This window comes from Massilia sp. P1_C10 (assembly GCF_056406475.1).
In genome coordinates, this window is sequence record NZ_JBFUAC010000004.1 from 166,945 (window position 1) to 279,873 (window position 112,929).

The following is a 112,929-nucleotide window of genomic DNA, read 5'->3' on the forward strand; positions in this document are numbered from 1 at the left end:
GCCTACTTACTCGATGGCGGTTGTAGTGATGACGGATTCATCTACTTTGTTCGCGGATTGATTTCTAAAGGGAGGGACGTGTACGAGAACGCAGTGAGAGACCCCAACTCGTTGATCGAGTTTTTGAACGCCCCATGCGTCCAGAATGAAATGTTCGGATGTGTCGCGCGCGAAGTGTACGAAAAAATTACAGGGTCCGAGCTGCCGTACGACGATCATCCTGCCGCAAGTACTTCCTATGAATGGCATGGTAAATATTCGATGCGAGAGGATAATTGGGATTTTGAGGACGAGTTGCAAAACAGAACGCATCTCCCTCAGTTTTGTAAAGTGTACTACGCGAAGCAATAGTATACATCGCCCATCGAGAGGGATTCCCTGAGCCATGGGGATTACACATCTAAACTTTCTGTAGATGAAGTGAACCTCTGTGATATCCCTCGGGCTTGTCACAGCAGGTCCGTGCAGATTTGCTTAAGTCGCGCCGGGTTGTTCTCGACGTATTTCGCAGTCATGACGACGGACGAGTGGCCCATAAGCGTTGACACAGCCTTGATGTCCACACCCTTTTCGATCAGGGTGGTAGCGAACGTCCGCCGACCGCTGTGGCTGGATGCACCCTGTAATTTCGCGTCGCGGTACATGCGGTGAAATAGCTGCTGCAAGCTGTTGGGCGAAAATGAACCGCCTTTCTGCGACTTGAACAGCGGGGCTTCGAAGTTGAACAGGATGCCTTCGCGCTTCTGCCGGTCGTAGATGAAGTCGCGGATTGCGCCGACCACCTTCAGATTGGTCAGATATGCATGTCGTTGTTTGCTGCCTTTGGTCATGGCGCCGGTGAGGTTAATTTCTTCGAGCATGTTGCCATCGACGGCCAGCATATGCTTGACCTGGAGTGCCGCCATTTCCTTCGCACGCAGGCCGAGGCCGAAAGAGCAGTAGAGCAGGGCGACGTTTCGCTTGGCGTGCGCTTTCTTCTTTGCAACGTTTACGACACGGGACAGCTCGCGCTCGCTCAGTACCTTGGCTTGACCCTCTTTCATAAATCCCCCAGAATGGTTTAAAAGTATTGCATAAATGCAATATGTAAACATTCTATACAGCCGTTGGGCCCTCGTACATCGTAGGAGTGGCACCAGCAGCCACAATGGTTACTAATTGCATTTAGTAAATGTTTTGTCCGATCGATCGGGTGAACATCGCCAAGACCAAAAATGACCATCGCAGGACGCCGCCAGGGAGATCAGGTAGGCGGGCCGATATGTTACTAACGGCAGGCTGTTTCCACCAACAGGTCGTATGACGGATTTGGTGTTGGCTACGAGTCAGACAGGATTTTCATTCAAACTAACGAGCACCTCTTGTATAAGGATCTCAAAACCTGCCTTGTAAGGCTCCAGTTGGTTTTTTGTCGGCAGATGTTCAGATTGGCGCATTAGGAAGTGGGTATGAAGATCAGCTATTGGTCGAGCATCGTCGTTCAACCGAGCTAATATGGACTTCACACTGCGGCCAGCTTGTGCGACCACTTCCGAAAAAGTATTCGCGCCAAAAACTGGCGGCACGTGATTTATGATTGCTCTTAGCAACAATGTAGAAGAGATATAGTTGCCCCTCGCATAAGCATCGTTCAATTCGTCGCACATTTTTGCTAGTTTGGTAGAGTCGAGGCGAGTTCCTCGAAGAGACTTTAGCTTGATTAGCACATCCATATCTAGAAACGTGGAATTCCTCGCCACATTGTCACCATAGGTCGGGTCATGCGCTGCCAACTTTAACGCGTCGATTACGACAAATAATTCCGCTCGCAATTCATGCGCTTCGGCGATTCCTTCTGGAGATGTATCGAGGTTCAAGATAAGACATGCCATATCGGGGTCGCCGAGACGTTTCACTGCTGCTACGAAACGCGTAGCGATATCACGAAATCCTGCCGCGTACGCATATTGCATGTCAGGATCGTCGCTAGGGCCACACTTCCCAAGAGGGAATTGTTCAATTTGGTCAGCCAATTGCATAACAAGTGAAAGTGCCATAGTCATGGTGCGAGCTTCCTTACAATGGGATACATTTCACAACATGAAACTCCTTCACTTAAAAAAACTGAAGGCGCCTATTTGCTTATTCCTCTAAACGGTCACGCTCGCGGTGTCCTGAACATCATATATATTTTGGGAAAACGGCGATTTCAGCCGATGATCTAGCAATGCCGTAAATACATCACCGCACGTTTCCATTGTTACAACCAGCTTGTTTGCGACATCAAATTCAAGTATTAAACCGAAGTCGCTGAAGTTATTTCTGAGATTACCCATGAATATAGGGTCTTTATAATGTCCCTTTTGCTTGATCGCCAATGCGCGGCGAAGCCTTATCTTGTTCTCTCCAACATAATCGGCAATTGTCGTCGTTTCGGAAAATATTTCGGAAAAATCGGGTTCTACGGTTAATTGTTTGAAATCTTCGAGATGGGCCTGTTTATAGCTAAGGATAGATTCGAAATTCTGTTTTCCTGAGATCAAAATTTCATCATTTACAATAAAGAAGTCAACGTGACTGGAAATGTTGAAACTTCTTTCTTCATTTAAATCAAGTCCATCATCGCTAAATATTGCAGAAATTACTCCGGCAAGTTTTTTTGCGCGCCAAGAGTCGTCAGTTTTTCGTACCCCGAAAATTTTATTGCCATTTGTGTCTACAATCTTTAAAACGTAGAATGCAGTGTTATTTATTTCTTTTAAATTCTTAACTTTTTTGTCTTGAATCTCATCAACGGTTTTTTCTAATATCAATTCTGCATGCGTCTCGTCCAGCTTTATTGAAAGTGCGCTACTCTCGTTGTTCTGCGCGAGAATGCTATAGTCTAGAACTTCGGTAATTCTTTCGCGTTCGGAGATTAAAGCATCTCGTATTGCTTGATCAAGATCACCGCTGGTATCTACCCAGTGGCCGGTAAAAGTTGGAGCCGGGACACCTGTGTATTGAGTCTTTTTGAAGGTCCAGACCTTAACTTCTGAGTTCTGAATATCGAATGCTTGTAACGTTTCAAGAGAGCTTGGCATTTTTATATATCCCCATTTTTAATTATCAATACATCTTGCACGTCATTTTTTTTATAGGTGGCGTTGGGTTGAATATTTACATCCGCCAATGCACGTCCAGTGTAGATGTCGTTGCCACCTACAAATTTGTATTTGATTTCGTATAGCTTCCATCCAAAAACAATAAGCAGTGGATTTAGCATGATCTGTCCTGATTTGTATGTGACCAAGAACATCCATATCAAGAAAATAAGAAAGCCAATTATTTTTCCTGTGCCCTTGTAGTCAAGGCTCATGAACGAAACAACATATGGAAAGACATAATTTATTAAATCTGCGGGAATATGCTTAGTCTCGATAATTGTGATCTTATTATTACCTTTGACTATCTTCAAAAGGACCATTGTCGAAAGGAATGATACGATACATAAAAGTGTAAATAAAATCGAAGCTCTGGCATTAGTAAATGGCATTGAGCAAAATGGATTGCTATCAATCCAAATTGCGCATAGCGGAAGCTTTATTGCATCAAAGTCATAGTCTTGAACCAGGAGAATAAGGCTCAGCGGGAGATATGAGCCCAGGTATACAAATATTGCGATGTACAGTCTTGGTTGCATGAATTTTCTCGCACGGAATCTGAATTTCGCGGTTGCGAAATTGCAACTGTAGCATGAGTAGCCACAGGAAATTGTAACCAATTATCACGAATGTGCAGTCGAACTCCGGCTCAAACACCACCATGGGTTTGAGCGCCTGTCATTGCTCATCAAGCTGCCACTTATGGGGGCATAAAATCGTTCAGGCGGCGACGTTCAGCATCGTCAATACGATTGCCGTGGTCCGCATAGGCTGCCGTGAAGATTCCGCACGATAGACACTTCAGTGTCTCGGTGAGGCTCTGCCAACGTAGACATTACTCATCATGGTAAGGGCTAGGTTGCACTAGAGGATGTCAAGTTTTGGCAACGCGCGGATAACCTTCATCGTCTCTAGACTCACGGTAATAACTCGCTGGAATAGTTCTAACGGATACCGAGCATTTTCCATCGTCTCGGTTGCCCACAGATTAGCGTCGTTGACAATGCCGCTGTCCTTGTGTGTAGTCACTGCTTGCCGCTCCATGACCCATTCCAATGCGGGTTTTCCGTTCACTACATATTCGTAGGCTTCGAGCGGGATTCTGGTCATCGTGATCTTGTGGTTATAGACCACGCGTGACTTGTCACCCTTTGCGGCAAACTTCATCTGTGTCACGCGAAAATCAACATCATCTAGACCGGACAAAAGCAAAGCACCGCCTTCGTATTCGACCGGATGACACTCTACCGACTCGTAGTTGACGTGAAGCTCAGCGAGCTTGCGACCTGCCTGAGAAAATGCCAAGAAATCAGTGGTGGTTTTAACACATGGAATGCGTGGTAGCTCCTTCGTTAGGTTGTCGGCATATCGTCTGAGGTAGTCCGGCGAATGGAGCAAGCCATAGACATAATAGAACAGGTCTTCCTTGCTAATGTCTGCCTCAGGATAAGTGGTCTGGAAGTGTGCTAGACCGTCATCTGTAATAGCATCCCTGCGGCTGCTCCCGATTTTCGTAGGGGGCGTCGGTGCTTCAAACAAACAATCTTGCTTCGATTGGCTAGCCGAATTCGATAAGTCTTCATCATCGTACAAAAACAGTGGGAAGCACTGGGCACCGCCATCTGGCTGGCTACAGGGAATGCTATCTGTCATTAATGCTATTTGACCGTCTCCAGACCAGTTCCCTTTGATCATGATCGCTCGATTGGCAGCCGCTGAATTTGGGAAAAAACGTGGAATTTGGAGAATCATTTCAATAAGATTTCTATTGAAATACAGATTTTGCTTTGTGTATGGACGATAAAGGCTTACCCTAATTGATTTCTCGTCGAACGCGAATTTCTTTCCTTTAACAAGATCCTGCTTTAAGCCTCGCGTCCAACTTATTTTTGTTGAATCTGTATTTATGAAGCCATCAACTTTAGTTTCCCGAACTTTCTTTTCAAAACCGGAATTAACTTGGTTAAAGCGATCAGCTTCGCTGTTGTAGAAGTCAATCATACAGGTAATATTTGTTTTCACGCGAGAATGGGCTGAGTTATAAACCCACGCATCACGGTTCGTAGATACGCCCAGTGAGAAATTATCAAATAATTTCACAGCATCACTTTTTTTGTCGCCGAGAACAATGTGGTCGCTGAAGCTATTGTCGCGTTGATTTACCCAATCTCCATGTTCATCAGGAGAGATTGATAACCAACCGTTCTGCGAGGTTATTCCAGCAATGCTGCCGTAATTTTCGATGCGTTCGAGCTTGTCCTGCTGGCTAAGATAATCACCAATGTCATGCCAATAGATATTTCCATGTTGTTTAGCATTAGGGTTTTTTACAAACATTGTAATAGCAATCGGCGCACGGCTTCCGCTGCCAAATATTTTTCCGCCTTCCCTGCGCGAAAGCTCTCCAGAAGTTCGTTGGTTCCCACGCAAATGGAAAACATATAAGCTGCTAAATTCTTCTGCCAAGCACTTTCGCAGACCGTCGGCAGTATTCGCCTCCAGGAACCCAGCATTGGTGACAAATCCGATCACGCCACTATCGCCTATGCGGTCGCTAGCCCAGCGAATTGCACGTATATAGCTGTCATAAAGCCCCTTTGAAAGCGCCGCCTTTGATTTTTTTGTGTACGTATCGGTGATGCGTCGATCGAGACCGAAATAAGAAACATTTTGGTTATTGTCATTAGCACTGCCTTGGCCAATCGAATATGGAGGATTTCCGATAATCACTCGAATATCAAGCGTCTTCTGTTTTTTGCGTCGTGCGCTGTTTGAAACTAAAATTTGCTCAACTAAATCCTCTTTCTCATAAAGTTGAAAAGTGTCGGTTAAGCAGATGCCTTCAAAAGGCTGATATTCACCGCCTACGATATCGTGATAGACAGATTCAATGTTGATAGCTGCAATGTAATATGCCAGGAGAACGATCTCATTGGCGTGTATTTGGCTAGCATATTTCTTTGGTAGGTCGTCTTTGCTTATCAGCCCACTTTGTAGCAATCGTGTAATAAAGGTGCCGGTGCCTGTAAACGGGTCAATGATATGGACGTTGTCACTGGCAAGTGTCTGGTCAAACTCGCTTTTCAAGATGTCGTTGACGCTATTGATAATGAAATCTACCACTTCGACCGGTGTATAGACGATGCCTAGCCGTTCTGTCATTTTCGGGAAAGCGTTACGGAAGAACTTGTCGTAAAGTTCAACAACGATTTTTTGCTTGCCTGTTGCGTTATCTATACCTTCGGCACGTAACTTCACGCTGTCATAAAAGCTTTGAAGCGTATCCGCTTCCTTGTTCAGATGGTGCTCTTGTAGGACATCGAGCACGGCTGACATCGCGAGCGACATTGGGTTGTGTTTTGCGAAACTGTAATTTTTAAACAATGCATCGAATACCGGTTTGGTAATTAAATGCTGGGCAAGCATTTCGATTACCTCCGTATCACTTATGCTGTCGTTCAGATCGTCGCGCAATTCCTTTGCAAATCCGTCAAACGCTGCACGTTCTTTAATATTGGACGTATTCTCAATAATGGTACTGATGCGAGTAATATGAGTTTGGGCGATTTTAGAAATATCATTTGCCCAGTCTTCCCAGTGATGGCGGTTACCGCATTTCTGGACTACTTTGGCATAAATTGCGCGCTCGATTTCGCCGATTTCGAACTGCAAGGGTACTTGCTCCTGGGCTTTTGATTTAACATGGTCTTGACCAATGCCGAATTTCCCTTTGCCTGTATTGGTCTTGCTCTTCCCATCGCCATTGTTGGCTTTCTTGTTGATTTTGTCGGTAATGGCGACGACCTCCATCTTGGCCGTGTCTCTGCCGATCAAGTCGAGTTTATTCACCATCGCATCAAATCGGTCGTCATGCGAGCGCAATGCCTGCAATACTTGCCAAACGACTTTGTAGGTTTTGTTGTCATTGAGTGCTTCATGCGCTTCCATCCCATCCGGGATAACGACCGGTAGAATCACGTAGCCACGCTTTTTGCCGGGAGCATTGCGCATTACTCGACCGACCGATTGTACAACGTCAACTTGCGAATTACGCGGTGTCAGGAAAAGCACCGCATCTAGCGCGGGAACATCGACACCTTCAGATAGACAGCGAACGTTACTCAGAATTCGACACGTGTTATCCGGTGCATCCGCCTTGAGCCAGTTCAATTTCTCCTCTTTTTGGCTAGCATTCATGCCACCATCCACGTGCGCCGCTTCACAGGTTAAGCGTGCTACAGTCTCGAATTCTTCGTTCTCCTGATAAGCTTCGACGACAGCCTGAAACATGCCAGCGATATTCTTTGAGCTGACCTTGTGGGTCTTGGCAGTTTTTGCATTTTTTTGAACTTCGATTACCTGGCAAAATGCCACAGCGCGCCGCATAGGGTCAAGATCGCCGACAAGATCGTCTTGGGTATCTTGTTTACTCAAAGCTTTCCAGCAGCCAACAATCTTGGCGGCATCGTCTACCTTAAGTTGATTGTTTTCATCTTTAAACAGATTTTGTAAGCGACTGCTTATGTGCTTCGCGTCTACAGCAAGAACGATTACCTTATAATCAACGAGCAAACCACGCTTTACGGCTTCTGAAAAGGTGATGACATACAGCTCTTTGCCATACCATTCTTCCTTGTTCATTCCGTAAAGTTTTGCATTGTCTCGTTCCGCAACGGCCTCAGCTGCATCGCTATAGATGCGCGGTGTCGCAGTCATATAAAGACGTTTAGCTGAACGAATAAAGTCGGCATCGTGGACTTTGACAAAATTGCTTTCGTCATCATCACCATATGTAGCGCCAGTTGTACGGTGTGCCTCGTCGCAAATAATCAGATCGAATTCAGCAAGGTTATGCAGCTTCTGCGCTTTGTTAATGACATCAATCGAGTGATACGTCGAGAAAACCACGCTCATGTGGTTTTCGTCGTGGCGTTTTGCCACTTCCAGAGCCAGACGTGCCGGTTCAGTCGTGGCCGGATAGCGCAGTTCATGTGCGAAGGTTTGTACTACGTCTTCGTCCTTCGTCCGTTTCTTGCCAACGTCGCTGTCAGAGCAGACGGCAAAGCTGTGTAGTGGCGTGCTGCTTTCCTGCGTCCATTCCGTCAAGGTTTGCGACAACAACGAAAGGCTAGGAACTAAGAACAGTACGCGCTTCCCAGCTCCCGCCAGCTTCTCAGCAATTTTCAAACTCGTGAAAGTCTTGCCCGTGCCGCATGCCATGATGAGTTTGCCGCGATCAGCCGTTTTCAAGCCGCGTTCAGCGGCGTGCAGCGCGGTTTTCTGGTGGTCGCGAAGTTCTTTCTTCGCCTTCAGCACTGGCGCTTGGCGTGGCTGGTATTTTGCCCAATCGATCTGGCTGTTTTCCAGATCGTTCAAGTCGATTTTGCTGACTGGAGGTTGCTGGTTTTGCAATGCATCATTGGCGTGCTCACTCCAGTTGTTGGTAGTGGTCACGATCAATCGATACGTAAACGGCTTCTTGCCGGAGGCGGTGAAGAAGCTATCGATATCGCTCTTCTGGACCTTGTAGTCTTCCGCATAGAATTTACACTGAATGGCGTGGAATTCGTCAGTGCCTTGCATTTGTGCTACCAAATCAATGCCGGTATCACGACAATCCAAACCTTGCTCTAGTGCCCAATCTTTGTAGGTCCACACCTTGCCATAAAGATCGCGATAGGTCGCTTCGTTCCGCAAGTACGTGCAAATCAGCTCTTCAAAATACGTTCCCTTCTCGCGTTCAGACACGGAAGCATTTCGGTAGGTGGTCAGCAGGTTGTGGAGTGCGGCCATGGATGGCTCTTTCTAAAGGCAAATAAATGTCCGCCATTATGGCGCACAACGAGCCTGATTGGGGTTGAAAAATTGGCAACGCGAGGCCATTTTCGGGGCGACCTTCATAGGGGCACCATCGTTCTGCGCACATGCGGGCATGGGTTCGCGTGGACGGCGGCGACCTTCATGCCACCATCGGCGGCGAACATCATGTCAGAGGTGGGATCATGGCTGACTCTAGCGGTGCTGACCCAATCTCAGTTCAGTTAAACACTAGACATCTTGTGTTAGCACCACGGGATGGATTTCCAGGTGGAGCACTAGGCAGAGCTGATGCTGTAGGGAGTGGAGAGGGCTGGGATCACGGCGTCTCTCAGGTGCTGAACGGCTGCGCACTAAGTATTCAGCTGGAAGGAGAAGCGTAGTTGAGGAGCGGTCTGCTTCGGTGATGATCCAGATTTTCGTTGTCGCGCCTATCTTGTAGCTGGAAAATATGCGCCTGCCTGAAGGGATTGCCAGCAGATTTTGCTTTTGGTCCTCCGCACCCATATCGCCCCAGTCGCCGGTAACATGTCGGTGAATCAGTGCCAGCGGTGAAATGTTTAGTTCGGTCAAAGTGTTCAACACGCCGGGGGTTGTGCCGATTTGACCGAGCGCGAACATTGCTCTAGGTTTGTCTGGCGATGTTCCTGAACTCTCAGTCATGATTCACTGCCTTCATCGATTCCCCGCACGTTCCGAGATTGCTGAAAGGATTTGCGAGCGCAACATTTGTGTCCCATCTCTCTGCGACCATCGAAGCAAGCGCCTTCGGTGGTCGCCGCGGTGGTCGGCAGTTAGAGTTCGATGATCTGGTGGACGATGGCTTGCACTTCTGGGCCGCTCTTTTTTAGCAACGAGGCGAAGAGGGCGATGATCAGCCGGTTTTTGCGGGTTTCGAGCTTGTTGATGTCGCGGACCACACTTGAATCGAACGGCTTGCCTGGCTTGATGTTCTCGATGGTTTTCTTGACCAGTTCGGTACGCTCTGCGTCGAGTGCATTAATGGCTTCACGCAGATTTTCAGTGGAAGTTTTCTCCGGCGCTGGGACGGCCACTGCGGTCGCTTCGACGGTCGGAGTAGTAGTTTCGGGAACGACAGCTTTCTTGTCGGCGGTGATCGCATGCTTCTTTTCGGTGGCAGTGTCCATCGTATTTCTCCTGTGGTTTTGTCAAAGCGACAAGAGAATATTATCTAGCTCTTATGAAAACGTACACAATTTTATTGCCATAGTGTAATGTTTTTTCTGGGCGTGGTTCTAATGCGTGAATCACAGTGCCCTGACCAGTCGCGGTGCTAACAAAATCTCTTTGTCTTTAAAATATAGACGGGTCGTGTTATCACCGACCGGCACGAACAGCAGTCGCGCGTGCGTCATCACTGGCGCCTCTCTCGTCATCTGTGGTAGCGTGCGTGCTCAAGTATTCAATTCACAACAAGGAATCTAGATGGATTTGTCAAAGCTGAGCATTGCCGACCTTCGAACCCTGCAACATAGCGTCAAGCAAGAATTGAAGAAGCGTGAACAACACGATGTGGCAGTTGCTCGTGAGAAAATTCTGGCGATTGCCAAAAGCGTGGGCATCTCTGTGCGCGAGTTGGTTGGTGGCAGCGTTCGGGCAAAGTCAGGCCCGGTTGCTGTGCAATATCAAAATCCTAACGACCAGTCGCAGCAATGGACTGGCCGAGGTCGTCAGCCCAAGTGGGTCAAGGCGTGGCTTGAGGTCGGCAAATCGTTGGATGCGTTGCGCATCTAGGCGGGAGAAGTAGTGTTCGACGTTTTTAACATCGAAATCGAGACCTTGATCAAGGATGGATTATCTCATCTGTACTGGTTCAAAGCTGACTTGCATAAGGCTTGGCTCGTTTCAGGCGTATCGCAGCCTGTCGTGGACGACATCAAGAAATTAGTAAACGCGGAAGGCAAAAACCTGTCGAAGCGCGAGCAAATGGATGCGCTGTATGAGCGACTTCGGGACGGTGACTTCAACCGGCGTTTAGAAGTTTCCAGGAATTTCGCTCGCATCTTGATTGAACAAAAGGACTTTGTTGCCAAGGATAACGGTCATCAGGTGCATCGCGCTCAATTGGCCTCGTTTAAGCTGAAGGAGCTTCATGCCAAACAGAATCAAGAACAGGAGCGAAAGCAGACAGTCCGTGAGAAGACTGTCCGGCCTGTAGAAGAGTCATACGACGCTCAGCTAGGCAAGTTACGAGATCGTTTTTTTGCAGCTCACAACATGGCCCCGCAGGCGAAGGGGTACGAGCTCGAAAAAATCTTCACGCAGCTCATGCTACTAAGTGGCGTGACTGTTGTTGAACCGTTTCGTATTGTTGGCGAACAGTTTGACGGTGCCATCAAGTACGAAGGTCGCTTCTACCTCGTCGAATTAAAGTGGACTGCGGCGAAAAGCGATCCAGAACAAATAGGCCACTTCTTCTACAAGATTTCCGGAAAGATGGATGGACGGGGATTGTTCATTTCAATGGCTGGTTTCACTGATGGCGTCACTTCTACGCTACCGCATGGTAAAGAACTTACCATGATGTTACTTGATGGAATTCACCTGACCTCAGTACTTACCGGCCAGTACACCTTCAAACAGTTGCTTGATCACGCTATAAAGAGCATCGCGCTAAAAGGTAACATCTACTGTAGCCACAATTTGAAATAGGACGCGTCGCACCGCGGGACGACCGATCAACGCAGCCGCAAGTTAGGCGAGGCCAAATCGATGCACGAGGCGTGCCCTCAATGTATTCATAGACACCATATTTCGATTTCGGGCCTGCACATCACGATGATCGCCGGCCTGGCTGCGCTGTTCGCGTCCGGGCTGTGGCGGCGCTCGTTCTTCACTGGCGCGCAGTTGCCGCTGCTGCTTCCGGCGCAAAAGGTCGCGGCGATCGCCGGCGCCGGCGTCGCGCTGCTGTACGTCCTGCTCGCCGGCTTCGGCATCCCGGCCCAGCGCACGCTCTACATGCTGGCCGTGGTCGCCGCGGCGCTGTGGTCCGGCCGTATCGCCAGCGTCTCGCACGTGCTGTGCGCGGCGCTCGGGCTGGTTGTGCTGCTCGATCCGTGGGCGGTGCTGTGGCCGGGCTTCTGGCTGTCGTTCGGCGCCGTCGCGGCGATCCTGTCCGCCACCGTCGGCCGCGTCGGTGCGCGCCGGTCCGGGTTCAAGGGCGCGCTGGTGCTGGGCGCGCACACCCAATACGTCGTCACGCTCGGGCTGGTGCCGCTGACGATGCTGCTGTTCGCCCAGGTGTCGGTGGCCAGCCCGGTCGCGAATGCGGTGGCGATCCCGCTGGTCAGCTTCATCGTGACGCCGCTGGCGCTGGCCGGCAGCATGGCGCCGGCGCCGCTGTCGGGCGTGCTGCTCGGGCTTGCGCACCTCGCCGTCGAAGGCCTGGCCGGTTTCCTCGCATGGATAGCCGCGAGCCCGCTGGCCGTGTGGGGCGCGCCCACGCCGGCGCCCTGGGTGTTCTGCTTCGCGTTCGCCGGGACCATGTGGATGCTGGCGCCGCGCGGATGGCCGCACCGCTGGACCGGCGCGGCGGCCTGGCTGCCCTTGCTGGCCGGACTGCCTTCGCACCCGGCGCAAGGCGAGATGAGCGTCACCGCCTTCGACGTCGGACAGGGCATGGCGCTGCTGGTCGAAACCGCGGGCCACCGCTTGCTGTACGATGCCGGCCCGCTGTATTCGCCCGAAGCGAATGGCGGCAACCGTGTGATCGGTCCCTACCTGAAAGCGCGCGGCATCGGCCGGCTCGACGGCATGGTGATCACCCACAGCGACGCCGACCATGCCGGCGGCGCGATGGCCGTGATGGAAGCGGTGAAGGTCGATTGGGTCGCGTCGTCGCTGTGGCCGGCGCATCCGATCGTGCGCGCGGCGCGCTCGCATACGCGCTGCGCGGCTGGACAGCGATGGAGCTGGGACGGCGTGCAGTTCGAGATGCTGCAGCCGACGCTGGCGAGCTACGATAATCCGGCCCTCAAGCCGAACGCGCGCGGATGCACCCTGCGCGTGAGCGCGGGCGGCCGCGCGATGCTGCTGGCGGCCGACATCGAAGCGGCGCAGGAAGCGCAGCTGGTGCTGGCGTCCGCCGGGCTGTTGCGCGCCGACGTGCTGCTGGCGCCGCACCACGGCAGCGGCACCTCGTCGACGCCCGGCTTCCTGCACGCGGTGCGGCCGGGGCTGGGCATTTTTCAGGTCGGATACCGCAACCGCTATCGCCACCCCAAGGCGGAGGTGTACGAGCGATACCGCGAAATGGGCATCGTCCGCATGCGCACCGACGACTCGGGCGCGATATTGCTGAACTTCGGCGCGCGCGTCGAAGCGGCCAGTTACCGCGGGCAGCACCCGCGCTACTGGTACGGGCGCTGAGGGATGTAGGGGAAATCCTCTACTTCCCAGGCCGGCGCGCGCATTACAATTGCGAGCATGACAAAGCCCCTGCTTCACTTCACTCACGGGAACAGCTTCCCCGCCGGCGTGTACCGGCGCTTCTTCGACGGCCTGCGCGAGGACTTCGACGTGCATGCGAGCGATATGCTGGGCCACGATCCGGCGTTTCCGGTGTCGGACGGCTGGCCGGGCCTGGTGGCGCAGCTGATCGCGCAGCTCGAGCAGTATCCGGCGCCGCCGATCCTGGTCGGCCACTCGCTGGGCGGCATGCTCAGCCTGATGGCGGCCAAGCAGCGTCCCGAGCTGGCGCGCTGCGTGGTGATGCTCGACTCTCCGGTGGTGGCGGGCTGGCGCGCATGGCTGCTGCGGGTGGCCAAGGCGCGGCGCTGGGACGACAGCTTCTCGCCTGCCAAATTCTCGCAGCGGCGACGCACCACCTGGCCCGATGCGCAGGCCGCGTTCGAGCACTTCGCATCGAAGGACATCTTCGCCGCGTGGGCGCCGGGCGTGCTGGCAGACTACATGGAGCACGGGCTGGCGCCGCATCCGGACGGCGGCGTGCAGCTGCGCTTTTCGCGCGACGTCGAGACGGCGATCTACCGCTCGCTGCCGCATCACCTGGGCAAGCTGGTGGAGCCGCCGTTCCCGGTGCCGATCGGCTTCGTCGGCGGCACCCATTCGGTCGAGCTGCGCCAGGCCGGGCTGGATGCCACGCGGCGGCTGGTGGGCGACAATTTCGCGCGCATTGAAGGCGGCCACCTGTTCCCGATGGAGTCGCCGGAACTGGCCGCGCAGCTGACGCGCGGGATGATCGCGCGGCTGCTGGCGGAAAAGGCGATTTGAGTGAGCACTGGCGATTTCGCGTAAAATCCCGGGCATCCCACTTCACCATGGAACTGCCAAACGATGACTATCAAAAGCGATAACTGGATCCGCCGCATGGCGCAGGAAACCGGCATGATCGAGCCGTTCGAACCGGGCCAGGTGCGCCAGGATCCCGATGGCCGCAAGGTGATCTCGTACGGCACCTCCTCGTATGGCTATGACATCCGCTGCGCCGACGAATTCAAGGTGTTCACCAACATTAACAGCACCATCGTCGATCCGAAGAACTTCGATTCGAACTCCTTCGTCGACATCAAGAGCGACGTCTGCATCATTCCGCCAAATTCGTTCGCGCTTGCGCGCACCATCGAATACTTCCGCATTCCGCGCAACGTGCTGACCATCTGCCTCGGCAAATCGACCTACGCGCGCTGCGGCATCATCGTTAACGTCACGCCGTTCGAGCCGGAGTGGGAAGGCTATGTGACGCTGGAGTTTTCCAACACGACGCCGCTGCCGGCCAAGATCTACGCCGGCGAAGGCTGCGCGCAGGTGCTGTTCTTTGAAAGCGACGAAGTATGCGAAACCTCGTACAAGGACCGCGGCGGAAAGTACCAGGGGCAACATGGAGTGACCTTGCCGAAGGCGTGATTGAATGACGCCAGGAAAAAGAGCCCTGTTTGGGCTCTTTTTTTTCGCCGCGCGCACGGTGCGATCAACAACGGCAGCGGCGCGGGTCCTCAAAATTAGCTATCTCATATCGATGGCGGGGGTAGCGTGGATACCGGCGCGGAAACAGATCGCACGTCGCGGCAGCGCGCGACCAGGATCAGCCAGTACTTGCAATGGGATTTCATCACGACCCGCGAGCAGGTCGAGGCGGCCCTGCGCAACCAGGAGGTCATGGTCAAGCTGAAGCTGGGCGAGATCCTTCTGGGTCAGGGTTCGATCTCGAAGAGCCAGTTGGCGATCGCGCTCGACCGCCAGGGCGCCAACCGCAAGGCGCCACTCGGGAGCATCCTGGTGCAGATGGGCGCCGTCGATGCCATGGTGGTCCGGCGCGCCATGTTCCGCCGGCTCGGCATTCCGTATGTAAGCGTGCTGAAATTCGAGCTCGAACCGGTCCAGCTCAACCCCAATCACGAGGAGTTCATGCGCAAGCACGCGATCCTGCCGCTGTTTCGTACCGAATCGCGCATGGTGGTGGCCGTGGCGGATCCGCTCGCGGCGGAGCCACTGCAGGAGCTGGCGTTCTGCACCAAGCTGAAGATCGATCCTGTGATGGCCGCGGCCGACGAACTGGCGGACGTGCTGGAACACTGCGGCGCAGGCTTCGGCGCACCGAAGAATATCTCGAATCTGGCCGCGCGGCGCGGCGAGGCCGCGGCATCGGTCCTCCCGGAGATCGACTCCACCGGCGAGGAGGATGGCGCCGTGGTGCGGCTGGTCGACATGATTGTCACCGAGGCGATCGAGTACGGCGCATCCGACATCCACATCGAAACCGCGCGCGGCAACCGGCCGGTGTGCGTCCGGTTTCGCAAGGATGGCGTGATGTTCCACTATTCCGACGTGCCGGCCAGGTTCAAGGAAGGACTGGTTTCGCGCATCAAGATCATGAGCCAGCTGGACATCTCGGAGAAGCGCCACTCGCAGGACGGCAAGGTGAGTTTCGAGCGCGTGGGCATGGCGCAGGTCGACTTGCGGGTGGCCACCATTCCCACCTGCGGCGGCGCCGAGGACATCGTCATCCGCATCCTGACGCCGCCTTCCGCGGTGTCGCTCGATGCGCTCGGCCTGGCGCCCGACGTGCTGGCGCAGCTGCGCAAGCTCGCCGCCCGCGCCCAGGGCCTGCTGTTCGTGTGCGGCCCCACCGGCTCGGGGAAAACTACCACCTTGCACTCGCTGCTGGCGACGCTCAATACCCCGTCCACCAAGATCTGGACGGTGGAGGACCCGATCGAAATCGCCCAGGAGGGCCTGCGCCAGGTGCAGGTCCAGGCCAAGATCGGCTGGAGCTTCGCCGCCGTGCTGCGCTGCCTGATGCGGGCCGACCCCGACATCATCATGGTCGGCGAGACGCGCGATCCGGAGACCGCGCGCACGGTGATCGAGGCCTCGCTGACCGGCCACCTGGTGCTGTCGACAATGCACACCAACAGCGCAGCCGAAAGCCTGGTGCGGCTGCTCGACTTCGGACTCGATCCGTTCAACTTCGCCGACGCGCTGATCGGCGTGCTCGCGCAGCGGCTGGTGCGGCGCATGTGCACCGATTGCGCGCGTGCATGCGTGGCGACCGACGACCAGGTCGACTTGCTGGCGCACGCCTACTGCTTCGAGACTGAATTGAACGTGGCGGAGGTGCAGGCGCAATGGCGCGCGCGCCACGGCGACGCGCACGGGTGCATCCATGTGAAGAAGGCGCCCGGATGCGCGCGCTGCGACAACACCGGCTATCGGGGCAGGGTGGGCCTGCACGAACTGCTGGTGTCGACCGCGGAGATCAAAAGGATGATCCACGCGCGGGTGACGGCGGCGGAGCTGCAGCGCGCGGCGATCGCACAAGGCATGCGCACCTTGCGCCAGGACGGCATCGAGAAGGTGCTGCTGGGAGTGACGACCTGGGAGCAGGTGAGGGCGATCTGAGTGCGGCGGTCAAACCGGGGTCAGGTCCGGCGGACCTGACCCCATCGTTGCACAGTTACCGAGTCGGGCGCACGCCGTCGCTTTTCACGCAGTCGACAAAATAGCCGCGCTTGCCATCCACTTCGCGCTTGACCAGGCCGTGCACGTCGGTCTCGAAGCCGGGGAAGCGCTCGTTGAAGTCGCGCGCGAAGCGCAGGTAGTCGACGATGGTCTTGTTGAAGCGCTCGCCCGGGATCAGCAGCGGAATACCCGGCGGGTATGGCGTCAGCAGGATCGCGGTGATGCGGCCCTCGAGGTCTTCGATCGCCACGCGCTCGATCTCGCGGTGCGCCATCTTGGCAAACGCGTCCGACGGCTTCATCGCCGGGATCATGTCCGACAGGTACATCTCCGTCGTCAGGCGCGCCACGTCGTAGGCCTTGTAGAAGTCGTGGATCGACTGGCACAGGTCGCGCAGGCCCATCGCTTCGTAGCGCGGATTCGCCTGGGCGAACTCAGGGAGGATGCGCCACATCGGCTGGTTCTTGTCGTAGTCGTCCTTGAACTGCTGCAGCGCCGTGACCAGCGTGTTCCAGCGTCCCTTGGTGATCCCGATCGTGAACATGATGAAGAACGAGTACAGACCGCACTTCTCGATGATCACGCCGTGTTCGGCCAGGTACTTGGTGACGATCGACGCCGGAATGCCGGATTCGCCGAACTGGCCGTCCAGCGACAGGCCCGGCGTGACCACCGTGGCCTTGATCGGGTCGAGCATGTTGAAGCCCGGGGCCAGATTGCCGAAGCCGTGCCAGTCGTCCTCGGCGCGGATCATCCAGTCTTCCTGGGTGCCGATGCCTTCTTCGCTGAAGGTGTCCGGGCCCCAGACCTTGAACCACCAGTCGTTGCCGAATTCGGCGTCGACCTTTTTCATCGCGCGGCGGAAGTCGAGCGCCTCGAAGATCGATTCTTCCACCAGCGCGGTGCCGCCCGGCGCTTCCATCATCGCCGCGGCGACGTCGCACGAGGCGATGATCGAGTACTGCGGCGAGGTCGAGGTGTGCATCAGGTAGGCCTCGTTGAAGGCGTCCTGGTCCAGCTTGACCGACTCCGACTCGCGCACCAGCACCTGCGAGGCCTGCGACAGGCCGGCCAGCAGCTTGTGGGTCGACTGGGTCGAGAAGATCATCGACTCTTTCGCGCGCGGGCGGTCCTTGCCGATCGCGTGCATGTTCTTGTAGAAGTCGTGAAAGGTCGCATGCGGCAGCCACGCTTCGTCGAAGTGCAGCGTGTCGATTTTCCCGTCCAGCATTTCGCGCAGGGTCTCGACGTTGTAGACCACGCCGTCGTAGGTCGACTGGGTGATGGTCAGGATGCGCGGCTTCTTGTTGGCGGCTTCGCGGGCGAACGGGTTCGCTTCGATCTTGCGGGCGATCGACTCGGGCGTGAACTCTTCGAGCGGGATCGGGCCGATGATGCCGAGGTGGTTCCGGGTCGGCATCAGGAACACGGGAATAGCGCCGCACATGATGATCGAGTGCAGGATCGACTTGTGGCAGTTGCGGTCGACGACCACGATGTCGCCCGGCGCCACGGTGGAGTGCCAGACCATCTTGTTGGAGGTGGAGGTGCCGTTGGTGACGAAGTAGCAGTGGTCGGCGTTGAAAATGCGCGCGGCGTTGCGCTCGGACTTGGCGACCGGGCCGGTGTGGTCGAGCAGCTGGCCGAGTTCCTCGACCGCGTTGCAGACGTCGGCGCGCAGCATGTTCTCGCCGAAGAACTGGTGGAACATCTGCCCGATCGGCGACTTCAGGAAGGCCACGCCGCCCGAGTGGCCCGGGCAGTGCCACGAGTAGGAACCGTCGTTGGCGTAGTTGACCAGCGCTCGGAAGAACGGCGGCGCCAGGCCGTCGAGGTAGGACTTCGCTTCGCGGATGATGTGGCGCGCGACGAATTCGGGTGTGTCCTCGAACATGTGGATGAAGCCGTGCAGCTCGCGCAGGATGTCGTTCGGGATGTGGCGCGAGGTGCGCGTTTCGCCGTAGATGTAGATCGGGATGTCGGCGTTCTTGTGGCGGATCTCCTTGACGAAGGAGCGCAGCGCGACCAGCGCGAAGTCGGTCTCCTCGAGCGATCCTCCGCCGAATTCCTCGTCGTCGATCGACAGCACGAAGGCCGAGGCGCGCGATTGCTGCTGCGCGAACTGCGACAGGTCGCCGTAGCTGGTCAGGCCGAGCACTTCCATGCCTTCCTTTTCCATGGCTTCGGCCAGCGCGCGAATGCCCAGGCCGGAGGTGTTCTCGGAACGGAAGTCCTCGTCAATGATGACGATGGGAAAACGAAATTTCATGGCAACTCCAAAGCGAAGCGCCGTGAGGGCAGTCCGCGCCGGCATAGGCGGGATGCTGCTCACGGCACCGAAGAAAATAAGAAGCGGATTTTCGCAGAAATGTCCGCAATCCGGTGAAAAAACTTTAACCCAGCTTAGCCGACAAAGGCTGATTGCTGTCGCACAATAGTTGGCGTGCCGCTCAGTGAGCCGCGGCGCTTCCCAGCAGGGCGCCGATCGGGTCGATGTGCAGCCAGGCGAACAGGCCCAGCGCCATGCCCACGGCCGCCACGCCGTACGCGCCCAGCATCAGCCAGCGCTTGCGCGTGAGCAGGGTGATCGCCGCCAGCGAAATGGCGATCTGCTCGGCCGTGGTGGCCAGCGCCCACTGGTGGTGCTGGTGCATCGCCTTGTCGGACTTGTGGTTCCACTCGGCCGACGAGGCCTCGAACTTCTCGGCTTTCTTCTTGATGTCGCCCTTTTCGGATTCGTAGCGCGCCACTTCGGACTTGTATTTGGCCGGATCGACGCCCGGCAGGGTCATCGCCATCTCGGCCAGGTTCTGCTTGCTCGACTTGGCCTGGTAGTAGTTCCAGGCGTTGGCCGCTTCGGTCTTGTCGATCGCCGCGTTGTTCTTGAATAGCGCCGCGTCGTTCTGGGTCGCGCCGCCCAGGTAGCCGAACAGGGCGCCGACCGTGGCGAGGATCGCGGTCATCACCGCGATGTTGTTGGAGAAGGGATCGTTGCCGTGCGCTGCGTGTTCGACCGCGTGGTCGTGCGGGCCGTGTACGTGAAAACCGTGTCCTGACATTGTTAGTTCGCTTTACTGTAAGTGACGAAGGAGTAGTCGTAGCCATTCGCGTCGGAATGGTGTTTTTCGCGCGCCGTTTCGATCCACTCGCCGGGCGGCAGCGGTGGAAAGAAGGTGTCGCAATCGAAGGTGTGGTCGATTTCGGTGATCTCCAGGCGGTCGGCCAGGTGCATCGATTCGCTGAAGATCTGGGCGCCGCCAATGATGCAGGCGTCCTGGTCGCCCGCCAGCGCGATGGCGTCGGCCAGCGACGTAACCGCATCGACGCCGTCGTGGCGCCAGCCGGCGTTGCGGGTGACGACGATATTCTGGCGGTTCGGCAGCGGCCGGCCGATCGAGTCGAAGGTCTTGCGGCCCATGATGATCGGGTGGCCGGTGGTGAGGCGCTTGAAGTGCGCCAGGTCCTCCGGCAAATGCCACGGCAGCTTGTTGTCCACGCCCATGCCATGCTGCGCGTCGATCGCCACGACGATGGTCAGGTGCTTGCTCATACGGCCACCGGCGCCTTGATGTGCGGATGCGACTCGTAGCCGGCGATCTCGAAGTCCTCGAACTTGTAGTCGAACAGCGTGTCGGGCTTGCGCTTGATGACCAGCTTGGGCAGCGGCAGTTCGGCGCGCGACAGCTGCAGCTCGACCTGCTCGAGGTGGTTCGAGTACAGGTGGCAGTCGCCGCCGGTCCAGATGAAGTCGCCCACCTCGAGCCTGGCCTGCTGGGCCATCATGTGGGTCAGCAGCGCGTAGGAGGCGATGTTGAACGGCACGCCCAGGAAGATGTCGGCGCTGCGCTGGTACAGCTGGCACGACAGCTTGCCGTCGGCGACGTAGAACTGGAACAGCGCGTGGCAAGGCGGCAGCTTCATCTTCGGCACGTCGGCCACGTTCCACGCCGAGACGATCATGCGGCGCGAATCGGGGTTGTACTTGATCTGGTCGAGCACCTGGGTGATCTGGTCGATGTGGCTGCCGTCCGGCGCCGGCCAGCTGCGCCACTGGTAGCCGTAGATCGGCCCCAGCTCGCCGTCGGCGTCGGCCCAGTCGTCCCAGATCGAGACGCCATTTTCTTCGAGGTAGGCGATGTTGGTCGAGCCTTGCAGGAACCAGATCAGCTCATGGATGATGGACTTCAGGTGGAGCTTCTTGGTGGTCACCAGGGGGAAGCCTTCCTGCAGGTTGAAGCGCATCTGGTAGCCGAACACCGAGCGCGTGCCGGTGCCGGTGCGGTCGGTCTTGACGGTGCCGTGATCGCGCACGTGGCGCATGAATTCCAGATATTGGCGCATGTGTGAGCTCTCTGTATGGATAGCGTGATTGTAGCTTATCGGGCGAGGGCGGCGCTGAGAAGGCCGAGGCCACCGCGCACGGCGCCGTCGTCCATGTTTAGCAGATTATCGCCGACGTACAGTTCGACCACGCTGGATTCCGGCAGCGCGGCGTGCGATGCGCGGCCGAACAGCCAGACGCCGTGCTTGCGAGCGATCTCGTCGCGGATGGCCAGCGCGCGCTCGCGCGAGACGGGCAGGTGAAGGTGCAGCATGTTCGCCTGCGGGCGCGCGGGATTGGGCTTGATCAGCGGGTGCGCGCGCAGTTCGTCGTACAGCCATTCGGTGCGCGCGAAGCAGGCCGGGAAGGCTGCCAGGCGCTGGTCGAACTGCATCGCGGCCGACACCACGTAAGGCGAGCGGTGGACCACGTTGCCGCCTTCGCGGCGGAACCACTCGGCCGCGCGCGCGACGAACGCGGCGCTGCCGGCCAGCATCGAGCCGCCCAGGCCGCCGATGCCTTTATATAGCGAGACGTAGACCGAATCGGCGCCGGCCGCGACGTCTGCGGGCGCGCGGCCATAGCCTGCGGCGGCTTCCCACAGGCGCGCGCCGTCGAGGTGCAGGTGGACGCCGCGCTCGCGGCAATGGGCCTTGATGGCGTCCAGTTCGTCCCACGACGGGTTCTGGCCGCCGATCTCGCGCATCGGCACTTCCATGCCGGCGGCGCCAAGTTTGTCGGGCACCGCGGCCAGGTCGTCCACGGTCCAGGGACGGTGACGGTCGCCGACCTGGAGCGCGTCGAAGTGGCCGAGCAGCTGGTAGTTGGAGCGTTCGTGGACGAAGATGTGCGAAGTCGGATGCAGTGCCGCCAGGCGGCTGCCGCGGTCCTCGCAGGCCAGGCGCAGCGCGGTGACCTGGGCCATCGTGCCGCTGATGCAGAACACCGCCGCTTCGAAGCCGAGGATGGCGGCGACCTTGCGCTCGAACTCCTGGATCAGGGCGCCGCTGCCGTAGACGTCGTGGGCGATGGCGTGCTGTTCGCACCAGGCGGCCATCGAGGCATACATCTGGGCCGGGGTGCGCGCTTTATGGCCCGGGAAAACGGTGTGGCAGGCTGCTTGCAGTTCGGCGTCGGTCAAGGCGGGCTCCTGGGGGCGAGACCGCAAGTTTACACCGAATCGACCGCGTCAGTGCTCCAGCAGCGCAGGACCCTTCGCCGCCAGCTTGAACAGCCGCACCGCCTGCGCCAGCGCCGCCGCCTGGTCCTGCATCGCCTCGGCCGCGGCGCTGGCTTCTTCGACCAGCGCGGCATTCTGCTGCGTGGCCTGGTCCATCTGCGCAATCGCGCGGTTGACATGCTCGATGCCGCCGCTCTGTTCCGCGCTGGCGGCACTGATCTCCGCCATGATGCCGGTTACGCGGCCCACGCTGGCCAGCACTTCGTTCATCGTCACGCCGGCGTCGGCCACCAGCGAGCTGCCCAGGTCGATCTGGTCGACCGACGCGCCGATCAGTCCCTTGATTTCTTTCGCCGCCGCGGCGCTGCGCTGCGCCAGGTTGCGCACCTCGCCGGCGACGACGGCAAAGCCGCGCCCCTGCTCGCCGGCGCGCGCCGCCTCGACCGCCGCGTTCAGCGCCAGGATATTGGTCTGGAACGCGATGGCGTCGATCACGCCGGTGATGTCTTCGATCTTGCGCGAGGACTGGTGGATCGAGTTCATCGTGTCGATGACCTGGGCCATCATGGCGCCGCCTTTTTCAGCGACGCGGGACGCGTTCACCGCCATGCTATTGGCTTGCCTGGCATTGTCGGCGTTCTGTTTCACCGTCACGGTCAGCTGCTCGATCGACGTGGCGGTGGCGGCCAGGTTGGACGCCTGCTGCTCGGTGCGGGCGCACAGGTCCATGTTGCCGGTCGAGATTTCGCTCGAAGCGGTGGCGATCTGTTCGGCCCCGGCGCGCACGTCGCCCACCACCGACGACAGGTTGCGGCTGATGCCGTTCATTGCTTCGGCCAGAGCGCCAATCTCGTCGCGCCGGTTACTGTCGACGCTGACGCTCAGGTTGCCGCCGGCGATCTCGATGGCGGCGTCGCGGGCCAGGCCCAGTGGGCGCGTGACGACGTTGCGCACCACCAGGAACAGCAGCACGGCGAAGATCGCCAGCGCGCCGAGGCCGAAGCCGATGTAGCGGTTGCGGACCTGCGCCGCGCCACGGGTGATTTCGTCGTTGTAGGTGCCGCCGGCGACGACCCAGTTCCACTCCGGGAAGGAGCCGTAGGTGACGGTCTTGACGCGCGGCGTGCTCTCGCCTTTTTCGGCGTTCAGCCACGGGTAGCTGACAACGCCCGATTTCGCTTCGAGCATCTCCCTGATGAAGAAATGGCCGTCGGAGTCTTTGCTCTCGAGGATGTTGGCGCCTTCCTTGGCAGGATGGACCAGCAGCTTGCCGTAGTCGGCGCCCGGGGTGGAGTTCAGCACGAAGAAGTAGCCGGTGTCGCCGACCTTGATCTGCTTGATCCTGGCCGTCAGTTCCTTCATGCCGGCGGAGATGTCGATGGCGACCGCGAAGACGCCGATCACGCGGCCGTCTGCGGCCTTGATGCCCTCGTAGCGCACCATGTGCTGCTTGCCGCCCAGCGCGGCGAGCAGGGTGGCCGGCCGGCCGTCGCGCAGGGCGAATGCGGGGACGGGCAGCGGCGCGGAGCCGGCGGCGCGCACGAACTGGCGCCCATCGAAGGCGAATGCGGCGGCGCCGGCGCCGGTGCGGGCGGTGAAGCGGGTGAAGGTGTCGGCGTTGAGATCGGCGCCCTTGAACTTGAGCGCGGCGCCGTCCAGCGCGAACTCGCCGTCGAAGTCGGCGGCGAGCGCCCGGCTGACGCCCAGGGCTTCATGCGACGAGGCCTGGTTGAACAGCGCCGCCATGCCGAGGATGCCGCGCAACTCGCTGGCGGCGCTGGCCGAGGCGCGCGCATCGAGCATCGACGCGGTGGTCAGGCCGATGGTGTAGACCAGCGCGCCGAGGATCAGGCCGACGAGGGCGAACGTGAACGCGGTGATTTTGGATCCGACGCCCCAGTTGGCCGGATTGATTGCGGTGCTGCTGCCCATGAAACTCCAATGCTATACATACAACGACGAGGGTCGGCATCATAGCATCGGTGTTGCATCGCGGAAATAGACGTTTCCTTCCAATTAATGTCTTGTTGCGACCCAGCAACGCAACTTAGTGCACCACGTGGACGCTGTGGAACTGCAGCGCGGCCAGGTTGGCGTAGATGCCGCCCAGCGCGACCAGCGACGAATGGGTGCCGGTTTCGACGATGCGGCCGTCTTCCATCACGATGATGCGGTCGGCGCGCTGCACCGTCGCCAGGCGGTGCGCGATGATCACCGTGGTGCGGCCGACCATCGCCGCCTCCAGCGCGCTTTGCACCAGCCGTTCGGATTCGGCGTCGAGGGCGCTGGTCGCTTCGTCGAGCAGCAGCAGCGGAGGATTCTTGAGCAGGGCGCGCGCGATGGCGATGCGCTGGCGCTGTCCGCCGGACAGGCGCACGCCGCGCTCGCCAAGGAAGGACTTGTAGCCCTGCGGCAGGCGCTCGATGAATTCGTGGGCGGCGGCCAGCTTCGCGGCCTGAATCACTTCGGCGTCGGTGGCGCCGGCGCGGCCATAGCGGATGTTTTCCATCGCGTCGGCCGAGAAGATCACGGTATCCTGCGGCACGATGCCGATGGCGTCGCGCAGCGTGTGCAGGTCGAGCTGGCGGATGTCGACGCCGTCGAGCGTGATGGCGCCCGACTGCGGGTCGTAGAAGCGCAGGAACAGCTGGAACAGCGTGGTCTTGCCGGCGCCCGAAGGGCCGACCACGGCGACCGTCTCGCCGGGCTTGATCGACAGCGACAGGTGCGACAACGCCGCCGTTTCGGGGCGCGACGGATAGTTGAAGGTCACGTCCTTCAGCGCCAGGGCGGCGCCGTTGGCGGCGCGCGCCGGCAGCGGCAGCGGCTTGGCGGGGTTCTGGATGTTGGAGCGCGCCGACAGCAGTTCGAGCAGGCGCTCGGTGGCGCCGGCGGCGCGCTGCGCCTCGCCCATCACCTCCGACAGCGCGCCGATCGAGCCGGCCACGATCGAGGCGTACAGGATGAATTGGCCGAGGTCGCCGCCGGTCATGGTCCCGGCCAGCACCGCGTGGGCGCCCAGCCACAGCACGAACACGATGGTGCCGAACACCAGCACGATCGCCACCATCGTCAGCAGCGAGCGGGCGCGGATGCGGCGCATCGCGGTCTGGAACGCGCCTTCGACCGAGGTGCCGAAGCGGGCCGATTCGATTTTCTCGTGGGTGAAGGCCTGCACCGTCGGCATCGCGTTGAGGATTTCGCCGGCCATGGCGGAAGCGTCGGCGATGCGGTCCTGCGAGTCGCGCGACAGCTTGCGCACGCGACGGCCGAACAGCACGATCGGCGCCACCACCAGCACCAGCAGTCCGAGGATGATCGAGGACAGCTTGACGCTGGTGACGAACAGCATCACCAGGCCGCCGAGGAACAGCAGCGTGTTACGCAGGGCCATCGAGATGCTGGTGCCGACCACGGCCTGGATCAGCGTCGTGTCGGTGGTAATGCGCGACAGGACCTCGCCGGTCTGGGTGGTTTCGAAGAACTCGGGGCTCTGGTCGACCACGTGCCTGTAGACGGCGCTGCGGATGTCGGCGGTGACGCGCTCGCCCAGCCACGACACGGTGTAGAAGCGCGCGGCGGTGGCCAGGGCCAGCACGGTCGCCACCCCGAACAGCGCGAGGAAGGTCAGGTCGACGTTCTTGATGCTCTTCGCGCCGGCGGCCGCGCCGAAGCCCAAATCGATCATCTGCTTGAAGGCGGCGGGAATGGCCAGCGTGGCGCCCGCGGCGATCACCAGCGCGAGGCCGGCGAGCATGAACTGGCGGCGGTAGGGACGGAGGAAGGGGAACAGGCCCTTGAAGGCGGCGAGGCTTCCCTTGCGGTTCGAATCAGGCTGCGTGCTGCTGGTGGAGCTGTTGGTCATCGATTATTTTCGGTGTTATTTTAAAGTTTCATCGGCCGTTCGTAGCCCGTCAATTCCAGGTACCCATGCCCGGCCGGCGCGCCATTGCGCTCGATCGTGACGGCGCCTTCCCAATACACGGCGCCGGTCGAGCGCCGCGCATCGAGCTCCTGGTCTTCCTGCAAGGGCTTGATGCTCCAGCTGACCGCGCCGGTGACGATCGTGGCCGCCACCGGATACACGGCATTGGTGCGCGGCGACTTCCACCGCGCCAGCGCGGTAAAACTGACCTGGCCTGGCGCATACTGCGTCACCTTGCCCGATGCATCGCGCAAGGCCGCGTGGGCCCATAGTTTATCACCTTGCTTGCCGCGAATCTGGAAAGCCATCAGGGCTGAGCCGTCGTCGAGGTTCGCGCCGAGCCAGTCCCACCCGGAGGCGTCCGGATCGAGCGCCTGGCTGGACCACTCGTGATCGAGCCAGGCGGTGCCGGCGACCTTCACAGGCGCCGTGCCGGCGCGGCCGGCCACGCCGCTGACTTTCAGCTGCGGCTCGCTGTAGTAGTAGCTCGCCTGCGCGGCGTGCGGGCCTTTGCGCGAGAAGCCGGCGTCGCCTTGCACCATCATCGGGCCGGATGGCGCCAGCTTCAGTTCGAGCGCCAGCTCGGGCGACTTGATGTTCACCGTGTAGACGCCGTCGGCGCCGCGCACCATGCGCCAGTCGTCCAACTTGAGGTCGGTTATGCGAGATCTTGCATAATTTATGCCGAAGCCTTCGCGGCCGCTGCGCTGGTCGTGCGCCAGCTTGCCCAGCGACGGATCGGAAATTGCGGCGTGCGCCATGATCAGCTGTTTCGGCGCGAACGCGCTGGGATTGGCGTCGTTTGCTTCGGTGCGGCTGCGGAAAAAGGTGACCTGGAAGCCGAGCGGCTTGCCATCCGGTTTGGTCAGCCAGCCGGTGACGTACCACCACTCGGTCTTGAATTCGGGATGGGCGCCGTAGTCATTCGGGAAGCTGAGTGCTTTGCCAGGCGTGACCGGCGCGAACACCGGTGCTGCAAGAGTGCATTGCGCCACCAGCAGAAGCAGTGCGAGCAAATAGCGCATCACCAGTCCTCCCTGACGGCGCGAATCGGGCCGCCGGACAAGGCGTAGCGGCCGGAGACCAGCGCGGTCAGCACCGACGCGATCATCAGCAGCAACGCGACGCCGGCCAGCAATCCCCAAGGCAGGTGCAGCTGCATGGTCCAGTGGAAGGACTGCGGGTTGACGACGAATACCAGGATCAGGCTGATCAGAAGGCCAAGCGCGAAGCCGCAGGCGACGCCCAGCGCTGTCAGCGAGCCGCCCTCCAGGGCAAGGATGCGCAGGACCTGGGCGCGGGTGACGCCGACGTGGCGCAGCATGCCGAACTCGCGAGAGCGCGCCAGCGTCTGCGCGGAGAAGGTCGCGGCGACGCCGGACAGGCCGATGGCGATCGCGATCGCCTCGAGCAGGTAAGTGACGGCGAAGCTGCGGTCGAAAATCTTCAGGCTGATGGCGCGGATCTGGCCGGGGCTGGCCAGCTGCAGCGCGGCGCCGAACGGCAGGGCGTGCAGGCGTTCGGTGACCTTGGCCACATCCTGAGTCCAGATGGCGGCGTCGCTGACTTCCAGGTCGCCGGTCAGTGCGCGGTAATCGGCCAAGCGGATCTGGACCGAGCCATTCTGGCTGGCGTAGTCGCGCCAGGCGCCGGCAATGAAGAACGGGCGTAGCTGGCCATTCAGCGGGATTCGCATCGTGTCGCCTGCCTTGATCCGGTACAGGTCCAGCATCGCTTCGGACACCCACGCCGGCATGGCGCCAGCGGGTGGCGCCGCGGTCGGCCCGACCATCACCATCGCCTTGCCGGGATCGGCCGCATCGATGTCGCGCGCGATCAGCGTCACGGCAGGCCGCGCGGCGTCCAGCGAGATCGGGCGGGAACGCAGGAACTGGATGCGGGTGACGCCGGGCAGGTTGACCATCGCAGCTTGCTGATCCGGCCCGAACGACGCAGTATTGCCGCTGGCGGCATTGCGCACGTACAGGTCGGCCGGCAGGATCTGCACCAGCCAGTCATCGACCGACACGCGGAAGCTCGACACCATGATCGCCATCGCCACCATCAGGCTGAAGCTGGCCAGCACGCCGCCCAGCGCAATCGCGGCCTGTCCCGAGGCGTTGGCCAGCCGCGCGAGCGTCAGCGCGGGAACCGGATGCTGGCGGCTTCGCATCGCGATCCGGTTGATGGCGCCGAGCACCGTGGCGGCCAGGCGCGGCATCAAGCCTATTCCCCCGATCAGCAGAAGCGCGATGGCGAAGTAGCCGAACAGGGGCAGCTCGAACAGCGGCGGCGCGCGCGTCAGCAAGGCGGCGGCCAGCAGGCAGGCAATCGACGGCCAGATACGCGCAAGCCCGGACAGCGCCGATTCGTCGCTGCCCGACTTCAGGGCAACGGCGGGCGCGGCGCGCGCCGCTTCGAGCGCCGGCGCCAGGCATCCGAGCAGCGCGACGCCGAAGCCCAGCACAAAGAAAACGCAGGCGGCGACCGGCGCGAAATGCACGGTCGGCCGCACGCCGCTGAAGAAGCCCGCGCCGAGGTCCGCGCCGAAGAAGTGCAGCGCCGCCGCGGCCAATCCATACCCGCCGGCGATGCCCAGGGCCGCGCCGATCACGCCGAGGCTGGCGCCTTCCAGCAGCACCTGCGTCAGCAACTGGCCCCGTTCGACGCCCAGCACCCGCAGCAGCGCGAACTGGCTGCGGCGCCGGATGACGGAAAGCGCCTGCGTCGAAAATACCAGGAAGGCGCCGGTGAACAGCGCGACCAGCGCGAGCACGGTGAGGTTGACGCGGTAGGCGCGGCTGAGCGTGTTGGTGCGGCTTTCCTGGTCGGCGTCGTTCGGCTGTGCGACCTGGAAGCGGCCCGGATAGTCGCGTTCCAGCGAGGCAGCCAGCGCGCGCTCGAAGGCATTCCTGTCGACGCCTTCGCGCAGCTTCAGGTCGATGCGCGACAGCCTGCCGACGCGGTTGAAGCGCCATTGCGCCGCGCCGATGTCCATCACGCCGATGCGCTGGCCGGCGCGGGCGCGCTGCACGCCTCCCGCCACGCGCATGCGGATGTCGTGCGAACCGGCGCGCAGGGCGACGGAGCCGCCGGTAGATATCTTGAGCCACTCCATCGCCGCGGGCGCCAGGAACACCGCGTCGTCGGCCAGCATGTCGAACGGCTTGTCGGTCGCGCCCAGCAGGTCGGGCGACACGGCGGCGGCGCGGAAGGGATCGACGCCGATGATCTTCAGGGCGCCGCGCATGTTCGGCACGCCGGCGTCGACTTCGAGCACTGGGGACGCGACCGCTACGCCTTCGCGCTGCGCCAGCACCGGGTAGACAGCTTCGTCGAACAGCGCCTCGCGGCCCGATACCTGGATATCGGCCTGGCCGGCCAGGCTCTTGACCGCCGCCGAAAACTCATTGAAGGCGGCGGCATTGATCAGGTGGATGGCGAACCCCATCGCCACGCCGACCGCGATGGCGGCGATCGCCAGCAGCGCGCGCACCGGATGCGCGCGCCATTCGCCGAGCAGCAGCCAGCGCGAGAGCAGGCCGGGCAGGGTCACAAGATTTTGCCGGGGTTCATGATGCCGAGCGGGTCGAGCGCGGCTTTGATCGCCCGCATCATGTCGAGTTCCACCTTCGATTTGTAGCGCGCCAGGTCGTCGCGCTTGAGGGCGCCGATGCCGTGTTCGGCCGAGATCGAGCCGCTCGCTTCATCGACGCTGTCGTGCACGATGCGGTTGATGGCGTCCTGGTGGGCCAGGAATTCGTCATGCGGCTGGCCTTCGGGAGGCGCGACATTGTAGTGCAGGTTGCCGTCGCCGAGGTGGCCGAAGCACACGACCTGGCAAGCCGGGAAGGCCTGCTGCAGCTTGGCGTCGGTGCTGTTGATGAAGTCGGCGATGCCGGAAATCGGCACCGAGATGTCGTGCTTGATGTTCTTGCCCGCCGCGGCCTGCGCCAGCGGGATGTGCTCGCGCAGGTGCCACAGCGACTGCGACTGCGCGCTGGACGTGGCCAGCACCGCGTCGTCGGCCAGGTCGCGCTCGACCGCGAGGTTCAGCGCATCCTCCAGCAGGTCGGCCGCATGCTGCTCCGACTCGCTGCTCGACACTTCCAGCAGCACGTACTGCGGATGGCGCCTGGCGAATGGCGTCGGCAGGTGCGGGAAGTGGGTTGCGACCAGCCGCAGGCAGTAGTCGGACATCAGTTCGAAGCCGGTCAGGCTGGCGCCGCACTGGTCCTGCATCAGGTTCAGCAAGGCCAGCGCGTCGCGCGGCGCGGCCAAGGCGACCAGCGCGGTCATCGAGCCTTTCGGCTGCGGGAACAGCTTGAGCACGGCGCCGGTGATGACACCCAGCGTGCCTTCGGCGCCGATGAACAGGTCGCGCAGGTCGTAGCCGGTATTGTCCTTGCGCAGACCGCGCAGGCCGCTCCACAGTTCGCCGTGCGGGGTGACGACTTCGAGGCCGAGGCACAGGTCGCGCGCATTCCCGTAACGCAGGACGGCGGTGCCGCCGGCATTGGTCGACAGGTTGCCGCCGATGGTGCAGCTGCCTTCGGCCGCCAGCGACAGCGGGAACAGGCAGCCCTGCTGCGCAGCCGCTTCCTGGATGTTCTGCAGGATGCAGCCGGCGTCCACCGTCATCGTGCGGTTGACCGGGTCGAGCGCGCGGATGCGGTTCATGCGCGCCAGCGACAGCACCACCGCGGCGCCGCTGGCGTCCGGCACGCTGCCCAGCACCAGGCCGGTGCGGCCGCCCTGCGGCACCAGGGCGATGCGGTGATCGGCGCAGGCGCGCACCAGCTGCGCCACCTGAAGCGGGTCGTTCGGCCGCAGCACGGCCAGCGCGCGGCCGGTGAAGCGGCCGCGCCAGTCGGTCAGGTAGGCGGCGCAGTCGGCGGCATCGGTCAGCACATGCTCCGGGCCGGCGATGTCGCGGCAGCGCTGCAGAAAATCAGCACTCATGTTTGGTGGATTTGACCTTGTCGAGCAGTTCCTTGGCCATCCTCTTGGCGGCCTTCTTGTAAGGGCGCAGGTACAGCAGCGCACAGGCGAAGTAGACGCATACCAGCACGATCTCGCCGATCGCCATGTAACGCGACAGCGCGACAGTGTCGCTCCATGCGCGCACCACGCCTTCGGTGAAGTACAGCAGGATCACCATCGATGACCACTGCAGCGTGTAGAGGTCGCGCTTGAACACGCCGCGCAAGGGGATCAGCAGCGGCAGCGCCTTGAGCGCCATCAGCGAGCCGCCCGGGTGCAGCGGCGCGACCCACATCTCCCAGAATACCAGCCACGCGATCAGCGCGATCAGGCTGACGATCGCGCCGACGTGGAAGACCTTGTTCGATTCCATCAGCAGGCTCCTTGCAGTGCCGACGCGGTCAGCGCGAGGCGCCGGCCCAGAGCGATCGCAAGCCGCTTCTCGTCTTCCGTGATGCCCTTGTCGCCGTCGATGCCGGACCAGTGGGTGGCGCCGTACGGGCTGCCGCCACTGGAGGTGGTCATCAGTTCCGGATGCGTGTACGGCAGGCCCATGACCATCATCCCGTGATGCAGCAGCGGGATCATCATCGACAGCAGGGTCGATTCCTGGCCGCCGTGAAGGCTGCCGGTCGAGGTGAACACGACCGCCGGCTTGCCCGACAGGGTCCCGGCCAGCCATTCGGTGGCGGTCCCGTCGAGGAAGTACTTGAGCGCCGCCGCCATGTTGCCGAAGCGGGTCGGCGAGCCGAGCGCGAGACCGGCGCATTCGGCCAGGTCTTCCTTCGCGACGTAGGGCGCGCCATTGGGCGGGATCTCCGGCGCGGTCGCTTCGGCCACGGTGGATACGGCCGGCACGGTGCGCAGGCGCGCGTCGACACCGGGAACGCTTTCGATCCCCTGGGCGATCAGTTCGGCCAGCTTTCGCGTGGCGCCGTGGCGTGAGTAGTACAAAACGAGAATTATCGGATTGGTTGGGTTCATCATTGGTATTATAGGGCCGTTTACACAGGGACAACCACCGCCGGATGCTTTCAAAAACCGTTCATACACTTTCAAGGTCGACCAGCGAAATGATCAGCGGGAGCGTGGACATGGTGCGCGGACTGACGTGGAGCGAGGCGCGCGACCTGTTCCGGTTTGCGCGGCGCCGGCTGACCGAAGAGCGCCTGCCGCAGGTGGCTGGCAGCCTGACCTTTACCACCACGCTCGCGCTGGTGCCGCTGCTGACCATCGTGCTGGCGATCTTCACCACTTTCCCGGTCTTCAATTCCTTCCGCGCCTCGCTCGAGGGCTACTTCGTGCAGACCGTGATGCCGAAGGGGATAGCCAATACCATCATCGGCAACCTGACCCAGTTCGCCAGCAAGGCGACCAAGCTGTCGGCCGTCGGCGCGGTGGCGCTGCTGTTCACGTCGAGCGCGATGATGGGCATGGTGGAGCGGGTGTTCAACCAGATCTGGCGCGTCAAGCGCGCGCGTCCGCTGGCGCAGCGCGTGCTGATGTACTGGGCGCTGCTGACCCTCGGACCGCTGCTGTTCGGCCTTTCGCTGACGGTGACGTCGCAGCTGTTCCTCGCGACGAACGACCTGACGCGCACCGTGCCGCTGATCGGCGCGATCTTCTACACCGTGCTGTCGATCGGACTCACGACCGGCGCCTACACGCTGCTGTTCATGGTGGTGCCGAACCGCTTCGTCGACTGGCGCGATGCCGTGTGGGGCGCCCTGGTGGCGGCGGTCGCGTTCGAGATCGCCAAGCGCGGCTTCGGCGTCTTCATCAAGCAGTTCCCGAACTACACGATCATTTACGGCGCGCTTGCGGCGCTGCCGCTGTTCCTGCTGTGGATGTACCTGTCGTGGCTGATCACGCTGGTCGGCGCGCTGATCACCGCCGCGCTGCCGGTAGTGAAATACGAGCGCTGGTGGCATGCGCCGGTGCCGGGCGGCGCCTTCGTCGATGCGATGGCGATCCTTAAGGTGCTGCACGGCGGCGCGCGGCTGAGCAATTCGGCGCTGGTGTCGAGCGCGACGATTCGGGGGCATACGCGCATCGGCTTCGACGAGATGACGTCGCTGCTGGAGCGGATGGTGGCGGTTGGCTGGGTCGGGAGGGTGCTGGCCGAGACCGCCACCCGCTCGCGGTGGGGCAAGCCGATCAGGGAGGGCGCCGACAACTGGGTCCTGCTGGTCAATCCGGAGAAGATCAAGATCGCCGATGTGTACCGGCTGTTCGTGTTCGGCGGCGTGGCCGTCGACGCGGGAGCGGCGAAGGATTTGCAGGCGTCGGCGCTGACGCTCGATACCAGCTCGCTGGCGAAGCGCGTGGAGGTGGCGGTTGAGCAGGGACTGGACCAGACGCTCGCCGAGCATTTCGCGGCGGCGTAAGCTTTACCAAGTCAGCTTACCGGTCAGCATCTGCCAGTACATCACCCAGTCGGCGCGGAAAGAATACAGGGGCTGGGCAAACGACGCCGGCCGGTTCTTCTCATAATAGAAGTGGCCGATCCAGGCGCCGCCATAGCCGCACACCAGCGCCGCAGGCACCCACCAGACATTGCCAGTGCCGATCGCCAGCGCGATGCACGCGAGCGCCAGCGACGATCCGATGAAGTGCGTGCGCCGGCACATGCGGTGGGCATGCTGCGTCAAGTAGAACGGATAGAACTCGGCAAAGCTAGTAATGCGCGCACTCATGACAATCCTTTCGCGAACGACGCCAGCGCGTCGAGCACCGCGCCAGGCTGCTCGGTCATCAACGAGTGTCCCGCGTCGACGTGGACGATTTTGCCCTGCGCGACCGCCGACGTCAGCAGCTTGGTCGAGCGCGCAGGAGTCATCATGTCCTTGCTGCCGAAGATGAACAGCACCGGGCAGGCCGCCGCGCGCGCCGCCGCTTCACCGTTCTCGTACGCATTGCAGGCGGTGAAGTCGGTGTAGAACAGCTGCGCCGGATTGATGGCAGACATGCGCTGCATCAGCCGCCGCGCGGCGCCCATCGTGCTGACGCCCGAAAGCGGGCAATCCGGATTTTGCGCCGTCATCGAATGCGACCAGATGTTGACCATGTCGATCGCAGTTGGCTCGTCGTTCCTTGCGGTGTCGAGCAGGGCGTCGGCGACCTTCATCGGATAGGTGGTGCCGATCATCGCGAGGCCGGTGACGCGGTGCGGCGCCTGGTGCGACGCCTCCAGCGCGATCAGGGACCCCATGCTGTGGCCGATCAACAGCGCGCGATCGACGCCGGCGGCGTCCAGCAGCGCGATCAGCCATCCCGCCATCGCTTCGACGCTCGTCAGCGCGTCGCCCTTGCTGCGGCCGTGGCCCGGCAGGTCCACCGCCAGCACGTTGAAGCCGTGATGGGCGAAATAGCGCGTCTGCAGGATCCACACCGAATGGTCGTTTTGCGCGCCGTGGACGAACACCGCGGTCGGCTGGGCCGGATCGAACGGCTTGCCGCCGGTGTAGCAGTAGGCCTCATTGCCTTGCACGTCGTAGATCACGTCAGGCTCCTTTCTGCGACAGCTTCAGGCCGCGCGCCAGGTCGCCGATCAGGTCGTCGACATTTTCCAGGCCAACCGACAGGCGCATCGTGCCTTCGCCGATGCCCGATGCCGCCAGCTGCTCGCCCGGCACGCGGAAGTGGGTGGTGGAAGCAGGGTGGATCACCAGCGACTTGGCGTCGCCGACGTTTGCCAGGTGCGAGAACACCTGCAGCGAATCGACGAAGCGCCGGCCCGCCGCGCGGTCGCCCTTGATGGTGAACGAGAACACGGCGCCGCAGCCCTTTGGCAGCAGCGTGTTGGCCAGCTCGTAGTCCGGATGGGTGTCGAGTTCGGGATACGACACCGATTCGACCGCGGGATTGGCGAGCAGGAATTCGACCACCTTGCGCGTGTTGGCGACGTGGCGCTCCATGCGCAGGCTGAGCGTCTCGATCCCCTGCAGCACGGCGAACGCGTTGTGCGGGCTCATGACGGCGCCGAAGTCGCGCAGGCCTTCGCGGCGCGCGCGCAGGGCGAACGGCGCGACTGTCGATTCTTCGGCGAACACCATGCCGTGGAAGCCCTCGTACGGTTCGCACAGTTCGGCGAAGCGGCCGGATTGTTCGTAGGCGCGCTGCCAGTCGAAGGTACCGCCGTCGACCAGCAGGCCGCCGATCGCGGTGCCATGCCCGCACAGGAACTTGGTCGCCGAGTGGAATACCAGGTCGGCGCCGTGGTCGAATGGGCGCAGCAGGTAAGGCGTGGTGAAAGTCGAGTCGAGCATCAGCGGCAGGTGATGCTCGTGCGCGATTTCGGCCACGCGCGGGATGTCCAGCACGTCGAGGCCGGGATTGCCCAGCGTCTCGGCGAACAGCACTTTGGTCTCGGGCCGGATCGCGGCGCGCCAGGCGTCAAGGTCGCGCGGATCGACGAAGCTGGTCTCGATGCCGAAGCGCTTGAGCGTGTAGGCCAGCAGGTTGTGCGAGCCGCCGTACAGCGCGCGGGAGGCGACGATGTGCGATCCGGCCGCGGCGATCGTGGCCAGGCCGAGGTGCATCGCGGCCTGGCCGCTGGCGGTGGCGATGCCGGCCACGCCGCCTTCGAGCGCGGCGATGCGCTCTTCCAGCACGGCGTTGGTCGGATTCGAGATGCGCGAGTAGACGTGGCCGGCGCGCTCCATATTGAACAGCGAGGCCGCGTGGTCCGAGTCCTTGAAAGCGAACGAGGAGGTGAAGTAGACCGGCGTCGCGCGCGCGCCGGTGGTCGGGTCGGGCGTGCTGCCGGCGTGCAGCGACATGGTGTCGAAACCGGGATATTTTGGGCCGCTCATGATGTGCTCATCGACAGATTTGAATGGCCCGAATCGTAGCATTTATTCCAATGGCCGATGTTGCTTTGTTTAGCCGCAAAGCTGGATTTTTTGCTACGGTTAGGCTACATTCGAATCATGCCTGATGCAAACGCAATCAGCCTCACCAAACCACGCGACAAGGGCGGCCATCATGAAAGTCTCTGAAATTCTCCAAGTGAAGGGCAACATCCTTTACACCGCCAATCCTGACATGCTGCTGGTCGATGCGGTCAACACGATGGCCGAGAAGGACATCGGTTCGCTGGTGGTGATGGAATTCGGCGACCTGGTGGGGATGCTGACGTTCCGCGAAGTGATCAAGGTGCTGCACAAGAACGGGGGCGCGGTCGGCGTCGGCACGGTGCGCAAGCACATGGACGACCATCCGATCACGGTCACGCCGGACACCGAAGTCAATGAAGTACGCCGCATGATGCTGGAGAAGCACGCGCGCTACCTGCCGGTGATGAATGCAAAAACGCTGCTGGGCGTGATCTCGTTCTACGACGTCGCGCGCGCGGTGCTGGAAGCGCAGAGCTTCGAGAACCGCATGCTGAAGGCGTACATCCGCGACTGGCCGGCCGAGACCGAGCAGGAAGACTAAATTCTCTCAGGCGGCACGCGTCTGCGCGTGCTCGCTCAGCCAGTCGTACAGCGCCGGCGGCGACATCGGCCGCGCAAACAGAAATCCCTGTGCCATCGGACAGCCCAGCGCATGCAGGATATGCGCCTGGCGCTCGTCTTCCACGCCTTCGGCCACCACCGACAATCCCAGGTTGCGTCCCAGCTGGATCACCATCTCGGCGATGCTGCTGCCGCGCGCCGACCCGGTGATCTCGGTGACGAAGGCGCGGTCGATCTTGAGGCGGTCGATCTGCAGTCGCTGTAAATACGACAGCGACGAGAAGCCGGTGCCGAAGTCGTCGATCGCGATCGTCACGCCGATGCGCTTGACCTCGGCCAGCATTTCGATCAGCAGGCCCGGTTCTTCCATCGCCATCGATTCGGTGATTTCCAGTTCGATGTACTTGGCCGGCGCGCCGGTGTCCTGCAGCGCGGAGCGCAGCATCGCGAGGAAGCCGGGATGGCGGAACTGCACCTGCGATACGTTGACCGACACCGTGAAGTCGAGGTGGCCGGCGGCGCGCAGGCGCACCAGTTCCGCACAGGCGGCGCGCAGCACGTATTCGCCGATTTCGATGATCAGGCCTGAGTATTCGGCGATCGGGATGAAGCGGGCGGGCGAAACGAAGTCGCCGTTGGCGGTCTGCCAGCGCAGCAGCGCTTCGGCGCCGACCGGGCGCCGTTCGGCCAGGCAGACCTGCGGCTGGTAGACGACGAACAGTTCGCCGCTGGCGAAGCCGGTGCGCAGCGCGTGCATCATGCGCACGCGTTCGCGGATCTCGACGCCCATGCTGCGCGAGAAGAAGAAGTGGCCGGAACGCTGCTGCACCTTGGCGCGCTTGAGCGCGATGTCGGCGTCCTTGAGCGCGTCGGCGCCGCTGCCGTCATGCTCGCCGAGCCGCACCAGGCCCAGCGTGGCGGACACGCGCACATCCTGGCCGTCGATCGAGAACGGGGTCTGGAACAGGGCGTGGATCGCGTCGGGATTGACCGCCGCCGCGTCGCCCAGCACGCTGAAGATGTCGCCGCCGATGCGCGCGATGGTCAGGTGCCGCCCGAGCCGCGATTGCAGCCGCGCCGCCACCGCGACCAGCAGCAGGTCGCCGAACTGATGGCCCAGCGCGTCGTTGGTCTCGGCGAAGTGGTCGAGGTCGACCAGCGCCAGCGTGGCGCTCTCGCGCGCCGGCCCGGCCAGCGTGGCGTCGAGGATTTCGACCAGGCGGGTACGGTTCGGCAGCTTCGAGAGCTGGTCGTAGAAGGCGGCGTTGTGCAGGTGGCTGACCAGTTCGACGTTGACCAGGCCGACCGACACGTTGCTGCAGAAGACGTCGAGCAGGCGTTTCTCGATGTCGTCGAGCGGGCGCGCGAGCGGCACGTAGGCGGCGAAGTCGCGGCTCGCCTTGCCGCCGAAGTAGAGGGTGGCCGATTCGGGCGTGAAGATGCTGGCGCGGCGCGACAGCGCGCGGCCGATCGCTTCGGACGCCTGCGGGTCGACCTGCGGGGTCAGCACGCCGCCGCCGAGGCGGCAATACGCGCCGGCGCACGCCATCACCGGCAGATGCTGGGCGCGCGTGTCGGCCGGCTCGTGCGCGCACAGCACGCCGTTTTCTTCGGTCTCGAGGATGTCGGCGACCTGGGTCAGCACGCCTGACGCGAAGTTCTTCACGCCGTGCAGCGACATCAGCTCGGTGCTGGCGCGGACGATCTGGTCGAGGCCGCGGCGGCTGCTGTTGATCGCGCGGATCTGCTCATACGAGCGGATCGCCGCCGTCACCGTCGTGTACAGCTTGATGCGGGTGAGTTCGGACTTGGTCTTGTAGTCGTTGATGTCGAAGTCGCGGATCGCGTCGATTTCGGGCGCGTAGCCCGGCTGGCCGGTACGCAGGATGATGCGCACATCGTGCAGCTTGAGCGTTTCGCGGATGTAGCGCACCAGGTGAAGGCCGGCGTCGTCCTGCTCCATCACCACGTCGAGCAGGATGACGGCGATGTCGGATTCGTGGCGCAGCATTTCGCGCGCCTGCGCGGCCGAATAGGCGTGCACGAATTCGAGCGAACGCTGTTGCATGTCCAGGTTGCCGAGCGCGAAAGTCGTGGTCGAATGAACATCTTCGTCATCGTCGACGATCATCACCCGCCAGACGGCATCGCAGCCATCGCCCGGTTGCGCCGTCGTTTGCTCATCCAGGAATACCAGGTCGTCGTGATCGTCCTTGACAGCTTCTAAGGGCGTACTCGATGGGGGCATGTGTGGCTTCTCCTGGATTCACGAAACGTGTGGCGACCCCAGTATATAGTGGTTTGCGAAAGGCAAGCGCATTTCGATGACTTGGAAACAAAAAACGGTAGCTGGGAGTAACTAAATTACGACATTGGTGCAGGACCAAGAGTAGCTGCCGGGCGGCCGCCGATGCGCTTTTGCCGCCACTGGTAGAATTGACCATTCCTTCACTCGACCCCCACTCCCATGTCCGGCAACTCATTTGGCAAGCTGTTTACAGTCACGACTTTCGGCGAATCGCACGGACCGGCGATCGGCTGCGTCATCGACGGCTGCCCTCCGGGCATGGCGCTGTCGGAGGCCGACATCCAGCCCGACATGGACCGGCGCAAGCCCGGCACCTCGCGCCACGTGACCCAGCGCCAGGAACCGGACACGGTGCAGATCCTGTCGGGCGTGTACGAAGGCCTGACCACCGGCACGCCGATCGCGCTGCTGATTCCGAACCAGGACCAGCGCAGCAAGGACTACGGCAACATCGCCGAGAGCTTCCGCCCGGGCCACGCCGATTACACCTACTGGCACAAGTACGGCGTGCGCGATCCGCGCGGCGGCGGGCGCTCGTCGGCGCGCCTGACAGCGCCCGTGGTCGGCGCCGCGGCGATCGCCAAGAAGTGGCTGAAACTGAAATACGGCACGGAATTCATGGGCTGCATGAGCCAGCTGGGCGACATCGCGGTGCCGTTCCAGGGCTGGGAGCACGTGCGCGACAATCCGTTTTTCGCGGCCAGCGGCGACGCCGCGCTGATCGAACGGATGGAGCAGGCGATGGACGAACTGCGCCGCGCCGGCGATTCGATCGGCGCGCGCATCGAGGTGGTCGCGCGCAACGTGCCGGTCGGGCTGGGCCAGCCGATTTACGACAAGCTCGATGCCGACATCGCCTACGCGATGATGGGCATTAACGCGGTCAAGGGCATCGAGATCGGGGCCGGCTTCCGCTCGGTGGCGCAGAAGGGCTCGGAGCACGGCGACGAGCTGACGCCGGAAGGCTTCGTCGGCAACAACTCCGGCGGCATGCTCGGCGGGATCTCGACCGGGCAGGACATCACGGTGTCGATCGCGATCAAGCCCACGTCGTCGATCCGCACGCCGCGCCGCTCGATCGACAAGGAAGGCAATCCGGTGACGGTGGAGACCTTCGGGCGCCACGATCCGTGCGTCGGGATTCGGGCCACGCCGATCGCCGAGGCGATGCTGGCGCTGGTGCTGATGGATCACGCGCTGATGCATCGGGCGCAGTGCGGGGACGTGCGCGTCGACACGCCGGACATCGCCCGCAGTCGCTAGCTGCCGGCGACCAGCTCGACCTGGCGGCGCCGGTCGACGCTGCGCGCCACCAGCGCGCGCACTTCGTTGAGCAGCACGAATTCGGCCTGGTTCAGCGCGATCGCCGGGAAGCTCTCGTCCCAGTCGCCGTAGATGAATCCGACCGGCTTGCCGTCGCTGCAGATCGGCAGGATGACGAAGCTGCGCGCATCCGACAGCGAGGACTTCCACCATTGCGGCAGCTTGGCGGCGAATTTCGGATCGCGCGCGTTTTCGATGAAGATCACCCGGTCGTTATTCAGCGCGGCGTGAAACACGTTGGCCTCGTAAGCGTCAGGGAAGCGCATCGACGCCAGCAGCTCGCGCACGCCGTCGCCAAATCCCATCTTGGCTGAATAATTGTGATCGCGGCGGTTGCGCATGAACGCCACCGCGCGCGAAAACGTCAGGCCCTGGTACGCCGTTTCGAGCGCCATCGACATCATCTGGCCGGGACTGGCGCTGGCGACGAAGTCGCGCATGTCGGACACGCCGCTGCTGAGGATCTTGTGGCCTTCGGCGCGCTTGCGGTTGCTGGCCAGCGCCCGCGCGCGGCGCTCGGCTGGCTTCGACAGCGGCGCGATCGTCAGGTCGGCGGCCGCGGCGACCTTGGCTTTTTCGACCGCCAGCAGGATCTTTCCCGGCTCGACCCCGAGCATGTCGGAGAACTCGCTGGCCAGTTCGGCCACGCGCGCATTGCCCGCCTCGTCGTCGTTCCACAGCGAGTCGGCGCATTGCGAGGCCATGGTCGCCAGGGCAGACAGCCAGTCGGCGTGGCTGAAGCCGTCCGCGCGCTCGCCCGCTTCGACGCGGCGCATGCCGGCGATCAGGTTGCGCGGCAAGCCCCAGTTCTCGGCGGCGGCATGGCCGATCTGTTCCATCGTCAGCCCCAGCACGTCCGGCGCGGCGGCGTCTTCGTTGCCGGCCCCGCTGTGTTCCTGCAGGCGCGCCCACGCTTCCGGCATGTAAAAAGTGATCATCATGCGACCGAGCGCATGCAGCATCGAACAGACCACGGCTTCTTCCGGATTGGGTGTCGACGCGGCCAGCGCCACCTGCTGCGCGACCATCCCGGACAGCACGGCCTTTTCCATTTCCACGTGCGCGATCGACGGGTCCGACGAGACGGTCGACAATTCCTCGACCAGTTTCAGGCCGAGCGCCAGGTGGCCGATGGCGTCGGTGCCGAGCACCATGATCGCCTTGGTGACGGTGTTGACGCGCTGGCCGAAGGCCGCATACATGCCGCTGTTCGCCAGGCGCAGCACTTTTTGCGTGAGCACCGGGTCGGTCAGCACGGTCTGCGCCATGTCGAACTGATGGTCGTCCTCGCCGCGCATGGCGCCCAGGATGGCGCCGATCGCGCGCGCGAAGCCGGGCATGTCGCCGCGCTGGCGCACGCGCTCCCACAGCAGGGCGAGCGTTGCGACGGCGGCCGGCGATTGCGATAACGGTTTGCTCATGTGGCCTCCGCCCGTTTGTCGCCCGGCAGGAACGCCGCGTACAGGTCTTCCTTGAGCGCCGCGAGGGCGACGTGCGCGGTCATCGGCTTGCCGGTCAGGTAGCCCTGGATGTACTGGCAGCCGCCTTGCTCCAGGAAGTCGAGCTGCTGCTCGGTCTCGACGCCTTCGGCCACCACCGACAGCTGCAGGTGGCGCGCCAGGTCGAGCACGGCGTTGCAGATGGCGCCGTCCTTTTCCGACGCCGGCAGGTCCTTGACGAAGGCGCGGTCGATCTTCAGCACCGAAATCGGGAAGCGCTTCAGGTAGGCCAGCGACGAATAGCCGGTGCCGAAATCGTCGATCGCGATGCGCGCGCGCCGTTCGGCCATGCGGGTGAGGATGGTCTCGGCGTGGGCCGGATCGATCATCAGCGTACCTTCCGTGATCTCCAGCACCAGCTGCTCGCCGCGCAGGCCGGAGAAGGCGAGGGCCTCGTCCAGCACGTCGAGGAATTTATCGTTGCGGAACTGGCGCGGGCTGATGTTGACCGAGATGTACAGCTCGCGCCTGGCGGCTTTCTCGAAGCTTTTCAGCTGGACGCAGGCCGCCCTCAGGGCCCACGCGCCGAGCAGGTTGATCAGGCCATTGGTTTCGGCGATCGGGATGAAGCGCGCCGGCGGCACCATGCCCAGCGTCGGGTGCTTCCAGCGCATCAGCGTTTCGAAACCCTGGATCTGGCGCGAGGAGGTGTCGACGATCGGCTGGTAGTACAGCTGGAATTCGCCTTCGCGTACGGCCTGGAACATCGCCGCCTCGAGCGAGATGTCGTGCTGCGGCGGGCCGGCCTGGCCGGGACTCCACACCACGCACCGCGCCTTGCCGGTTTCCTTGGCGCGCGAGAGCGCCGCGTCGGCCAGCGCAACCAGCCGCACTTCGTCTTCGGCGTGCTGCGGATACACCGCCACGCCGATCGAGGCGCCGATGTAGATGGTGTGGCCTTCGACTTCGAACGGCGATTGCAGCGTTGCCAGCAGGCGCCCGGTGACGAGCTTGATCTGCGCTTCGGTGAAGGTGCCCGGCAGGACCGCGACGAATTCGTCGCCGCCCACGCGCGCCAGCGTATCGCTGTCGCGCAGCGTCTTGCGCAGGCGCGCCGCGGCCATGCGCAGCATCGCGTCGCCGATCGGGTGTCCCAGGCCGTCGTTGACTTTCTTGAAGCCGTCCAGGCCCACCGTGGCGACCGAAAAGGCCTGGCCGGAACGGCGCGCGTGCGCGATCACCATGCGGATCCGGTCCGTCAGCAGAAGGCGGTTGGGCAGCTCGGTCAGCGCGTCGTGGGTCGCCATGTGGCGCAGGCCGTCCTCGGTGGCCAGCTGCTCGGTCATGTCGCGGCCGACGGCAAACAGGCCCTCGCCCATGCGCGAAATGCGCAGCTCGAACCAGATGTCCCGGTCGGGCGTTTTCAGGCGCGCCCGCACCAGCACGGGAGCGGTGCCGGCGGCATTCGCGATGGCCTCGCGCAGCGCGGCATGCTCGGTCTCGGCGGCGAGGGCGGCGAGCAGGGCGCCGCGCGCTTCCACGGGGGCGCCGAGCAGGCGCGCGGTGCGCCGGCTGGCGGACAGGATGCGGCCCGCGCAATCGAGCCGGAACGCGCAATCGCCGGCCGCCTCCATGAGATGATCCAGCTCATGATCGAATTCCTGCTTGGGCACGGAGAGTGAGCTGGCGCGCATCGTAAAAATTCAGGCCTTCTGTCGAGTGGCTGGCAAAACGGGATGTCGGGCTGGGTGCGGCGTTTTCATTTCAGCGACGCATGTGTAGAAAAATAGTATGAAATGTATCATTGAAAGATGCCAAAACGCATCAAATATTCTAAAAAAGTACCAGAAAGCACGATTTTTTGATTCAGCGCAGAACCATTGTGGGGCGCCGGGCGCCTGCACTAATATAGAATCGATCAGGTTTCCACCGGAGGACAGGGATGAACGAGTTCGACACGCACGAGGTATTCAACCAGGCGCCACCGTTCGAAGGCGTGAACCTGTTCGCCTGCGACCCGGCCCTGGGCGAGGCGGTCGCGCGCGAGGGCGCCGGCTGGGCCGAGCCGGCGCTGCGCGCGCTCGGCGAGCAGCTGGGGCGCCCGGAGATCCTCGACCTCGGGCGCCAGGCCAACGCCAATCCGCCGCGGCTGGCCAGCTTCGACCGCAGCGGGCGCCGCATCGACGAAGTCGAATTCCACCCGTCGTGGCACAAGCTGATGGCGCTGATGATCGGCGCCGGCGTGCACGCTTCGCCGTGGGACAGCGGCCAGCCCGGCGCGCAAGTGGCGCGCGCGGCGCAGTTCCTGCTGTTCGGCCAGGTGGAGAACGGCGCCCAGTGCCCGGTGACGATGACGTATGCGTCGGTGCCGGCGTTGCGCCAGGCCGGCGCCATCGCCGCCGAATGGCTGCCCAGGATCCTGTCGCGCGAATACGATCCGCGCCCGCTGCCGATCGGCCAGAAGCGCGGCGCGCTGATCGGCATGGGCATGACCGAGAAGCAGGGCGGCACCGACGTGCGCGCCAACACGACGCGCGCCACGCGCGGCGAGGGCGACGCCTGGCGCATCGTCGGCCACAAGTGGTTCTTCTCGGCGCCGCAGTCGGACGCGCACCTGATCCTGGCGCAGGCCGAAGACCAAGGCTTGTCCTGCTTCTTCGTGCCGCGCTTCCTTCCCGACGGCAGCCGCAACGCGATCCGCGTGCAGCGCCTGAAGGACAAGCTGGGCAACCGCTCCAACGCTTCATCCGAGGTCGAGTTCGCCGGCGCGGCTGGCTGGCTGGTGGGGCCGATCGGGCGCGGCATCCCGACCATCCTGGAGATGGGCAGCCACACGCGCCTCGATTGCGTGATCGGCAGCGCCGGCATCATGCGCGCGGCGCTGACCCACGCGCTGCACCACGCGCGCGGACGCTCCGCGTTCGGCCGCAAGCTGGCGGAGCAGCCGCTGATGCAGAACGTGCTGGCCGACCTGGCGCTGGAATCGGAAGCGGCGACGGCGTTCGCGCTGCGGCTGGCGCGCTGCTTCGACAATCCCGGCGATGCGGGCGAGGCGCTGCTGGCGCGGATCCTCACGCCGGCCGGCAAATACTGGATCTGCAAGCGTGGTCCTGGCTTCTGCTTCGAGGCGATGGAGGTCATGGGCGGCAACGGCTACGTGGAAGATGGGCCGCTGGCGCGTTTCTACCGCGAGGCGCCGGTGAACTCGATCTGGGAAGGCTCGGGCAACGTGATGTGCCTGGACCTGCTGCGCGCGTTCGGCAAGACGCCGGCGGCGCGCGAGGCGCTGGCGGCGGAACTGGCGCTCGCCGGTGAGCCGTTGAAGATGCACGCCGAGCGCTTGCTGGCAGACCTCGCTGGCGCGCAGGCCGACGAATACGGTGCGCGCCGGCTGGCCGAGCGGATCGTCGTCGCGGTGCAGGCTGCCCTGCTCATTCGCCATGCGCCGCCGTATGTGGCCGATGCGTTCGTGCGTTCCAGGCTGGAGCAGGATGTGGGCGGTGCGTACGGACGGCTGGTGGCCGGGGTGGACTGCTTCGCAATTCTTGAGCGCGCTCTTCCTGGGTAGCTGAAAATGGGGCCAGGTCCGCCGGACCTGACCCCGGTCTCCAGTCCCGGCCTCAAAAGAATGATATTTCTTTCTTCAAAACAGGGACAAACGCCCCCAATGGCTGGGATAATGCCGGCACTAGCCACAATAACGACAGAATGCCCTCCATGAAACAAGACCCACGCTTTCCCAACCTGTTCATCCTCGACCACCCGCTGATCCAGCACAAGCTGTCGCACATGCGCGAGCACGACACGTCGACGCGCACTTTCCGCGAACTGCTCAAGGAAATCACGCTGCTGATGGGCTACGAGATCACGCGCGACCTCCCGATGACCACGCGCTCGATCAAGACGCCGCTGGTGACCATCGACGCGCCCGTCATCGCCGGCAAGAAGCTGGCGATCGTGCCGATCCTGCGCGCCGGCATCGGCATGAGCGACGGCCTGCTGGAACTGGTGCCATCGGCCCGCGTCGGCCACATCGGCGTGTTCCGCGACCCCGCCACCCACAAGCCGGTCGAATACCTGGTGCGCCTGCCCGACACCGCCGACCGCATCTTCATCCTGTGCGACCCGATGGTCGCGACCGGCAATTCGGCCGTGCATGCGGTCGACGTGCTGAAAAAACGCGGCGTCTCGGACGACCAGATCATCTTCCTGGCGCTGGTCGCCGCGCCCGAAGGCGTGCAGGTGTTCCAGAACTCGCACCCGGGGGTCAAGCTGTTCGTCGCCTCGCTCGATTCGCACCTGAACGACCACGACTACATCGTGCCGGGCCTGGGCGACGCCGGCGACCGCATCTTCGGCACCAAGTAAGCGGGGTCGCCGCTTTGATAGACCAGGAGTTTTTTACCCGCCTGCGCGCGCTGAACGACAAGTTCGCCGCCGGCGTGCCCGCCACGCTGGCGCGTCTTGGCGAACTGCGCGTGCGCTTCGATCCGCAGGCGCCGGACCCGGCCCAGGTGGAGGAACTGCACCAGATCCTGCACACGATCGCCGGCTCGGCGGCGACCTTCGGGTTTCGCACGATGGGGCAGCAGGCCCGCGCCATCGAGCAGCGGCTGCGGGTGCTGATGGCGTTCGAGACGGTGCCCGCGTCCGACTGGGCGCACTGGCTGGCCAGCCTCGACGAATACACCGCGTGGGCGGCGATCGACCCGAAATCGGACGACTATCCGGCATAAGGCGCGCAAGGGCACGGGGCCGCGACGTTTGATCTAGCGCAAGCCCGGTCCCCCTCGATGCCCTATATTCAACCCTGCCGCGTCGACAACGCAGTCCCTTAAAAGTTGTTGTTTGGAATTTTTAGGGTGCAGCGCATTTATATTTTGCGAGGGGCGTGTTTTTTAGGTTTAATTCGGTATAATGAGGGATCGTTGGATTCGAGGTAGTAGTGCAGTCTGTCTGTCATTCCTTTCTTGCTTCTTCAAACGATCTAAACGGGCGCAAGCCCAACTAACTGAAATAGGAAATTGTAATGGCAACTGGCATCGTAAAATGGTTCAATGATTCGAAGGGCTTCGGCTTTATCACCCCTGACGAAGGCGGCGAAGATCTGTTCGCTCACTTCTCGGCTATCCAGTCGGCAGGCTTCAAATCGCTGCAAGAGAACCAGCGCGTATCGTTCGAAGTAACCGCTGGTCCTAAGGGCAAGCAAGCATCGAACATTCAGCCTATCTAATAGATAGCTGAGTCAACGAAACAAAAAATCCTCGGTTTCCGGGGATTTTTTTTCGTCTCAAGCTTTTGAAGTTGGGGTGTCGGGGTCCGCAGGACCAGCCCCCGACATCAACCGCGGCGCCAGTACTCCGGCTGGTTGTAGGTATGGCGCAGGAAGTCGACGAACGCGCGGATCCGCAGCGGCAGATGGCGCCGTTGCGCAAACACGGCGTGGATGTCGCTTCCCGGCGCCGCATGCTGGTCGAGCACGGTGCGTAGCCGCCCAGCGCGAATCTCCGGGCCCACCTCCCACATCGAGCGCCACGCCAGTCCCTTGCCGGCCAGCGCCCAGTCGTGCAGCACCTCGCCGTCGTTGCACACCATGTTGCCCGCCACCTTCAATGTGACCGGCTTGCCGTTGTCGAGAAAGGTCCAGCCGCGCTGGCTGCCTTCGCTGCTGATCGCCAGGCAGTTGTGCTTCGCCAGATCGGCCAAAGCCAGCGGCGTGCCGTGCCGCTTGAAATACGCGGGCGAGCCGACCAGCACGCGCTGGTTGTCGGCCAGCTTGACGCCCACCAGGCTCGAGTCCGACAGGCTGCCGATGCGGATCGCCACGTCGACGCCTTCGCCCACGACGTCGACCACGCGGTCGTTCAGGTTGAGGTTGATCGTCACGTCGCGATGTTCGGCGAGGAAGGAGGGCAGCAGCGGCGCCACGTGCTGGCGCCCGAAGCCGGCCGGCGCCGACACGATCAGGTGGCCGCTGGCGCGCGCGCTGCGCTCGGCCACCGCCGACTCCGCGTCCGCGAGTTCGCCCAAAATGCGCTGACAATCCTCCAGGAAGGCGGCGCCCTCATTGGTCAGCGCCAGCTTGCGCGTGGTGCGCTGCAGCAGCTTGACGCCCAGCCGGGCTTCGAGCGCGTCGAGCCGGCGCCCGATCATGGCCGGCGCGATGCCTTCGGCGCGCGCCGCGGCGGACAGGCTGCCGCGCGCGACGACTTCGACAAAGGTGGATATCTGGCGGAACTGGCCCATAGGTAAAGTCTCGACGATCTGATACAAAAACACACAAATGAATGTATTTTTAGTTTCGTTTATGTATGGTTGAGTGAATATACTTGAAATGATATTAATCGCCAACTGTCCTATACTAAAGCGTCGTTGTGCAACGCCGCAGCAGTACCCCAAAATCACTAACAGGAGTCACGCATGAGCATCGCAACCCCAGCCGGCATGGAAATCACCGGCGCCATCGAGCCCGGTTTCGAAAAGATCCTGACCCCGGAAGCGCTCGCGCTGGTCGCCAAGCTGACGCGCGCCTTCGAGCCGCGCCGCCAGGAACTGCTGGCCAAGCGGGCCGAGCAGGCCAAGCGCCTCGACGCGGGCGAGCGCCCCGATTTCCTCGCCGAGACCGCGCACGTGCGCGCCGGCGACTGGAAGATCGCGCCGATTCCGCAGGCGCTGGAATGCCGCCGCGTCGAGATCACCGGCCCGACCGACCGCAAGATGGTGATCAACGCGCTGAACTCGGGCGCCGACGCCTACATGACCGACTTCGAAGATTCGCAGACGCCGAACTGGCACAACCAGGTCGACGGCCAGATCAACCTGATGGAAGCCATCCGCGGCACCATCACGCTGGAGCAGAAGGGCAAGTCGTACAAGCTCAACGACAAGATCGCCACGCTGATCGTGCGCCCGCGCGGCTGGCACCTGGACGAGAAGCATGTGCTGGTCGACGGCAAGCGCATCTCCGGCGGCATCTTCGACTTCGCGCTGTTCATGTTCCACAACGCCAAAGAGCAACTGGCGCGCGGCCTCGGCCCGTACTTCTACCTGCCGAAAATCGAATCGCACCTGGAAGCGCGCCTGTGGAACGACATCTTCGTGATGACGCAGAACGAGCTGGGCATCCCGCAGGGCACGATCAAGGCGACCGTGCTGATCGAGACCATCATGGCCGCCTTCGAAATGGACGAGATCCTGTACGAATTGCGCGAGCACAGCGCCGGCCTGAACGCGGGCCGCTGGGACTACATCTTCTCGTGCATCAAGAAGTTCAAGCTGGACAAGGATTTCTGCCTGGCCGACCGCCCGAAAGTGACGATGACGGCGCCGTTCATGCGCGCCTATGCCTTGCTGTTGCTGAAGACCTGCCATCACCGCGGCGCGCAGGCGATGGGCGGCATGGCGGCGCTGATTCCAATCAAGAACGATCCGGAAAAGAACGAGATCGCGATGGCCGGCGTGCGCGTGGACAAGAAGCGCGATGCCGACGACGGCTACGACGGCGGCTGGGTCGCGCACCCGGGCCTGGTCGAGCTGGCGATGACCGAATTTACCAAGGTGCTGGGCGAGCGCCTGAACCAGGTCGACAAGCAGCGTCCGGACGTCAACGTCACGGCCGCGCAGCTGCTCGACTTCAAGCCGGAAGCGCCGATCACCGAGGCGGGCCTGCGCTACAACATCAACGTCGGCATCCACTACCTGGGCAGCTGGCTGACGGGCAATGGCTGCGTGCCGATCCACAACCTGATGGAAGATGCGGCGACCGCCGAGATCAGCCGTTCGCAGGTCTGGCAGTGGATTCGTTCGAGCAAAGGCGTGCTGGAAGACGGCCGCAAGGTCACCGCCGAGATGGTGCGCGCGATGATCCCTGAAGAGCTGGCAAAGGTGAAGGTCGATGCGCCGAACGGCGAGAACCCGAGCTACGAGCGTGCCGCGCAAATCTTCGAAAAGATGGCGACGTCGGAGGAGTTTGAGGAGTTCCTGACCTTGCCGCTGTACGAAGAAATCTAATCGTTAGCTTGAAAAATGGGGTCAGGTCCGCCGGACCTGACCCCGGCGTTGCACGCTAGCGTTTGCGTTCCGCGAGAGGCGGATTCGCAAGAAAGTCCGCAAGCGCCTTCTCGTCGATCCGCTCGCCGTGCAAATGTCGAATCAGCGCATCGATCCGGTCGCCACCCCAAAACAGTTCATCATCGACCCGAAACGTCGGCACCCCAAACACCCCGCAGGCAATGGCTTCCTCGGTATCCGCGGCAAGCTGCGCTTTTAATTCCGGCTGCTGTGCCGCAAGCTGCAAGGCCGCGCTGTCCAGTTCGCATTCATCGGCTACGCGTACCAGCACCGCGGACTGCGACACATCCTCACCATCTTCCCAGCAAGCCTTCATCACAGCCAGCGCGAACCGGCGCCGCTGATCCTGCGCCGTCAACGCCAAACACATGCGCAGCGCCTGCAGCGGATTGAACGGGTGTCCCGGCGGCCCCTTGAACTGAAGGCCGAGCCGCGCCGCTTCGCGCATCACGTCCCGAAAGATGTACGCGCGCTTGGCCGGCACTTCCGCCGGGCCTTTCTGTCCGTGCGCGTTCAGCAGTCCAGCGAACAGCACCGGCTGGACAGCGATCTCCGCGCCGGCAGCTTCGATCCGCTCGAACGCCGCGGCCGACAGCCACGCATACGGGCTGACCGGATCAAAATAAAAGGTGACGGTGGCCGCCATCAGAAGCTGTTCTTCCACTCGCGCAGCGCGGCAAACGCCGCTAGCGGCGCGGCGCCGGAGTCGATCTTGTGGGCCGCGACCAGGCTGGCGACGATCTCCGGCTCGCGGTAGCGCAAGAACGGATTGGTGGCTTTCTCGGTCCCGATGGTCGATGGCACGGTGGCCAAGCCCGCATCGCGCTTGGCGCCGTCCGCCTCCACGCGTGCTTGCAATCGCGGATTCCCCGGCTCCACCGCACTGGCGAAGCGCAGGTTGGCCAGCGTGTATTCGTGCGCGCAGTAGACGGCGGTATCGTCGGGCAGGGCGGCCAGTTTGCCGAGCGAATCGGCCATCTGCGCCGGCGTGCCCTCGAAGATGCGGCCGCAGCCGCCCGCAAACAGGGTGTCGCCACAAAACAGCCAATGCGCGCCCGGCGTTTCGCGCACATAGGCGATGTGCCCCTTGGTGTGGCCCGGCACGTCGAGCACGCGCAAGGTCAGCCCGATGCCGGGCACCTCCACCCGGTCGCCTTCGCCCAGCGGCACGGTCACCGCGGAAATGTTATCGTTGCGCGGGCCGAACACCGGCACCTTGGCGTGGGCGAGCAATCCCGGGACCCCGCCGATGTGGTCAGCATGGTGATGGGTGAGTAGAATGGCAGTGAGGGTGAGCTTGTGGGCGGCCAGCGCGGCAAGGATGGGTGCGCTGTCGCCAGGGTCGACGGCGGCGGCATTCACGCCGTCGTGCACCAGCCACAGGTAATTGTCTTTGAAGGCGGGTACGGCAAGTACGCTCAGGGCGGGTTGATTCATAGTGGAGTTCGAAGAAAAGGCATGCATGGATAGCGCGGCATCTGAAAAATCCATTATAGCGCTCGACGGCTGGCTGCAATCGCCGGCCGGCGCCTACGTGCGCGCTTGGGAGCAGGCCTGCCTGGACGAACTCACGGTCGACATCTTCGGCTTCAACGCGCTGCAGATCGGCCTGCCGCAGATCGACGCGCTGGCGGCCAACCGCATGCCAAACAAATGGCAGGCAGCCACGCGCACGTCGAGCGCCGAACAGCTGTCGCTCGCCGCGGCGGGCAAGCAGATCGCGGTGGCGCTCGACTTCGCCGAGCTGCCGTTCGCCTCGCAAAGCCTGGACCTGGTGGTGATGCCGCACGTGCTCGAATTTGCCGCCGAGCCGCACCAGGTGCTGCGTGAAGTCGAGCGCGTGCTGATCCCGGAAGGGCAGCTGATCATCTGCGGCTTCAATCCGGCCAGCTTGTGGGGCGCGCGCCAGAGCATGGGACGCATCGCGCGCAGCCCGTATTTGCCGGTCGCCGGCGAATTCATCTCTATGCCGCGCATGAAAGACTGGTTAAAATTGTTGAATCTCGGCGTCAGCCGCAGCCATTTCGGCTGTTACGCGCCGCCTTGCCGCAGCGCGCAGTGGCTCAACCGTTTCGCGTTCATGGAGCGCACCGGGCAACGCTGGTGGCCGTACCTGGGCGCGGTGTACATGGTGCATGCCATCAAGCGCGTCAAGGGAATGACCATCATCGGTCCCGCATGGAATAAAAAATCGGCGAACGCCCCGCAGGCGGTGCCGGCAACCAACAGAAAGTAAATCAGCATCGATGAGCAAAGTAGAGATTTTTACCGATGGCGCGTGCAAGGGCAATCCGGGCACCGGCGGCTGGGGCGCCTTGCTGGTGGCCGATGGCCACGAGAAGGAAATCTTCGGCGGCGAACTGAACACCACCAACAACCGCATGGAGCTGCGCGCCGTGATCGAGGCGCTGACCACCCTGACGCGGCCGTGCGAAGTGGTGCTGCACACCGACAGCCAGTACGTTCAGAAGGGCATCTCGGAGTGGATTCACGGTTGGAAGAAGCGCGGCTGGAAGACCGCGGCCAAGGAGCCGGTCAAGAACGAGGACCTGTGGAAGGCGCTCGACGCGATCCAGGCGACGCATACCGTCGACTGGCGCTGGGTGCGCGGGCATAACGGGCATCCGGGCAACGAGCGGGCCGACGTGCTGGCGAACCGCGGCGTGGAAACCGTTCGCAAATAAAAAATGGGGCAGGACCGGCTGCGCGGCGGGGACGCCTGGTCCCCAACCTGGCGGAGCCGTCTGATAAAATACGTTGCCATTCGTCAAGCCAATTCACTGAGTCCCCAATGCGTCAAATCGTCCTCGACACCGAAACCACCGGCCTTAACCCGCGCACCGGCGACCGCGTCATCGAAGTCGGCTGCGTCGAGCTGGTCAACCGCATGCTGACCGGGAATAACTTCCACCGCTACATCAATCCGGAACGTGACTCGGAAGAGGGTGCGCTGGCGGTGCACGGCCTGACCACCGAGTTCTTGCGCGACAAGCCGAAGTTCGCCGAGATCGCGCATGAGCTGCGCGAATACATCCAGGGCGCCGAAGTCATCATCCACAACGCGCCGTTCGACCTGGGTTTCCTGAACCACGAATTCAAGCTGCTCGGGCTGCCGACCTTCACCGAGCATTGCTCGGGCGTGATCGACACCCTGGTCAACGCCAAGGAAATGCATCCCGGCAAACGCAACTCGCTGGATGCGCTGTGCGACCGCTACGGCGTGTCGAATGCGCACCGCAAGCTGCACGGCGCCCTGCTCGACGCCGAGCTGCTGGCCGATGTCTACCTGTCGATGACGCGCGGCCAGAATTCGATGTGGATGGATACCGAAGAAGAGTCCGCGTCGGCGAGCGGCCTGCTCGAAGCGGTTCCGCTGGCCGAGATCTTCGTGCTGGCGGCCAGCGACGAGGAGATGGCCGAACACCTGGGCGTGCTGGGCGGCCTGGACAAGGCGGTCAAGGGCGCGTGCATCTGGAGAAATTACGCGGACGCATAACTTTTCGTGACGTTTTCGCGGGGATATGCCATAATACGCCCCGCTTCGGGAGGTTAGCTCAGGGGTAGAGCACTGCATTCACACTGCAGGGGTCGCAAGTTCGAAACTTGCACTTCCCACCAGGATTCGCTTCAATATCAAAGGCTTGCAACGACCAGTTGCAGGCCTTTTTTGCGTGCGCCGTCGCGCTGGGCCATGTGCTAAGGTCATCAGCCGGGCAGTGGTAGCAAAAGCAACGGAGTTGTGTCACAAGGACGAGTCATGGACGAGAAAACCATCGGTGACAGGATTCAACAGGACGATCCGGAACAAGTCCAGGTGGCGCTGCGCAAGCAAGGCCGCCGACAGTGGGCGGTGATGACGCTGTACGAGCGATTCGAGCAGGTTGTCGCGCTGGTGCTCGGCGCGGTGATCGCCGTGATCATCCTGGCGGCGCTGATCCAGCTGATCCGACTTGTGGTGGTCCTGCTGATCACCGAGTCGCTCAATCCCTTGCAGCACGAAACGTTTCAGCTTGTGTTCGGGATGATCATGACCTTGCTGATCGCCCTCGAATTCAAACATTCGATCATCAAGGTCGCGCTAAGGCGCAACAGCATCATCCAGGTGAAGACAGTCATCCTGATCGCGCTGATCGCACTGTCGCGCAAATTTGTCATCCTGGATGTGGAAACCAGTCCAGCCAAGATCGCAGCACTGGCCTTCGCCTTGCTGGCGCTGGGCCTTGTCTATTGGCTGATGCGCGAACGTGACGAATCTGCAGTCAGGCGCGCGCAGCAAGCCGAGGCTGCCGACGGCGAATAAAGCCGCTTGATCCCCTACAACCCATGTCGCACGGTCGTCCGTCTGCGCGAGTGCTTCGCCCGGCGGAACAGCGCGATTCGCTTGCATGCCGGCGATGATGGACCGGTGGAGACTGCACTTCGGGGAGCCCATGTTCGACCACGTTAAATTCGGCGTCAGCGACTACGCCGCCAGCAAAGCATTCTTTCTCAAGGCCCTCGAGCCGCTCGGAGTCGCCGCGGTCTCCGAGGGGCCGCCGGCGTACGGTGTCGAGCTAAGTCCCGGGGGCAAGGCATCATTGTGCCTGTTCCAGGCGAACGAAAAACCGGCGCATCTGCACCTGGCGTTCACTGCCGATAGCCGCGCGCAAGTCGACGCTTTCTATCACGCGGCGCTGGCCGCGGGCGGCCAGGACAATGGCGCGCCGGGAGTGCGTCCGCAGTACCACGCGAACTACTACGCCGCTTTCGTCATCGGCCCGGACGGACACAACATCGAGGCGGTGTGCCACCGCGAACCTTAAACCGTTTTGATCTGCTCCCAGTCGGTCAGCCCTTGCAGGATCTTGTCGATACCATCCTGGCGCATGGTGCGCATGCCCTGGGAGATGGCCGTAGCGGTGATGTCATTTACCGTGGCCCTGGAATGGATCATCTTTTTGATGAGGGGCGTGTTGAGCAGCAGTTCGTGAAGGCCGAGCCGCCCTTTGTACCCCTTGCGATCGCACTGTTTGCACCCCAGCGCGGAATACAGATCACTTGCCCATCCTCCCTGGCATATCGGTGATGCCATTGCTGCAGGATGTCGGACTGGCTCAGTTCGGTTTCAAAACAATATTCGTGCGCGAGCATGGCCAGGTCATCGGCGGATGCGAGTCGCGGCTTGCGGCAGGCGGGACACATCTTGCGCACCAGCCGTTGTCCCAGCACCCCGAGCAGCGCGTCGGCGAAATTAAACGGGTCCAGCCCCAGGTCCAGCATCCGCACCACGCTTTCCACCGCGCTGTTGGTGTGCATGGTCGAGGCGACCAGGTGTCCGGTCAGCGACGCTTCGATCAGCGTTTTCGCCGTTTCCGGATCCCGCGTCTCGCCCACCATGATGACATCCGGATCGGCGCGCAGGATGCTGCGCAGGACGTTGGCGAAGGTCCAGTCGATTTTTGCATTCACCTGGATCTGGCGCAGTCCCTTTTGCGTGATCTCGATCGGGTTCTCGACCGTCCAGATCTTGCGCTCGCGACTGTTCACGTAGCCTAGCAGCGCGTGCAGCGTCGTGGTCTTTCCCGACCCGGTGGGGCCGCACACCAGCAGCAGGCCGTGCGGCTTGGTGACGAGTTGCTGCAGCCCCTGCAACACCTGCGGCGCCAGCCCCAGGCTGTCCACCGACATGACGCGCGGCGCAGCCAGATTGCGCAGCACGATGTCCTCGAGGCCCTCGTTGGTGGGAATCGTGACGATGCGCAGTTCGATTTTCGCCCCGCCCGGCATTTGAAAGGTGATCTTTCCATCCTGCGCGTGGCGTTTTTCGGAAATGTCCAGCCGGCTCATGATCTTCAGCCGGGAGATCAGGGCATCGCGGAAATTTGCCGGCACTTCGGAATAGTCCCCAAGGATGCCGTCGCTGCGAAAACGAATGATGGTCGGCTCGTTTCCCTTCATCGATTCGATGTGGATGTCCGACACGCCGCGCTCGAATGCATCCGTAATGATCTTGTTGACCAGGCGAACCAGCGCGCTGTCCGACTCCGTGACTTCCTGCACCGCTTCGACGGGTTCCTGTTCGTCGACATGCAGCGCCGACACCAGCTCGGTAATGTGCCTGCCTTTGCCTTTCGGGCCGAAAAACCGGGCGATCGCCGCGGACATGTCGTCTTCCGAGGCCATGACCGGGTCGATCGTCAGCTTGGTGACGAATCCCATCTCCTTGATCGCGTCCGTGGCGAGCGGATTGACCATCGCCACCGCCATCCTCAGCTCGGTCCGATAGAGCGGGATCATGGCGTGCTTGCGCACCAGCCCGGCCGGCACGGCCCTGATCAGCGCAGGGTCGAACTGGAAGGTCGACAGGTCGACAAACGGGATGCCGATCTTTTGCGCCAGGACGCGCTTGATCGTTTCCTTGTCGACCGCGCCCATCTCGATGAGGATTTCCCCGAGCTGCTTCTTGCGGTCGCGCGCTTGCGCCTTCAGGGCGTGGTCGAGCTGTGCCTGCGTCACCGAGTTGTCCTGCAGCAGCGCGTCGCCGAGGCGTAGCAGCGGCAGCGCCTGCTGGCGTTTCAGCGCGGCCTCGATCTGCTTTTGCGTGACGATCAACTGCTGCTGCAGGTAATCGCCGATCTTCGGGCTGCGCAGTTGCTCCTGGCGGTCCAGTCCCGCTTCGAGCTCCTGCGGCGACAAGATATTTCGGTCGACCAGCATTTTTCCCAGTTGTTCACCCAGCTGGTAATCCACGATCGCGCTCGAAGGAATGAACCAGCGCAGCACGTTGCGGCCATAGCTGATGATGAAAAGGAAAAGGCCGAAATCCTTGAGCACACATCCCACCGTCTCGGAAACGAACCGCTCGCCATTGGTGAAATTGACGATGCATTTCTGCTTTGCGAAGGCGGGATGGCCGGGGTCCAAGCCGGTTGTATCCGGCGAATCGACCGGCATCAGTTCCACGATGTCGGTCAGGCACATGCTTTGTATCTCGTCGAAGGCGACCGGACCAGGCGCGCCGCCGTCCACCGCGAACATCAGGGTGGATTCCTGGGGCGAGAAGCGGGTCAGGGCGCCGACGCGCCGCGGCCCTTCCTTCATGATGAGCATGCAGGCCTCGGTGTCGGCAGGCTTTATCCTGACCTTGGCCGTGGGCTTGAAGTGCGGCGGCAGCGGCCAGGCGAATTGCTCTGCCGCTGCTGGGTGCGCCGGTGGCGGCTGTTGTTTATCGTTTTTCATATGGTTCGCCAGGTTCGAGGGGCCGGGAGCGGGTCCGGCTGAAATGTGTCCCCGCTGGACAGCAACGACACACTTATCATGCGCTGAAAACGGCGCGCGGTGCGCCCTGCTGAAGACTTGTGATGCGCGGCGGAGGTGCGCGATACAAAAAGATCAAGACATGCGGAGCCCTTTGACGCCCGGGCGGCGGCTGCGAGCCGCCGCGGCAGGGCGCCCTGGGCCAATCCTGTGAAAATTTGCAACAATTAACCGCCGCGACCCTTAGATAATCGACACTTGGTTTGCCTTGCGGTAACGTTTGGAATATAGTCTGGCAGCAATACTCGAACGAATCACGCGTTAATCACGGCAAATTAATGAAGAATAACCGCGTCGGAATCGCGCTCCTTTCCATGTCGCTGCTGGTCATCGCGGTGGTGCTCGGCCTGTTGATGCAGCGCCAGCAACGCACTCACGCGGACCAGATTCGCATCCAGGGCCTGGCCCTGACGAAATCGCTGTCGGCGCTGCAGATGGAAACGCTGGCGCCGCGCAACGGTCGCCCGAGCGTGCTGCTGTCGCTGTTCGCCGCCCACGACAATCCCGACTTCGCTTATGCCGCGGTGACCGGCCGCGATGGCGCCGTGCGCGCCGAAATCACCAGTCCCGGCGCCGTCGTCGTCACCGCGCCGCCGCCTTCCGGCGCCAGTTCGCTGTTCGGCGAACGCGCGCTCGACGGCGCCAACGGCGCCAACGGTGGCCGCGCCGTGCGCGAATTTTTCGGCCCAGTGATCGAAGACGGCGCCGTCAAGGGCTATGTCAGGGTCGCCTACTTTTCGCGCGCCGGACTGTTGGCGATCGGCGACCTGTCATTTTTCGCCGCGATCGCGCTGGTGATGTTCGCGCTGGTGCCCTTGGCCTACCTGCTGCTCAAGCGCGAACTGGCGCCACTCGGTGCGATCAGCGCCCAGCTCGGGCAACTGGCCAGCGCCGGCACCGCGCCGACGTTGCCGCAGCGGGCCGACATCGCCGACCTGTCGCAGCGCCTGCTCGATTATCTGAGCCGGGCCAACGCCCGCATCGCCGCCCTGGAAGCCGACAGCGAGCGCGCGGTGACCGGCGGACGCCTGCTCGAGTATGGCAGCAACAAGATGAACGCGGTCATGCATTGCATGCCCGATGGCCTGATCATTCTCGACCCCGCCGGCGAAGTCACTTTCGCCAACAGCAAGGTCGAGCCGATGCTGGGCGTCGAATTGAACGACGTGCTGACCACGCCGATCGCGCAGTGGTGCCGCGACCCGGAACTGCGCGCCCTGCTCGAGCGCTACAGCCACGAACATCCGGAAGCGGGGCGCCAGCTGCAGATCGACTTCGCTCCCGCGCTGGTGCCCGACAAGCAGCTGTCGGCCAGCGGCCAGCCGCTGGTCGGCGGGCATGGACGGATGGCGTTCGGCACCTTGATCGTGCTGCGCGACACGACCCGGGAATTCCTCGCCCAGCAGGCCGGCAACGATTTCGTCGCCCACGTCTCGCACGAACTCAAGTCGCCCCTGAACGTCATCGCGATGTACGCCGAGACGCTGCAGGACGCCGATCCGGCGGACCAGGCGCTGCGCATCGAATCGATCAACGTGATCCAGGACGAGGTGGAGCGCATGAACGGGCTGGTCAACAACCTGCTCAACGTGAGCAAGCTGGAGACGGGCAGCATGACGCCGGAGCGCCACCGCGTGAAGCTGGACGAACTGCTGCGCGACGTCTACGCCAACGCCTTGCCGCGCGCCGAAGCGAAGTCGATGAAAATGGACCTGCGGATCCCGCGCGAACTGGCCGCGGTGTCGGTCGACAAGGACCTGTTCCGCATCGCGCTGAACAACCTGGTCACCAACGCCATCAAGTACAACGAGCCGGGCGGCGCGGTGTCGCTGTTCGCGGAGGAGGGCGACCACGAGATCGTCATCACCGTCAAGGACAGCGGCATCGGGATCGCCGCGGCGGACCAGCCGCACGTGTTTGACAAGTTCTACCGCGCGCGCGAAGCCGGTTCGGCGCGCGGCGGGCACGGCCTGGGCTTGTACCTGACCGCCCAGATCATCGAGCTGCACCACGGCCGCGTGACCTTGCGCAGCGACCTGGGACAAGGCAGCGAGTTTTCCATCCATCTCAAGAAAATGCCGGCATTGCTGCAGGGCGCGAACGTCTTATGAATCCACCCAACATCCTGATCGTCGACGATGAAGCCCACGTCATCCGCATCCTGCGCCTGAGCCTCGAGCGCGAGGGGTACCAGGTGCGGTCGGCCAACGACGGCGCCGAGGCGCTGACGTTGATGGAGACCTTCGAACCCGATGTGCTGATCAGCGACATCCAGATGGACGGCATGAACGGCCGCGATCTTTGCCGGACCGCGCGCGCGCGCTACCCGGATCGTCGTTTCATGATCATGGTGATGACGTCGATGACCGCGCTGGAGGAGCGCAGCTGGGCGCGCGACCTGGCCGACACCGAGTTCCTGGAAAAGCCGCTCAGCCCGCGCCAGCTGGTGGCGCGCCTTGCACGCCATTTCGCCGACGCCGCGGCCCGCACGGAGAGCGTCCATGCACTCTGACGCGCTGGCGGAAATTAACTTTGCCAAGTACGGCAAGTGGGTGCGCCGGGTCACCGGTGTCGATTATCCGATGGCCTTGTGCCTCGCGGACGGCGCGGTCGTCGCGCATACCGGTTCCGGCGCCGGCCTGCCGGCCTGGCTGGCCGATTTGTCCGCCTCCGGTTTCGCCTGGCCCTGCGTCGGCGACGGCATGCAGCGCCACGACGCCGGCGGCGATGCGCTGCTGTACCTGCCGTTGCGCGGCAAGCAGCAGCTGATCGGCTTCGTCTGCCTTCGTGCGGCGTCCGCGCCGGTCGAGGCGCCGCCGGAGTGGGACGCGCTGGCCGAGACCCTCGAGGACGTGGGGGCCGGCATTGCCGACGAATTCGCGACCAAATTCGAATTGAACAAGATGGCCGCCGAGCTGGCCGAGCGCTACGAAGAACTGCACCTGGTGTACGCGATCGACCGCCACGTGAGCAACCTGGCGGACGGCGCCGACATTTTCAAGGGCCTGCTGCAAAGCTGGGCCGAGCACATGGACGCCGACGTCGCCGCCTTCGTCAAGCCGGGCGACGCGCTGTGTGTGTCCGCCACCAACCTGTCGGCGCCGATCCACAACCTTGACCTGGTGCTGGTCGAGATGCGCGGCGACCTGTATCGCTTCGCCCATTCGTCGCGCAAGCCGATCGTCATCAACGAGGCCACCGATCCGCGCCGCGCCTATATCTTCACCGACATGCCATTCAAGATTCTGTGCTGCCCGGTGTTCCAGGAACGCTCGATCGTCGCGATCCTGGTCCTGGTCAACCACGCATCGAAGCCGGATTTCTCGAACAGCGACCGTAAGCTGGGCGAAGTGCTGGCCAACCATCTCTCCAGCCTGTCGCGCATGCACGGGATGCTGGCCGAAACCGGCCAGTTCAACGAGCAGATGGCCGCTGCGCTGATCGAGGCCGTCGAGGCGAAGGACCCGTACACGCGCGGCCACTCCGAGCGCGTGCACCACATCGCCATGGAAATCGGCCGAGCGATGCAATTGTCCGAGCGCGAACTCGATAATCTGTACTGGGGCTCGCTGCTGCACGATGTCGGCAAGATCGGCATCCCGGACGCGGTGTTGTGCAAGCCGGGCCGCCTGTCGGCCGATGAATTCACTTTCATCATGGTCCACCCCGAACGCAGCTACGAGATCCTGCGCCACATCGACCGCCTGAAGGACGCGGTGCCGGGCGCGCGCCATCACCAGGAAAAGTTCGATGGCACCGGCTATCCGCACGGCCTGAAAGGGCACGACATCCCGCAGGCCGCGCGCATTATCGCGGTCGCCGACACCTACGACTCGATTACCAGTTCGCGCGCCTACCGCGCGGGACGCAGCCACGAGGTCGCCCTGGCCGAGATTGCCCGTTGCTCCGGCACCCAGCTCGACCCGGCCATCATCGCCGTGCTGGAAAAGGTATGTGCCGAAGAGCCGGAATGGATCGCCCGCTTTAACATCCAGCGCAGCGCCGCCGTCGTGGGTGCGTGATGGAGGACACGGTAACGCGCAGCCGCATCGGCTCGATGACCTACCTCGCGCCGGCCATGGCGCTGGTCGCGTCCGACGCGATCGCAGCGCTGGAGGCGGCGGTCGCCCAGTGCGTCGCGCAGCACCAGGTGCGCATCGTGGTCGACATGTCCAAAGTTACGCTGGTGTCGAGCCGGGCGCTCGAACTGCTGCTGGAACATGCCGTGCGCATGACGGAACTCGGCGGCTGGCTCAAGATCGCCTACCCGGGCACGCTGATCAAGGACATCTTCGCCGCCACGGGGCTGGACGACCAGCTGTCGCTGTATGACGCGCCGGACCGTCCCGCTCGCCCGGCGCGCGCCGCCCCATCGGGCAAGCTGGGCGACATCCTGGTGGCGCGCGGCTTCGCCAGCGCCGAGCAGGTCGCCGAGGCGGCGCGCCTGCAGGACCAGACCGGCAAGCGCATGGGTTTCATCATGGTGGAGAAGAAGTGGCTGGCGGAAGGCGCGCTGTTCCAGGCGCTGGCCGAGCAGCTCGACCTGCCGTTTGTATCGCTGCGCGGCGGCCTGTACGACCCGGCCGCGGTCGGACTGCTCGACCGCGATGCGGCGCGCCGCCTCAACGTGCTGCCGCTGTTCGCCATCCACAACACCCTGACCCTGGCCACAGCCGAACCCCAGGCGATCCACAGCATCGACGAAATCAAGGCGCGCACCGGCTGCAAGGTCCGGGTGGTGCTCGCGCTGCCGAACGAGATCCGGGCCTTGCGCGACGACGCCTACGGCGGATCGAGCCTGGGCGACTTCGTCCAGACCGACGTGTCGGACCTGGAGCTGATCGAGAACCAGATCCCCGACGATTACACGCAGATCGACCAGATGGCCGGCGCCAGCCCGGTGATCAACATGGTCAACGCGATCATCCAGCGCGCGATCCACGACAGCGCCAGCGACATCCACATCGAAATCTCGCGCAACAAGGCGCGGGTGCGCCTGCGCATCGACGGCATCATGTACGAGGTGATGTCGCCGCGGCCGGAGCAGCATCCGGCCATCGTGTCGCGCCTGAAGGTGATGGCCAACCTCGACATCGCCGAGCGGAGACTGCCGCAGGACGGCCGCATCCAGGTGGCGATCCAGGGCCGCACGGTGGACCTGCGATTCAGCTCGCTGCCCGGCATCTACGGCGAGAAGGTGGTGCTCCGCGTGCTCGACAAGAACCAGTCGATCCTCGACGTCGACAAGCTGGGCATGAACGGGGCCGCGGTAGCGCAGTTCAAGCGCCTGCTGTCGCGCAGCCACGGCCTGATCCTGGTCACCGGCCCCACCGGCAGCGGCAAGACCACCAGCCTGTACGCGGCGATCAGCCACCTCAAGAGCATCGAGAAGAACATCGTCACGATCGAGGATCCGGTCGAATACCAGCTCGACATCGTCAACCAGAACCAGGTCAACGATGCGATCGGGCTGACCTTCCCGAAAATCCTCAAGCACGTGCTGCGCCAGGATCCGGACATCATCATGATCGGCGAGATCCGCGACCGCCAGACCGCGGAAATCGCGGTGCAGGCCGCGCTGACCGGCCACCTGGTGCTGACCACGCTGCATACCAACGACACGCTGGGCGCCGTGTCGCGCCTGGTCGAGATGGGCGTCGAACCCTACCTGCTGTCGTCCGCGCTGATCGGCGTGATGGCGCAGCGCCTGGTGCGCCGGGTCTGCCAGGGCTGCAAGACCAGCTACCTGGCGCCGCCGCAAGCGGCTGCAGCCTACCGCTACGCGGGCGCGGGCGACCTGCGCCTGACGCGCGGCCGCGGCTGCCCGGCATGCTACGACTCCGGCTACAAAGGCCGCATGGGCATCTACGAGCTGCTCGACATCGACGCCGAACTGCAGCGCATGATTGTGGCCAACGCCACCAAGGAAGCGATGGAGGAGCTGGTGGCCGCGCGCGGGCACCACGACCTGTACGCCGACGGCATGGAACGCGCCTTCCAGGGCGACACCACGCCGGAGGAAATCGCTCGCGTGGTCCATTCGCTGTGAGGGGAACGCGATGCCGATAGAATTCGACGCCGAAGGCGTTGCGCCGGTGGGGCTGGCCCGGCCGGTGCGGCTGCAACTGGGCGCCGGCCGCAAGCTGGGCGCCGCCGACCGGATTGCCTTCACCGAACGCCTGGCGCTGCTGCTTGATACCGGCGTGCCGCTGCATTCGGCGCTGCGTTCGCTGCACGACCAGTCCGACAATCCGCGCATGCGCGATCTGCTTGGCGCGCTATCGGACGACATCGTCGCCGGCGCGCGTTTTTCCGACGCGCTCGCGCCGCACGCCCAGCTGTTCCCGTCGACCTACGTGAACCTGGTCGGCGCCAGCGAGGAGGGCGGCTTCCTGCCGGAGGTGCTGGCGCAGTTGGTCGAAATGGACGAAAAGCAGGAGCGGCTGCGCGCGACCATTGTGTCGGCCTTGTCGTACCCGGCGTTCCTGGTGGTGTTCTCGGTGCTGGTGGTGTTGTTCATCCTGATGTTCGTGTTTCCCAAGTTCGCCGTCATGTTCCTCGGTATTTACGATGAGCTGCCGACTTCGACGCGCCTGCTGATGGCGCTGTCGGTGGCACTGACCGAGCACACCCTGCTGGTGATGGGCGGCGCCGGCGCAGCGCTCGGCGCGCTCGTGGCGTGGGCGCTGCGGCCGTCCAGCCGCGCCGCGCTGGACCGTCTCAAGCTGCGCGTGCCGTACGTGCGCGACATCTTCATCAAGATCTACATCACGCGGCTGATGCGGGTGATGGGCATTTCGCTCGAACGCGGCGTCACCGTGCTGGCCACGCTGGCCGCCTGCCGCGAAGTGGTGCCGAACCTCGAATTCCATCGCTTCATCCTGCAGCTCGAACGCGAAGTCACCGAAGGGAAGGGGATCGCCGCCGGATTTCGCGACAGCGCCCTGATTCCCGCCAGCGTGCAGCAGATGATCGCCACCGGAGAGCAGGCGGGCAGCCTGGGCCGCGTGATGGGCCGGATCGCCGATTTCTACGACCGCGAACTGACGCGCCAGCTGACCCAGTTGTCCAAGCTGGCCGAACCGGTAATGCTGCTGGTGATGGGAGTGATGGTTGGAACGATTGTCAGCTCGCTAATTTTGCCCATTTTCAAGCTTTCGCGTGCCGCGCATTGACGTCGAGATACTGTCTGCCTTTGCCAACACTTGCTTACGCCAGAATGAAAAGTTGCTTCTTTCGGGCAATATTCATGTTAATCTCGCGTTAAGTGATATTTCGCAACAATCGTAGCTTTTGAGTACCGGGTCCATCTTTTGAGGAATGTATGACTGCTAACATCCAACGTCGCGTCGCTGCGGGTTTTACCCTGATCGAGCTGTTGATCGTCGTGATCATCCTGGCCATTCTTGCCGCGATCGTCATTCCACAATTCGCCAGCACCACCGGCGACGCCCGCGAGGGCTCGCTCGACGCCAACCTGTCGACGATGCGTGCCGCGATCGAACTGTACCGGGTGCAGCACAAGAGCAATTATCCTGGCGCGGCGGCTTCGAACGGCACCGCCGCGACCACCTGCAGCAGCGGCCCGGGCACCGGCGCGGTCAATTCGGCCCAGGCGTTCATGGACCAGATGACCAAGGCGTCCGACGAATTGGGCAACACCTGTGCCGTGGCCGACACCACCTTCCGCTTCGGCCCGTACATCCGCGGCGCCATTCCGGCCGATCCGGTCACCGGCAAGGGCGCGCTGGCCAGCGAGATCGTCGTCACTTCCGCCGGCACGCCGCTGGCGCCGGCGGCCGCTACCGGCGGCTGGGCCTACGACACCAAGTCGGGCCAGCTCGTCATGAACAGCAATGCCGTCGACGTCAAGAACAAGGCGTTCTCGAGCCACTAAGCGGCGATGCCTGGCGATGCCGCGCATTTCGCCCACCGGCCCCGCACGCGGCTTCACCCTGTTCGAAATGGTGGTGGTGCTCCTGATACTGGGCTCGGTGGCCGCGCTGGCGCAATTAGGCAGCACGCCGGTGCGCCCCGCGCAGCTCGACGCCGCCGCCCGCGACGTGGTCCAGCTGCTGCGCTTCGCCCAGTCCGATGCGATCCGCAGCGGCGAATGGCGCACGGTCGATTGCAACCAGGCGGCCAACACCATCCGCATCTATGCGCTGAATATGGTCCCCAAGCCCCCGACTGAAGACACCGCGAAGCCGATCATGCAACCCCTCGACAAGCAGACCTATACGCTGGCACTGTCCGCTCGGCCAGGCACCGCGGCGCGCATCGACAGCTGCGCTTTCGTCTACAGCGGCACTTCCGCCGGCGCCAACCTGGTCAGCTTCGGCCCGGACGGGGCGCCGGTCTACGTCGGCGGCAAAAACACCTCGGACATCAAGCAGCTCACCAGCGGATCGGTCCAGCTGTCGATCGGATCCGGACGCCGGGTCATATCGATCGATGCGCTGACCGGCCGCGTCAGCGTGGCTTCGTGAGCCATGCGCACGCGCGCGCGGGGATTTTCCTATATCGAGGTGACGGTAGCCCTGCTGCTGCTGGCCATCTGCCTGGTGCCGGCGATGGAAGCGGTGCGCAACGCCACGCGCGCGCCGCTGGTCGCGCAGCAAACCGGCCAGGCGCTGGCGTGCCTGAAAACCAGGATGGAGGCCGTAGCCGGCGAACCGTACCAGCTGTTGCTGAATGCCGCCGGGACGCAGACTGCGCCGTCGAGCTATTCGCTGGCCGCCGACATCGACGGCTGCCCGGTGCGCGACGTGTTCATCGCGCGCTACGATCCCGACGCCTCGCCGAACTTCACGTCCGCCGACACGGGACTGCTGTACATCGCGGTTTCGACGCGCGGCGCCAGCGGCGCGTCGCCCATGACGCTGACCACGCTGGTGGCCCGGTGAGCACTCTGCGCAGGCAAGCCGGCCTGACCCTGATCGAATTGCTGGTGGCGATGGCGCTCAGCGCAGTGGTGCTGGCGACGCTTGCATCCATGGTGCGTGGGGCGGCGGCGGCCAGCACGGTGACCATGACGCAGCTCGAGTACCAGCAGCAGGCGCGATTCGCGGTGAGGCGCATCATGATGCAAGTGCGCCTGGCCAAGGCCGGCACCTTGTCGTCCAAGACCGATGATGCGAGTTCCGGCAGCTGGTTTTCGCCGACCTTTTACGACCTGCGCGCCGGCAGCAGCGCCGGCACCCTCGCGCTCGTCGAAACCCTGAGCGGCGCCAGCCGGATCATCGCCGAGCCGGTGAAGTCGTTCAAGATCACTTCCCCTGATCTGGCGGCGGGCCAGACTCTGGTGGAAGTCGCCGTGACGGTCGGACAGGGTGACATTAGCGCCACAGCGACCGGCACCGCGCGGCTGGGAGGCGCGCGGTGACGCCGGTGCGACAGGACGGCGTGGCGCTCCTGGCCGTCGTGCTGATGCTCGCGGTGGTCGGCGCGCTTGCGCTCGCGATGTCGCGCGAAGGCGCGATGTCGGCGCGCTCGGCGGGCGACGATTACGACGCCGCCGTCGCGCGTTCGCTGGCCGACGGCGCCCTGAACCTGGCACGCTGGCGCGGCCAGCGCGCGGGCTGCAGGGTCATTCAGGATCTCCCGGCAACGCCGCTCGCCGGCGCCGGGACGATGAGCGCGGTGGTGAGCTCCAGTGGATCGAGCACGCTGAACGTTACCGCGAAGGGGCAGACGCCGTCCGGAGCGAGCGTCACGCTGGTGCGCGACAAGGTAGAAGTACGCGACCTGACCAAGCCGACCGTCATCACGGTGTCGACGACCGAAGCGGACAGCACCTGGCTGAGCGGCGCCGCACCCGACGCCTTGCAGGGCGGCGCCGCCTTCCTGGAGCTGGGGCAGGGCAATGCCAACATACTTGTGCGCTTCAAGCTCGCCGACGTACCGCCGGACTCGTCGATCATCAGCGCGCAGCTGACGCTGACGCAATTCCAGTCGTCCCCGTTTAGCGGCTCGGTGAGCGTGCGCCGGGTGAAGAATAGCTGGAACCAGCAGGGAGCGAGCTGGAATGCCGCGCTGTCCGGCACGCCATGGGAGCGCGCCGGCGGCGACTACAGCGCCGGCGCCATTGCGCGCCAGACCGTTGGTGCGAACGGCAGCTATACCTGGGATGTGACGGCGCTGGTGGACGGCTGGTTCAACGGCCTTTACTCGAACTATGGGTTCGCGCTGATCGCCGACGGCCCGATTCAGCAGGCGCGTTTTCACAGCTTTACTGGCGCTGCCGGTTCGCGTCCCACCCTGGTTGTCAATTACGTGCCGAGCTGCTGATGCCCATGACCCCACCGACATTTCGCCGCATGATCCAGATTCCCGGAGGCCAGCTTGACGCCGCGTGATCTGTGGCGCCGTTTCGGCGCAACGCCCGCCGGTTTGCCGATCGGCGTCGATTTTGCCGCCGAGCGCCTGAACATGGTGCAGCTCGAACGCGCCGAAATCGGCGCGCAGGTGCGGGCCGCGGTGTCGGTGCCTTATCCCATTCCGCGCGCGCAGCTGATGGCCGACCCGCGCGCGCTGCGTGCATTTGTCAGGTCCTGCCTGGCGGCGGCGCCCTTCCGCGGACGCCGCATCCACTGTGCGCTGGCCCCGTCGGAGGTCCGGATCCTGCAGTTGACGGTGCAGCTGGCGCCGGGTCAGCGCGAGGACCAGGCGGTGGCCAGGGCGGCGCGCGACCAGATCGGCATGGCGCCGGACGATGCGGTGGTGGACTACTACCAGATCCGCGGCGCCGACGCCGACGCCGGCGAACGCCAGGTGCTGGTGGCGGTCGCGGAGCGCCAGCGCGTGGTGGCCTTCCTCGACCTGTTGACCGGCGCCGGCCTGGACCCGGTTGCGCTCGACATCGGACCGGCGGCGATGGCCCGCCTGCTGGCGGGGATGCAGCGCGAGGATCTCGGCCAGGCTGTGTTGCTGATCAACTTCGGCGTTCAGAAGAGCTACCTGACCGTGACCTGGGGACGCCGCCTGATGCTCGATCGCGAGATCGACTTTGGCGAAGCGCTGCTGGTGGATAAGCTGTCGAAGGGGCTCGGCCTGGGCGCCGAGGCCGCGTTGGGCCTGCTGCGCCGGCATGGCGTGGGCGCCCGGCCGGACACCGGCGAGGCTGGCGGGCAGCCGGATGTCGGCCGCACCATTCGCGAAATCCTTTATCCGGCCTTCGCGGCGCTCGCCGAGGAACTGGTGCGCACCCAGGTGTACGTCGCCTCGCGCACGCGCGGCAGCACGCTGAGCCGCGTATACCTGAACGGCAGCCTGGCGGGCCATCCGGACATCCTGGGCCGGATCGGAGAGGTGGTGGCGCTGCCGGTCGAGCTGCTGCAGCCGCTGTCGGGATTCGCGCCGGGGACGGCGGCCGCGTCGCTCGACCAGCATCCGGGAATCGCCATGGCCGTCGGCCTGGCTTTACGAGGAGAACCGCTTGTCGGAAATTGATATGATCCCGCGCGGGTACCGCGCGGAACGGCGCCTGCGCCAACGCCTGCAGCTGTTCGCCGTGGCGTTCCTGCTGTTGCCGCTGGCGGGCGGCGTCGCCGGCGCGGCGCTGAAATGGCGCCTGGCTCAGGGCGAGGCGCGGCTGGCGCAGTTGCGTACGGCCAGCGCGCTGGCGCAATCGGGCAGCGCCGCAATCGATGCGGCGCGGGCGTACAAGGCCACCACTCAGCAGGCGCTGGTGTCGCTTGCGGCCCTGCGTGGCGCGGGCGACGCCGTGCGCGTCGCCGACGCGATCGAGGCGGGGCTGTCGCCGCAGCTGTCGCTCGACCAGGTGAGCTTTAGCCGCGAAGCGCAGGTGCAGTCGGCGCAGGCTGCGCCGCAGGGCCAGCTGGTTCTGCCGGCCTTGACAAGCAACGGCGCCGCCGAGGCGTGGCTGCTGTCGCACCGGCTCGAACTGTCCGGCGTGGCCGCCGGCTATCCGGCCCTGAGCACTTTTCTCGGCAAGCTGGCGGCCCAGCCCGGGTTCGCCCAGGTGCGGCTGGTGCGCAGCAGCGGCGCCGGGGCGGGCCGGGCCGACGCGGCGCAGGCTGAAACAGGCGTCCAGTTTACGGTCAGCGCCGCATTGGAGCGTTTGCCATGATGGCGCGCCTGACTGCCTCGCTGATGCGCATGCCGGCGCGCCAGCTCTACCTGATCCTGGGCGGGCTGCTGGCGGTAGCGGCGGCGCTGGTCTGGACGCTGATGCTGCGCCAGCCGCTTGCCGCCTTGCGCTTGCAGGCCGAGGAGAGATCCCGGCTCGAACAGGTCGAGCGCACGCCGGCCGCCCAAAAGGCCGAACTGGCTGCGCTCGACCGCGATGCCGGCGCAATGGCGATGAAGCTGGCCCCGCCGCGCCCGCAGGGAGGCGGAAACGACCTTCCACTTGCCGTGATCGGCGAACTCGATCGGGCCGCCGCACGTCACGGCGTGCGCCTGTCGGGCGCGACGCCGGGGCCGGCGCGCATCGTGGCGCGCCTGACCGAAACGCCGTTCGACTTCGAAGCCGTCGGCGGCTACCAGGAGCTGATCGAATGGCTGGCGGACATTGAAGCCCGCCAGCCCAACCTGGGCATCGCTCGTTTCGACCTGCGTCCCTCCGACAAGACCGGACAAGTCATCATGAAAATTCGCGTCAACGTATATACGCTCGGCGGGGCGCCGCGATGAGGCGCATCCTTGCGATGTTTCTCGCAGCGCTCGCGCTGTTCCCGGTGCTGGCGAATGCCCAGCAGCCGCGCTGGCGCGACCCGTTCGCGCGCAGGGCCGCGGCGTCTTCCGCCGTCGCCGATCCGGCCGAAGGTGACGGCGCCGTGCGCGAGCAGGCAAGGGAGCCCGAATTACGGGCGATCATTTACGACCGCTCGAAATCGCTGGTCAACATCGACGGCCGCGTGCTCGCATTGGGCGACAGCATCGACGGCTTCAAGCTGGTTCAGGTCGCCGAACGCAGCGTCATGCTCGCAAAGGCAGGCAAGCGCATCACACTCACGCTCACCAAGGATGGTCAACGATGAATATTTTTTCGCCCCCGCGGCGCCTGGCCGGCGCCGGTCTCCTGGCGATGGCGTTGTGCGCAAGCGCGCAGGAGGCGCGGCCGGCGCAGGCGCCAGCGCCCGTGCCCGCGGCCGGCGCCGAGGCGCCGCTGTCGTTCGTGTTCCGCGACACGCCGATCGCCGAGCTGTTCGAAATGATCGCGCGCAAGGAGCGCATCAACATTGTGCTGGGACGCGGCGTGACCGGCAATGTCGCGGTCAACCTGTACAACCTGCCGCTGCGCCAGGCGATCTACGCGATCGCGGAGGCGGGCGGCTATGCGGTGACGATGCGCGAGAACGGTTACTTCATCAGCGATCCGAAATCCGTGCGCATCCAGTCGGCTCCCGGCCAGATGGAAGTGCGGGCGATGCAGGTGATGTATTCCGACCCCAAGCTGATCGGCGACATTCTCTCGCGCCATGTGGGGCCGGGCGGCAGCGTGACGGTCGTCGACGCGCGGCGCATGCTGGTCGTGGAAGACACGCCGGACGGTCTGCGGCGGATCGCTCGCCTGCTCAAGGAAATCGATGCACAGCCGCGCCAGATCCTGATCGAAGCGAAGATCCTCGAGATCACACTCGACCATACCGAAAACTTCGGCATCGACTGGACCCGCATTTTCAGCGCCAACGGCGTCAATCGCTTCGGCACGACCGGTCTGGCGTCGCGTGGTGCGCCCGGTTTCATGCTCAATTTCGTGAACGGCAATATCGAGACCTTCCTCAGCGCCCTTAGTAACAAGGGGCGGGTACGCACCCTGGCCACCCCCAAGCTGCTGACGATGGAAAACCAGGAGGCGATCACGAACATCGGCGACAAGCTTGGCTACCGGCTTACGACAACCATCAACAACGTGACGACGGAATCGGTACAGTTCCTGGAGACCGGCGTCATCCTGCGCGTTACGCCGTCGGTCGACGCGAATGGCCGCATCTTCATGAAAATCCGCCCGGAAGTGAGTTCGGGGACTGTGTCGTTGGGCATTCCATCGAAAAAGACGACGGAAGTGTCGACCCAGATGGTGGCCAACGACGGTCAGCCGATCCTGATCGCAGGCTTGATCAAGACCTCGAGCAATGCGCGGCGCCTCGGCATCCCGGGTCTGGGCGATATTCCCGGGATCGGCCGCCTGTTCGCGAACAGCGACGAAGTCGGTTCCAGCAGCGAGACCATCGTGATCATCACTCCGCGCATAGTGGCAGCGAACGCGAGCGGACTGGACGCCAATGCCGCGCGCGCATTGGACGAGGCTGCCGCCGATCCGATTTTGCCGACTCCGGCCATTTTGCCGTCAGCCAAGTAGCGGCCGGGCCGGATATCAGGGCTCTCGACCTGGCGAAAGCGAATTAACGATAGTCCTGGCAAGCCGGCACCAGCGCATGACCTCGACCACGATCCCGGAGGCGTGCCGGATTGGCTGGGCGCGCACGGGGACCCAGCGCGGGCGCGCCGTGATCCCCAGTTCGGCCGGATCGTAGCGGATCGCCGGGATGTTGACCGCTTCGCCGGCAATGGCGCGCAGTCGGCTGCCAGCAGCTCTATGCCTGAGGCGTTGCGGCCATTAAACCAGCTTGCCGGCGCCCTGATAGATCAGCTGCACGCCGGTGCCGAACAGGCAGGCTTGCGAGATCCGGTAAAACCAGGCGGTGTCGATGCGATTCTGCAGCCAGACGCCCATCCAGACTCCGATCGGTACCAGCGGCGCGAGCACCAGCGAGGTGGAGAGATTCGCGGTGGAGAACTGGCCGAGCCAGGCATACGGCACCAGCTTGACCATGTTCACGCACATGAAGAACACGCTGATCGTCGCCACGTAGGTGGTCTTGTCGAGGCGCTGGGGCAGCATGTAGACCATCGCGGGAGGACCGCCCGCGTGTGCGAGGAAGCTGGTCAGGCCGGACACGGCTCCCCAAAACGTGCCCTTGGTCGGCGAGGGGCCTGAAGGCTCCGTTCGAGGTGCGCGACCGAACCAAGCATTGAGCGGAAACGCAACGGCGATGCAGCCGATCAGGATCCTGATCGCATTCTCCGACAGCATGCCGAAGGTGAGGGTGCCGATCGCCACTCCGAGCAGTGCGCCCGGAATCATGATCTTGAGGTTTTGCGCGTCCCATCTCTTGTAATAGACCCGGACTCCGACGCAGTCCATGAAGCACAGCACCGGCAACAGGATCGCCGCCGCGTGTACCGGGGAGACCACCAGCGCCATCAGGGCCACGCCGATGCCGCCCAGGGCGCTGCCGAAGCCGCCTTTCGAAATTCCGGTCAACAGCACCGCGGGAATGGCGGCAGCATAAAAAATGGGGTCAGCGATCATGAATGCCTTTTCTGATGGTTCGCGCGTTTGCGTCGGGCCCGGGGCCGCTCATTGTAATGTGCCGCGAGCCAGCCTGCTCGAGCGGGCGCTGAAACAAAAAAGGCCCGCAAGGACAAAATCCTTGCGAGCCCTTTGCTGCAGGCGGCGTGCGATCACGACCGCATGCCGCCGCCACTTACTTCGAGCGGTTGCCGCCCCCCGAGCCGGAGCCGGAGTCCGACCCGGACGAGGCGCGCGAGCCCCCCGAGTCCTTGCCGCTGCCGCTGTCCGAGCCGCCCTGGTTGCCGCCTCGGCCGCCGCCGCTTTGCTGCGACTGGCCACGACCCGAGTCGCTTTGCTGCGACTGGCCGCGGCCGCCGTCGTTTTGCTGGTTGCCGTCGTTCTTGTGGCTCATGCTGCCCGCTTCGCGCGCTTCCTGCGAAGTGAACTCGTGGGCATTGCCGGAAGCGTGAGCGGCGCGGCCGCCTTCGGCCGCGATTTCGCGCTGACGGTCCGGGTCCATCGACGCGAAGCCGCGATTGCTGGTGTCGCTCTGGTTATTGCCGCCCGAGCCGCCGCTGTTGCTGCCCTTGGAGGCGCTGCCGCCCGACTTGCTGTTGTCGCTGCTGTCCGACTGGTTTCCGCTCTTGCCGCTGCCGCCTTGATTATTCGATGCCATTTTTAATCTCCTGAATTGTTGTTCGAAATTGTCTTTCTGCGTCCCGCCGAACTTGTCGGCGTTGAGTCAGAGCAGCCATCGTAATCAATCCGCGGTTGATTGTTAGTCGGTGTCCAACCCATCAGCACGTAGGACTTGTCCTAGCCAAAATTGCGCGCGATCGCCGCCAATGTTGCCTGCGGTACCTGCCAATGAGCAAAACGATGCGTAGTCCAGATCCTACAGATTCAGTCCGCGTGTTCCGATACCGGGAAGCGTTTTTTCACATTAATGTGAATTTCGTAACACTTTTCCAACTTGACGAAGGAGTGACCCATGGCCGACAACCTGGACAATCGTGGACCGCGGGATGCGTCCCAGATTAATGTGCACGAAGTATGGGAGCTGGATTATTGGAGCAAGAAATTTGGCGTCTCGCGCGACGAACTGAAAAGCGCGGTGGCGAAAGTCGGTGTCGCCGCATCCGCGGTGGAGGCCCACTTCAGGAAGACGGCGCCATAGTTTTTTGAACAGATGACGGAAACACGACGCCGGCCGCGAGCCGGCGTCGTCGCTGACGCCGTTCCATGCCGATCGCAAGGATCTCGCGGGCGCGCTGCGCATCGAGGTTCATGGAGCGCAGGAGCGTCAAGGCGGTCTCGTTGCCGAAAGCGCGCCGCAGCGAGAGGGCGCGCGAGAAAATCCGGTAGGCCGCCGGGTTGACGCGCCGTTCGTGGAGGCGCCTGTCCGAGTGCTTGTCTGGCGGCAGGGAGAGCTGAATGGAATTTTTCATCAGGCCGGGGCAGCGAGGAGGGGACAGTCAGGCTTCGATGCGAACGATCGGCATCGGACGATTGGTGGCCGAACCGGCCGCAGTTCGGCTGACCGCGATCAGCCCGACCTCGACGTCAGCGGGAAACAGCGCGACGCCGCGTGCGAGCGCGCGATCGAGGTCGATGCCGTCGGCGATCCACTGATAGACCGAGTGCGCCAGCAGCAGCGGGATGATGCGTTCGCCGCGTCCGGTGACGGCGACGGCGCCGTTCGGTCCGGCGAAAAAGCCCGCGCCGATGACCGGCGTGTCGCCGACCCGTCCCATCAAGGCGGGGAACGCGCCGCCGGTCGATCCGGCCACCGCGAAGTGGCCCTGCGCGTCGCGCGCGACCGCGCCGACCGTGTCGCATGCATGCTCCGGTGCTTGCGGCTGATTCCCCGGATAGTTCCAGTCGCGCCAGGCCGGGTTCGCGTCCATCTGGCCGATCAGCCGCAGGATCGCCTGCTCGCGCCGGCGCCGGATTTCCTCGCGCACCGGCAGCGGCGCCGCCAAGTGCTTCACTCGCGCGAAACGCTCGGCGCCTTCGCCGCACAGGAAGCGGTGCGGCGAATCGGCAATCGCGCGCGCCACCGCCACCGGATTGCGCACGCGCTGGATGCACGCCACGCAGCCGAGCCGCCCGCGCGAGTCCATGACCGCCGCGTCCATCTCGATGGTGGCGCCGTCCATGCCCAACACCGCGCCGCTGCCGGCGTTGAAGCGGCCGTCGTCTTCCAGCGTGGCGACCGCCCGCACCACGGCGTCGAGCGCCTCGCCGCCATTGCGCAGGATGACGATCGCAGCGTCGGCGGCGGCCGCGCAGCCGTCGACGTGCTTCAGCGGCGCCCCGGCGCCTCCGTGTACGACGATCGCGGGGGGATAGGTGGCGGTGTGCGTCATGGGCTCGATCGTTTCACTCCAAATGTCCAAACAGTTTGTTACCGATCGCACATGGTAACAACGTGCTGTTCCTGTTTCGTGGGGGTGTTCGCCAGAGCGGTGTAGGAAAATTCCTACTGGAACTGTTCTGCGAGGATGCCGCACCGAAATCAACGTAAAAGGTTACCCCCGCAGTTACAAAAAAGTTGCGCGTTCGCTCTTGAAACACTGAATTGTGCGCTCTACTATTTTGCAAATCGGGGCGCCACTGGGCTTCGCAGGGTGTTCCACACCGCGCTTTGCGCAAGGAAATCAATTCAGAAAGGGGGATGCAATGGATTCGAAATTGAATGGCGACGAAATCAGTGCTTTGCAATCTCTCGACCCGGACAACGCCGAGGGGGCAACTGTCCGCAATGGCGTTTTGCCGCAACGGCTGTTCGCGTTCAACCTGGTGACGCGCCAGGCTTCGGGGGCCGCCGTGCTGACCAAACATGGGGAGCGCGCGCTGTTCCGCGAAGCCTGCGTCGCCGGGCTCGCCGCATTGGCGCGCGGCGAGGCGCCGGCACTGTCCAGCGGGGTCAGGAAATGGCTGACGGCCAGCGGTTTTGTGTTGGATGGCAGCGCCGACGAGAACGCGACGGCGATTACCCACCGCGGCCGGCTGTGGCTGGCGTCGTTCGAGGAAGACCCCAAGGTCGTGCTGACAGAACCGAGCGCCGCGGACTTCGCGCTGCGGCGCGCCTGACGCCGCAGGATTCAGGTTGGAGGTGAAATATTTTCGCGCGGCAATCGTACGCCGCGCGAAAATGGCTGTGCTTATAATCAAGAAAAATGGCCACCAAGTGTCGGTGCCGCCTTTCGACAGAGCTGACACGCCGCCAGGTGAAGGTTCTGAGCACACTGCCTCACCTGGAACCATGACCGAACAAATCTCGCGCCGAAATTTACGAAAGCCAACCGTCCGCATCTCCACCGGAATCGCGGGGCTGGACGACATCCTGTGCGGCGGTCTCACCGCGCAGCGCGTGTACCTGGTCGAGGGGACCCCGGGCACCGGCAAGACCACGCTGGGCCTGCAATTCCTGCTCAATGGTCTGGCCAACGGCGAATCCGGCCTGTATATCACGCTGTCCGAAACGGCCGACGAGCTGGACGCCGTGGCCGAAAGCCACGGCTGGTCGCTCGACGGCCTGTCGATCTTCGAGCTTGCCAGCGAGACCGCGCTCGATCCGGCCTCGCAGCAGTCGGTGTTCCACCCGTCCGAACTGGAACTGGCCGAAACCACCACCAGCGTGATGGAGCAGGTCGACGCGGTCAAGCCGATGCGCATCGTGTTCGACAGCCTGTCGGAGATGCGCCTGCTGGCCCAGAACGGCCTGCGCTACCGCCGCCAGATCCTCGCGCTCAAACAGTTCTTCGCTTCGCGCGCCTGCACCGTGCTGCTGCTCGACGACAAATCGTCCAGCAGCCCGGAGCAGCAGCTGCACAGCATCGCGCACGGCGTGATCAGCCTCGAACAGATCGCCCAGGAGTTCGGCAAGGAGCGGCGCCGCGTCAACGTCATCAAGATGCGCGGCATCAAATTCCGCGGCGGCTTCCACGATTACGTGCTCGAGACGGGCGGCATCCGCATGTTCCCGCGCCTGATCGCGGCCGAACATACGCGCGAATTCTCGTTCGAGCGGCGCTCGACCGGCTCGCCCGGCATCGACGCGCTGCTGGGCGGCGGCCTGTCGACCGGCACCAACACCCTGATCGTCGGCCCGTCCGGCATCGGCAAGACCACCGTCTCGGTGCGCTGCCTGCTGTCGGCGCTCGAGCGCGGCGAGAACGCCAGCTTCTACCTGTTCGACGAAGGCCTGGGCACCTTCTTCGCCCGCTGCGCCTCGCTCAACATGGACCTCCGGCCCTTCATGGAGAACGGCCAGCTGCGCATGCACCACGTCGATCCCGCCGAACTGGCGCCGGGCGAATTCGCCCACATGCTGCGCGACTCGGTGGAAAACGCCGGCGTGCGCTTCATCGTGATCGACAGCCTGAACGCCTACTTGCAGGCGATGCCGGGCGAGCACTTCCTCACCCTGCAGATGCACGAGCTGCTGTCCTACCTGAACCAGCAAGGCGTCACCACGGTGCTGGTGCTCGGGCAGCACGGCCTGATCGGCGAAGTGCGCAGCGACGTCGACCTGAGCTACCTGAGCGACACCACCGTGACCTTGCGCTTCTTCGAATCGGGCGGCCGCCTGCGCCGCGCGATTACCGTGATCAAGAACCGCACCAGCAACCATGCGCTGACGATTCACGAACTCCAGCTAAGCAGCCACGGCGTCGAGATCGGCGATGCGCTCGAAGGGTTCGAAGGCGTGCTGACCGGATTGCCAACCTATCGGGGCGTGACGCCGATGCTCGCGACTGGGCCCGATCATGCGGGACTCTGAACGCGACGACGAGCGGGTCCTGATCCTCGCACCCTTCGGCCGGGACGGCGACGTCATCGGCTTGATCCTCACCCGCGAAGGCTTTTCCTGTACGGTCGTGGAGACGCTCGATGCGCTGGCCGAGGCGCTGGAAGAGGGCGCTGGCGTGGCGGTGATCGCCGAGGAGTCCATGCGCGCGCCCGATGGCGACCCGCTGATCGGCTATCTGTCGCAGCAGGAGCCCTGGTCCGATTTTCCGCTGGTGGTGCTGGGCTCGCGACGCGTGGTGACCAAAAAGCGCGCGCCGCTGCACATGGAGGGCCTGGGCAACGTGATCCTGCTCGAACGCCCGCTCAATGCCGAGACGCTGCAAGCGGCGGTGCAGTCGGCGCTGCGCGGGCGCCGGCGCCAGTACCATGCGCGCGACGTGCTGATCGACCGCGCCCGGTCGGCCGAACGCCTGCGCAACAGCGAAGCGGCCCTGCTGGCGCTGAACGAGACGCTGGAGTCGCGCATCGACGAGCGCACGCGCGCGCTGGCCCAGGCCAACGACCGCCTGATGAGCGAGGGGATCGAGCGCGAGCGCGTGCAGCAGGCGCTGGTCCAGTTCCAGAAGATGGAGGCGGTCGGCCAGCTGACCGGCGGCCTGGCGCACGATTTCAACAACCTGCTGCATGTCGTGCAGGGCAACATGGAGCTGATCCTGAAGCTGTCGAAGGACGAGACGGCGGTCAAGCGCGCCGAGATCGCGCGCCGCGCCTGCGAGCGCGGCGCCAAGCTGACCGGCCAGTTGCTGGCGTTTTCGCGCAACCAGCGGCTCGACCTGAAGCCGGTGAATGTCCAGGTGCTGTTCGACGGCGTCAGGGAGCTGCTGTCGACGTCGATCGGGGCGCGCGTCGACCTGGCGTTCGAAGTGGCGGGCGACGCCGGCTTCGTCATGGCCGACAAGAACCAGCTGGAGATGGCGCTGCTGAACCTGGCGATCAACGCGCGCGACGCGATGGCCGGCGCGGGGCGGCTGCGGATCTCGGCGTCGCGCCTCACGCCGCCGGCGGAGATCCTGCCGCCCGGGAGCTACTGCTGCATCGCCGTCAGCGACTCCGGTTCCGGCATCGCGCCCGAGCACCTGGCCAAGGTATTCGAGCCCTTCTTCACCACCAAGGGAGTCGGCAAGGGCACCGGATTGGGACTGAGCCAGGTGTACGGCATGACCCAGCAATCGGGCGGCACGGCGCGCGTGACCAGCAGCAGCGGCAGCGGGACGGTGGTGCAGATGTGGCTGCGCAGCGTGGAAGTGAGCGACGCCGCCGAGCCGCTCGCCGCGGCCGCGGTGGCGTCCAAAGCCCGCACCGGGGCGCGCATCCTGGTGGTGGAAGACGACAGCGCGGTGCGCACGTCGATGGTCGAATCGCTCGAGGTACTGGGGTATGTCGTCACCCAGGCGTCGGACGGCGAATCCGGGCTGTCCGAGCTGCGCCAGCAGGCGCCCGACCTGATGATCACCGATTACCTGATGCCCGGCATGACCGGGGCGGAACTGGTCGAGAAGGTGGCGCACCAGTACCCGGGCCTGCCGGTCATCATCGCCACCGGCTACGCCGACATGCGCGCGATCGACGTGGTCATCGGCACCAACACCATCCTCAAGAAACCGTTCCAGCTGGCGGAGCTGGCAGCCAGCGTCGACCGCGCCTTAAGCAATAGCTCGACCCATTAAGCCCTTGGCGATTCGCGCGGCGGCGTGACGGTGGTTGAAGCGCTGGCTGCGGGCAGTGCCGGCCGGCGCACGGTTGCGCAAATACGCACTGCACTGACGATTCTCGCCGTACAATGCACCACCGCATCCTTTTCCTGTGTATATCGCTGGACACTTCAACCGGACGGATTTTCGCACTTGCGAAGCCAACAGAGTACCAGCCTTCCCGCCCGCCGCGGCAAGGCTCCGACCGGGAATTTGGATGACTATCACTGATACAGCCGCGCTGGACGATTGCTGCCTGGCGCCGCAGCCGGCGCCCAGCCGCCCTGAACATCCGGCCACCGCCGCGGCCGGTCTCGACGGTATCGTCTGCTCCTTGCTGCCCCATCATGCCTTTGCCATGACCCATGCGAGCGAGACCGCCGCGGCCCGCCGCGCCGGCCGGCGCCTGGGCGATGCGCTGGGCTTCGACGAAGACCTCGAGGCGCGGCTCGGATGCATCATTACCGAGGCGGCGACGAACATGCTCAAGCATGCCGTCGACGGCCGCCTGTTCATCACCGAGGTGCGCGCCGGCAGCGCGCGCGGGGTGGAGGTGGTGGCGATCGATGGCGGACCGGGAATCTCGAACCTGTCGCGGTCCATGCGCGACGGCGTCTCGAGCACTGGCGATGCGGGCAACGGCCTGGCGGCGATCCGCACCTTCGCCGACGAGTTCGATGTCTATGCGCCGCCCGGCAAAGGCGCCGCCTTCTTCGCCCGCGTCTGGCGCGGCGAACGCCCCCATACGATGTTTTCGAGCGGGGCGCTGTGCGATCCTATCGCGAGCGAGCATGTGTGCGGCGATGCATGGGCGATCACGCTCCAGCCGGATGGGCTGTCGATGATAGCGATCGACGGCCTTGGGCACGGCCCGTATGCCGCCGAGGCGGCCCGCGCGGCGCTCGGGCGGCTGGCCGCATCGCCGGCCATGTCGCCGACACGGCAAATCGAGGCATGCCACCAGGTGCTGCACAAGACCGCCGGCGCCGTGATGGCGCTGGCGCACCTGGACTACGGCAGCGACGAAATCCGCTTCGCCGGCATCGGCAATATCTCCGCCTGCATCAGCGACGGCGAAACGCGCACCCAGATGGCGTCGTACGACGGGGTGGTCGGCCACAGCGTGCGCAAGGTGCAGGAGTTTGCTTATCCCTGTCCCAAGGGAAGCTTGATCATCGTGCACACCGACGGGGTCAGCAACCGCTGGGACCTGGCCGATTATCCGGGGCTGTCCGCACGCCATCCGGCGCTGATCGGCGCGGTGCTGCTGCGCGACTTCCGGCGCACGGCCGACGACGCGCAGGTGCTGGTGGTGCGCTACACCGGCGCCCTCGGCCACTAGATCGGCTATTCCAGCACCGCACCGAGCTGCTCGATGGTGAACGGCTTTGGCAGTATCCTGCCGCGCACCGATTGCGGCGCCAGCCCGCGTCCCGAGGCAAACACCACGCGCAGGTTCGGAAATGCCCGCTGCGCCTGTTCGGCCAGTTCGAGCCCGCTGATGCCGGGCAGGGTGACGTCGGTGAGCAGGATGTCGGTGGCGCGCAGCGCTTCCAGCACACCTTCGGCGGTGCCGAAACACAGCGATTCGTAGCCCAGCGCGAGCAGCAGTTCGTGCAGCAGCTCGCGCCCGTCGTCGTTGTCCTCCACCACGACCACGCGCTGCGCTGCGGCTTGCGGGACGCGCGCCTGGTCGATCACCTGGCGCACTTTGCGCGCAAGGTCGGCGCGCCGGTACGGCTTGCTGAGCAGCTCAACTCCCGGGTCGAGCCGGCCGGCATGGACGATCGCGTTTTGCGTGTAGCCGGACGTAAACAGGATGCCGATGCCCGGCACCAGCCGCTGCGCATGGCGCGCCAGTTCGGGGCTGCGCATTTCACCCGGCATGACGACGTCGGTAAACAGCAGGTCCGGCGCGGCGCCGCCTTCCAGCATGGCCAGCGCCGAGGAGGCATCGTAGGCGCTGAGGACCGCATACCCGAGGCCCTTGAGCAGGTCGATCACCGCGATGCGCACCGCCGCGTCGTCCTCGACCACCAGCACGGTCTCGCTGCCGCCGCGAATCTGCTCGTCCGAGCTGCGTTCGACCTGCTGTTCGGCCTCGTAGCAGCGCGGCAGATAAATGCGCACCGTGGTGCCTTCGCCGGGCTCGCTGTACAGCGTGATATGGCCGCCGCTCTGTTTGACGAAGCCATAGGCCATCGACAGGCCCAGGCCGGTTCCCTTGCCGTCTTCCTTGGTCGTGTAGAACGGTTCGAACGCGCGCTCCTTCACCTCCGCGCTCATGCCGCTGCCGTTGTCGGAGATCGCCAGCAGCACGTATTGGCCGGCCTGCAGTTCGGTGTCGGCCGACGTGTAGGCCTGGTCCAGTTCCGCATTGGTCAGTTCGATCGTCAGCCGGCCCACCGCGCCCATGGCGTCGCGCGCGTTGATCCCCAGGTTCAGGATGACGTTTTCGAGCTGGTTGCGGTCGACCAGCGTATTCCAGATCTGCGGCGCGATGCTGACGCCGACGTCGATCGCCTGTCCCAGCGCGCGCCGCAGCAATTCGTCCATGTCGCGCAGCACATGGGCGACATTGGTGGGGACCGGCTGCAGCGGCTGCCGGCGCGCGAACGCCAGCAATTGCGCCGACAGGCGCGCGGCCCGTTCCACCGCCGCGGTGCTGCTGGAGAGCCGGCCGCGCACGGCGGCGTCGAGGTGGGGCTGCAATCCGATCAGGTCGAGGTTGCTGCCGATGACCTGCAGGATATTGTTGAAGTCGTGCGCGACGCCGCCGGTCAGTTTGCCGATCGCCTCGAGCTTTTGCGATTGATGCAGGGCCAGGTGGGCCTTCTGCAGGTCGGCGGTGCGGCGCGTGACCAGCTGCTCAAGTTCGGTCTGATGGGTCAGCAATCCATCCTGGACCATCTGGTGTTCCGTGACGTCGTGACCCTGGCAGAAAATGCCTTTCACTTCACCGCTGGCGTCGCGCCAGGGCTGGTACACGAAGTCGATGTAGCGCTGCCGGACGCTGCCATCCGGATCGCGCGTCCATATTGGCTGGGCTTTGCCGACGTAGGGCACGCCGGTGGCGTACACCTGGTCGCGCAGGGCGACGAAGGGTTGCTCGGCCAGTTCCGGAAACGCCGCGGCGACCGATATGGCCGACCGGGTGCGTTCGCCGAACAGCGCGGCATAGGCGTGATTGGCCATCTCGAACACGTGCTGCGGGCCTTTGGTCACCGACATGAAACCCGGCGCCAGCGCGAACATGTCGAACAGGCGCCGCAGCTCCTCGTCGAGCACCCTGGCGCGTTCGGCCGCCTGGAGGCGTTCGCGTTCGAGCCGTTGATGACGCTCGGTGATGTCGCGGATGACCAGCGAGGCGCCGATCCAGCGCCCCTGTTCATCGCGTACTCCGGAGATGGAAAACTCCATGCAGACCTCGCGACCGTGCAGGGAGTAGCCGTGTTCATGGCTGCCCGTGGCGCCTTCGAGCGCGGCGCGCACGCTCGATTCGAGTTCGGCGTTCCAGAAAGGCAGTTCGCGCGCCGGCCGCCCGAGCGCGTCGCGCTCGTGCAGTCCCCATTGGCCGGAGGCGCTTTCGTTCCAATGGACCACGCGCAAGGCCTTGTCCAGGCCGACGATGCCGTCGCGGGTCTGGGCGAGGAAACTGTCGAGATAATGCGCGGCGACCTGATGGCGCCGCAGCTGCGGATCGTCGACCTGCCTGGGGGCGGAAATGCTGACGTTGGCGCGTTCGAGCGTGGTGCGCAGCCTGGCCCTTCGCCTGGCGCGTTTTGCGGCGTCGGCGACGGTCGCGGCGAGCGATGGATCGCCTTGCGCGAGCGCGCTCCAGTGCGAGCCGATCATCGGCGCGCGCCCGAGGCTTGCGCGCAGGCTGTCGTAGTGCGCGGCAGCGGCGACAAAAATCAGCTCGCACGCTTGCCACCTGGCGCGCACGGCGCGGGCCTGCTGCAAGGGACTGTCGAGTGAGGCGTCGAACAGCACCACGCATGGCTCGCCGGCGCCGTTGTCGGTAAGCCGCCGCGCGAGGCCGGCCAGGTCGGTGCGCACCACATCGGGCAGGTCGAACGGTGCCGAGGAGGCGCCGACGGCGAGAATGGTATCGTCCATGTGCGCCCTACAACAGCGGCAGTCCGAGCAGGCTGCGTCCCGTCCAGAGCTTGAGGATATCGGTCGTCGGCGACATGACGTGGCTGGCGCGCGCGTCGCGCAGCATCTGCGCGACCCGGCTGTTGTCGCGGTAGGCGGCGCCGCCGCAGATCGTCATCGCGTCGTTGGTGACCTGGACCGCGGTGTCGCCGGCATCGGCCTTGCAGGCGAGGATGAACGGCAGCGCCTGCGGATCGGCGAGGTCGCCGCGCCTGGCCGCTTCGTAGATCAGGGCGCGGGTTTTCTCCACGGCAATCCACATCGAGGCGTAGCGCGCCTGCAGCACTTCGACATCGCGCAGCGCGGACCCCGAATGGGCATAGCGGCGATTGCGCAGATGTTCGCCGGCCGCATCGAGGGCGCTCTGGGCCACGCCGAGGTAGGTACCCGCCATCGCCATCAGGAAGTAGGGCGCCACCACCTCGAACACGTACCACACCTCGTCGCCGTCTTCGCCCAGCAGGTTGTGCGAGGGCACGCGCACGCCGTCCAGGCGCAGGCCGCGCGAGCTGTTGCCGCGCATGCCGAAGCCGTCCCACGCAGCCATCCATTCGATGCCCGGCGTGCCGGCATCGACGATCAGGCAGCTGAAGTCGCCCGCTTCCGCTTCGGCCGAACTGGCGCGGGTCGACAGCACGTACGAGTCGGCCTTGCTGCCGTTGGTGACGAACTGCTTCGTGCCTTGCACCACGAACGCGCCATCGGGTGCTGCCGCGAGGGATGTCTCCGGCAGGTAGAAGTGGGCGCCGGTGCCCGATTCCGACAGCGCCAGGGTCGTGAGGTGGCGGCCCTCGGCGATCGGGCGCAGGTAGCGCTCCTCGTGGAAGGCGGTCGCCTTGGCGGCGATGACGGCGGTGCCGACGCAGTGCATCCCGAAGCACAGGGCGGTCGATGGGCAGGCGCGGCCGATCGCTTCGGTGATCATCGTCAGCGCCAGCAGTCCTTCGCCGTGGCCGCCCAGCCGTTGCGGCACCTGGAGGCCGGTCAGCCCCGCGCTGGCGAAGGCGCGCATCGCCTGTTCGGGCCACAGGCCGGCATCATCGATTTCTGCCGCGGACGGATACACGATGCTGTCGACGATGTCGGCGGTCTTCGATAGCAGCGCCTGGAGGGCGGCGGAGGTTCTTGGCATGGTTCGGTAAGATGTAATTCTTGGTGACAAGATTATAACCAGTCGGCCCGCGGAGCAGCGCGCGAAACGCGTGCGCGGGAATCCGGCCCGGGATTATGCAAGATTTCGCATAATCGACGCACGGTTAGGCACCGTACAGAGGCTGGGCGGGGCACGGTCCACAGTGCTTGTTCACGCCATTTCATCGAAGAAGGACACGCCATGAAAGCACTGGTTTACAACGGCCCGCACGATGTACAGATCAAGGAAATGCCCGACGCGAAAATCGAGAAAGCCACCGACGTCCTGGTTCGCATCACCACGACCAACATTTGCGGCTCCGACCTGCACATGTACGAAGGCCGCACCGACATGGAGTCCGGCCGCATTCTCGGCCACGAGAACCTGGGCGAGGTGATCGAGATCGGCAAGGCGGTCGACAAGGTCAAGGTCGGCGACATGGTGTGCCTGCCTTTTAACATCGGCTGCGGCTTTTGCGCCAACTGCGAAAAGGGCTTGTCCGGCTACTGCCTGACCTGCAATCCGGGCAACGCCGGCGCCGCCTACGGCTTCGCCGGCATGGGGCCGTACAGCGGCGGCCAGGCCGAACTGCTGCGCGTGCCCTACGGCGACTACAACTGCCTGGTGCTGCCCGACGACGCGCGCGAAAAGGAAAACGACTACGTCATGCTGTCCGATATATTCCCGACCGGCTTTCATGCGACCGAACTGGCGCGCGTGCAGGCCGGCGACGCGGTGGTGATCTACGGCGCCGGCCCGGTCGGGCTGATGGCCGCCACGTCGGCCATGCTGCGCGGCGCCAGCCAGGTGTTCGTGGTCGACACCCACAAGGACCGCCTGAAGCTGGCCGAGAAGATCGGCGCCATCGCCATCGACGACACCGAGGGCGGCGGCGTCGAGCAGGTGCTGCACCTGACCGGCGGCCAGGGCGCCGATTGCGGCTGCGAATGCGTCGGCTACCAGTGCTGCAACATGCACGGCAAGGAGGTGCCGAACCTAACCATGAACAACCTGGTTGCGACGGTCAAGGCGACCGGGAACATCGGCGTGGTTGGGGTGTTCGTGCCCAAGGATCCGAACGCGCAGGACGAACTGGAAAAGGCCGGCAAGCTGGCCTTCGACTTCGGCAAATTCTGGTTCAAGGGCCAGCGCATCGCCACCGGGCAAGCCAACGTCAAGGCCTACAACCGCAGCCTGGGCAAGCTGATTCACGCGGGCCGCGCCAAGCCGTCGATGATCGTCTCGCACGAACTGCCGCTCGCCGAGGCGCCGCACGCCTACGAGCAATTCGACAAGCGCGCCAAAGGCTGGACCAAGGTGATCCTCAAGCCGGGCAAGTAAACGCGGCCGCGCGACCGGCTAGCTGCCGGCGCGTTTCATCGCCTCCGACTCCATGGCGGCGCTCTTGTCTTCCTGCGCCGCGGTCGAATCCATCACGTCGTCGATTGCGCCGCTGGCGCGCTCGGCGTCGCCCCAGGTGCTGGTGCCCAGCGCGGCGTCGCCCACTTCCTCCTGCGACGGCGGGTCGAGCATGTCCGCCAGCATCGCGCTGATCTCGGCCTCGTCGACCGGCGCGCCCAGCCGCTTCTTGCGCTTGATGTAGTGGCGCACTTCGGCATCCTGCTCCTCGGTCAGAGGGAGTCCGCGAAAAGTGCCTTCCGTATCGTGTGCCGCCATGTCGTTCTCCAGAATCGCGCGCTTCCAGGGGTCATCCTGCGCTCATTCGGCGACCGGTACAAGCGATGTTTCGAACGGCTGCGCGGCTTGCTCATCGGCCATGAAGCTTGCGATAACGCTACGTAGCGCACGATTTCAAGGGATGTGATTAGACTTTCAACTTTCCCTTTTCCTCAACAATTTTTTTCTTCGAAGGAGCATATGATGTTCAACAAGAAAATCCTGGCTGGCGTGGGCAGCGTATTCGTCGTCTGCGCGCTGTCCGTTTCCGCCGGTGCGCTTGCGAAAGAGCCGGCAGCGGCGCCTGCCGCCACGGTTGCCGGGCTGTCCAAGGCTGACCAGAAAATCGTCGCCGACATGGCGGTGGCGAACATGGCTGAAGTAGCGGCGGGGAAAATGGCATTGGGCAAAACCCAAAATGCCGACGTCAAAACCTTCGCGCAGAAGATGGTCGACGACCATACCAAAGCGCTGGCCGATGTCACGGCGCTGGCGCAGGCCAAGTCCCTTGCCCTGCCGGCCGACGTGGATGCGCCGCACAAGAAAATGGCGGCAAAGCTGGACAAGCTGTCGGGAGACGCGTTCGACAAGGCCTACATGGCCGATGCCGGCGTGTCGGACCACAGCAAGGTCCACGCCAAACTGAAGGGCTTCGCGTCCAAGGCGAAGGATGCCGATGTCAAAGCACTGGCCGCAAAGATGTTGCCCACTGTCGAGGAGCACCTGACGATGGCCAAGGACATGCACGGCAAGCATGCCGCCAAATCGAAATAGGACGGCGCCGGGCTGGCCCGGCCGCACCTATAATGGCGCATGACGATTCTCCTTGGCCGGCTGCGGCCATTGTTCTTGTGCCTTCTGGTTGCGCCGGCCGCCGCTGACGGCATCCGGCAGCGCGGGCCCACCGGCGCCGAACAGGCATCCTTCGCCCGCTTCTTTCACCGCGCCTACCCGGACGCCGGCAAGCCGCCGGCATTGATCGCTTCCCGTTCCGCGGGCGAGCGGCGCTGGCGTGTCGAATCGGCGCCTTTCGAGGCGGCTCCGGCGCGCGCATCCGGAGCCCTGTGCGCGGCCGACGCCGTGCAATTCGCATTCGATGGCCAGTGGCGCGCATCGGCGCCTTTCCGGCAGGTGTGGCTCGCCGCGCCGGACTGCGCGGCGCCAGCGGGCCGGGTGCGTGCGGCCACGGAGATCGCGCAGCGCGACGCAATCCGGCTGCTGCAACGACGCGACGCGGTGCTCGCGCGCGCCCGGCTGCTCATGGCCGGCAACAGCTTCTGCGCCGCGGAGCGCTCGTCCCGGTTTGCGCTGGCGGCGATCCTGTCCCAGGCCGGCAACAAGGTCACGCTCGAATACCGCGGCGACCGGCCGGTGGTGCTGCAGGTCGACGCGCGCCTGTCGGGCGCCGACTACGACGTCTGGAACGTGCGCTGCGCCTCGCGCTAGCTCACCGCGCCGGCAAGCTGCAATACGCGGGACTGCGGTTGCCGCAGCCGATCAGCCGGTTCACCGCGGGATTGACGTCGTAGTCCAGGTGGGCCTGGTCGGGCCGCTCCAGCCAGCCCAGGTAGCCGGGCGCGTTGGAGACGATCACGTCGATGACGGGGTAGGGCTGCGACTGCGCGTGGATGCTGCCCGCCAGCGTATACGACAGCACGTCGCCGGGATCGCTGAACGCCACCACCAGCGGCGCGCCGAACCTGGCGCGCCGGGCTCCGGGACAGCCGTGCCGGCGCACCATCTCGCCGATCGGATCGGCCGGATAGCCGTCGCGGTCGCAGGAGAACAGCCGCTGCTGCGGCGCGAACCTGGTGTCGGCCAGCGCCAGGATCGGCAGCTGGTTGGCGCGCATGAAGATCTGCTGCGTGTTGTCGAAGATGCGCTGGCCGGCCGGCGCCGTTTCGCGGTTCAGCGCCAGCCGGTAGATGGCGTCGAACACGATCTTGCTGCCCATGCTGTCGGTGATGAACAGGTTGCTCGCGTCGGGCGCGACGCTGAGCGCCTTCAGCACCACCGCCTGCATCTGGGCGTTGATCGATTCGCGCGACGCGCCCAGGTAGATCACGGCGTCGGCCAGGCAGTCGTCGAGCAGCTTGTCCTTGATCAGGCGGTTGATGCGGTGGCGCCGCCAGGGGTAGGGCGGGGCCGCGCAGGCGCCTCCGGTGCGCTCGCTCTGGTCGTAGCACAGTTGCTGCTTGAGCGGCGCTGTCGCGGGCGACCACAGGATGGCGCTCAGGTGGACCTCGCCGCGCTGGCCGATCGGCACCGTGCGCTGGAACAGCTCGATGGCGCTGCCGGGAACGGCGACCTGTTCGAGCGGGCGCTGCGCGCCGGCCTGGCCAATGCCGGCGAGGAAGGAGTTGGCCGCGTCCTGTGCCCACTGCCGGTCGTGCGTGCACATGCCGTGGACCAGGACGACATTGAGCCGGCGCCCGGCGTCGAGCAGTTCGGCGGCGCCGGGGAAACTGGTCGAGCCGCCGTCCCTGGCGGCGAACGCCGGCGTCTTGTAGGGCGTGCTGCAAGCGGACAGCAAGGGGACGAGCAGGAGCACAAGGGCCGCGACGCGCATCATCATTCCTCCGGGGAGCTAACTGGTCGGCCTGCCCAGTGTAGCGCGGCGGCGGCGCAGTGAACGGGCGCCGGTTTGATCCACGTCGACTTGTTACGCTTCCACCTTGCGCAAGGCCGCCTGCAGGTCGCCCATGCTGACCGGTTTGACCAAGTGGGCGTCGAAGCCGGCGTCGCTGGTCTTCTCGCGGTCGTGCGGCGCGCCGTAGCCGGTGTGGGCGATCAGCCGGGTCGCCGCCAGCGCCGGCAGCGCGCGCAGGCGGCGCGCCAGTTCGCTGCCGTCCATGTCGGGCAGGCCGATGTCGAGGATCATGACGTGCGGGACGTGCGCCGCGGCCAGCGCCAGCGCGCCGGCGCCATCGTGCGCCAGCCGGACGCTGTGGCCCAGCGCCGTCAGCAGGTCGCGCATCATTTCCGCGGAATCGACATTGTCGTCGACCAGGACGATGTCCAGCGCCCGCGCGACGCCGGCGTTGGCCGAAGCGGTCGCGTTGCCGCCGGCCGGAGCGGCCATCAAAGGCAGCGAGATGGTGAAGGCGCTGCCCATGCCGGCGCCGGCGCTGTCGGCGGTTAGCTGGCCGCCATGCAGCGCCACCAGCGTCGACACCAGCGACAGGCCGATGCCCAGGCCGTCGTGGGCGCGGTCGGGCGCGAATTCGCCCTGGGTGAACATGTCGAAGATGTGCGGCAGGTTGTTGGCGGCGATGCCGATGCCGTTGTCCTGCACCTTGATGCGCACCGTCGCGCCGTCGTCGGCGACGTCGACCGCCAGGATCACCTTGCCGTTCGGCGAAGTGAACTTGGCGGCGTTGTGCAGCAGGTTGCCGATCGACTGCGCCAGCCGCACCGCGTCGCCCCATACCCACAGCGGGTGGTCGGGCGTGACCACGTCGATACTGTGATGGCGCGCGGCCAGCACCGGCGCCGCCGTTTCCAGCGCCACCTTCAGCACGCCGTCCAGTTCCACGGCCTCCTGGCGCAGCGTCAGCTTGCCTTCCGAGATACGCGCCACGTCGAGCAGGTCGTCGACCAGCCGGGTCAGGTGGTCGACCTGGCGCGAAATCACCGCGCGCGCCTTGGCGTGGGCCGGCGCCATGTCGGGGCCCTGGCGATCGAGCAGTTCGACCGCGGTGCGGATCGGCGACAGCGGATTGCGCAGCTCGTGCGCCAGCGTGGCGAGGAAGTCGTTCTTGTTCTCGTCGGCGGCGCGCAGGCGGCCTTCGAGCGCCTTGCGGCCCGAGATGTCGCTGGTGATGCGGGCGATCCGGTACGGCTGCTCCAGCGCGTCGCGCACCAGGAAGGCGCGGTCGCGCACCCAGCGCACCGCGCCGCCCGGCTGGACGACGCGGTATTCTTCGTCATAGGCGCCGTGTTCGCGCACCGCGCGCCAGCGCTGCAGCAGCGCCGGCAGGTCGTCCGGATGCACGCTCGCCGTCCACGCTTCGGGCGCCTCGGCCAGTTCGGCGCCGGCGCGGCCCCACATCGCGTCATAGGCGGCGCTGACGTACAGCAGCGCGCCGTCGTCCAGCGAGAACATCCAGAACACGTCGCCGATGTTTTCGGCCAGCTGGCGGAAGCGCTCTTCGCTGTTTTTCAGCTCCGCCTTGGTCTGCTGCAGGCGCAGCAGCGCGCGCACGTTGGCCACCAGCTCGTCGGCCTCGATCGGCGCCGCCAGGTAGCTGTCGGAACCGCCTTCCAGGCCGCGGATGCGGTCGTCGCGGCCGGTCAGCGCGGCCGACGTCTGAAGCACCAGCACGTCGCAGGTGGCCGGGTCGGCCTTGATGCGGCGGCACACCTCGATGCCGTTGATGTCCGGGAGCTTGACGTCCAGCAGCACCAGCGCCGGCATGCTGCGCGCGACCATCGTCAGCGCATCGGTGCCGTTGGCCGCTTCCTCGACGCGGAAGCCCGCGCCCATCAGGATGCGCGTTTTCACGTAGCGGGCGCCGTCGTTGTCGTCGACGTTGAGGATCAGGATGTCTTGGTGGTTCATATCATGCGGCCCGTTCGGGCGGGATAAGTAAACGGGGGAGGCTCAGGGCGAACACCGAGCCGGCGCCTGGCGTGCTGCGCACCTCGACCTGGCCGCCGAGCAGCGCGGCGAACTGGCGACACAGCGGCAAACCGAGGCCGGTGCCCTTGGCGCCGCGCTGCAGCGGGTGCTCGATCTGGCTGAATTCCTCGAAAATCAGCTGCAGGTGCTCGGGACTGATGCCGATGCCGGTGTCGGCCACTTCGAAGACGATCACGGCGGGATCGGGATGGGGCGCCAGCTGCACCGTCACCTGTCCCGATTCGGTAAATTTCAGGGCGTTGGAGACGAAGTTGCGCAGGATCTGGGCGACCTTGCTTTCGTCGGACTCGAAGCTCACCGGCTGCGCGGGTGGCACGAACACCAGTTCGACCGCGGGATTTTGCGCCAGCGGGCGCAGCACGCCTTTGAGCGAGGCGAACAACTCGCCGACGTCGATCGTCGAGGCGTTGATCTGCACCTTGCCCGCTTCGATCTTGGCCAGGTCGAGCAGGTCGTTGACCAGGTTCGACAGGTCGTTGGCGGCGCCGGCGATGAACTTGATCTGCTTTTCCTGTTCCGCCGACAGCTCGCCGTCCATGCGGTCGAGCAGCAGCTGGGCCAGCGCGCGGATCGACGACAGCGGGGTACGCAGCTCGTGGCTCGTGTTCGACAGGAAGCGCGATTTCATTTCGTCGGCCTTGCGAATCCGTTCGGCCTTTTCCTCGATCTCGGCGTACAGCGCCACCACGCCGCGGTTGGTGTCTTCCAGTTCGCGCGTGAGCGCCAGCAGGTCGTCCTGGCGGTCGCGCAGTTCGGCCAGCGCCGACGCCAGCTCCTGGTTCTGCTGCTGCACTTCCGAGAAACTGGTCGGCTCGGGACTGGCCGCCAGTTGCGCGCCCAGGCTGACCAGGTGCTCCTGGTCGACGCGCTGGCTGGACAACAGCGTCTTGCGCATCGACACGGTCAGCGCATGGTCGGTGTGATAGCTGACCTCGCAGCCGTCCATCATGCGGCGCGCGGTGATGATGGCGGTGTCGAATTCGCGGCCCACCGCATCCGGGTCGAAGCCATTGCGCGCGACCCGTTCGGCGCCGCCGTTGTCGCGGATCGTCACCACCAGGTGGCGCTGGCGCGCCTCCTGTTCCAGCGCGAACACGGCGCGCCCGCCATACATGCGGCGGCACACGCAGCGCGCCAGTTCGGACACCGCGGTGGCGATGCGCACCTGCTCCTGCTGGCCGAAGCCGAGCAGGCCGGACACCTGGCGCGCCCGCTGGCGCACCGTGACCACGTCCTGCGGGCCTTCGATGCCCAGGTTCAGGATGCGCGTGCTGTCCATCAGCGCCGGCCCAGGTAGCGCACCACCAGCACGCTGGCGTCGTCGCGCGCGCGGCCGAAGTCGCGCAGCAGCACGGCCGCGATCACGGCCGGGTTGCAGACCGACAGGCCGGGATAATTGGCCAGGTCCCAGCTGGTCGACAGGCCGTCCGAATGCATGACGATCAGCGATCCCGGCGCGCACGGATGAATGAACTCCTGCACCTTGCGCATGTTGTGGCCGACGATGCCGTTGTGCGAGACCATCTGCTTGCGCGCGTGGCCGTCGATGATGCAGGCGGCGATGTTGCCGATGCCGGCAAAGCGCAGCTGGTCCTTGCCGAATTCGAGCTGGGCCGACGCCATCGCCGCGCCGCGCGTGGCGCGCAGCGCGAGGTGGCAGTGGTCGACCTGGGCGGCGGGCGCCAGGTTGGGGCGCGCCGCCAGCGCGCTCAGCGCCGCATGGGCCGCCTCGGCGGCGTCGGCGCCGTGTCCGAGGCCGTCGATCGACAGCAGCGACAGGAGATCATGTTCGCATGCCATGCCCCAGGCGTCGCCGCATTCTTCCTCGCTGGCGATGGGAACCGTCAGCGCGCCGAACGTGTACGGCGGGAAGGGCGCCGCCGGCGGCGTGCCGTTCCACAGGCGCATGAAGAACGCGGCGCCCTTGTCGCGCGGCGCGTAGGCGTCGAATTCGTCGGCCAGGCGGCGCATCGCGCCCAGCCCGGTGCCGGCGGTGCCCACGCTCGAGACGCCGTCGCGCAGCGCGTAGGCCAGGTTGCCGATGCCGGGGCCGTTGTCGAGCGCCACCACGTCGATGCCGCGGTGCGCGCCGCTGCGCGCCTCCGACAGGAAGATACGGCCTTCGCCGGCGTGCTTGAGGATGTTGGTCGCCGCTTCGCTGATCATCAGCGCCAGGCGACCGGCGCCGACTTCGTTGAAGCCGATCGTGTCGGCCATGCCCTGGCCGGCGCGGCGCGCCGCTGCAATGTCGCTCGCGTGGGTGATCGCAATCGTGTGATGCGGCCGCAGGGAGGTGGTCAGCGCTTCCATTTGACCACCGACACCACTGTGCCCTCGCCGTGCCGCGTGTCGATCGCAAATTCGTCGACCAGCCGCTTGGCGCCCGACAGGCCCAGTCCCAGCCCGCCGCCCGTGGTGTAGCCGTCGGTCAGTGCCATGTTCAGGTCTTCGATTCCGGGACCGTCGTCGGCGAACATCAGCTGCACGCCGTGGCGCACGCCGTCCGACAGGCTCACTACCTGCACTTCGCCGCCGCCGCCATACTTGATCGTGTTGCGCGCCAGTTCGCTCGCCGCCGTCACCAGCTTGGTCTGGTCGACCAGGCTCAGTTTGATGTCGACCGCGCGTTCGCGCACGGCGCGGCGCAGCGCCACGACGTGTTCGTCGGTCACCAGCGGCAGCACGGCCCGCGCGACCATCGCCTTGTCGGGTGTAAGCAACTCCGAGGCAAAGCGCACGCTCATCGCGGGTAATTCTTTCCGAGCATGGCCATGCCGCGTTCGACGTTGAGCGCCGTCTTCACGCCGGGCAGCGTGAGGCCCAGCTCGACCAGCGTGATCGCCACGGCCGGCTGCATCCCGACCAGCACCGTCTGGGCGTCGAGCACGCGCGCCATCGAGGCGGTGTTGCTGATCATGCGGCCGATGAAGGAGTCGACCAGGTCGAGCGCCGAGATGTCGATCAGCACGCCCTTGGCTTCGTCGCGCACGATGCGGTCGGTCAGGTCGTCCTGCAAGGTCATTGCCAGGCGGTCATGCATGTCGACCTGGATCGTCACCAGCAGCATGCTGCCGATGCGCAGAATAGGAATGCGTTCCATGGCTTAGTCGCGCGAAATCTTGGCGCCGACGCGGCCCAGCGCGATGACGAAGGCGTCGGCCAGCGTCGCCTTGGTGATCACGTCTTCCAGGTTCACGCCCAGGTGCACGATGGTTTGCGCGATCTGCGGGCGGATGCCGCTGATGATGCAGTCGGCGCCCATCAGGCGCGCGGCGGCGATGGTCTTCATCAGGTGCTGCGCCACCAGGGTGTCGACGGTCGGCACGCCGGTGATGTCGATGATCGCGATGGCCGCGCCGGTTTCGACGATCTTCTGCAGCAGGCTTTCCATCACGACCTGGGTGCGCGCGCTGTCGAGGGTGCCGATCAGCGGCAGCGCCAGGATGTCCTGCCACAGCTTGACCACCGGGGTCGACAGCTCGAGCAGTTCCTGCTGCTGGCGCACGATGATCTGGTCGCGGCTCTTCTGGAATACTTCCATGGTGAACAGGCCCAACTTGTCGAGCAGGGTGGACAGGCTCCACAGCGCGGCGGCCAGCTCTTCCGGCTGCGACAACAGTTCGCGTCCGAGCACGGTAAACAGCGACTGCTTCAGCGAAAACACGAAGGTGGCGGTCTCGCTCGGGGTCGAACCCTGGCGCGCGCGCGCGGCCGAGATTTCGGTCAGCAGGTTGCGCACGTCGTCCCAGGCGCGGTGGTCGATGTCGTCGACGCCGCCCTTGGCCGCGGCCTGGCTGAACAGCCCCAGGAACTGGCTGCAGTGGCGGCGCAGCTGCTCGTCGGCGCTGGCGTCGTTGCGCACCATCACGGTGTTCAGGTTGGCGATCCAGTCGGCCAGGATGGACGCTTCGTTCTGGGTAATCAGGGTGCTGATGCGTGCGGCGTTGTCGATCGTGGTCATTGAAATCCCTATCTGGAAGGTGAAGGCTGTTATGGACGGACGCTCAGCACGTGCTTAGCCCGTACCGCCCTATTGGTATCCCGGGGATTGTACTGAAGATTGATGCCTTCGGTTAAAATTTATTCAACGGTGCGCGGGGGCAAATTTGATTGGTTTACGTGCACAATGTTGGTGCGAACCGCGTCGCCGGAGCTGTCATGGACAGATGGAGGGTCTTGGCGACTTGCGCGACGCCCAGATTCCGTTATCATGCGGGCATGCCAACAGACAACCAGACCCCTCTCCAGGACCCGGGAACCGACCAGGCCGGCCGCGTGCTGCGCCAATTCCGGATTGTTTTCAATGCCGTCAAGGTGCACTTCCGCCAGGTGGAAACTGCGGCCGGCATCGGCGGCGCCCAGGTGTGGGCGCTGTCGGTGATCCGCAGCCGTCCGGGCGTCGGCGTCAGCGAGCTGGGACGCTCGATGGACGTGCACCAGTCGACCGCGAGCAACCTGGTCAAGGTGCTGCTCGAGCGCGGCATGGTGCGGGCGGTGAAGGACACCGAGGACCGGCGCGCGCTGGGACTGCACCTGACCGAAGCCGGCGAAGCCGTGCTGGCGGCGGCGCCGGCGCCGTTTTCCGGCATCCTGCCCGGGGCGCTGGCCGGCCTCGAGCCGGACACGCTGGCGCGCCTGGAAGCCGACCTGGAAATCCTGATCACCGCGCTGCAGGCCGACCGCGCCGGCGGCAAGGTGCTGATGGCCGAACTCTAGCCGGTATCGCGACAAGGTCCCTTTGATCTACATCAAAGAACCTTATTGAGCGCACTCCTAGACTTGTCTCGTAGGCCACGTGTAGCGACGTGGGAGGCAAGACAATGACATCGACCCGACCCCCCATTCCGGCGACCGAACTCGACGTCAGCATCGACGCCGGGCCGTTGCGGCTGGAAGGCATCCTGGGCGAAGTGCCCGACCCGGCCGGGATCGTCATCTTCGCCCACGGCAGCGGCAGCGGACGCAAGAGTCCGCGCAATCATTACGTGGCGCGCCAGCTGCACCGCGCCGGCATGGCGACCCTGCTGCTCGACCTGCTCACCCCCGACGAAGACAAGGATTACCACAAGCGCTTCGACATCGCGCTGCTCGAGCCGCGCCTGGCCGCGGCCTGCGCGTGGGTGCGCGCGCACGACGGCTTCGCCGGGATGCCGCAGGGCCTGTTCGGCGCCAGCACCGGCGCGGCGGTGGCGCTGCGGCTGGCGGCCTCGCAGCCGGGGCATTTCGCCGCGGTGGTCTCGCGCGGCGGGCGGCCCGACCTGGCCGGCGCGATGGCGCTCGAGCAGGTGCGCACGCCGACCCTGCTGATCGTCGGCGGCAACGACGAGCAGGTGGTGTCGCTCAACGAAGCCGCGCTGGAACTGCTGCATTGCGATTCGCGCATCGACATCGTCCCCGGCGCCAGCCATTTGTTCGAAGAACCCGGCACGCTCGAAGCGGCCGCCAGGCTGGCGGCCGACTGGTTCGCGCGCCATTTCGGCGCGGCGCACCGCGGCGCCGAGCGCAACCCCTGATCAACTCGTTTTTAAAAGGAGGATTCAATCATGGCAAGCAATCTGACCCGCTTCGATCCTTTCGCCGAACTGGCGCGGCTCGACCCGTTCCGCGGCCTGGACGAAGTGTTCAATCAATCGCTGACCGGGCCGCGCCTGCGCTCGACCGGAATGACGCCGCGCATGGACGTGTCCGAGACCGAGCAGGCGTACGTGGTGAAGGCCGAAATGCCGGGCATCAAGAAGGACGACATCAAGGTCAGCGTCGACGGCAACCAGGTCTCGATCAGCGCACAGACCCAGCAGCAAAGCGAGCAAAAGAGCGAAAACATGCTGTGCACCGAGCGCAGCTGGGGCCAATACTATCGCAGCTTTACCTTGCCGCAGTCGGTCGACGACGCGCAGGCCAAGGCCGAGTACCACGACGGCATCCTCGAGCTGACGCTGCCCAAGAAGGCGGGCGGCTCGTCGAAGACGCTGACGATCCACTAAATTGGGGGTCAGGTCCGTTGGACCTGACCCCCTTTACGCCGCCGGCCCGAGCCGCGCGGTGGCGCCTTCGACGATGCTCGCCGAGAACACGCGGCGTTCGGCGCCGATATTGCCGGCGCCGATCAGCCCGGCCAGCACGTCGGCCGTGGCCTGCGCCATCTGGCGCACCGGCTGGCGCAGGGTGGTCAGGTTGTAGCTGAGCCAGCCCGCCTGCGCCGTGCCGTCGAAGCCGGTGACCGACAGCTGGCCCGGCACGTCGAGCCCGAGTTCGTGGCGCGCCGTGTCGAGGCAGCCGATCGCCATCGCATCGCTGCCGCAGATGATGGCGTCGGGCGCGCTCCCCAGCAGGGCGACGATTTCGCGCAGTCCGCGCGCGCCGCTGGCGTAGTCGTGCCCGCCCTCGACCGCCAGCGGCGCCTCCAGTCCCAGCTCCACCAGGCGTTCGGCCACGCCGCGCCGGCGCTGCTGCGCCATGGCGGAGCCGGCCGGGCCGTCGATCATCGCAAAGCGCTTGTGGCCGGCCGCGGCCAGCCGCGCCGCCATGGCGCGCGCGGCGGCCTGCTGGTCGCAGACGATCGCGTTGACGTTCATGTCGCCGGCGCCGAGGTTGAACAGCACGTAGGGCAGAGCGCGCCGTTCGAATTCGGCCAGCTGCCGGTCCGACAGGCTGGCCGCGACGATCGCGCCGTCGAGCTGGTGCTCCCACACTTCCGACAGCGAGCCGGGCGCCGACTCGCGCGGCTGCGAAAACAGCACGATGCGCATGCCGCGCAGCGCGAACTGGCGGCTCAGTTCGGCAAGCAGCTCGGGCGACTGCAGGTGCAACTGGTCGGAGGCGATCAGCGCGACCAGGTTGGAGCGGCGCGTGTTCAGGCTGCGCGCGGCGGCGTTGGGGGTGTAGTCGAGGTCGGCGGCGGCCTGCATTACGCGGGCGTAGGTGGCCTTCGAGACGCTGGCGCCCGGTTTGAAGCAGCGCGACACGGCCGACTGCGACACCCCGGCCGCGATCGCCACATCGTAGGACGTCACGCGCCGCGATTCGCGGTGGATCAGGGCCTTGATGTCGGCGATGCTGGCGGAAAGGGGCGGTGTGGCGTGTGTCATCGGGCGGGGCTGGACCAGCCCGGGTTGCGGATGGTCCAGTGTAACTCACACAATTGCCCAATTACAACTAATTTCCACACGGAAATTACTTTTTGCAACACTCAAGGCGGCGTTCAACCGGGATCGGTGCACGCGCCTGTTCCATACGGGCTCTCCCGGCCCGGCGGCGCGATCGCGCGGTCGGTAAAATCTTTGCCGACGACCGGCAGCCAGAACTCGCTGCGCGCGAGCGATTCGGTGCCCGCCACGCTGCCCGACACCGTCAGCGCGACGCTGACCCAGGCGCCGCGGTCGCGCGGGTAGCGTAGCGAGACGTTCGCCACGCCGGTGGCGTCGGTCTTGCCGTCGACGCTGACCGACAGGGGAATCCCAGGTTCGAGCGTGCCGTTGTTGTTCACATCGTAGGCGCGCTCATAGATGCCTTTGCGCAGCAAGTCTTCGTTGGCGCACTGATCCGAGACGATCTGCCGCCAACCGCCGGGGTCGGCCTTGTCGCTCGCATCGGTCTGGAACCTGAATTCCCCCTTGCGGTAGCGTGTCGGCCACGCCGAGGCGCTGATGACGATGTCCTGGACCGGACTGCCGGCGCTGTCCGAGACGAACACGGCGAAATCCTGCTGCAGGATCTGGTTGCCGACCTCAATGAGCTTGTTGCCGGTGCCGAACTGGATCGACAGGGCCTTCTTGTTGACGGTCAGGCTGGCGCGGTCGGTCGCGGCCGGCAGCTCGGCGATGCGCGCCTGCACCACGGTGCCGTCCTTGCCGCCATCGGCCGGTCCCGCCACGAAGACGGCGCGGGCGACGCCGTCGCTGCCGGTGACGGCCGAGAATGGCGACAGCAGCGTGCCGCCGCTGGGATCGGCGAGGATGGAAAACTGTACCGTCGCCCCCTTGACCAGGTTGTTGGCCGGCGTGCCGTCGCGCACCACCGCGGTCAGGGTGCTGCGCTCGCCGCTGCCGATCACGGCGCTGTCCGATTGCAGGTCCACGCGCGACAGGGCGCCCAGGCCGGCGACGAATTCCACCCGCGTGCTGCCGCTCGGCCCGTTCGCCACGCGCGCTTCGATGGTGGCCACGCCGGCATTGTCGGAACGGATCCACAGCGCCGGGAAGGCGCCGCCGCTGAACGCCATCGCGCCGGCCAGCGGCGTGCTGCAGCCGGCATTGCGATACAGCGTGCCGCGCGAGGCCGCCACCGTGACGCTGCCGGACTGGCCGGCGCCGCCGATCATGTAGCTGCCGCCGACCGGAGCGCAGGCGCCGACCGCCACTTCGGACAGGCGTTCGACGCCGGCCGGGTCGACCGCGACGCTCGGGGTCAGCGCCACATCGTTGCCGCCGACCAGGATGCTGCGCGAAGCGGTGGCGCCGAGCGCCGACAGGGTCAGCTGCTCGGTGCCGCGCACCGAGGCGGTCAGATGGACCGGCACCTGGCCGCGCGCGTCGCTGGCCGCGGCGCCCAGTTGCACCGCGTTGCCCTTGGCCGCGCTGGCCGTCAAGGGCGCGCCGGCGATCGGCTTGCCGGCCGAGTCGACCAGGGTGGCGACCAGGTCGGCGCTGCCGCCCAGCGCGACGAAGGCCGGCCCGCTGAAAGTCAGCTGGGTGCCGGTGACGTTGACGACGCCCTCGGCGCTTTGCGTGCCGGACTTGACGCGGACGGTGATCGGCCGGTTATTTTTCGCGCCGCCCGTGCCGAGCAGCGCCGTGGCCTTGCCGCCGGCGTCGGTGATGGCGCTGGCGGCGCCCAGCAGGCCGGAGTCGGCGGAAAATTCCACCCTGGCGCCGGCCACGGCGGTGTTTTGCGCGGTCTTGACCAGCGCGGTGACCGCCACTTCGGAGCCGGCGGTGCCGGCCGACGGCAGCTCGTTGCTGCTGAAGACGAGGTTGACCGAGGCGACCTTGGTGGCCGGGTCCGGCGCGGCCGGCGGCGTTGGGGGTGACGGCTGCGCCGAGCCGCCGCAGCCCGCGGTCGAGGAGAGCGAGCAGGCGCTCGAAGGCGGGGTGTCGCCGGCGCCACCGCCGCCGCAACCGGCCAGTGCCGCCGCGCTCAGCAGCATGCACGCTTTGATTAGTTGAGTACTCATTTATTCCCCTGTGTAAGTGCGAGGTGGAGTTCTCAAGGGTATATTTTCGCGAACGAAACTATTTGATTCAAAGCAACAACAACGCGGACTGTGTCGAAAAACACTTTCGACCCGGCCGGCCGCATCTGGTAACATACCGCCCCTTGATCAGTTGAAGGGTTCCATGGCCAACGCTTGCGGCGTCGATTTCGGCACGTCTAACTCCACCGTAGGGCTGGTCCGTCCCGGCCGGCCGACCCTGCTCGCCCTCGAAGACGGCAAGCCGACCCTGCCATCGGTGGTGTTTTTCAACGCCGACGAGGAAGAGGTCAAGTACGGCCGCGCCGCGCTGGCCGACTACCTGGCCGGCTACGAAGGCCGCCTGATGCGCTCGCTCAAGAGCCTGCTCGGCACCAGCCTGATCGACGGCCAGACCGAGGTGGGCGGGCGCGCGCTGCCGTTTCGCATGCTCTTGTCGCACTTCATCGGCGAGGTCAAGCGCCGCGGCGAGCAGGCAGCCGGCCACCAGTTCAACTCGGTGGTGATGGGCCGCCCGGTGTTTTTCATCGACGACAGCAGCGAGGCCGACCAGCTCGCCGAAGACACCCTGGCCGACGTGGCACGCTCGGTGGGCTTCAGGCACGTCGCCTTCCAGTACGAACCGATCGCCGCCGCCTTCGATTACGAATCGCGCATCGAGCGCGAGGAACTGGTGCTGATCGCCGACATCGGCGGCGGCACCTCGGACTTTTCGCTGGTACGGCTGGGGCCGGACCGCGCCGGCCGCGCCGAGCGGCGCGACGACATCCTCGCCACCGGCGGCGTGCACATCGGCGGCACCGACTTCGACAAGTACCTCAGCCTGGCCTCGGTCATGCCGCTGCTGGGCTACGGCAGCCGCATGAACAACGACAGCGAGATCCCGTCCGGCTACTACTTCAACCTGGCGACCTGGCACACCATCAACCAGGCTTACACCAAGAAAACCTGGACCCAGCTGGCCGACGTCGTGCGCGACGCGCGCGAGCCGGAAAAAGTCGGCCGCCTGCAGCGCCTGATCGACGAGCGCGCCGGCCACTGGCTGGCGCTGAAGGTGGAGGAGGGCAAGATCGCGCTGTCGGCGTCGACCAGCGCCAGCATCGAGCTGGAGCGCCTGTCGCCGCCCGAGACGCTGGCCCTGCGGCGCCATGAGTTCGACGCCGCCGCCGCGCACCTGCTCGACAGCGTCGACCGGACCGTGCTGAAGCTGCTGCGCGATGCCGGCGTGGCGGCGAGCGACGTCGACACCGTGTTCTTCACCGGCGGCTCGAGCGGCGTGATCGCCTTGCGCGCCCGCATCGGCGCTTTGCTGCCGGCCGCGCGCAAGGTCGAGGGCGACCTGTTCGGCTCGATCGGCGCCGGCCTGGCCATCGACGCCGCGCGCAAATTCGGACCGGGCGGCGCATGAGCGTGTTCGACCGCCCGATCGTCATGCTCGACTTCGAGACCACCGGGCTGTCGCCGGCCATGGGCGACCGCATCACCGAGGTGGCGGCGCTGCGCATCGTCGACGGCCGCGTCACCGAGCGCTACGTCTCGCTGATCAACTGCAACGCGCGCATCCCGTCCTTCATCACCCAGCTGACCGGCATCAGCCAGGCCATGGTCGACCATGCGCCGCCGGTGCGCCGCGTGCTGCCCGAACTGCTCGACTTCATCGGCACCGACACCTTGTCGGCCCACAACGCCAGCTTCGACGAAAAGTTCCTGAAAGCCGAGGCCGAACGGCTCGACCTGGCGCCCGCGCACCAGGCGCTGGTGTGCTCGCTGAAGCTGTCGCGCCGCCTGTTTCCTGGCATGCCGAGCTACAAGCTCGGCGTGCTGTCGCGCCAGCTGGGCATCGCCTTCCGCAGCGCGGCCCACCGCGCCGAGGCCGACGCGGAAGTCAGCGCCGAATTGCTGATCCACATCGCGCGCCACCTCGGGCAGTCGGTCGGCGTGACGCCGGTCGAGTCGGCCCTGCTGGTGTCGGTGAACAAGCTGAGTGCCGCCAAAGTCCCCGCTTTCCTCGATAAATACGCCCAAGCAAAAAAAATCACACCAGCGGACTGATCGCATTACAATACCGGCATCATGACCCGCCGATCCATAGTCCGAGTGCTGCTGTCGCTGCTGCTGCTTCTGTCGCAGCAGATGGCGATGTCGCACGCGATGACGCACTGGGCCGGCGCGGCGCGCGCGCATCATGTCGGCAAGCAGGAAAGCGGCGTCTCGTCCGCCTTCGCCCAGGATCAGACCTGCGAGCAGTGCCTCGCCTTCGCCCAGATCGCCGGCGCGGTCGGCTGCGAGACCCGCAGCTTCGCGCCCGACGGCTCCGCCACCTGCGCCCCCGGCGCCAGTCCCACCCAGCCCGGCTGCGAGCGCACTACCTGCGTGTTCCAGTCGCGCGCACCACCTTCCTTCGCATAAACACAGCTTGTTTTCGGGTCGCCGCGCGCCTTGTCGCGTCGCGCCCCGCCATTCTCTGTTTGCAAGGAAATAATATGTTGAAGTCCACCGTACTCGCCGCGGCGCTCGCTGCCGCATTCGTGTCGCCAATGGCATTCGCCGCCGACGACAAGGAACTGGCTGCCATTCGCGCCCAGATCAAGGAAATGAAGGACTCGTACGAGGCGCGCCTGCAGGCCCTCGAGCAGCGCCTGCAGGACGCGCAGGCCGCGGCGGCCCAGGCGCAAAATGCCGCGCTGGCGACGCAAGCTCCGGCGCCGGCGCCGGTCGCGCCGGCGCCGGCCGCGAGCAACGCGTTCAACCCCAACATCGCGCTGGTGCTGGGCGGATCCTACGCCAACCTGTCGCAGGATCCGGAGCAGTACCGCCTCCAGGGGTTCGTGCCGCCGGTCGGCGAAGTCGGACCCGGCAAGCGCGGCTTCCACCTGGGCGAATCGGAACTGACTTTTTCGGCCAACATCGATCCGATGTTCTCCGGCCAGCTGACCTTCGCCCTGTCCGGCGAGGATACGGTCGGCGTCGAGGAAGCCTTCGTCCAGACCCGGGCGATCGCCAACGGCATCAACCTGAAGGCGGGACGCTTCCTGTCCTCGATCGGCTACCTGAACAGCCAGCACGCCCACACCTGGGACTTCGTCGATGCGCCGCTGGCCTACCAGGCCTTCCTCGGCGGCCAGTACAAGACCGACGGCGTGCAGGCCAAGTGGCTGGCGCCGACCGACACGCTGATCGAGGTGGGCGCCGAAGTGGGCAGCGGCGCCGGCTTCCCGGGCAGTTCGCGCAACAGGAACGGCGCCGGCGCCGGCGCGCTGTATGCGCACGTGGGCGACGACATCGGCGATTCGGCAAGCTGGCGCGCCGGCCTGTCGCTGCTGCGCACGGGATCGGCCAACCGCGAATTCGACAACGCGGGCGAGGCCGCGGCGTTTTCGGGCAGCTCGCGCATGCTCGTCGCCGACGCCATCTACAAGTGGGCGCCGAACGGCAACCCGACCCAGCGCAACTTCAAGCTGCAGGGCGAATACTTCCGCCGCAAGGAAACCGGCGACCTGTCGACCGCGTCCGCCATGAGCAGCTACGACAGCACCCAGTCCGGCTGGTACCTGCAGGGCGTGTTCCAGTTCATGCCGAACTGGCGCGCCGGGCTGCGCTACGACCGCCTCAATTCGGGCACGCCGTCGGCCGACGTCGCGGCGAACTTCCCGCTGCTGTCGGCGTATTCGCCCAAGCGCACCAGCGCGATGGTCGATTACAGCCCGTCCGAATTTTCGCGCCTGCGCCTGCAGCTGGCGCGCGACCAGTCCCGCCCCGGTGTCACCGACAACCAGGTCTTCCTGCAATACATCATGAGCCTGGGCGCGCACGCTGCCCACTCGTTCTAAGGAGTCGCCATGAAACGCAATCACACACTGCTGTCGGCGCTGCTGCTGGGCGCCGCCTCGCTGTTTTCGGTGTCGGCCCACGCCGCCCTCAACGTGCTGGCCTGCGAGCCGGAATGGGAAGCGCTGACCAGGGAAATCGGCGGCGACAAGGTCAAAGTATCGAGCGCGACCAACGGCTTGCAGGACCCGCACCGCATCGAAGCGCGTCCCGGCCTGATCGCGCGCACCCGCAACGCCGACCTGCTGGTGTGCACCGGCCTGGAACTCGAAGTGGGCTGGCTGCCGGTGCTGGTCCAGCAGTCGGGCAACGCGAAGATCGCCGCCGGCCAGCCGGGCAATTTCGAAGCCGGCTCCTTCGTGCCGCGCCTCGACGTGCCGGGCAAGCTCGATCGCAGCGAGGGCGACGTCCACGCCGCCGGCAATCCGCACATCCAGCAAAATCCGCACAACATCGCGCTGGTCGCGGCGGCGCTGGCCAAGCGCCTGGCCCAGCTCGACCCGGCCGACGCCGCGTACTTCCAGGCGCGCCAGGCCGATTTCTCGGCACGCTGGAACGCCGCCATCCTGAAGTGGGAAAAGCAGGCCGCGCCGCTGCGCGGGGTGGCGGTGGTCGAACACCACAAGAACATGGAGTACCTGATGAACTGGCTGGGCATGCGCCAGGTCGGCACGCTGGAAGCCAAGCCGGGCGTCGAGCCGAGCGCGGCGCACCTGGGCGAACTGCTGTCCCAGCTGCAGCGCCAGCCGGCCAGGATGGTGATCCGCGCCGGCTACCAGGATGCGCGCGCGTCGCAGTGGCTGTCCGAGCACGCAAAGATTCCGGCGGTGCTGCTGCCGTTCACGGTCGGCGGCGACGCGAAGGCGACCGACCTGTTCAGCCTGTTCGACCTCACCGTCCAGCGTTTGACGGAAGCGAATAAATGAACGCGGAATCCTTCGACCTGATGATCGTGCTGCCGGCCTTCCTGGCCGGCCTGCTGGTGCTGGCCACCCACATCCCGCTGGGCGCCCAGGTGCTCAAGCGCGGCATCGTGTTCATCGACCTGGCGATTGCCCAGATTGCCGCGCTGGGCGTGATCATCGCCGGCTCGGGCGACCTCGATCCCCATGGCTGGGCGGTGCAGGTGGCGGCCGGCGTCGCCGCACTGCTCGGCGCCTTGCTGCTGACCTGGACTGAAAAGCGCTGGCCGGAAGTGCAGGAGGCGCAGATCGGCGTGATGTTCATCCTGGCAGCCAGCGCCGGGCTGCTGCTGGTGGCGCACAACCCGCACGGCGGCGAGCACCTGCAGGACCTGCTGGCCGGGCAGATCCTGTGGGTCGGCTACGGGCAACTGCTGATGCCGGCACTGGGCGCCGCGATCATCCTTGCCATTTTGTATCTGTTCCATGCGCGCCTGGCGCGGCTGGGCTTTTACCTGGTGTTCGCGCTGGCCGTGACGGCCTCGGTCCAACTGGTCGGCGTCTACCTGGTGTTCGCCAGCCTGATCGTGCCCAGCCTGGCGGTGCGCCACTATCCCGAGAATCGGAAGCTGGCGTTTGCCTACCTGGTAGGGATCGGCGGGTATGCGAGCGGCCTGGTGCTGTCCGTGCTGCTCGACTTGCCGTCCGGCGCGCTGATCGTGTGGTGCCTCGCGCTGCTGGCCATGCTGATCTACGCGATCGGGCCGAAACCGGCGCTCGCCGACGCCTGAGTTTTTCACTCCCGCACCCGAACCCCGCCGTGAGCAATCACCGCGGGGTTTTTTAATGCGTTCGCCCGCTTGCACGATTGTGCGCAGTCAAACCGCCGCTTGTACAGACCGTTAAACTTTTAGCAATAATTAGCAGCTCGCTAGCTGATGTTGCAGCCACGAAATTCTGCGAGGAGCGCCATGAACCGCCAGAACTTAACGCGCGAAAACTACGAAACCTACGTCTGGTTTCGTCAGGCTGCGGAGCGCGGCGACGCCTATGCGCAATTCAATCTTGGCCTGATGTACAAGAAGGGCGAGTGTATCGAGCGCGACTACACGGCTGCCTTCAAGTGGCTGCGTCAGGCTGCAATGCAGGGCCTGGCCTTCGCCCAGAACCACCTGGGCGCGCTGTACTACAACGGCCGCGGCGTCGAAAAGAGCGATCCCGAGGCGGCCTACTGGTTCCGCAACGCCGCCGAGCAGGGCGACGCCTCGGCCCAGCAAAACCTCGGCCAGATGTACCGCAAGGGGCGCGGCCTCGACCAGAACCACGAACTGGCGCTGGCCTGGTTCTACCGCGCCGCCGAGCAGGGCGTCTCGAGCGCCCAGAACCTGCTGGCCGAATGCTACCTGTTCGGCCACGGCGCCACCGTCAACTATCCGCTGGCGATGGCGTGGTTTCGCAAGGCCGCCGTGCAGGGGCATGCGCAGGCGCAGCTGAACCTGGGCCTGATGTACAAGCGCGGCCTGGGCGTAGAGGCCAGCGACGCCCAGGCGCTGTGCTGGTTCCGCCAGGCCGCCGCGCAGGGCGCCGCCGTGGCCCAGCGCCACCTCGGCATCGCCTACGCCGACGCCCTCGGCGTGCGCTCCGATCCCCTGCGCGCCGTCGCCTGGCTGCAGCGCGCCGCCGACCAGAACGACCGCGAGGCGCAGTTTCAGCTCGGGCTGCTGCTGTCGAACGGCAAGGGCGTCGACCAGGACGAGGCGCGCGCGCTCGGCTGGTACCTGCGTGCCGCGGAGCAGGGGCATCCGAGTGCCCAGTACAATCTTGCCAACATGTACGCCAACGGCCGCGGCGCCGCCCGCGACGAGCAGCGCGCGCTCGAATGGTACCGGCGCGCCGCCGACCAGGGCGCCGCCAATGCCCAGTTCAACCTCGGCGTCATTTACGCCAACGGCCGCGGCGTGCAGCGCGACGACGCCCGGGCCGCCCACTGGTACCGGCTGGCGGCCGAGCAGGGCGACGCCAGCGCGCAAAACAATCTCGGCGTGATGTACGCCGGCGGCCACGGCGTGCCGCGGGACGATGCGCTGGCGGTCTATTGGTTCCGCCAGGCTGCCGAGCGCAACCACGCGCTGGCACAATTCAACCTGGGCACCATGTACGAATCGGGCCGCGGCGTCGCTTGCGACATCGTCCACGCCTACATGTGGCTGCTGCTGGCGGCCGAGGGCGGCCACGACACGGCCAGCGCCAGTAAAAGCATCGTCGCGCGCCGGCTTTCCCCGGCCGAGATCGGCTCCGCGCTGGATTTGACCCGCGAATGGCAGGTCAGCCACGCCGGCGCACCGCAGGCGCTCGCCCAGCGCGGTTGAGCGACGGCTCGTTGTTTTTCCGCAGTAACAGAAAATTCCAAGGGGAATTTTTGCCCCAGCACTACATTTGCCCGGCGCGATGCCGTAACATGGGCATTACCCGTGTACATTATTCGATCGCCTAAATGAACCTTGCCCTGCGCGGCGCCGTTGTTGCCTGTTTCACCATCCTGTCCCAGCATGCGACCGCCTCCAGTGTGGCCGTGCAGGTCCACGACGCCGCCGGCAAGCCGCTGGCGGACGTGGTGCTGTATGCCGAGCCCGATGGCGGCGGCGCCGCGCCGAAGAATCTCAAGCCGGCCAGCATCGAGCAGCGCGGCCTGAAGTTCCTGCCGCTGGTCAGCGTGGTGCAGGCCGGCAGCCAGATCTCGTTCCCGAACAACGACAAGGTGCGCCACCACATCTACTCGTTTTCGCCGGCCAAGAAGTTCGACCAGAAGCTGTACTCCGGCGTCGCCGCGGCGCCCCAGGTGTTCGACAAGGCCGGCACCGTGGTCCTCGGCTGCAATATCCATGACCGCATGGTCGCCTACGTGAAAGTGGTCGACACGCCGTTCTTCGCGCGCACCGACGCCCAGGGTGTGGCCCGCATCGAGTTCCCGGGCGCCGGCAAATACGCGCTGAAGGCCTGGCACTTCGGCATGGCCGCCAACGCCCAGGCCGAGCAGGCCCTGGTGGTGCCGCCTGGCGAGGCGGCCGTCACGGCCAGCTTCCGCCTTGCGATGAAACCGCCGGTCGACGGCGATCCGGGCTACTGACCATGAAGCTGGGTTTCCAAAGCCTGGAGGGGCGTATCGCTACGCTGTTCCTCGCGCTGATCATCGTGCTGCAAGTGGCCGGCCTGGTGCTGATCCAGCGCGGCATCGACAGCAACGCGCGCGCCTCGATCACGGCCGAACTGACCAACGGCGAAAAGGTGTTTCGCAAGCTGATGGAGCAGAATGCCCAGAAGCGCCGCTTCAGCGCCCAGGTGCTGGCGCGCGACACCGGCTTCGTTCAGGCCGTCGGCAATGACGGCAGCGGCGACCGCGAAACCATCCAGTCCGCGCTCGAGAACAGCGCGCGCCGCGCCCGCGCCAACCTCACCATGCTGGTCGACGGCGACCGCAAGATCAAGGTCTCGACCGGCATCGGCAAGCATGCGGAATTGGAAAAATTGGTGCTTGGCCTCCTTGACCAGGCCGAGCAAAGCGCCGACGGCGCCAGCGGCATCGCGCTGGTGGACGGCAAGCCGTACCAGATCGTCGTCATGCCGGTCAAGGCGCCGATCACCATCGCCTGGGTTGTGATGGGCTTTGCGATCGACCGCCAGCTGGCGATGGACATGAAGGAGCTGTCCGCGCTTGAAGTAGCCGTCCTCGCCCGCGATACAGAAGGCCGCTGGCGCGCGGGCGACGCGACGGTGGCGCCGGCGGCCGCCAGCGCCATTGCGGCGCAGTCGCAGGGCCGCACCGAGCGCACCTTCGACGTCGACATGGACGGCAGCAGGTACAGCGCGCGCCTGGTCGACATCGGCCGCGCCGGCGAATCTGGCGCCAGCGTCATGCTCGCCCGTTCGATCGAGGAAGCCACCGCCGAATACTCGCGCCTCGAACGGCGCCTGGTGGTCCTGACCATCATCGGCATCATCGTCGCCGCGGTGGCGAGCGTGCTGACCGCCAAACGCATTGCGCAGCCGCTGCGCCAGCTCGCCGGCATCGCGCGCCGCCTCGAACGCGGCGACTACCGCGCCCAGACCGGATTCGAGCGCGGCGACGAGATCGGCGCGCTCGCCAAGGCCTTCGACAGCATGCGCGACGGTATCGCCAAGCGCGAACAGGAAATCCGCCGCCTGGCGTACTGGGACCCGCTCACCAATTTGCCGAATCGCGCCCAGTTCGTGACCTTGCTGAACGAATCGCTGGACCAGGCCAAAAAGCGCGAGCAGCAGGTGTTCGTGCTGATGATGGACCTCGACCGCTTCAAGCACGTCAACGACGTGATGGGCCACAGCTTCGGCGACGATCTGCTGCGCCAGGTCGCCGAGCGCCTCCAGGTGCTGGTGGTGGAAGCGCACCCTGAAGCCCACGTGGCGCGCCTCGGCGGCGACGAATTCGTCGTGCTGCTGCCCGCCGCCGACATCGGCAAGGCTCAGGACATCGCGGCCGCCATCCTGCTCGCGCTCGAGCAACCGCTGTCGCTCGACGACCAGACCGTGGACATCGGCGCCGGCGTCGGCATCGCCGGCTATCCGGCGCATGGCGCCGACGCCGAGGCGCTGCTGTCGATGGCCGAAGTGGCGATGTACGCGGCCAAGCAGCGCAACGACGGCGCCGTGGTCTACGACGCGCTGATCGACAAGGGCAGCGAAACCAGCCTGTCGCTGCTGACCGAGCTGCGCAACGCCATCGAGCGCAACGAATTCCGCCTGCACGTGCAGCCGAAGATGAAGCTCGACACCGGCGAAGTGGTGGGCGTCGAATCGCTGGTGCGCTGGGTCCACCCGGAGCGCGGCAATGTCTTCCCCGACGAATTCATCCCGTTCGCCGAGCAGACCGGCTTCATTCGCGTGCTCACGCGCTGGGTGCTGGACCAGTCGGCCGCGCTGTGCCGTGAAATGGCCGACAAGGGCATCGACCTGAAGGTCTCGGTCAACCTGTCGACCCGCGACCTGCTCGACCAGGACCTGCCGACCAAGTTCATGGACATCCTGCGGCGCCACCAGGTCGAGCCGGAATCGTTCTGCCTCGAGATCACCGAAAGCGCCATCATGGACGACCCGATCCGCGCGCAGCAGACGCTTGAGCGCCTGCATGCGATGGGCGTCGACCTGTCGATCGACGACTTTGGCACCGGCTACTCCTCGCTCGCCTATTTGAAGCGACTGCCTGTCGACGAACTGAAGATCGACAAGTCCTTCGTGCTGAACATGGAAAACGACATCGGCGACACCAAGATCGTTCGTTCCACCATCGACCTTGGCCACAACATGGGCCTGCGCGTGGTGGCCGAAGGGATCGAGAGCGAAGCGGTGTGGCGCCTGCTCGCCGCGCTGGGCTGCGACCAGGGCCAGGGCTACTTCATGAGCCGTCCGATCCCGGGCGACAAACTGGTCGAGTGGATCCGCAACTGGGTGCCGCCGGTTCGCTCGGCGCTGCCTTACGTCGATACCATCAGCTGAGCAAAATCCGCTAGAATCGCTCGCAGGCGCAATCCGCCGCCCCATAAAAACTACTGAGAGACTTTATATGCATATGAGACATGCATCGCTGGTCGCCGCGCTGCTCGCCGCCTTCAGCGGCAATGCGCTGGCCCAGGCCTGTGCGCCCGCCGGCGCCGCGCTGACCTACCCGGTCGCCAAGAAGGTCGACCACACCGACAACTACCACGGCACCGTCGTCGCCGATCCTTACCGCTGGCTGGAAGACGCCAATAGCGCCGAGACCAAACAGTGGGTCGACGCCGAGAACAAGGTCACCCAGGCCTACCTGGGCCAGATCCCGGCGCGCGAAGCGATCAAGGCGCGTCTTACCAAGCTGTGGAACTACGAGCGCTACAGCGTGCCGTACAAAGAGGGCGGCCGCTATTTCTACAGCCGCAACGACGGTTTGCAGAATCAGTCGGTCCTGTACACCATGACCAGGCTGTCGGACACGCCGCGCGTGCTGCTCGACCCGAACACCCTGGCCGCCGACGGCACCGTCGCGCTGTCCGGCACCGCGGTCAGCCCTGACGGCAAGCTGCTGGCCTACGGCACCGCGGCTTCCGGCTCCGACTGGAACGTCTGGAAGGTGCGCGACATCGCCACCGGCAAGGACCTGGCCGACGAAATCAAGTGGGTCAAGTTCTCGTCGACCGCCTGGACCCGCGACGGCAAGGGCTTCTTCTACAGCCGCTACGCCGAGCCGCAGGAATCGACCAAGCTGGCCGACGCCAACTACTTCCACAAGGTCTACTTCCACAAGGTAGGCACGCTGCAAAGCGCCGACACGCTGGTGTTCGACCGCCCGGACCAGAAAGAATGGCTGCTCAACGCCAGCGTCACCGACGACGGCCGCTACCTGGTGCTGCGCGCATCGAAGGGCAGCGCGCGCAAGAACGGCGTGTTCTTCAAGGACCTGTCCAAGCCCGGCTCGACGGTGCAGCCGCTGCTGGACGCTTTCGACGGTTCGTATGACTTCGTCGACAACGACGGCCCGGTGTTCTACCTGACCACCGACAACGGCGCGCCGCGGCGCCGCCTGATCGCGGTCGATTCGCGCAAGCCGCAGGCGGCCAACTGGAAGACGGTCGTGCCGGAAAGCGCCGAGACCATGTTGTCGGCATCGATGATCAACCACCAGTTCGTCGGCGAATACCTGGCCGATGCGCACAGCATGGTCAAAGTCTTCGACCGCAACGGCAAAGCGGTGCGTGAAATTACGCTCCCGGGCATCGGCTCCGTGTCCGGCTTCGGCGGCAAGGCCAGGGACACCGAGACCTTCTACTCCTTCACCGGCTTCACCAATCCGACCACGATCTACCGTCTCGACATGAAGACCGGCGCCAGCACCGTGCTGCGCCAGCCGAAGGTCGACTTCGATCCGGCCGGCTACGAGACGCGCCAGCAGTTTTTCACCAGCCGCGATGGCACCAGGGTGCCGATGTTCATCGTGTCGAAGAAGGGCCTGAAGATGGACGGCTCCAACCCGACCTACCTGTACGGCTACGGCGGCTTCAACGCCTCGATGACCCCGGCCTTCTCGGCGGCCAACATCGCCTGGATGGAAATGGGCGGCGTGTATGTGCTGGCCACCCTGCGCGGCGGCGGCGAATACGGCGAAGCCTGGCATGAAGCCGGCACCAAGCTGAAAAAGCAGAACGTGTTCGACGACTTCATCGGCGCTGCCGAATGGCTGATCGCGAACAAGGTGACGTCGCCTGCCAAGCTGGCAATCGGCGGCGGCAGCAACGGCGGCCTGCTGGTGGGCGCGGCGATGACCCAGCGTCCGGACCTGTTCGGCGCGGCGATCCCGCAAGTCGGCGTGATGGACATGCTGCGCTTCCAGAAGTTCACCATCGGCTGGGCGTGGGTATCGGACTACGGTTCGTCCGACGATCCGGAGCAGTTCAAGGCGCTGGTGAAGTACTCGCCGCTGCACAACCTGAAGGCGGGCGGCTGCTATCCGGCGACGATGATTACCACGGCCGACCATGACGACCGCGTGGTGCCGGCGCACAGCTTCAAGTTCGCCGCGACCGCGCAGGCCGCGCAGGGCGGCGGGGCGCCGATCATCATCCGGATCGACACCAAGGCTGGTCATGGCGCCGGCAAGCCGACCACCAAGCAGATCGAAGAAGTGGCCGATCGCTGGGGCTTCCTGACCCGCGCCCTGAAGATGGACGCACCGGCCAAGGTCGCCGCGCAGTAAGGAAGATGGGGGTCAGGTCCGCCGGACCTGACCCCGGTATTGAACGCACTACCAAAAGAATGGCGCGAGTGGTTTAGCCCCATCGCGCCATTTTTATTGAACCTTTTTGCCATCTGATAGGTCCAACTGAATAGTTGGACCCCGAATGAATCTAACGGTGCACTACCACCAACAACGCCTTCGCTTCAGTCTTCCCGGTATTCCGAATCACATGCCCCTGGTCGGCCGAATAGCGCGCCGTGCCGCCGATCTTGATCTTTTTCTTGTCCGCGCCCACTTCGACTTCCAGCGTACCGTGCAGCACGGTCAGGTGCTCGCCAGTGCCGGGATCGTGCGCTTGCGACGCCAGCTCGCCGCCCGGCGCCAGCGTCAGCTCGTACCATTCGTATTTGCCGGCCAAATCCATCGGACCCAGGATGCGCAGTACGTAGCCGGCATGCGCTCCGGGCAGGGTGGGGGTCTCATGCGCGTCCAGCACGCGGATCGTCTCGACCGCGGGCGCTTCGGCCGTCAGCAGTTCGCCGATCTGCACGCCCAGTGCATTGGCCAGGCGCCAGGTGATGGCGATGGTCGGATTCGCCTTTTCGCGCTCGATTTGCGATAACATCGACTTGGACACCCCC

At 64.4% G+C, this 112,929-nt stretch carries 102 protein-coding genes, 1 tRNA gene and 1 pseudogene (2 of these 104 cut by a window edge); 57 read left to right on the forward strand and 47 right to left on the reverse strand.

Features of this window, described 5'->3' with window-relative positions:
• Positions 1 to 351: the 3' portion of a DUF4240 domain-containing protein gene (locus AC1D02_RS10790; protein ID WP_477316582.1), read on the forward strand. The gene continues 171 nt to the left of window position 1, outside the view; only the last 351 of its 522 coding nucleotides appear in the window; the start codon falls outside the window, past its left edge; the stop codon is at positions 349 to 351.
• A gap of 98 nt (positions 352 to 449) precedes the next feature.
• On the opposite strand, the gene AC1D02_RS10795 is transcribed toward AC1D02_RS10790, so the two are convergent.
• The 7 genes from AC1D02_RS10795 to AC1D02_RS10825 form a co-directional block, all read right to left on the reverse strand.
• Positions 450 to 1,043, reverse strand: coding sequence for a tyrosine-type recombinase/integrase (locus AC1D02_RS10795; RefSeq protein WP_477316584.1), 594 nt, complete (start codon positions 1,041 to 1,043; stop codon positions 450 to 452).
• A 282-nt stretch (positions 1,044 to 1,325) separates the two neighbouring features.
• The gene (locus AC1D02_RS10800) at positions 1,326 to 2,042 is read right to left on the reverse strand and encodes a hypothetical protein (protein ID WP_477316586.1); all 717 of its coding nucleotides are present in this window, start codon (positions 2,040 to 2,042) and stop codon (positions 1,326 to 1,328) included.
• Between the two features lie 87 nt (positions 2,043 to 2,129).
• Positions 2,130 to 3,062, reverse strand: coding sequence for a Kiwa anti-phage protein KwaB-like domain-containing protein (locus tag AC1D02_RS10805; protein WP_477316588.1), 933 nt, complete (start codon positions 3,060 to 3,062; stop codon positions 2,130 to 2,132).
• Positions 3,063 to 3,064: 2 nt separating this feature from the next.
• Positions 3,065 to 3,661, reverse strand: coding sequence for a hypothetical protein (locus tag AC1D02_RS10810; protein ID WP_477316590.1), 597 nt, complete (start codon positions 3,659 to 3,661; stop codon positions 3,065 to 3,067).
• A 325-nt stretch (positions 3,662 to 3,986) separates the two neighbouring features.
• A complete protein-coding gene (locus AC1D02_RS10815; protein ID WP_477316592.1) occupies positions 3,987 to 8,915 on the reverse strand; it encodes a DEAD/DEAH box helicase in 4,929 nt (1,642 codons plus the stop codon).
• Between the two features lie 255 nt (positions 8,916 to 9,170).
• Complete coding sequence (locus tag AC1D02_RS10820; protein ID WP_477316594.1) at positions 9,171 to 9,602, reverse strand: hypothetical protein; 432 nt, start codon at positions 9,600 to 9,602, stop codon at positions 9,171 to 9,173.
• A gap of 131 nt (positions 9,603 to 9,733) precedes the next feature.
• Entirely contained in the window at positions 9,734 to 10,087 is a 354-nt protein-coding gene (locus AC1D02_RS10825) for a hypothetical protein (RefSeq protein ID WP_477316596.1), read from the reverse strand.
• Between the two features lie 298 nt (positions 10,088 to 10,385).
• Between AC1D02_RS10825 and AC1D02_RS10830 the strand changes: the two genes are divergently transcribed.
• From AC1D02_RS10830 to AC1D02_RS10855, 6 genes and pseudogenes are all read left to right on the forward strand, one after another.
• Positions 10,386 to 10,694: an H-NS histone family protein gene (locus tag AC1D02_RS10830; RefSeq protein ID WP_477316598.1), complete on the forward strand. Its 309-nt coding sequence runs from the start codon at positions 10,386 to 10,388 to the stop codon at positions 10,692 to 10,694.
• Between the two features lie 12 nt (positions 10,695 to 10,706).
• On the forward strand, positions 10,707 to 11,612 hold the full coding sequence (locus AC1D02_RS10835) for a hypothetical protein (RefSeq protein ID WP_477316600.1): 906 nt from the start codon (positions 10,707 to 10,709) through the stop codon (positions 11,610 to 11,612).
• Positions 11,613 to 11,705: 93 nt separating this feature from the next.
• Positions 11,706 to 13,328: pseudogene (locus AC1D02_RS10840) on the forward strand (DNA internalization-related competence protein ComEC/Rec2); the annotation flags it as partial.
• Positions 13,329 to 13,385: 57 nt separating this feature from the next.
• A complete protein-coding gene (locus AC1D02_RS10845; RefSeq protein WP_477316602.1) occupies positions 13,386 to 14,192 on the forward strand; it encodes an alpha/beta fold hydrolase in 807 nt (268 codons plus the stop codon).
• A 63-nt stretch (positions 14,193 to 14,255) separates the two neighbouring features.
• Positions 14,256 to 14,825: a dCTP deaminase gene (gene dcd / locus AC1D02_RS10850; protein WP_477316604.1), complete on the forward strand. Its 570-nt coding sequence runs from the start codon at positions 14,256 to 14,258 to the stop codon at positions 14,823 to 14,825.
• A 189-nt stretch (positions 14,826 to 15,014) separates the two neighbouring features.
• The gene (locus AC1D02_RS10855; RefSeq protein WP_477316606.1) at positions 15,015 to 16,820 is read left to right on the forward strand and encodes a GspE/PulE family protein; all 1,806 of its coding nucleotides are present in this window, start codon (positions 15,015 to 15,017) and stop codon (positions 16,818 to 16,820) included.
• 55 nt (positions 16,821 to 16,875) lie between these two features.
• Here AC1D02_RS10855 and AC1D02_RS10860 read toward each other — a convergent pair whose 3' ends face one another.
• From AC1D02_RS10860 to wrbA, 12 genes are all read right to left on the reverse strand, one after another.
• Positions 16,876 to 19,149, reverse strand: coding sequence for an Orn/Lys/Arg family decarboxylase (locus tag AC1D02_RS10860; RefSeq protein ID WP_477316608.1), 2,274 nt, complete (start codon positions 19,147 to 19,149; stop codon positions 16,876 to 16,878).
• Positions 19,150 to 19,330: 181 nt separating this feature from the next.
• Complete coding sequence (locus tag AC1D02_RS10865) at positions 19,331 to 19,939, reverse strand: DUF4337 domain-containing protein (RefSeq protein WP_477316610.1); 609 nt, start codon at positions 19,937 to 19,939, stop codon at positions 19,331 to 19,333.
• 2 nt (positions 19,940 to 19,941) lie between these two features.
• Complete coding sequence (locus tag AC1D02_RS10870; RefSeq protein WP_477316612.1) at positions 19,942 to 20,430, reverse strand: dihydrofolate reductase; 489 nt, start codon at positions 20,428 to 20,430, stop codon at positions 19,942 to 19,944.
• Positions 20,427 to 21,221 carry a thymidylate synthase gene (gene thyA, locus AC1D02_RS10875; RefSeq protein WP_477316614.1) on the reverse strand — a complete coding sequence of 265 codons (795 nt, stop codon included), beginning with the start codon at positions 21,219 to 21,221 and terminating at the stop codon, positions 20,427 to 20,429. The genes AC1D02_RS10870 and thyA overlap by 4 nt, the downstream gene beginning before the upstream one ends.
• A gap of 35 nt (positions 21,222 to 21,256) precedes the next feature.
• Positions 21,257 to 22,342 carry a threonine aldolase family protein gene (locus AC1D02_RS10880; RefSeq protein WP_477316616.1) on the reverse strand — a complete coding sequence of 362 codons (1,086 nt, stop codon included), beginning with the start codon at positions 22,340 to 22,342 and terminating at the stop codon, positions 21,257 to 21,259.
• A gap of 48 nt (positions 22,343 to 22,390) precedes the next feature.
• On the reverse strand, positions 22,391 to 24,313 hold the full coding sequence (locus AC1D02_RS10885) for a methyl-accepting chemotaxis protein (protein WP_477316618.1): 1,923 nt from the start codon (positions 24,311 to 24,313) through the stop codon (positions 22,391 to 22,393).
• A 115-nt stretch (positions 24,314 to 24,428) separates the two neighbouring features.
• Positions 24,429 to 26,246, reverse strand: coding sequence for an ABC transporter transmembrane domain-containing protein (locus AC1D02_RS10890; RefSeq protein ID WP_477316620.1), 1,818 nt, complete (start codon positions 26,244 to 26,246; stop codon positions 24,429 to 24,431).
• A 20-nt stretch (positions 26,247 to 26,266) separates the two neighbouring features.
• Positions 26,267 to 27,331 carry a lipocalin-like domain-containing protein gene (locus tag AC1D02_RS10895; RefSeq protein ID WP_477317151.1) on the reverse strand — a complete coding sequence of 355 codons (1,065 nt, stop codon included), beginning with the start codon at positions 27,329 to 27,331 and terminating at the stop codon, positions 26,267 to 26,269.
• Complete coding sequence (locus AC1D02_RS10900) at positions 27,331 to 29,856, reverse strand: FtsX-like permease family protein (RefSeq protein WP_477317153.1); 2,526 nt, start codon at positions 29,854 to 29,856, stop codon at positions 27,331 to 27,333. The genes AC1D02_RS10895 and AC1D02_RS10900 overlap by 1 nt, the downstream gene beginning before the upstream one ends.
• Before the next feature lie 2 nt (positions 29,857 to 29,858).
• Positions 29,859 to 31,268 (reverse strand): FAD-binding oxidoreductase, encoded by a 1,410-nt coding sequence (locus tag AC1D02_RS10905; protein ID WP_477316622.1) that lies wholly within the window; start codon positions 31,266 to 31,268, stop codon positions 29,859 to 29,861.
• Positions 31,258 to 31,662, reverse strand: a complete 405-nt coding sequence (locus tag AC1D02_RS10910; RefSeq protein WP_477316624.1) for a DUF2069 domain-containing protein — start codon at positions 31,660 to 31,662, stop codon at positions 31,258 to 31,260. The genes AC1D02_RS10905 and AC1D02_RS10910 overlap by 11 nt, the downstream gene beginning before the upstream one ends.
• Complete coding sequence (wrbA, locus tag AC1D02_RS10915) at positions 31,662 to 32,273, reverse strand: NAD(P)H:quinone oxidoreductase (RefSeq protein WP_477317155.1); 612 nt, start codon at positions 32,271 to 32,273, stop codon at positions 31,662 to 31,664. Before wrbA ends, AC1D02_RS10910 begins: the two co-directional genes overlap by 1 nt.
• Before the next feature lie 110 nt (positions 32,274 to 32,383).
• On the opposite strand from wrbA, the gene AC1D02_RS10920 reads away from it, so the two are divergent.
• Complete coding sequence (locus AC1D02_RS10920) at positions 32,384 to 33,676, forward strand: YihY family inner membrane protein (RefSeq protein ID WP_477316626.1); 1,293 nt, start codon at positions 32,384 to 32,386, stop codon at positions 33,674 to 33,676.
• 3 nt (positions 33,677 to 33,679) lie between these two features.
• On the opposite strand, the gene AC1D02_RS10925 is transcribed toward AC1D02_RS10920, so the two are convergent.
• From AC1D02_RS10925 to AC1D02_RS10935, 3 genes are read right to left on the reverse strand one after another with little or no spacing between them, the layout of a single operon-like run.
• Complete coding sequence (locus tag AC1D02_RS10925; protein WP_477316628.1) at positions 33,680 to 33,985, reverse strand: Mpo1-like protein; 306 nt, start codon at positions 33,983 to 33,985, stop codon at positions 33,680 to 33,682.
• Positions 33,982 to 34,791, reverse strand: coding sequence for an alpha/beta fold hydrolase (locus tag AC1D02_RS10930; RefSeq protein WP_477316630.1), 810 nt, complete (start codon positions 34,789 to 34,791; stop codon positions 33,982 to 33,984). Before AC1D02_RS10930 ends, AC1D02_RS10925 begins: the two co-directional genes overlap by 4 nt.
• Before the next feature lies 1 nt (position 34,792).
• Positions 34,793 to 36,103: an O-acetylhomoserine aminocarboxypropyltransferase gene (locus tag AC1D02_RS10935; RefSeq protein WP_477316632.1), complete on the reverse strand. Its 1,311-nt coding sequence runs from the start codon at positions 36,101 to 36,103 to the stop codon at positions 34,793 to 34,795.
• Positions 36,104 to 36,275: 172 nt separating this feature from the next.
• Here AC1D02_RS10935 and AC1D02_RS10940 point away from each other — a divergent pair, with 172 nt between their 5' ends.
• Complete coding sequence (locus AC1D02_RS10940) at positions 36,276 to 36,728, forward strand: CBS domain-containing protein (protein WP_477316634.1); 453 nt, start codon at positions 36,276 to 36,278, stop codon at positions 36,726 to 36,728.
• Positions 36,729 to 36,734: 6 nt separating this feature from the next.
• Here AC1D02_RS10940 and AC1D02_RS10945 read toward each other — a convergent pair whose 3' ends face one another.
• Complete coding sequence (locus tag AC1D02_RS10945; RefSeq protein WP_477316636.1) at positions 36,735 to 38,996, reverse strand: EAL domain-containing response regulator; 2,262 nt, start codon at positions 38,994 to 38,996, stop codon at positions 36,735 to 36,737.
• A 219-nt stretch (positions 38,997 to 39,215) separates the two neighbouring features.
• Between AC1D02_RS10945 and aroC the strand changes: the two genes are divergently transcribed.
• Entirely contained in the window at positions 39,216 to 40,319 is a 1,104-nt protein-coding gene (gene aroC, locus AC1D02_RS10950) for a chorismate synthase (RefSeq protein ID WP_477316638.1), read from the forward strand.
• Here aroC and AC1D02_RS10955 read toward each other — a convergent pair.
• Complete coding sequence (locus AC1D02_RS10955) at positions 40,316 to 41,800, reverse strand: HDOD domain-containing protein (RefSeq protein ID WP_477316640.1); 1,485 nt, start codon at positions 41,798 to 41,800, stop codon at positions 40,316 to 40,318. The genes aroC and AC1D02_RS10955 overlap by 4 nt on opposite strands.
• A complete protein-coding gene (locus AC1D02_RS10960) occupies positions 41,797 to 43,512 on the reverse strand; it encodes a putative bifunctional diguanylate cyclase/phosphodiesterase (RefSeq protein WP_477316642.1) in 1,716 nt (571 codons plus the stop codon). Before AC1D02_RS10960 ends, AC1D02_RS10955 begins: the two co-directional genes overlap by 4 nt.
• A gap of 248 nt (positions 43,513 to 43,760) precedes the next feature.
• Between AC1D02_RS10960 and AC1D02_RS10965 the strand changes: the two genes are divergently transcribed.
• The 4 genes from AC1D02_RS10965 (at position 43,761) to AC1D02_RS10980 (ending at position 47,051) form a co-directional block, all read left to right on the forward strand.
• Entirely contained in the window at positions 43,761 to 45,386 is a 1,626-nt protein-coding gene (locus AC1D02_RS10965; protein ID WP_477316644.1) for an isovaleryl-CoA dehydrogenase, read from the forward strand.
• A 149-nt stretch (positions 45,387 to 45,535) separates the two neighbouring features.
• The gene (gene upp / locus AC1D02_RS10970; protein WP_477316646.1) at positions 45,536 to 46,186 is read left to right on the forward strand and encodes a uracil phosphoribosyltransferase; all 651 of its coding nucleotides are present in this window, start codon (positions 45,536 to 45,538) and stop codon (positions 46,184 to 46,186) included.
• 14 nt (positions 46,187 to 46,200) lie between these two features.
• Positions 46,201 to 46,554, forward strand: coding sequence for an Hpt domain-containing protein (locus tag AC1D02_RS10975; RefSeq protein ID WP_477316648.1), 354 nt, complete (start codon positions 46,201 to 46,203; stop codon positions 46,552 to 46,554).
• A gap of 293 nt (positions 46,555 to 46,847) precedes the next feature.
• Positions 46,848 to 47,051, forward strand: coding sequence for a cold-shock protein (locus tag AC1D02_RS10980; RefSeq protein WP_020703630.1), 204 nt, complete (start codon positions 46,848 to 46,850; stop codon positions 47,049 to 47,051).
• Between the two features lie 107 nt (positions 47,052 to 47,158).
• Here the strand turns inward: AC1D02_RS10980 and AC1D02_RS10985 are convergent, their stop codons facing one another.
• Entirely contained in the window at positions 47,159 to 48,064 is a 906-nt protein-coding gene (locus tag AC1D02_RS10985; protein ID WP_477316651.1) for a LysR family transcriptional regulator, read from the reverse strand.
• A gap of 174 nt (positions 48,065 to 48,238) precedes the next feature.
• Here AC1D02_RS10985 and aceB point away from each other — a divergent pair, with 174 nt between their 5' ends.
• Entirely contained in the window at positions 48,239 to 49,828 is a 1,590-nt protein-coding gene (gene aceB / locus AC1D02_RS10990; RefSeq protein ID WP_477316653.1) for a malate synthase A, read from the forward strand.
• Positions 49,829 to 49,883: 55 nt separating this feature from the next.
• Here the strand turns inward: aceB and AC1D02_RS10995 are convergent, their stop codons facing one another.
• Positions 49,884 to 50,534 (reverse strand): DsbA family protein, encoded by a 651-nt coding sequence (locus AC1D02_RS10995; protein ID WP_477316655.1) that lies wholly within the window; start codon positions 50,532 to 50,534, stop codon positions 49,884 to 49,886.
• Entirely contained in the window at positions 50,534 to 51,325 is a 792-nt protein-coding gene (gloB, locus tag AC1D02_RS11000) for a hydroxyacylglutathione hydrolase (RefSeq protein WP_477316657.1), read from the reverse strand. Before gloB ends, AC1D02_RS10995 begins: the two co-directional genes overlap by 1 nt.
• Positions 51,326 to 51,350: 25 nt before the next feature.
• On the opposite strand from gloB, the gene AC1D02_RS11005 reads away from it, so the two are divergent.
• The 6 genes from AC1D02_RS11005 (at position 51,351) to AC1D02_RS11030 (ending at position 54,690) form a co-directional block, all read left to right on the forward strand.
• Positions 51,351 to 52,124 (forward strand): class I SAM-dependent methyltransferase, encoded by a 774-nt coding sequence (locus AC1D02_RS11005; RefSeq protein WP_477316659.1) that lies wholly within the window; start codon positions 51,351 to 51,353, stop codon positions 52,122 to 52,124.
• Positions 52,125 to 52,134: 10 nt separating this feature from the next.
• The gene (gene rnhA, locus AC1D02_RS11010; RefSeq protein WP_477316661.1) at positions 52,135 to 52,572 is read left to right on the forward strand and encodes a ribonuclease HI; all 438 of its coding nucleotides are present in this window, start codon (positions 52,135 to 52,137) and stop codon (positions 52,570 to 52,572) included.
• 107 nt (positions 52,573 to 52,679) lie between these two features.
• Entirely contained in the window at positions 52,680 to 53,384 is a 705-nt protein-coding gene (dnaQ, locus tag AC1D02_RS11015) for a DNA polymerase III subunit epsilon (protein ID WP_477316663.1), read from the forward strand.
• Between the two features lie 47 nt (positions 53,385 to 53,431).
• A tRNA-Val gene (locus AC1D02_RS11020) sits at positions 53,432 to 53,506 on the forward strand.
• A 235-nt stretch (positions 53,507 to 53,741) separates the two neighbouring features.
• A complete protein-coding gene (locus tag AC1D02_RS11025; protein WP_477317157.1) occupies positions 53,742 to 54,188 on the forward strand; it encodes a phosphate-starvation-inducible PsiE family protein in 447 nt (148 codons plus the stop codon).
• Positions 54,189 to 54,318: 130 nt separating this feature from the next.
• On the forward strand, positions 54,319 to 54,690 hold the full coding sequence (locus AC1D02_RS11030) for a VOC family protein (protein WP_477316665.1): 372 nt from the start codon (positions 54,319 to 54,321) through the stop codon (positions 54,688 to 54,690).
• Here AC1D02_RS11030 and AC1D02_RS11035 read toward each other — a convergent pair.
• Positions 54,687 to 54,920 (reverse strand): ATPase, T2SS/T4P/T4SS family, encoded by a 234-nt coding sequence (locus AC1D02_RS11035; protein ID WP_477317159.1) that lies wholly within the window; start codon positions 54,918 to 54,920, stop codon positions 54,687 to 54,689. The genes AC1D02_RS11030 and AC1D02_RS11035 overlap by 4 nt on opposite strands.
• Positions 54,818 to 57,106 (reverse strand): GspE/PulE family protein, encoded by a 2,289-nt coding sequence (locus tag AC1D02_RS11040; protein ID WP_477316667.1) that lies wholly within the window; start codon positions 57,104 to 57,106, stop codon positions 54,818 to 54,820. The genes AC1D02_RS11035 and AC1D02_RS11040 overlap by 103 nt, the downstream gene beginning before the upstream one ends.
• A gap of 356 nt (positions 57,107 to 57,462) precedes the next feature.
• Between AC1D02_RS11040 and AC1D02_RS11045 the strand changes: the two genes are divergently transcribed.
• The 15 genes from AC1D02_RS11045 (at position 57,463) to AC1D02_RS11115 (ending at position 71,513) form a co-directional block, all read left to right on the forward strand.
• On the forward strand, positions 57,463 to 59,295 hold the full coding sequence (locus AC1D02_RS11045) for an ATP-binding protein (protein WP_477316669.1): 1,833 nt from the start codon (positions 57,463 to 57,465) through the stop codon (positions 59,293 to 59,295).
• Positions 59,292 to 59,696 carry a response regulator gene (locus tag AC1D02_RS11050; protein ID WP_477316671.1) on the forward strand — a complete coding sequence of 135 codons (405 nt, stop codon included), beginning with the start codon at positions 59,292 to 59,294 and terminating at the stop codon, positions 59,694 to 59,696. Before AC1D02_RS11045 ends, AC1D02_RS11050 begins: the two co-directional genes overlap by 4 nt.
• Positions 59,686 to 61,206: an HD domain-containing phosphohydrolase gene (locus AC1D02_RS11055; protein WP_477316673.1), complete on the forward strand. Its 1,521-nt coding sequence runs from the start codon at positions 59,686 to 59,688 to the stop codon at positions 61,204 to 61,206. The genes AC1D02_RS11050 and AC1D02_RS11055 overlap by 11 nt, the downstream gene beginning before the upstream one ends.
• Entirely contained in the window at positions 61,206 to 63,233 is a 2,028-nt protein-coding gene (locus tag AC1D02_RS11060; RefSeq protein ID WP_477316675.1) for an ATPase, T2SS/T4P/T4SS family, read from the forward strand. Before AC1D02_RS11055 ends, AC1D02_RS11060 begins: the two co-directional genes overlap by 1 nt.
• 10 nt (positions 63,234 to 63,243) lie before the next feature.
• On the forward strand, positions 63,244 to 64,359 hold the full coding sequence (locus tag AC1D02_RS11065; RefSeq protein ID WP_477316677.1) for a type II secretion system F family protein: 1,116 nt from the start codon (positions 63,244 to 63,246) through the stop codon (positions 64,357 to 64,359).
• A 149-nt stretch (positions 64,360 to 64,508) separates the two neighbouring features.
• Positions 64,509 to 65,081, forward strand: coding sequence for a type II secretion system protein (locus tag AC1D02_RS11070; protein WP_477316679.1), 573 nt, complete (start codon positions 64,509 to 64,511; stop codon positions 65,079 to 65,081).
• Between the two features lie 16 nt (positions 65,082 to 65,097).
• Positions 65,098 to 65,673: a GspH/FimT family pseudopilin gene (locus AC1D02_RS11075; protein ID WP_477316681.1), complete on the forward strand. Its 576-nt coding sequence runs from the start codon at positions 65,098 to 65,100 to the stop codon at positions 65,671 to 65,673.
• Between the two features lie 3 nt (positions 65,674 to 65,676).
• The gene (locus AC1D02_RS11080) at positions 65,677 to 66,090 is read left to right on the forward strand and encodes a hypothetical protein (RefSeq protein WP_477316683.1); all 414 of its coding nucleotides are present in this window, start codon (positions 65,677 to 65,679) and stop codon (positions 66,088 to 66,090) included.
• Positions 66,087 to 66,569: a PulJ/GspJ family protein gene (locus tag AC1D02_RS11085; RefSeq protein WP_477316685.1), complete on the forward strand. Its 483-nt coding sequence runs from the start codon at positions 66,087 to 66,089 to the stop codon at positions 66,567 to 66,569. The genes AC1D02_RS11080 and AC1D02_RS11085 overlap by 4 nt, the downstream gene beginning before the upstream one ends.
• Positions 66,566 to 67,474, forward strand: coding sequence for a DNRLRE domain-containing protein (locus AC1D02_RS11090; protein WP_477316687.1), 909 nt, complete (start codon positions 66,566 to 66,568; stop codon positions 67,472 to 67,474). The genes AC1D02_RS11085 and AC1D02_RS11090 overlap by 4 nt, the downstream gene beginning before the upstream one ends.
• A 54-nt stretch (positions 67,475 to 67,528) precedes the next feature.
• A complete protein-coding gene (pilM, locus tag AC1D02_RS11095; protein ID WP_477316689.1) occupies positions 67,529 to 68,635 on the forward strand; it encodes a pilus assembly protein PilM in 1,107 nt (368 codons plus the stop codon).
• A gap of 1 nt (position 68,636) precedes the next feature.
• Positions 68,637 to 69,275, forward strand: coding sequence for a PilN domain-containing protein (locus AC1D02_RS11100; RefSeq protein WP_477316691.1), 639 nt, complete (start codon positions 68,637 to 68,639; stop codon positions 69,273 to 69,275).
• The gene (locus AC1D02_RS11105; protein WP_477316693.1) at positions 69,272 to 69,841 is read left to right on the forward strand and encodes a hypothetical protein; all 570 of its coding nucleotides are present in this window, start codon (positions 69,272 to 69,274) and stop codon (positions 69,839 to 69,841) included. Before AC1D02_RS11100 ends, AC1D02_RS11105 begins: the two co-directional genes overlap by 4 nt.
• Positions 69,838 to 70,188 (forward strand): hypothetical protein, encoded by a 351-nt coding sequence (locus tag AC1D02_RS11110; protein WP_477316695.1) that lies wholly within the window; start codon positions 69,838 to 69,840, stop codon positions 70,186 to 70,188. The genes AC1D02_RS11105 and AC1D02_RS11110 overlap by 4 nt, the downstream gene beginning before the upstream one ends.
• The gene (locus AC1D02_RS11115; protein WP_477316698.1) at positions 70,185 to 71,513 is read left to right on the forward strand and encodes a type II secretion system protein GspD; all 1,329 of its coding nucleotides are present in this window, start codon (positions 70,185 to 70,187) and stop codon (positions 71,511 to 71,513) included. Before AC1D02_RS11110 ends, AC1D02_RS11115 begins: the two co-directional genes overlap by 4 nt.
• Positions 71,514 to 71,771: 258 nt before the next feature.
• Here AC1D02_RS11115 and AC1D02_RS11120 read toward each other — a convergent pair whose 3' ends face one another.
• Together AC1D02_RS11120 and AC1D02_RS11125 are read right to left on the reverse strand one after the other, a co-directional pair.
• On the reverse strand, positions 71,772 to 72,527 hold the full coding sequence (locus AC1D02_RS11120) for a sulfite exporter TauE/SafE family protein (RefSeq protein WP_477316700.1): 756 nt from the start codon (positions 72,525 to 72,527) through the stop codon (positions 71,772 to 71,774).
• Between the two features lie 175 nt (positions 72,528 to 72,702).
• Entirely contained in the window at positions 72,703 to 73,185 is a 483-nt protein-coding gene (locus tag AC1D02_RS11125) for a KGG domain-containing protein (protein WP_477316702.1), read from the reverse strand.
• 315 nt (positions 73,186 to 73,500) lie between these two features.
• Here AC1D02_RS11125 and AC1D02_RS11130 point away from each other — a divergent pair, with 315 nt between their 5' ends.
• Positions 73,501 to 73,686, forward strand: a complete 186-nt coding sequence (locus tag AC1D02_RS11130; RefSeq protein ID WP_477316704.1) for a DUF3606 domain-containing protein — start codon at positions 73,501 to 73,503, stop codon at positions 73,684 to 73,686.
• Here the strand turns inward: AC1D02_RS11130 and AC1D02_RS11135 are convergent.
• Entirely contained in the window at positions 73,667 to 73,957 is a 291-nt protein-coding gene (locus AC1D02_RS11135) for a hypothetical protein (RefSeq protein WP_477316706.1), read from the reverse strand. The two genes, AC1D02_RS11130 and AC1D02_RS11135, sit on opposite strands and share 20 nt — an antisense overlap.
• Before the next feature lie 27 nt (positions 73,958 to 73,984).
• Complete coding sequence (locus AC1D02_RS11140; protein ID WP_477316708.1) at positions 73,985 to 74,878, reverse strand: isoaspartyl peptidase/L-asparaginase; 894 nt, start codon at positions 74,876 to 74,878, stop codon at positions 73,985 to 73,987.
• Between the two features lie 313 nt (positions 74,879 to 75,191).
• On the opposite strand from AC1D02_RS11140, the gene AC1D02_RS11145 reads away from it, so the two are divergent.
• The 4 genes from AC1D02_RS11145 (at position 75,192) to AC1D02_RS11160 (ending at position 80,360) form a co-directional block, all read left to right on the forward strand.
• Positions 75,192 to 75,605, forward strand: a complete 414-nt coding sequence (locus tag AC1D02_RS11145; protein ID WP_477316710.1) for a hypothetical protein — start codon at positions 75,192 to 75,194, stop codon at positions 75,603 to 75,605.
• A 172-nt stretch (positions 75,606 to 75,777) separates the two neighbouring features.
• Positions 75,778 to 77,298: an ATPase domain-containing protein gene (locus tag AC1D02_RS11150; protein WP_477316712.1), complete on the forward strand. Its 1,521-nt coding sequence runs from the start codon at positions 75,778 to 75,780 to the stop codon at positions 77,296 to 77,298.
• Positions 77,285 to 78,994 carry a response regulator gene (locus AC1D02_RS11155; RefSeq protein WP_477316714.1) on the forward strand — a complete coding sequence of 570 codons (1,710 nt, stop codon included), beginning with the start codon at positions 77,285 to 77,287 and terminating at the stop codon, positions 78,992 to 78,994. The genes AC1D02_RS11150 and AC1D02_RS11155 overlap by 14 nt, the downstream gene beginning before the upstream one ends.
• Before the next feature lie 241 nt (positions 78,995 to 79,235).
• A complete protein-coding gene (locus tag AC1D02_RS11160; RefSeq protein ID WP_477316716.1) occupies positions 79,236 to 80,360 on the forward strand; it encodes an ATP-binding protein in 1,125 nt (374 codons plus the stop codon).
• Positions 80,361 to 80,365: 5 nt separating this feature from the next.
• Here AC1D02_RS11160 and AC1D02_RS11165 read toward each other — a convergent pair whose 3' ends face one another.
• Together AC1D02_RS11165 and AC1D02_RS11170 are read right to left on the reverse strand one after the other, a co-directional pair.
• Positions 80,366 to 83,137 (reverse strand): response regulator, encoded by a 2,772-nt coding sequence (locus tag AC1D02_RS11165; protein WP_477316718.1) that lies wholly within the window; start codon positions 83,135 to 83,137, stop codon positions 80,366 to 80,368.
• Between the two features lie 7 nt (positions 83,138 to 83,144).
• The gene (locus tag AC1D02_RS11170; RefSeq protein WP_477316720.1) at positions 83,145 to 84,308 is read right to left on the reverse strand and encodes an acyl-CoA dehydrogenase family protein; all 1,164 of its coding nucleotides are present in this window, start codon (positions 84,306 to 84,308) and stop codon (positions 83,145 to 83,147) included.
• Positions 84,309 to 84,509: 201 nt separating this feature from the next.
• On the opposite strand from AC1D02_RS11170, the gene AC1D02_RS11175 reads away from it, so the two are divergent.
• Complete coding sequence (locus AC1D02_RS11175) at positions 84,510 to 85,649, forward strand: glutathione-independent formaldehyde dehydrogenase (protein WP_477316722.1); 1,140 nt, start codon at positions 84,510 to 84,512, stop codon at positions 85,647 to 85,649.
• An 18-nt stretch (positions 85,650 to 85,667) separates the two neighbouring features.
• Here AC1D02_RS11175 and AC1D02_RS11180 read toward each other — a convergent pair whose 3' ends face one another.
• Positions 85,668 to 85,985 (reverse strand): hypothetical protein, encoded by a 318-nt coding sequence (locus AC1D02_RS11180; RefSeq protein WP_477316724.1) that lies wholly within the window; start codon positions 85,983 to 85,985, stop codon positions 85,668 to 85,670.
• 204 nt (positions 85,986 to 86,189) lie between these two features.
• On the opposite strand from AC1D02_RS11180, the gene AC1D02_RS11185 reads away from it, so the two are divergent.
• Complete coding sequence (locus AC1D02_RS11185; protein WP_477316726.1) at positions 86,190 to 86,759, forward strand: DUF4142 domain-containing protein; 570 nt, start codon at positions 86,190 to 86,192, stop codon at positions 86,757 to 86,759.
• A gap of 39 nt (positions 86,760 to 86,798) precedes the next feature.
• A complete protein-coding gene (locus AC1D02_RS11190; RefSeq protein WP_477316728.1) occupies positions 86,799 to 87,431 on the forward strand; it encodes a hypothetical protein in 633 nt (210 codons plus the stop codon).
• A gap of 1 nt (position 87,432) precedes the next feature.
• Here AC1D02_RS11190 and AC1D02_RS11195 read toward each other — a convergent pair whose 3' ends face one another.
• The 7 genes from AC1D02_RS11195 to AC1D02_RS11225 all read right to left on the reverse strand — a co-directional run bounded on the left by AC1D02_RS11195 (position 87,433) and on the right by AC1D02_RS11225 (position 94,588).
• The gene (locus tag AC1D02_RS11195; protein WP_477316730.1) at positions 87,433 to 88,560 is read right to left on the reverse strand and encodes a hypothetical protein; all 1,128 of its coding nucleotides are present in this window, start codon (positions 88,558 to 88,560) and stop codon (positions 87,433 to 87,435) included.
• Between the two features lie 87 nt (positions 88,561 to 88,647).
• Positions 88,648 to 90,546, reverse strand: a complete 1,899-nt coding sequence (locus AC1D02_RS11200; protein WP_477316732.1) for an ATP-binding response regulator — start codon at positions 90,544 to 90,546, stop codon at positions 88,648 to 88,650.
• A gap of 1 nt (position 90,547) precedes the next feature.
• Positions 90,548 to 91,906 carry an ATP-binding protein gene (locus AC1D02_RS11205; protein WP_477316734.1) on the reverse strand — a complete coding sequence of 453 codons (1,359 nt, stop codon included), beginning with the start codon at positions 91,904 to 91,906 and terminating at the stop codon, positions 90,548 to 90,550.
• Complete coding sequence (locus tag AC1D02_RS11210; RefSeq protein WP_477316736.1) at positions 91,906 to 92,937, reverse strand: ATP-binding protein; 1,032 nt, start codon at positions 92,935 to 92,937, stop codon at positions 91,906 to 91,908. Before AC1D02_RS11210 ends, AC1D02_RS11205 begins: the two co-directional genes overlap by 1 nt.
• The gene (locus tag AC1D02_RS11215; RefSeq protein ID WP_477316738.1) at positions 92,925 to 93,371 is read right to left on the reverse strand and encodes an ATP-binding protein; all 447 of its coding nucleotides are present in this window, start codon (positions 93,369 to 93,371) and stop codon (positions 92,925 to 92,927) included. Before AC1D02_RS11215 ends, AC1D02_RS11210 begins: the two co-directional genes overlap by 13 nt.
• Positions 93,368 to 93,727, reverse strand: a complete 360-nt coding sequence (locus AC1D02_RS11220) for an STAS domain-containing protein (RefSeq protein WP_477316740.1) — start codon at positions 93,725 to 93,727, stop codon at positions 93,368 to 93,370. The genes AC1D02_RS11215 and AC1D02_RS11220 overlap by 4 nt, the downstream gene beginning before the upstream one ends.
• 3 nt (positions 93,728 to 93,730) lie before the next feature.
• Positions 93,731 to 94,588: an STAS domain-containing protein gene (locus AC1D02_RS11225; RefSeq protein ID WP_477316742.1), complete on the reverse strand. Its 858-nt coding sequence runs from the start codon at positions 94,586 to 94,588 to the stop codon at positions 93,731 to 93,733.
• Between the two features lie 257 nt (positions 94,589 to 94,845).
• On the opposite strand from AC1D02_RS11225, the gene AC1D02_RS11230 reads away from it, so the two are divergent.
• The 3 genes from AC1D02_RS11230 to AC1D02_RS11240 all read left to right on the forward strand — a co-directional run bounded on the left by AC1D02_RS11230 (position 94,846) and on the right by AC1D02_RS11240 (position 96,611).
• Positions 94,846 to 95,343, forward strand: coding sequence for a MarR family winged helix-turn-helix transcriptional regulator (locus AC1D02_RS11230; protein WP_477316744.1), 498 nt, complete (start codon positions 94,846 to 94,848; stop codon positions 95,341 to 95,343).
• A gap of 104 nt (positions 95,344 to 95,447) precedes the next feature.
• Positions 95,448 to 96,140 carry a dienelactone hydrolase family protein gene (locus AC1D02_RS11235; protein WP_477316746.1) on the forward strand — a complete coding sequence of 231 codons (693 nt, stop codon included), beginning with the start codon at positions 95,448 to 95,450 and terminating at the stop codon, positions 96,138 to 96,140.
• A gap of 30 nt (positions 96,141 to 96,170) precedes the next feature.
• Positions 96,171 to 96,611: an Hsp20/alpha crystallin family protein gene (locus tag AC1D02_RS11240; RefSeq protein WP_477316748.1), complete on the forward strand. Its 441-nt coding sequence runs from the start codon at positions 96,171 to 96,173 to the stop codon at positions 96,609 to 96,611.
• A 33-nt stretch (positions 96,612 to 96,644) separates the two neighbouring features.
• Here the strand turns inward: AC1D02_RS11240 and AC1D02_RS11245 are convergent, their stop codons facing one another.
• Both AC1D02_RS11245 and AC1D02_RS11250 read right to left on the reverse strand, forming a co-directional pair.
• A complete protein-coding gene (locus tag AC1D02_RS11245) occupies positions 96,645 to 97,715 on the reverse strand; it encodes a LacI family DNA-binding transcriptional regulator (RefSeq protein ID WP_477316750.1) in 1,071 nt (356 codons plus the stop codon).
• 113 nt (positions 97,716 to 97,828) lie between these two features.
• On the reverse strand, positions 97,829 to 99,799 hold the full coding sequence (locus tag AC1D02_RS11250; RefSeq protein WP_477316752.1) for a hypothetical protein: 1,971 nt from the start codon (positions 99,797 to 99,799) through the stop codon (positions 97,829 to 97,831).
• A 163-nt stretch (positions 99,800 to 99,962) separates the two neighbouring features.
• Between AC1D02_RS11250 and AC1D02_RS11255 the strand changes: the two genes are divergently transcribed.
• The 10 genes from AC1D02_RS11255 (at position 99,963) to AC1D02_RS11300 (ending at position 112,306) form a co-directional block, all read left to right on the forward strand.
• Positions 99,963 to 101,225: an Hsp70 family protein gene (locus tag AC1D02_RS11255; RefSeq protein WP_477316754.1), complete on the forward strand. Its 1,263-nt coding sequence runs from the start codon at positions 99,963 to 99,965 to the stop codon at positions 101,223 to 101,225.
• Complete coding sequence (locus tag AC1D02_RS11260) at positions 101,222 to 101,869, forward strand: 3'-5' exonuclease (protein WP_477316756.1); 648 nt, start codon at positions 101,222 to 101,224, stop codon at positions 101,867 to 101,869. The genes AC1D02_RS11255 and AC1D02_RS11260 overlap by 4 nt, the downstream gene beginning before the upstream one ends.
• A 21-nt stretch (positions 101,870 to 101,890) precedes the next feature.
• Positions 101,891 to 102,226 (forward strand): hypothetical protein, encoded by a 336-nt coding sequence (locus tag AC1D02_RS11265; protein ID WP_477316758.1) that lies wholly within the window; start codon positions 101,891 to 101,893, stop codon positions 102,224 to 102,226.
• A 74-nt stretch (positions 102,227 to 102,300) separates the two neighbouring features.
• Positions 102,301 to 103,647, forward strand: coding sequence for a hypothetical protein (locus tag AC1D02_RS11270; protein ID WP_477316760.1), 1,347 nt, complete (start codon positions 102,301 to 102,303; stop codon positions 103,645 to 103,647).
• Positions 103,648 to 103,656: 9 nt separating this feature from the next.
• Positions 103,657 to 104,571, forward strand: coding sequence for a metal ABC transporter substrate-binding protein (locus AC1D02_RS11275; RefSeq protein ID WP_477316762.1), 915 nt, complete (start codon positions 103,657 to 103,659; stop codon positions 104,569 to 104,571).
• Positions 104,568 to 105,338, forward strand: coding sequence for a metal ABC transporter permease (locus tag AC1D02_RS11280; protein ID WP_477316764.1), 771 nt, complete (start codon positions 104,568 to 104,570; stop codon positions 105,336 to 105,338). Before AC1D02_RS11275 ends, AC1D02_RS11280 begins: the two co-directional genes overlap by 4 nt.
• Before the next feature lie 180 nt (positions 105,339 to 105,518).
• Positions 105,519 to 106,916, forward strand: a complete 1,398-nt coding sequence (locus AC1D02_RS11285; protein WP_477316766.1) for an SEL1-like repeat protein — start codon at positions 105,519 to 105,521, stop codon at positions 106,914 to 106,916.
• A 125-nt stretch (positions 106,917 to 107,041) separates the two neighbouring features.
• Positions 107,042 to 107,674, forward strand: coding sequence for a methylamine utilization protein (locus tag AC1D02_RS11290; protein WP_477316768.1), 633 nt, complete (start codon positions 107,042 to 107,044; stop codon positions 107,672 to 107,674).
• A 2-nt stretch (positions 107,675 to 107,676) separates the two neighbouring features.
• Positions 107,677 to 110,076, forward strand: a complete 2,400-nt coding sequence (locus AC1D02_RS11295) for a bifunctional diguanylate cyclase/phosphodiesterase (protein ID WP_477316770.1) — start codon at positions 107,677 to 107,679, stop codon at positions 110,074 to 110,076.
• A 67-nt stretch (positions 110,077 to 110,143) separates the two neighbouring features.
• Positions 110,144 to 112,306, forward strand: a complete 2,163-nt coding sequence (locus AC1D02_RS11300) for a prolyl oligopeptidase family serine peptidase (RefSeq protein WP_477316772.1) — start codon at positions 110,144 to 110,146, stop codon at positions 112,304 to 112,306.
• A 151-nt stretch (positions 112,307 to 112,457) separates the two neighbouring features.
• Here AC1D02_RS11300 and AC1D02_RS11305 read toward each other — a convergent pair whose 3' ends face one another.
• Positions 112,458 to 112,929, reverse strand: the 3' portion of a protein-coding gene (locus tag AC1D02_RS11305) for a helix-turn-helix domain-containing protein (protein ID WP_477316774.1). The gene runs 104 nt beyond the window's last position; only the last 472 of its 576 coding nucleotides appear in the window; the start codon falls outside the window, past its right edge — the gene reads right to left on this strand; the stop codon is at positions 112,458 to 112,460.

What these genes read in the sequence shown, in the direction of transcription:
- AC1D02_RS10820 (WP_477316594.1), bottom strand. Translation starts at nt 9,602, where the DNA reads ATGACTGAGAGTTCAGGAACATCGCCAGACAAACCTAGAGCAATGTTC.
- wrbA (WP_477317155.1), bottom strand. Translation starts at nt 32,273, where the DNA reads ATGAACCCAACCAATCCGATAATTCTCGTTTTGTACTACTCACGCCAC.
- AC1D02_RS11155 (WP_477316714.1), top strand. Translation starts at nt 77,285, where the DNA reads ATGCGGGACTCTGAACGCGACGACGAGCGGGTCCTGATCCTCGCACCC.
- AC1D02_RS11240 (WP_477316748.1), top strand. Translation starts at nt 96,171, where the DNA reads ATGGCAAGCAATCTGACCCGCTTCGATCCTTTCGCCGAACTGGCGCGG.
- AC1D02_RS11225 (WP_477316742.1), bottom strand. Translation starts at nt 94,588, where the DNA reads ATGACCACGATCGACAACGCCGCACGCATCAGCACCCTGATTACCCAG.
- AC1D02_RS11195 (WP_477316730.1), bottom strand. Translation starts at nt 88,560, where the DNA reads ATGATGATGCGCGTCGCGGCCCTTGTGCTCCTGCTCGTCCCCTTGCTG.
- AC1D02_RS11125 (WP_477316702.1), bottom strand. Translation starts at nt 73,185, where the DNA reads ATGGCATCGAATAATCAAGGCGGCAGCGGCAAGAGCGGAAACCAGTCG.
- aroC (WP_477316638.1), top strand. Translation starts at nt 39,216, where the DNA reads ATGTCCGGCAACTCATTTGGCAAGCTGTTTACAGTCACGACTTTCGGC.
- AC1D02_RS11245 (WP_477316750.1), bottom strand. Translation starts at nt 97,715, where the DNA reads ATGACACACGCCACACCGCCCCTTTCCGCCAGCATCGCCGACATCAAG.
- AC1D02_RS11130 (WP_477316704.1), top strand. Translation starts at nt 73,501, where the DNA reads ATGGCCGACAACCTGGACAATCGTGGACCGCGGGATGCGTCCCAGATT.
- AC1D02_RS11200 (WP_477316732.1), bottom strand. Translation starts at nt 90,546, where the DNA reads ATGAACCACCAAGACATCCTGATCCTCAACGTCGACGACAACGACGGC.
- AC1D02_RS11160 (WP_477316716.1), top strand. Translation starts at nt 79,236, where the DNA reads ATGACTATCACTGATACAGCCGCGCTGGACGATTGCTGCCTGGCGCCG.
- AC1D02_RS11220 (WP_477316740.1), bottom strand. Translation starts at nt 93,727, where the DNA reads ATGGAACGCATTCCTATTCTGCGCATCGGCAGCATGCTGCTGGTGACG.
- AC1D02_RS11295 (WP_477316770.1), top strand. Translation starts at nt 107,677, where the DNA reads ATGAAGCTGGGTTTCCAAAGCCTGGAGGGGCGTATCGCTACGCTGTTC.
- AC1D02_RS10815 (WP_477316592.1), bottom strand. Translation starts at nt 8,915, where the DNA reads ATGGCCGCACTCCACAACCTGCTGACCACCTACCGAAATGCTTCCGTG.
- AC1D02_RS10865 (WP_477316610.1), bottom strand. Translation starts at nt 19,939, where the DNA reads ATGTCAGGACACGGTTTTCACGTACACGGCCCGCACGACCACGCGGTC.
- AC1D02_RS11180 (WP_477316724.1), bottom strand. Translation starts at nt 85,985, where the DNA reads ATGGCGGCACACGATACGGAAGGCACTTTTCGCGGACTCCCTCTGACC.
- AC1D02_RS11100 (WP_477316691.1), top strand. Translation starts at nt 68,637, where the DNA reads ATGATCCCGCGCGGGTACCGCGCGGAACGGCGCCTGCGCCAACGCCTG.
- AC1D02_RS10935 (WP_477316632.1), bottom strand. Translation starts at nt 36,103, where the DNA reads ATGAGCGGCCCAAAATATCCCGGTTTCGACACCATGTCGCTGCACGCC.
- upp (WP_477316646.1), top strand. Translation starts at nt 45,536, where the DNA reads ATGAAACAAGACCCACGCTTTCCCAACCTGTTCATCCTCGACCACCCG.
- AC1D02_RS10895 (WP_477317151.1), bottom strand. Translation starts at nt 27,331, where the DNA reads ATGCGCTATTTGCTCGCACTGCTTCTGCTGGTGGCGCAATGCACTCTT.
- AC1D02_RS11230 (WP_477316744.1), top strand. Translation starts at nt 94,846, where the DNA reads ATGCCAACAGACAACCAGACCCCTCTCCAGGACCCGGGAACCGACCAG.
- AC1D02_RS11045 (WP_477316669.1), top strand. Translation starts at nt 57,463, where the DNA reads ATGAAGAATAACCGCGTCGGAATCGCGCTCCTTTCCATGTCGCTGCTG.
- AC1D02_RS11120 (WP_477316700.1), bottom strand. Translation starts at nt 72,527, where the DNA reads ATGATCGCTGACCCCATTTTTTATGCTGCCGCCATTCCCGCGGTGCTG.
- AC1D02_RS10910 (WP_477316624.1), bottom strand. Translation starts at nt 31,662, where the DNA reads ATGGAATCGAACAAGGTCTTCCACGTCGGCGCGATCGTCAGCCTGATC.
- AC1D02_RS10860 (WP_477316608.1), bottom strand. Translation starts at nt 19,149, where the DNA reads ATGAAATTTCGTTTTCCCATCGTCATCATTGACGAGGACTTCCGTTCC.
- AC1D02_RS10985 (WP_477316651.1), bottom strand. Translation starts at nt 48,064, where the DNA reads ATGGGCCAGTTCCGCCAGATATCCACCTTTGTCGAAGTCGTCGCGCGC.
- AC1D02_RS11105 (WP_477316693.1), top strand. Translation starts at nt 69,272, where the DNA reads ATGATGGCGCGCCTGACTGCCTCGCTGATGCGCATGCCGGCGCGCCAG.
- AC1D02_RS11265 (WP_477316758.1), top strand. Translation starts at nt 101,891, where the DNA reads ATGACCCGCCGATCCATAGTCCGAGTGCTGCTGTCGCTGCTGCTGCTT.
- AC1D02_RS10945 (WP_477316636.1), bottom strand. Translation starts at nt 38,996, where the DNA reads ATGCCCCCATCGAGTACGCCCTTAGAAGCTGTCAAGGACGATCACGAC.
- AC1D02_RS10940 (WP_477316634.1), top strand. Translation starts at nt 36,276, where the DNA reads ATGAAAGTCTCTGAAATTCTCCAAGTGAAGGGCAACATCCTTTACACC.
- AC1D02_RS11185 (WP_477316726.1), top strand. Translation starts at nt 86,190, where the DNA reads ATGTTCAACAAGAAAATCCTGGCTGGCGTGGGCAGCGTATTCGTCGTC.
- AC1D02_RS10885 (WP_477316618.1), bottom strand. Translation starts at nt 24,313, where the DNA reads ATGGGCAGCAGCACCGCAATCAATCCGGCCAACTGGGGCGTCGGATCC.
- AC1D02_RS10805 (WP_477316588.1), bottom strand. Translation starts at nt 3,062, where the DNA reads ATGCCAAGCTCTCTTGAAACGTTACAAGCATTCGATATTCAGAACTCA.
- AC1D02_RS11135 (WP_477316706.1), bottom strand. Translation starts at nt 73,957, where the DNA reads ATGAAAAATTCCATTCAGCTCTCCCTGCCGCCAGACAAGCACTCGGAC.
- dcd (WP_477316604.1), top strand. Translation starts at nt 14,256, where the DNA reads ATGACTATCAAAAGCGATAACTGGATCCGCCGCATGGCGCAGGAAACC.
- AC1D02_RS11215 (WP_477316738.1), bottom strand. Translation starts at nt 93,371, where the DNA reads ATGAGCGTGCGCTTTGCCTCGGAGTTGCTTACACCCGACAAGGCGATG.
- AC1D02_RS10830 (WP_477316598.1), top strand. Translation starts at nt 10,386, where the DNA reads ATGGATTTGTCAAAGCTGAGCATTGCCGACCTTCGAACCCTGCAACAT.
- AC1D02_RS11060 (WP_477316675.1), top strand. Translation starts at nt 61,206, where the DNA reads ATGGAGGACACGGTAACGCGCAGCCGCATCGGCTCGATGACCTACCTC.
- AC1D02_RS10795 (WP_477316584.1), bottom strand. Translation starts at nt 1,043, where the DNA reads ATGAAAGAGGGTCAAGCCAAGGTACTGAGCGAGCGCGAGCTGTCCCGT.
- AC1D02_RS11065 (WP_477316677.1), top strand. Translation starts at nt 63,244, where the DNA reads ATGCCGATAGAATTCGACGCCGAAGGCGTTGCGCCGGTGGGGCTGGCC.
- AC1D02_RS11235 (WP_477316746.1), top strand. Translation starts at nt 95,448, where the DNA reads ATGACATCGACCCGACCCCCCATTCCGGCGACCGAACTCGACGTCAGC.
- aceB (WP_477316653.1), top strand. Translation starts at nt 48,239, where the DNA reads ATGAGCATCGCAACCCCAGCCGGCATGGAAATCACCGGCGCCATCGAG.
- AC1D02_RS10995 (WP_477316655.1), bottom strand. Translation starts at nt 50,534, where the DNA reads ATGGCGGCCACCGTCACCTTTTATTTTGATCCGGTCAGCCCGTATGCG.
- AC1D02_RS10955 (WP_477316640.1), bottom strand. Translation starts at nt 41,800, where the DNA reads ATGAGCAAACCGTTATCGCAATCGCCGGCCGCCGTCGCAACGCTCGCC.
- AC1D02_RS10965 (WP_477316644.1), top strand. Translation starts at nt 43,761, where the DNA reads ATGAACGAGTTCGACACGCACGAGGTATTCAACCAGGCGCCACCGTTC.
- thyA (WP_477316614.1), bottom strand. Translation starts at nt 21,221, where the DNA reads ATGCGCCAATATCTGGAATTCATGCGCCACGTGCGCGATCACGGCACC.
- AC1D02_RS10890 (WP_477316620.1), bottom strand. Translation starts at nt 26,246, where the DNA reads ATGACCAACAGCTCCACCAGCAGCACGCAGCCTGATTCGAACCGCAAG.
- AC1D02_RS11290 (WP_477316768.1), top strand. Translation starts at nt 107,042, where the DNA reads ATGAACCTTGCCCTGCGCGGCGCCGTTGTTGCCTGTTTCACCATCCTG.
- AC1D02_RS11150 (WP_477316712.1), top strand. Translation starts at nt 75,778, where the DNA reads ATGACCGAACAAATCTCGCGCCGAAATTTACGAAAGCCAACCGTCCGC.
- AC1D02_RS10980 (WP_020703630.1), top strand. Translation starts at nt 46,848, where the DNA reads ATGGCAACTGGCATCGTAAAATGGTTCAATGATTCGAAGGGCTTCGGC.
- dnaQ (WP_477316663.1), top strand. Translation starts at nt 52,680, where the DNA reads ATGCGTCAAATCGTCCTCGACACCGAAACCACCGGCCTTAACCCGCGC.
- AC1D02_RS10800 (WP_477316586.1), bottom strand. Translation starts at nt 2,042, where the DNA reads ATGACTATGGCACTTTCACTTGTTATGCAATTGGCTGACCAAATTGAA.
- AC1D02_RS11280 (WP_477316764.1), top strand. Translation starts at nt 104,568, where the DNA reads ATGAACGCGGAATCCTTCGACCTGATGATCGTGCTGCCGGCCTTCCTG.
- AC1D02_RS10925 (WP_477316628.1), bottom strand. Translation starts at nt 33,985, where the DNA reads ATGAGTGCGCGCATTACTAGCTTTGCCGAGTTCTATCCGTTCTACTTG.
- AC1D02_RS10905 (WP_477316622.1), bottom strand. Translation starts at nt 31,268, where the DNA reads ATGAGTGCTGATTTTCTGCAGCGCTGCCGCGACATCGCCGGCCCGGAG.
- AC1D02_RS11055 (WP_477316673.1), top strand. Translation starts at nt 59,686, where the DNA reads ATGCACTCTGACGCGCTGGCGGAAATTAACTTTGCCAAGTACGGCAAG.
- AC1D02_RS10845 (WP_477316602.1), top strand. Translation starts at nt 13,386, where the DNA reads ATGACAAAGCCCCTGCTTCACTTCACTCACGGGAACAGCTTCCCCGCC.
- AC1D02_RS11285 (WP_477316766.1), top strand. Translation starts at nt 105,519, where the DNA reads ATGAACCGCCAGAACTTAACGCGCGAAAACTACGAAACCTACGTCTGG.
- AC1D02_RS11030 (WP_477316665.1), top strand. Translation starts at nt 54,319, where the DNA reads ATGTTCGACCACGTTAAATTCGGCGTCAGCGACTACGCCGCCAGCAAA.
- AC1D02_RS11270 (WP_477316760.1), top strand. Translation starts at nt 102,301, where the DNA reads ATGTTGAAGTCCACCGTACTCGCCGCGGCGCTCGCTGCCGCATTCGTG.
- AC1D02_RS11005 (WP_477316659.1), top strand. Translation starts at nt 51,351, where the DNA reads ATGGATAGCGCGGCATCTGAAAAATCCATTATAGCGCTCGACGGCTGG.
- AC1D02_RS11040 (WP_477316667.1), bottom strand. Translation starts at nt 57,106, where the DNA reads ATGAAAAACGATAAACAACAGCCGCCACCGGCGCACCCAGCAGCGGCA.
- AC1D02_RS11170 (WP_477316720.1), bottom strand. Translation starts at nt 84,308, where the DNA reads ATGCCAAGAACCTCCGCCGCCCTCCAGGCGCTGCTATCGAAGACCGCC.
- AC1D02_RS11250 (WP_477316752.1), bottom strand. Translation starts at nt 99,799, where the DNA reads ATGAGTACTCAACTAATCAAAGCGTGCATGCTGCTGAGCGCGGCGGCA.
- AC1D02_RS11070 (WP_477316679.1), top strand. Translation starts at nt 64,509, where the DNA reads ATGACTGCTAACATCCAACGTCGCGTCGCTGCGGGTTTTACCCTGATC.
- AC1D02_RS11115 (WP_477316698.1), top strand. Translation starts at nt 70,185, where the DNA reads ATGAATATTTTTTCGCCCCCGCGGCGCCTGGCCGGCGCCGGTCTCCTG.
- AC1D02_RS11080 (WP_477316683.1), top strand. Translation starts at nt 65,677, where the DNA reads ATGCGCACGCGCGCGCGGGGATTTTCCTATATCGAGGTGACGGTAGCC.
- AC1D02_RS11255 (WP_477316754.1), top strand. Translation starts at nt 99,963, where the DNA reads ATGGCCAACGCTTGCGGCGTCGATTTCGGCACGTCTAACTCCACCGTA.
- AC1D02_RS11165 (WP_477316718.1), bottom strand. Translation starts at nt 83,137, where the DNA reads ATGGACGATACCATTCTCGCCGTCGGCGCCTCCTCGGCACCGTTCGAC.
- AC1D02_RS11300 (WP_477316772.1), top strand. Translation starts at nt 110,144, where the DNA reads ATGCATATGAGACATGCATCGCTGGTCGCCGCGCTGCTCGCCGCCTTC.
- AC1D02_RS10960 (WP_477316642.1), bottom strand. Translation starts at nt 43,512, where the DNA reads ATGCGCGCCAGCTCACTCTCCGTGCCCAAGCAGGAATTCGATCATGAG.
- AC1D02_RS11025 (WP_477317157.1), top strand. Translation starts at nt 53,742, where the DNA reads ATGACGCTGTACGAGCGATTCGAGCAGGTTGTCGCGCTGGTGCTCGGC.
- AC1D02_RS10825 (WP_477316596.1), bottom strand. Translation starts at nt 10,087, where the DNA reads ATGGACACTGCCACCGAAAAGAAGCATGCGATCACCGCCGACAAGAAA.
- AC1D02_RS10810 (WP_477316590.1), bottom strand. Translation starts at nt 3,661, where the DNA reads ATGCAACCAAGACTGTACATCGCAATATTTGTATACCTGGGCTCATAT.
- AC1D02_RS10920 (WP_477316626.1), top strand. Translation starts at nt 32,384, where the DNA reads ATGGTGCGCGGACTGACGTGGAGCGAGGCGCGCGACCTGTTCCGGTTT.
- AC1D02_RS11260 (WP_477316756.1), top strand. Translation starts at nt 101,222, where the DNA reads ATGAGCGTGTTCGACCGCCCGATCGTCATGCTCGACTTCGAGACCACC.
- AC1D02_RS11145 (WP_477316710.1), top strand. Translation starts at nt 75,192, where the DNA reads ATGGATTCGAAATTGAATGGCGACGAAATCAGTGCTTTGCAATCTCTC.
- AC1D02_RS11275 (WP_477316762.1), top strand. Translation starts at nt 103,657, where the DNA reads ATGAAACGCAATCACACACTGCTGTCGGCGCTGCTGCTGGGCGCCGCC.
- AC1D02_RS11050 (WP_477316671.1), top strand. Translation starts at nt 59,292, where the DNA reads ATGAATCCACCCAACATCCTGATCGTCGACGATGAAGCCCACGTCATC.
- AC1D02_RS11190 (WP_477316728.1), top strand. Translation starts at nt 86,799, where the DNA reads ATGACGATTCTCCTTGGCCGGCTGCGGCCATTGTTCTTGTGCCTTCTG.
- AC1D02_RS11110 (WP_477316695.1), top strand. Translation starts at nt 69,838, where the DNA reads ATGAGGCGCATCCTTGCGATGTTTCTCGCAGCGCTCGCGCTGTTCCCG.
- AC1D02_RS11175 (WP_477316722.1), top strand. Translation starts at nt 84,510, where the DNA reads ATGAAAGCACTGGTTTACAACGGCCCGCACGATGTACAGATCAAGGAA.
- rnhA (WP_477316661.1), top strand. Translation starts at nt 52,135, where the DNA reads ATGAGCAAAGTAGAGATTTTTACCGATGGCGCGTGCAAGGGCAATCCG.
- AC1D02_RS11075 (WP_477316681.1), top strand. Translation starts at nt 65,098, where the DNA reads ATGCCGCGCATTTCGCCCACCGGCCCCGCACGCGGCTTCACCCTGTTC.
- gloB (WP_477316657.1), bottom strand. Translation starts at nt 51,325, where the DNA reads ATGAATCAACCCGCCCTGAGCGTACTTGCCGTACCCGCCTTCAAAGAC.
- AC1D02_RS11140 (WP_477316708.1), bottom strand. Translation starts at nt 74,878, where the DNA reads ATGACGCACACCGCCACCTATCCCCCCGCGATCGTCGTACACGGAGGC.
- AC1D02_RS11205 (WP_477316734.1), bottom strand. Translation starts at nt 91,906, where the DNA reads ATGGACAGCACGCGCATCCTGAACCTGGGCATCGAAGGCCCGCAGGAC.
- AC1D02_RS10870 (WP_477316612.1), bottom strand. Translation starts at nt 20,430, where the DNA reads ATGAGCAAGCACCTGACCATCGTCGTGGCGATCGACGCGCAGCATGGC.
- AC1D02_RS11210 (WP_477316736.1), bottom strand. Translation starts at nt 92,937, where the DNA reads ATGGAAGCGCTGACCACCTCCCTGCGGCCGCATCACACGATTGCGATC.